General features: G+C 46.1%; 100 protein-coding genes and 1 pseudogene (2 of these 101 only partly in view). 73 read left to right on the forward strand and 28 right to left on the reverse strand.

The annotated features are described in order from the left end of the window. From HW560_RS13645 to HW560_RS13710, 15 genes are all read left to right on the forward strand, one after another. Nucleotides 1-108, forward strand: partial view of an amidohydrolase family protein gene (locus HW560_RS13645; RefSeq protein WP_090903789.1) — the 3' portion only. The gene continues 837 nt to the left of window position 1, outside the view; only the last 108 of its 945 coding nucleotides appear in the window; the start codon falls outside the window, past its left edge; the stop codon is at nucleotides 106-108. A gap of 63 nt (nucleotides 109-171) precedes the next feature. Then, the gene (locus HW560_RS13650; RefSeq protein WP_179263474.1) at nucleotides 172-1,527 is read left to right on the forward strand and encodes a sugar ABC transporter substrate-binding protein; all 1,356 of its coding nucleotides are present in this window, start codon (nucleotides 172-174) and stop codon (nucleotides 1,525-1,527) included. Between the two features lie 27 nt (nucleotides 1,528-1,554). Further along, nucleotides 1,555-2,499, forward strand: coding sequence for a carbohydrate ABC transporter permease (locus tag HW560_RS13655; RefSeq protein ID WP_179263476.1), 945 nt, complete (start codon nucleotides 1,555-1,557; stop codon nucleotides 2,497-2,499). Nucleotides 2,500-2,524: 25 nt separating this feature from the next. After that, nucleotides 2,525-3,385, forward strand: coding sequence for a carbohydrate ABC transporter permease (locus HW560_RS13660; RefSeq protein ID WP_179263478.1), 861 nt, complete (start codon nucleotides 2,525-2,527; stop codon nucleotides 3,383-3,385). Nucleotides 3,386-3,516: 131 nt separating this feature from the next. Continuing rightward, nucleotides 3,517-3,651, forward strand: coding sequence for a hypothetical protein (locus HW560_RS33820; RefSeq protein ID WP_257031898.1), 135 nt, complete (start codon nucleotides 3,517-3,519; stop codon nucleotides 3,649-3,651). 29 nt (nucleotides 3,652-3,680) lie between these two features. Beyond that, nucleotides 3,681-4,508 carry an alpha/beta hydrolase gene (locus tag HW560_RS13665; RefSeq protein ID WP_179265810.1) on the forward strand — a complete coding sequence of 276 codons (828 nt, stop codon included), beginning with the start codon at nucleotides 3,681-3,683 and terminating at the stop codon, nucleotides 4,506-4,508. 109 nt (nucleotides 4,509-4,617) lie between these two features. Further along, a complete protein-coding gene (locus HW560_RS13670) occupies nucleotides 4,618-6,261 on the forward strand; it encodes an AraC family transcriptional regulator (RefSeq protein ID WP_179263480.1) in 1,644 nt (547 codons plus the stop codon). A gap of 117 nt (nucleotides 6,262-6,378) precedes the next feature. Continuing rightward, the gene (locus HW560_RS13675) at nucleotides 6,379-7,380 is read left to right on the forward strand and encodes an ABC transporter substrate-binding protein (RefSeq protein WP_179263482.1); all 1,002 of its coding nucleotides are present in this window, start codon (nucleotides 6,379-6,381) and stop codon (nucleotides 7,378-7,380) included. A gap of 24 nt (nucleotides 7,381-7,404) precedes the next feature. Further along, the gene (locus tag HW560_RS13680; RefSeq protein WP_179263484.1) at nucleotides 7,405-8,412 is read left to right on the forward strand and encodes a FecCD family ABC transporter permease; all 1,008 of its coding nucleotides are present in this window, start codon (nucleotides 7,405-7,407) and stop codon (nucleotides 8,410-8,412) included. Further along, nucleotides 8,405-9,427 (forward strand): FecCD family ABC transporter permease, encoded by a 1,023-nt coding sequence (locus HW560_RS13685; protein WP_179263486.1) that lies wholly within the window; start codon nucleotides 8,405-8,407, stop codon nucleotides 9,425-9,427. Before HW560_RS13680 ends, HW560_RS13685 begins: the two co-directional genes overlap by 8 nt. Before the next feature lie 37 nt (nucleotides 9,428-9,464). Next, nucleotides 9,465-10,199 (forward strand): alpha/beta hydrolase, encoded by a 735-nt coding sequence (locus tag HW560_RS13690; protein ID WP_179263488.1) that lies wholly within the window; start codon nucleotides 9,465-9,467, stop codon nucleotides 10,197-10,199. A 105-nt stretch (nucleotides 10,200-10,304) separates the two neighbouring features. Continuing rightward, complete coding sequence (locus tag HW560_RS13695) at nucleotides 10,305-11,060, forward strand: exodeoxyribonuclease III (protein ID WP_179263490.1); 756 nt, start codon at nucleotides 10,305-10,307, stop codon at nucleotides 11,058-11,060. A gap of 271 nt (nucleotides 11,061-11,331) precedes the next feature. Then, the gene (locus HW560_RS13700; protein WP_179263492.1) at nucleotides 11,332-12,315 is read left to right on the forward strand and encodes an alpha/beta hydrolase; all 984 of its coding nucleotides are present in this window, start codon (nucleotides 11,332-11,334) and stop codon (nucleotides 12,313-12,315) included. 50 nt (nucleotides 12,316-12,365) lie between these two features. Continuing rightward, on the forward strand, nucleotides 12,366-12,512 hold the full coding sequence (locus HW560_RS13705; RefSeq protein WP_179263494.1) for a hypothetical protein: 147 nt from the start codon (nucleotides 12,366-12,368) through the stop codon (nucleotides 12,510-12,512). A 144-nt stretch (nucleotides 12,513-12,656) separates the two neighbouring features. Continuing rightward, complete coding sequence (locus tag HW560_RS13710) at nucleotides 12,657-13,634, forward strand: diaminopimelate dehydrogenase (protein WP_373564984.1); 978 nt, start codon at nucleotides 12,657-12,659, stop codon at nucleotides 13,632-13,634. 181 nt (nucleotides 13,635-13,815) lie between these two features. On the opposite strand, the gene HW560_RS13715 is transcribed toward HW560_RS13710, so the two are convergent. After that, complete coding sequence (locus tag HW560_RS13715) at nucleotides 13,816-14,670, reverse strand: pentapeptide repeat-containing protein (protein WP_179263498.1); 855 nt, start codon at nucleotides 14,668-14,670, stop codon at nucleotides 13,816-13,818. 305 nt (nucleotides 14,671-14,975) lie between these two features. Here HW560_RS13715 and HW560_RS13720 point away from each other — a divergent pair, with 305 nt between their 5' ends. Next, complete coding sequence (locus HW560_RS13720) at nucleotides 14,976-15,515, forward strand: NADPH-dependent FMN reductase (RefSeq protein ID WP_179263500.1); 540 nt, start codon at nucleotides 14,976-14,978, stop codon at nucleotides 15,513-15,515. Nucleotides 15,516-15,697: 182 nt separating this feature from the next. On the opposite strand, the gene gdhA is transcribed toward HW560_RS13720, so the two are convergent. Further along, nucleotides 15,698-17,074 carry an NADP-specific glutamate dehydrogenase gene (gdhA, locus tag HW560_RS13725; protein WP_024628646.1) on the reverse strand — a complete coding sequence of 459 codons (1,377 nt, stop codon included), beginning with the start codon at nucleotides 17,072-17,074 and terminating at the stop codon, nucleotides 15,698-15,700. 389 nt (nucleotides 17,075-17,463) lie between these two features. On the opposite strand from gdhA, the gene HW560_RS13730 reads away from it, so the two are divergent. From HW560_RS13730 to HW560_RS13750, 5 genes are all read left to right on the forward strand, one after another. Continuing rightward, entirely contained in the window at nucleotides 17,464-17,937 is a 474-nt protein-coding gene (locus tag HW560_RS13730; RefSeq protein WP_090903776.1) for a GreA/GreB family elongation factor, read from the forward strand. Further along, on the forward strand, nucleotides 17,927-18,433 hold the full coding sequence (locus HW560_RS13735; protein ID WP_090903775.1) for a cation:proton antiporter regulatory subunit: 507 nt from the start codon (nucleotides 17,927-17,929) through the stop codon (nucleotides 18,431-18,433). The genes HW560_RS13730 and HW560_RS13735 overlap by 11 nt, the downstream gene beginning before the upstream one ends. A gap of 3 nt (nucleotides 18,434-18,436) precedes the next feature. After that, nucleotides 18,437-19,642, forward strand: a complete 1,206-nt coding sequence (locus HW560_RS13740) for a cation:proton antiporter (protein ID WP_090903774.1) — start codon at nucleotides 18,437-18,439, stop codon at nucleotides 19,640-19,642. A 364-nt stretch (nucleotides 19,643-20,006) separates the two neighbouring features. Beyond that, on the forward strand, nucleotides 20,007-20,723 hold the full coding sequence (locus tag HW560_RS13745; RefSeq protein ID WP_090903773.1) for an expansin ExlX: 717 nt from the start codon (nucleotides 20,007-20,009) through the stop codon (nucleotides 20,721-20,723). Nucleotides 20,724-20,870: 147 nt separating this feature from the next. Next, on the forward strand, nucleotides 20,871-21,827 hold the full coding sequence (locus HW560_RS13750; RefSeq protein ID WP_179263502.1) for an alpha/beta hydrolase: 957 nt from the start codon (nucleotides 20,871-20,873) through the stop codon (nucleotides 21,825-21,827). On the opposite strand, the gene HW560_RS13755 is transcribed toward HW560_RS13750, so the two are convergent. Continuing rightward, the gene (locus tag HW560_RS13755) at nucleotides 21,822-22,700 is read right to left on the reverse strand and encodes a PhzF family phenazine biosynthesis protein (RefSeq protein WP_179263504.1); all 879 of its coding nucleotides are present in this window, start codon (nucleotides 22,698-22,700) and stop codon (nucleotides 21,822-21,824) included. The two genes, HW560_RS13750 and HW560_RS13755, sit on opposite strands and share 6 nt — an antisense overlap. 181 nt (nucleotides 22,701-22,881) lie before the next feature. On the opposite strand from HW560_RS13755, the gene HW560_RS13760 reads away from it, so the two are divergent. From HW560_RS13760 to HW560_RS13800, 9 genes are all read left to right on the forward strand, one after another. Beyond that, nucleotides 22,882-23,808 (forward strand): NADP-dependent oxidoreductase, encoded by a 927-nt coding sequence (locus HW560_RS13760; RefSeq protein WP_179263506.1) that lies wholly within the window; start codon nucleotides 22,882-22,884, stop codon nucleotides 23,806-23,808. 301 nt (nucleotides 23,809-24,109) lie between these two features. After that, nucleotides 24,110-24,661: a GNAT family N-acetyltransferase gene (locus HW560_RS13765; protein WP_179263508.1), complete on the forward strand. Its 552-nt coding sequence runs from the start codon at nucleotides 24,110-24,112 to the stop codon at nucleotides 24,659-24,661. A 263-nt stretch (nucleotides 24,662-24,924) separates the two neighbouring features. Next, nucleotides 24,925-26,040 (forward strand): nucleotidyltransferase domain-containing protein, encoded by a 1,116-nt coding sequence (locus HW560_RS13770; protein ID WP_090903768.1) that lies wholly within the window; start codon nucleotides 24,925-24,927, stop codon nucleotides 26,038-26,040. Between the two features lie 265 nt (nucleotides 26,041-26,305). Then, entirely contained in the window at nucleotides 26,306-26,935 is a 630-nt protein-coding gene (locus tag HW560_RS13775; protein WP_090903767.1) for a type 1 glutamine amidotransferase family protein, read from the forward strand. Nucleotides 26,936-27,016: 81 nt separating this feature from the next. After that, nucleotides 27,017-27,754: a cyclase family protein gene (locus HW560_RS13780; protein WP_179263510.1), complete on the forward strand. Its 738-nt coding sequence runs from the start codon at nucleotides 27,017-27,019 to the stop codon at nucleotides 27,752-27,754. A gap of 251 nt (nucleotides 27,755-28,005) precedes the next feature. Then, complete coding sequence (locus HW560_RS13785; protein WP_090903765.1) at nucleotides 28,006-29,487, forward strand: sensor histidine kinase; 1,482 nt, start codon at nucleotides 28,006-28,008, stop codon at nucleotides 29,485-29,487. After that, complete coding sequence (locus tag HW560_RS13790; RefSeq protein ID WP_090903764.1) at nucleotides 29,484-30,176, forward strand: response regulator transcription factor; 693 nt, start codon at nucleotides 29,484-29,486, stop codon at nucleotides 30,174-30,176. Before HW560_RS13785 ends, HW560_RS13790 begins: the two co-directional genes overlap by 4 nt. Nucleotides 30,177-30,295: 119 nt before the next feature. Next, complete coding sequence (locus HW560_RS13795) at nucleotides 30,296-31,801, forward strand: S-layer homology domain-containing protein (protein WP_090903763.1); 1,506 nt, start codon at nucleotides 30,296-30,298, stop codon at nucleotides 31,799-31,801. A gap of 13 nt (nucleotides 31,802-31,814) precedes the next feature. Next, nucleotides 31,815-32,519: an ankyrin repeat domain-containing protein gene (locus HW560_RS13800; protein WP_090903762.1), complete on the forward strand. Its 705-nt coding sequence runs from the start codon at nucleotides 31,815-31,817 to the stop codon at nucleotides 32,517-32,519. An 84-nt stretch (nucleotides 32,520-32,603) separates the two neighbouring features. Here the strand turns inward: HW560_RS13800 and HW560_RS13805 are convergent, their stop codons facing one another. Continuing rightward, on the reverse strand, nucleotides 32,604-32,804 hold the full coding sequence (locus tag HW560_RS13805; protein WP_090904006.1) for a hypothetical protein: 201 nt from the start codon (nucleotides 32,802-32,804) through the stop codon (nucleotides 32,604-32,606). 189 nt (nucleotides 32,805-32,993) lie between these two features. Here HW560_RS13805 and HW560_RS13810 point away from each other — a divergent pair, with 189 nt between their 5' ends. Further along, complete coding sequence (locus tag HW560_RS13810; RefSeq protein ID WP_179263512.1) at nucleotides 32,994-33,488, forward strand: hypothetical protein; 495 nt, start codon at nucleotides 32,994-32,996, stop codon at nucleotides 33,486-33,488. 92 nt (nucleotides 33,489-33,580) lie between these two features. Here the strand turns inward: HW560_RS13810 and HW560_RS13815 are convergent, their stop codons facing one another. The 3 genes from HW560_RS13815 to HW560_RS13825 all read right to left on the reverse strand — a co-directional run bounded on the left by HW560_RS13815 (nucleotide 33,581) and on the right by HW560_RS13825 (nucleotide 38,442). Then, a complete protein-coding gene (locus HW560_RS13815; protein WP_179263514.1) occupies nucleotides 33,581-35,407 on the reverse strand; it encodes an ABC transporter substrate-binding protein in 1,827 nt (608 codons plus the stop codon). A 65-nt stretch (nucleotides 35,408-35,472) separates the two neighbouring features. Continuing rightward, nucleotides 35,473-36,987, reverse strand: a complete 1,515-nt coding sequence (locus tag HW560_RS13820; protein ID WP_179263516.1) for an ABC transporter permease — start codon at nucleotides 36,985-36,987, stop codon at nucleotides 35,473-35,475. Nucleotides 36,988-36,999: 12 nt separating this feature from the next. Beyond that, nucleotides 37,000-38,442 carry an ABC transporter permease gene (locus tag HW560_RS13825; protein ID WP_179263518.1) on the reverse strand — a complete coding sequence of 481 codons (1,443 nt, stop codon included), beginning with the start codon at nucleotides 38,440-38,442 and terminating at the stop codon, nucleotides 37,000-37,002. 146 nt (nucleotides 38,443-38,588) lie between these two features. On the opposite strand from HW560_RS13825, the gene HW560_RS13830 reads away from it, so the two are divergent. Next, on the forward strand, nucleotides 38,589-40,340 hold the full coding sequence (locus HW560_RS13830; protein ID WP_179263520.1) for an ABC transporter ATP-binding protein: 1,752 nt from the start codon (nucleotides 38,589-38,591) through the stop codon (nucleotides 40,338-40,340). Nucleotides 40,341-40,447: 107 nt separating this feature from the next. Here the strand turns inward: HW560_RS13830 and HW560_RS13835 are convergent, their stop codons facing one another. The 3 genes from HW560_RS13835 to HW560_RS13845 all read right to left on the reverse strand — a co-directional run bounded on the left by HW560_RS13835 (nucleotide 40,448) and on the right by HW560_RS13845 (nucleotide 43,195). After that, nucleotides 40,448-41,236, reverse strand: coding sequence for a hypothetical protein (locus tag HW560_RS13835; RefSeq protein ID WP_179263522.1), 789 nt, complete (start codon nucleotides 41,234-41,236; stop codon nucleotides 40,448-40,450). A gap of 114 nt (nucleotides 41,237-41,350) precedes the next feature. Continuing rightward, on the reverse strand, nucleotides 41,351-42,112 hold the full coding sequence (locus HW560_RS13840; RefSeq protein WP_179263524.1) for a LuxR C-terminal-related transcriptional regulator: 762 nt from the start codon (nucleotides 42,110-42,112) through the stop codon (nucleotides 41,351-41,353). A gap of 18 nt (nucleotides 42,113-42,130) precedes the next feature. Next, a complete protein-coding gene (locus tag HW560_RS13845; RefSeq protein WP_179263526.1) occupies nucleotides 42,131-43,195 on the reverse strand; it encodes a suppressor of fused domain protein in 1,065 nt (354 codons plus the stop codon). Nucleotides 43,196-43,912: 717 nt separating this feature from the next. Between HW560_RS13845 and HW560_RS13850 the strand changes: the two genes are divergently transcribed. The 4 genes from HW560_RS13850 to HW560_RS13865 all read left to right on the forward strand — a co-directional run bounded on the left by HW560_RS13850 (nucleotide 43,913) and on the right by HW560_RS13865 (nucleotide 50,145). Next, nucleotides 43,913-45,370 carry a glycoside hydrolase family 1 protein gene (locus HW560_RS13850; RefSeq protein WP_179263529.1) on the forward strand — a complete coding sequence of 486 codons (1,458 nt, stop codon included), beginning with the start codon at nucleotides 43,913-43,915 and terminating at the stop codon, nucleotides 45,368-45,370. A 247-nt stretch (nucleotides 45,371-45,617) separates the two neighbouring features. Continuing rightward, nucleotides 45,618-47,042, forward strand: coding sequence for a glycoside hydrolase family 1 protein (locus HW560_RS13855; protein ID WP_179263531.1), 1,425 nt, complete (start codon nucleotides 45,618-45,620; stop codon nucleotides 47,040-47,042). Nucleotides 47,043-47,276: 234 nt separating this feature from the next. Continuing rightward, entirely contained in the window at nucleotides 47,277-48,128 is an 852-nt protein-coding gene (gene licT / locus HW560_RS13860; RefSeq protein ID WP_053781440.1) for a BglG family transcription antiterminator LicT, read from the forward strand. Nucleotides 48,129-48,255: 127 nt separating this feature from the next. Further along, nucleotides 48,256-50,145, forward strand: a complete 1,890-nt coding sequence (locus HW560_RS13865; RefSeq protein ID WP_179263533.1) for a beta-glucoside-specific PTS transporter subunit IIABC — start codon at nucleotides 48,256-48,258, stop codon at nucleotides 50,143-50,145. A gap of 103 nt (nucleotides 50,146-50,248) precedes the next feature. Here the strand turns inward: HW560_RS13865 and HW560_RS13870 are convergent, their stop codons facing one another. Next, the gene (locus tag HW560_RS13870; RefSeq protein WP_179263535.1) at nucleotides 50,249-51,142 is read right to left on the reverse strand and encodes a LysR family transcriptional regulator; all 894 of its coding nucleotides are present in this window, start codon (nucleotides 51,140-51,142) and stop codon (nucleotides 50,249-50,251) included. 184 nt (nucleotides 51,143-51,326) lie between these two features. Between HW560_RS13870 and HW560_RS13875 the strand changes: the two genes are divergently transcribed. Both HW560_RS13875 and HW560_RS13880 read left to right on the forward strand, forming a co-directional pair. After that, complete coding sequence (locus HW560_RS13875; RefSeq protein WP_090904004.1) at nucleotides 51,327-51,911, forward strand: ankyrin repeat domain-containing protein; 585 nt, start codon at nucleotides 51,327-51,329, stop codon at nucleotides 51,909-51,911. Beyond that, nucleotides 51,908-53,263 carry a uracil/xanthine transporter gene (locus tag HW560_RS13880; protein WP_090903748.1) on the forward strand — a complete coding sequence of 452 codons (1,356 nt, stop codon included), beginning with the start codon at nucleotides 51,908-51,910 and terminating at the stop codon, nucleotides 53,261-53,263. The genes HW560_RS13875 and HW560_RS13880 overlap by 4 nt, the downstream gene beginning before the upstream one ends. Nucleotides 53,264-53,330: 67 nt before the next feature. On the opposite strand, the gene HW560_RS13885 is transcribed toward HW560_RS13880, so the two are convergent. Continuing rightward, on the reverse strand, nucleotides 53,331-53,708 hold the full coding sequence (locus HW560_RS13885) for a PilZ domain-containing protein (RefSeq protein ID WP_090903747.1): 378 nt from the start codon (nucleotides 53,706-53,708) through the stop codon (nucleotides 53,331-53,333). 222 nt (nucleotides 53,709-53,930) lie between these two features. Between HW560_RS13885 and HW560_RS13890 the strand changes: the two genes are divergently transcribed. After that, nucleotides 53,931-55,514, forward strand: a complete 1,584-nt coding sequence (locus tag HW560_RS13890; RefSeq protein ID WP_179263537.1) for a HEAT repeat domain-containing protein — start codon at nucleotides 53,931-53,933, stop codon at nucleotides 55,512-55,514. Between the two features lie 12 nt (nucleotides 55,515-55,526). Here the strand turns inward: HW560_RS13890 and HW560_RS13895 are convergent, their stop codons facing one another. Genes HW560_RS13895 through HW560_RS13905 form a run of 3 tightly spaced genes read right to left on the reverse strand, consistent with a single transcriptional unit; the run spans nucleotide 55,527 to nucleotide 58,047 of the window. Continuing rightward, on the reverse strand, nucleotides 55,527-56,576 hold the full coding sequence (locus HW560_RS13895; RefSeq protein ID WP_257031902.1) for an alpha/beta hydrolase family protein: 1,050 nt from the start codon (nucleotides 56,574-56,576) through the stop codon (nucleotides 55,527-55,529). Continuing rightward, complete coding sequence (locus tag HW560_RS13900) at nucleotides 56,549-57,238, reverse strand: GNAT family N-acetyltransferase (RefSeq protein ID WP_179263541.1); 690 nt, start codon at nucleotides 57,236-57,238, stop codon at nucleotides 56,549-56,551. The genes HW560_RS13895 and HW560_RS13900 overlap by 28 nt, the downstream gene beginning before the upstream one ends. After that, entirely contained in the window at nucleotides 57,235-58,047 is an 813-nt protein-coding gene (locus HW560_RS13905) for a MerR family transcriptional regulator (protein ID WP_179263543.1), read from the reverse strand. The genes HW560_RS13900 and HW560_RS13905 overlap by 4 nt, the downstream gene beginning before the upstream one ends. Before the next feature lie 101 nt (nucleotides 58,048-58,148). On the opposite strand from HW560_RS13905, the gene HW560_RS13910 reads away from it, so the two are divergent. The 8 genes from HW560_RS13910 (at nucleotide 58,149) to HW560_RS13945 (ending at nucleotide 66,081) form a co-directional block, all read left to right on the forward strand. Next, a complete protein-coding gene (locus tag HW560_RS13910; RefSeq protein WP_179263545.1) occupies nucleotides 58,149-58,598 on the forward strand; it encodes a DUF6386 family protein in 450 nt (149 codons plus the stop codon). A gap of 35 nt (nucleotides 58,599-58,633) precedes the next feature. Next, complete coding sequence (locus tag HW560_RS13915; protein ID WP_257031903.1) at nucleotides 58,634-59,263, forward strand: SMI1/KNR4 family protein; 630 nt, start codon at nucleotides 58,634-58,636, stop codon at nucleotides 59,261-59,263. Nucleotides 59,264-59,302: 39 nt separating this feature from the next. After that, on the forward strand, nucleotides 59,303-59,629 hold the full coding sequence (locus HW560_RS13920; RefSeq protein ID WP_109998890.1) for a hypothetical protein: 327 nt from the start codon (nucleotides 59,303-59,305) through the stop codon (nucleotides 59,627-59,629). A 138-nt stretch (nucleotides 59,630-59,767) separates the two neighbouring features. Continuing rightward, nucleotides 59,768-60,316 carry an RNA polymerase sigma factor gene (locus HW560_RS13925; protein WP_244192776.1) on the forward strand — a complete coding sequence of 183 codons (549 nt, stop codon included), beginning with the start codon at nucleotides 59,768-59,770 and terminating at the stop codon, nucleotides 60,314-60,316. Further along, nucleotides 60,306-61,448, forward strand: coding sequence for a DUF4179 domain-containing protein (locus HW560_RS13930; RefSeq protein ID WP_090903740.1), 1,143 nt, complete (start codon nucleotides 60,306-60,308; stop codon nucleotides 61,446-61,448). The genes HW560_RS13925 and HW560_RS13930 overlap by 11 nt, the downstream gene beginning before the upstream one ends. Before the next feature lie 198 nt (nucleotides 61,449-61,646). Further along, the gene (locus HW560_RS13935; RefSeq protein WP_179263547.1) at nucleotides 61,647-62,699 is read left to right on the forward strand and encodes a pectate lyase family protein; all 1,053 of its coding nucleotides are present in this window, start codon (nucleotides 61,647-61,649) and stop codon (nucleotides 62,697-62,699) included. A gap of 367 nt (nucleotides 62,700-63,066) precedes the next feature. Then, nucleotides 63,067-64,548 carry a methyl-accepting chemotaxis protein gene (locus HW560_RS13940; protein ID WP_177185848.1) on the forward strand — a complete coding sequence of 494 codons (1,482 nt, stop codon included), beginning with the start codon at nucleotides 63,067-63,069 and terminating at the stop codon, nucleotides 64,546-64,548. A 309-nt stretch (nucleotides 64,549-64,857) separates the two neighbouring features. Further along, complete coding sequence (locus HW560_RS13945) at nucleotides 64,858-66,081, forward strand: GNAT family N-acetyltransferase (protein WP_306459237.1); 1,224 nt, start codon at nucleotides 64,858-64,860, stop codon at nucleotides 66,079-66,081. Nucleotides 66,082-66,210: 129 nt separating this feature from the next. On the opposite strand, the gene HW560_RS13950 is transcribed toward HW560_RS13945, so the two are convergent. Beyond that, complete coding sequence (locus HW560_RS13950) at nucleotides 66,211-66,576, reverse strand: VOC family protein (RefSeq protein ID WP_179263549.1); 366 nt, start codon at nucleotides 66,574-66,576, stop codon at nucleotides 66,211-66,213. A gap of 192 nt (nucleotides 66,577-66,768) precedes the next feature. After that, nucleotides 66,769-68,421 (reverse strand): alkaline phosphatase, encoded by a 1,653-nt coding sequence (locus HW560_RS13955; RefSeq protein WP_257031904.1) that lies wholly within the window; start codon nucleotides 68,419-68,421, stop codon nucleotides 66,769-66,771. 284 nt (nucleotides 68,422-68,705) lie between these two features. Here HW560_RS13955 and HW560_RS13960 point away from each other — a divergent pair, with 284 nt between their 5' ends. Together HW560_RS13960 and HW560_RS13965 are read left to right on the forward strand one after the other, a co-directional pair. Continuing rightward, nucleotides 68,706-69,437 (forward strand): hypothetical protein, encoded by a 732-nt coding sequence (locus HW560_RS13960; protein WP_179263551.1) that lies wholly within the window; start codon nucleotides 68,706-68,708, stop codon nucleotides 69,435-69,437. Between the two features lie 530 nt (nucleotides 69,438-69,967). After that, the gene (locus HW560_RS13965) at nucleotides 69,968-72,211 is read left to right on the forward strand and encodes a carboxylesterase/lipase family protein (protein WP_179263553.1); all 2,244 of its coding nucleotides are present in this window, start codon (nucleotides 69,968-69,970) and stop codon (nucleotides 72,209-72,211) included. Nucleotides 72,212-72,319: 108 nt separating this feature from the next. Here the strand turns inward: HW560_RS13965 and HW560_RS13970 are convergent, their stop codons facing one another. Next, nucleotides 72,320-73,906 (reverse strand): choice-of-anchor I domain-containing protein, encoded by a 1,587-nt coding sequence (locus HW560_RS13970; RefSeq protein ID WP_257031907.1) that lies wholly within the window; start codon nucleotides 73,904-73,906, stop codon nucleotides 72,320-72,322. A 258-nt stretch (nucleotides 73,907-74,164) separates the two neighbouring features. Between HW560_RS13970 and HW560_RS13975 the strand changes: the two genes are divergently transcribed. From HW560_RS13975 to HW560_RS13995, 5 genes are all read left to right on the forward strand, one after another. Further along, nucleotides 74,165-74,383 (forward strand): helix-turn-helix transcriptional regulator, encoded by a 219-nt coding sequence (locus HW560_RS13975; protein WP_062325685.1) that lies wholly within the window; start codon nucleotides 74,165-74,167, stop codon nucleotides 74,381-74,383. Next, nucleotides 74,364-74,807, forward strand: a complete 444-nt coding sequence (locus HW560_RS13980; protein WP_179263555.1) for a hypothetical protein — start codon at nucleotides 74,364-74,366, stop codon at nucleotides 74,805-74,807. The genes HW560_RS13975 and HW560_RS13980 overlap by 20 nt, the downstream gene beginning before the upstream one ends. Nucleotides 74,808-74,971: 164 nt before the next feature. Further along, complete coding sequence (locus HW560_RS13985; RefSeq protein ID WP_179263557.1) at nucleotides 74,972-75,934, forward strand: helix-turn-helix transcriptional regulator; 963 nt, start codon at nucleotides 74,972-74,974, stop codon at nucleotides 75,932-75,934. 107 nt (nucleotides 75,935-76,041) lie between these two features. After that, complete coding sequence (locus tag HW560_RS13990; protein WP_090903731.1) at nucleotides 76,042-77,253, forward strand: MFS transporter; 1,212 nt, start codon at nucleotides 76,042-76,044, stop codon at nucleotides 77,251-77,253. Between the two features lie 189 nt (nucleotides 77,254-77,442). Continuing rightward, complete coding sequence (locus HW560_RS13995) at nucleotides 77,443-77,886, forward strand: Hsp20/alpha crystallin family protein (RefSeq protein ID WP_090903730.1); 444 nt, start codon at nucleotides 77,443-77,445, stop codon at nucleotides 77,884-77,886. A 215-nt stretch (nucleotides 77,887-78,101) separates the two neighbouring features. Here HW560_RS13995 and HW560_RS14000 read toward each other — a convergent pair whose 3' ends face one another. Both HW560_RS14000 and HW560_RS14005 read right to left on the reverse strand, forming a co-directional pair. Continuing rightward, nucleotides 78,102-78,659 carry a DUF1697 domain-containing protein gene (locus HW560_RS14000; protein WP_090903729.1) on the reverse strand — a complete coding sequence of 186 codons (558 nt, stop codon included), beginning with the start codon at nucleotides 78,657-78,659 and terminating at the stop codon, nucleotides 78,102-78,104. Between the two features lie 34 nt (nucleotides 78,660-78,693). Further along, a complete protein-coding gene (locus HW560_RS14005; protein WP_090903728.1) occupies nucleotides 78,694-79,344 on the reverse strand; it encodes a hypothetical protein in 651 nt (216 codons plus the stop codon). A gap of 572 nt (nucleotides 79,345-79,916) precedes the next feature. Here HW560_RS14005 and HW560_RS14010 point away from each other — a divergent pair. From HW560_RS14010 to HW560_RS14020, 3 genes are all read left to right on the forward strand, one after another. After that, complete coding sequence (locus tag HW560_RS14010) at nucleotides 79,917-81,551, forward strand: nucleoside hydrolase-like domain-containing protein (protein WP_179263559.1); 1,635 nt, start codon at nucleotides 79,917-79,919, stop codon at nucleotides 81,549-81,551. Nucleotides 81,552-81,739: 188 nt separating this feature from the next. After that, on the forward strand, nucleotides 81,740-82,546 hold the full coding sequence (locus tag HW560_RS14015) for an alpha/beta fold hydrolase (protein WP_090903999.1): 807 nt from the start codon (nucleotides 81,740-81,742) through the stop codon (nucleotides 82,544-82,546). A 25-nt stretch (nucleotides 82,547-82,571) separates the two neighbouring features. Continuing rightward, entirely contained in the window at nucleotides 82,572-83,555 is a 984-nt protein-coding gene (locus HW560_RS14020) for a sensor domain-containing diguanylate cyclase (RefSeq protein ID WP_090903726.1), read from the forward strand. A 135-nt stretch (nucleotides 83,556-83,690) separates the two neighbouring features. Here HW560_RS14020 and HW560_RS14025 read toward each other — a convergent pair whose 3' ends face one another. Further along, nucleotides 83,691-85,181: a right-handed parallel beta-helix repeat-containing protein gene (locus HW560_RS14025; RefSeq protein WP_179263561.1), complete on the reverse strand. Its 1,491-nt coding sequence runs from the start codon at nucleotides 85,179-85,181 to the stop codon at nucleotides 83,691-83,693. A gap of 179 nt (nucleotides 85,182-85,360) precedes the next feature. Further along, nucleotides 85,361-86,602 (reverse strand): MFS transporter, encoded by a 1,242-nt coding sequence (locus HW560_RS14030; protein WP_179263563.1) that lies wholly within the window; start codon nucleotides 86,600-86,602, stop codon nucleotides 85,361-85,363. A 111-nt stretch (nucleotides 86,603-86,713) separates the two neighbouring features. Between HW560_RS14030 and HW560_RS14035 the strand changes: the two genes are divergently transcribed. The 3 genes from HW560_RS14035 to HW560_RS14045 all read left to right on the forward strand — a co-directional run bounded on the left by HW560_RS14035 (nucleotide 86,714) and on the right by HW560_RS14045 (nucleotide 89,738). Then, the gene (locus tag HW560_RS14035) at nucleotides 86,714-88,507 is read left to right on the forward strand and encodes an SgrR family transcriptional regulator (RefSeq protein WP_179263565.1); all 1,794 of its coding nucleotides are present in this window, start codon (nucleotides 86,714-86,716) and stop codon (nucleotides 88,505-88,507) included. Nucleotides 88,508-88,583: 76 nt separating this feature from the next. Beyond that, entirely contained in the window at nucleotides 88,584-89,240 is a 657-nt protein-coding gene (locus tag HW560_RS14040) for a DUF2625 family protein (protein WP_179263566.1), read from the forward strand. A 42-nt stretch (nucleotides 89,241-89,282) separates the two neighbouring features. Next, entirely contained in the window at nucleotides 89,283-89,738 is a 456-nt protein-coding gene (locus tag HW560_RS14045; protein WP_179265814.1) for an SMI1/KNR4 family protein, read from the forward strand. Nucleotides 89,739-89,846: 108 nt separating this feature from the next. On the opposite strand, the gene HW560_RS14050 is transcribed toward HW560_RS14045, so the two are convergent. Together HW560_RS14050 and HW560_RS14055 are read right to left on the reverse strand one after the other, a co-directional pair. Then, nucleotides 89,847-91,202, reverse strand: coding sequence for an MFS transporter (locus HW560_RS14050; protein WP_179263568.1), 1,356 nt, complete (start codon nucleotides 91,200-91,202; stop codon nucleotides 89,847-89,849). A gap of 153 nt (nucleotides 91,203-91,355) precedes the next feature. Continuing rightward, the gene (locus HW560_RS14055) at nucleotides 91,356-94,007 is read right to left on the reverse strand and encodes a cation-translocating P-type ATPase (protein WP_179263570.1); all 2,652 of its coding nucleotides are present in this window, start codon (nucleotides 94,005-94,007) and stop codon (nucleotides 91,356-91,358) included. A 300-nt stretch (nucleotides 94,008-94,307) separates the two neighbouring features. Between HW560_RS14055 and HW560_RS14060 the strand changes: the two are divergent. The 6 genes and pseudogenes from HW560_RS14060 to HW560_RS14085 form a co-directional block, all read left to right on the forward strand. Next, a pseudogene (locus HW560_RS14060) lies at nucleotides 94,308-94,607 on the forward strand (hydroxylamine reductase); the annotation flags it as partial. A gap of 148 nt (nucleotides 94,608-94,755) precedes the next feature. Beyond that, nucleotides 94,756-97,488: a diadenylate cyclase gene (locus HW560_RS14065; RefSeq protein WP_179263572.1), complete on the forward strand. Its 2,733-nt coding sequence runs from the start codon at nucleotides 94,756-94,758 to the stop codon at nucleotides 97,486-97,488. 206 nt (nucleotides 97,489-97,694) lie between these two features. Then, nucleotides 97,695-99,071 carry a PTS sugar transporter subunit IIC gene (locus HW560_RS14070; RefSeq protein ID WP_179263574.1) on the forward strand — a complete coding sequence of 459 codons (1,377 nt, stop codon included), beginning with the start codon at nucleotides 97,695-97,697 and terminating at the stop codon, nucleotides 99,069-99,071. An 84-nt stretch (nucleotides 99,072-99,155) separates the two neighbouring features. Further along, nucleotides 99,156-100,766: a helix-turn-helix domain-containing protein gene (locus HW560_RS14075; protein WP_257031908.1), complete on the forward strand. Its 1,611-nt coding sequence runs from the start codon at nucleotides 99,156-99,158 to the stop codon at nucleotides 100,764-100,766. A gap of 115 nt (nucleotides 100,767-100,881) precedes the next feature. Then, a complete protein-coding gene (locus HW560_RS14080; protein ID WP_090903718.1) occupies nucleotides 100,882-101,856 on the forward strand; it encodes an ABC transporter substrate-binding protein in 975 nt (324 codons plus the stop codon). Next, nucleotides 101,857-102,894: an NAD(P)/FAD-dependent oxidoreductase gene (locus HW560_RS14085; protein ID WP_179263576.1), complete on the forward strand. Its 1,038-nt coding sequence runs from the start codon at nucleotides 101,857-101,859 to the stop codon at nucleotides 102,892-102,894. It begins immediately after the preceding gene. Nucleotides 102,895-103,007: 113 nt separating this feature from the next. On the opposite strand, the gene HW560_RS14090 is transcribed toward HW560_RS14085, so the two are convergent. After that, nucleotides 103,008-103,721 carry a MerR family transcriptional regulator gene (locus HW560_RS14090; RefSeq protein WP_090903716.1) on the reverse strand — a complete coding sequence of 238 codons (714 nt, stop codon included), beginning with the start codon at nucleotides 103,719-103,721 and terminating at the stop codon, nucleotides 103,008-103,010. A gap of 111 nt (nucleotides 103,722-103,832) precedes the next feature. On the opposite strand from HW560_RS14090, the gene HW560_RS14095 reads away from it, so the two are divergent. Continuing rightward, the gene (locus HW560_RS14095; RefSeq protein WP_257031909.1) at nucleotides 103,833-104,765 is read left to right on the forward strand and encodes an alpha/beta fold hydrolase; all 933 of its coding nucleotides are present in this window, start codon (nucleotides 103,833-103,835) and stop codon (nucleotides 104,763-104,765) included. 23 nt (nucleotides 104,766-104,788) lie between these two features. Here HW560_RS14095 and HW560_RS14100 read toward each other — a convergent pair whose 3' ends face one another. Beyond that, a complete protein-coding gene (locus tag HW560_RS14100) occupies nucleotides 104,789-105,559 on the reverse strand; it encodes an undecaprenyl pyrophosphate synthase (RefSeq protein WP_257031910.1) in 771 nt (256 codons plus the stop codon). A 361-nt stretch (nucleotides 105,560-105,920) separates the two neighbouring features. On the opposite strand from HW560_RS14100, the gene HW560_RS14105 reads away from it, so the two are divergent. Next, on the forward strand, nucleotides 105,921-106,691 hold the full coding sequence (locus HW560_RS14105) for an SDR family NAD(P)-dependent oxidoreductase (RefSeq protein WP_090903715.1): 771 nt from the start codon (nucleotides 105,921-105,923) through the stop codon (nucleotides 106,689-106,691). A gap of 39 nt (nucleotides 106,692-106,730) precedes the next feature. Here HW560_RS14105 and HW560_RS14110 read toward each other — a convergent pair whose 3' ends face one another. Next, nucleotides 106,731-107,387, reverse strand: a complete 657-nt coding sequence (locus tag HW560_RS14110) for a TetR/AcrR family transcriptional regulator (protein WP_179263578.1) — start codon at nucleotides 107,385-107,387, stop codon at nucleotides 106,731-106,733. Between the two features lie 156 nt (nucleotides 107,388-107,543). Between HW560_RS14110 and HW560_RS14115 the strand changes: the two genes are divergently transcribed. From HW560_RS14115 to HW560_RS14125, 3 genes are all read left to right on the forward strand, one after another. Next, nucleotides 107,544-108,086, forward strand: coding sequence for a CueP family metal-binding protein (locus HW560_RS14115; RefSeq protein WP_090903713.1), 543 nt, complete (start codon nucleotides 107,544-107,546; stop codon nucleotides 108,084-108,086). A 232-nt stretch (nucleotides 108,087-108,318) separates the two neighbouring features. Then, on the forward strand, nucleotides 108,319-109,320 hold the full coding sequence (locus HW560_RS14120; protein ID WP_090903712.1) for an ABC transporter substrate-binding protein: 1,002 nt from the start codon (nucleotides 108,319-108,321) through the stop codon (nucleotides 109,318-109,320). After that, nucleotides 109,317-111,365, forward strand: a complete 2,049-nt coding sequence (locus HW560_RS14125) for an iron ABC transporter permease (RefSeq protein WP_090903711.1) — start codon at nucleotides 109,317-109,319, stop codon at nucleotides 111,363-111,365. Before HW560_RS14120 ends, HW560_RS14125 begins: the two co-directional genes overlap by 4 nt. 165 nt (nucleotides 111,366-111,530) lie before the next feature. Here the strand turns inward: HW560_RS14125 and HW560_RS14130 are convergent, their stop codons facing one another. Continuing rightward, the gene (locus HW560_RS14130; protein WP_090903710.1) at nucleotides 111,531-112,718 is read right to left on the reverse strand and encodes an aminotransferase class I/II-fold pyridoxal phosphate-dependent enzyme; all 1,188 of its coding nucleotides are present in this window, start codon (nucleotides 112,716-112,718) and stop codon (nucleotides 111,531-111,533) included. A 514-nt stretch (nucleotides 112,719-113,232) separates the two neighbouring features. On the opposite strand from HW560_RS14130, the gene HW560_RS14135 reads away from it, so the two are divergent. Continuing rightward, nucleotides 113,233-115,140 (forward strand): carbohydrate-binding protein, encoded by a 1,908-nt coding sequence (locus HW560_RS14135; RefSeq protein WP_179263580.1) that lies wholly within the window; start codon nucleotides 113,233-113,235, stop codon nucleotides 115,138-115,140. 77 nt (nucleotides 115,141-115,217) lie between these two features. Further along, nucleotides 115,218-115,343, forward strand: the beginning of a protein-coding gene (locus HW560_RS14140) for a beta-xylosidase family glycoside hydrolase (protein ID WP_179263582.1). Its footprint extends 1,944 nt past the window's final position; 126 of the gene's 2,070 nt are visible here — the first part of the coding sequence; its start codon is at nucleotides 115,218-115,220; its stop codon lies off the right edge, out of view.

Below are 115,343 nucleotides of genomic sequence, written 5' to 3' on the forward strand. Positions count from 1 at the left end.
CGTGAACTTCGCTTCCCTGAAGCGGACATTGAACTCATCTTCGGAAATAACGCAAGACATCTGTTGAAGCTGCCTGTTGATAAAGCCGTTGGTTCCACCAACGCGTAAGTCAAGGAGATAGAGAACGGGTTATAACACTTTTGTTGGAAAAAGAGGGGAGAGTGGCTTCACTTGACGGAATCCGGTTATTTTTCATTCAGGCCAAGCAAGACCCTGCAATTTTTGATTGCAGGTTTACTCTTATTGAGCATAACAGCTTGTTCAGCCAAGCCATCCGAAGAGTCTGGTTCAGCAGCTGTAACAGCTTCGAGTGTTCAGACGGAGAAAGAGCCCATCACGATTGAGTACTGGCAGTACGAATTTCCAGCCAAGGTTGAACTGATCAATACCTTAATCCAGGAATTTGAGACTGAACATCCTAACATCAAAGTCAAACAAACCAATTTTCCATACGACCAGTACAATCAAAAGGTTGCTACACTTGTTCCCGCCGGAAAAGGACCGGATGTCATCAATCTGTATTACGGCTGGCTGCCAAAATATGTGCAATCCGGTTATTTACAGCCGCTGCCTGAAAGCAGCTTTCCGGGCATCGCCGAGGCATTTTTCCCTTTTGTGGATACAGCCAAATTAAATGGAAGCTATTATGCTCTGCCTACAGGCGTGAGAACGCTGGGGTTGTTTTATAACAAGGACTTGTTCACCAAGGCTGGACTTGATCCCGAGAAACCGCCGACGACTTGGGAAGAGCTTGTCTCGGATGCCAAGGCATTAACGGAAACGGACAAAAACGGCCAGTTGGTGACAGAGGGTTTCGCGTGGGAACCGGGTTCCCAACTTCATCACTGGTTCCGAGATGGATTGTTATATCAAGCGGGAGGCAAGGATACAAGCGAGGATCGTCGGAAAATCCTGTGGAATGATACACCCGCAGGGCTTGAAGCATTCAAGTATCTGGTTGATTTTGCAACCGTGCATAAGGTGGGTATTAACGGCTTTTACACCGATGATGCCAATGCATTCAAAACCGGCCATGCCGCAATTAACGTGGATGGTTCATATCGATTGGGATCTATCAAAAAAGACACTCCCGATTTGAATTTTGCTGTCGCCCCGCTGCCAGGTTATAAAGGAAAATCCACACAGGCTTCATTCTGGGCTAATGCGATTCCAGCCAATGTTACCGGAGAGAAGTTGGAAGCAGCTACGGCCTTTTTACAGTTTTTGATCAGCAAGGGTGTTCAGGAACAATGGGTGGAGAAGGTCGGTGAACTTCCCGCACAGAAAGAAGTGGCTCTTCAGGATAAGTATGTGAATGACCCGCTGCTTGGCCCTTTTATCTCTCAACTGAACGATGCTAACGCCCACTTTTTCATTGATGAGACGCAGGAGCGTACGTTGTTTGTGAACGCTGTGGATGAGGTGCTTCTTAATCATGTGCCGGAAGAACAGGCCTTCAATGATCTGGTGGCCAAAACCCAGAAGCTCTATGACGACTACTGGGCGAAACAGGATAAGAAAAAATAAGTTCTCATTCAAGGAGGCTGTGCAGCTATGAGGACTACCGGGGTGATTCCTTCGCGGCCGAAACGGCGTTTATGGTTCGGATCGGGAATAGGAAGACTCAATTACAGACATAAACAGCGGTTATTCATTTATGGCGGTTTGTTGATTCCGCTGCTCTATTTTGTAGTCATCCGTATCTTACCGATTCTGTATTCCTTTAACGTAAGCTTTCGCGAATGGGGCATGCTGTCACCGGATAAACCCTTTGTGGGCTTTGATAATTATGCGACGTTGCTAAGTGACTCTCTATTTCTCAAGTCGCTGGTGAACACAGGAATCTACGTCGTTGTTGGTGTACCTGCACAGTTGATTGCCGGATTAATCGTGGCTCTTCTTCTCCAGCAAGTGGTGAAGCTGCGCGGATTGTTCAGGACGGCCTACTTTATCCCTTATGTAACCAGTGTAGTCGCGGTAAGCTGGATATTCCGGTGGCTGCTGATGAAGAACGGGATAGTAAATGCCCTATTTATAGAGTTAGGTCTTGGGCCGCAATCTTTCCTGTATTCGCCCTCGCAGGCCATCTTCTGGATTATTGCGGTGATGGTATGGCAGAATATCGGGTTTCAGATGCTCATTTTCCTGGCGGGTCTGCAAAACATCCCCAAATTGTATTATGAGGCGGCTGCCATAGACGGAGCCACGGGGTGGCAGCGCTTTGTCCATATTACTATCCCTCTGTTGAACCCGGTTATGCTCCTCTCCGTCGTCATGGCAAGCATTGGGTTCCTGCAATCCTTTACCCAGGTGCTGAATATGACAGGAGGCGGGCCGTTGGACTCCACCATATCTGTTGTGCTTCATATATACAATTTGGCTTTTAAGAGTTTTGATATGGGTCTGGCCTCGGCAGCCACCGTCATTCTGTTTGTCATCATATTCATGCTGACTCTGGTTCAGCTTAAAGTGCTGGGCAGCCGTTTTCAACAGGAGTAAAAGGAAAGGAGGGTGCTTTTCAAGCATGAGCATATCTGCCGCATGGGCCGATACCCGAACAACACTCCGCTGGAAACGTTCCGGGTCACTGATCAGTTATGGTTTACTTACCCTCGGACTTGGGTTGATGGTGTTTCCGTTTCTATGGATGATATCGACGTCGTTCAAGACGCTGGATGAAATCTACTCTCTAAGCCTCATCCCTTCCAGAGTCACATGGGATAATTATGCGGCCATTTTTCAGGGAACCCCATTTCCCCGCTGGATGTTGAACAGCTTATATGTAGCCGTCATTGCCACGGTGAGTGTCTGCGTGTTTGATTCCATTACGGGATACATTTTGGCTAAATTTACGTTCTGGGGGAAACAGGTTATCTTTGTACTCATTCTGAGTACATTAATGGTGCCGACTGAAATGCTGATTATTCCATGGTATCTTGTATCCAGTAGTTTCAACGGCATGGACACATACTGGGGGATTTTGTTTCCAGGTTTAATATCCGGGTTTGGCATTTTTCTAATGAAGCAATTCATGGAATCCCTTCCTTCGGAATTACTGGACGCGGCACGAATTGATGGCATGGGAGAATGGGGCATTTTCCTTCGGATCGCTGTTCCGCTGGTAAGGCCAGCGTTTGCCACCCTCTGCATTCTGACATTCCTGGGCAGTTGGAATTCATTCATCTGGCCGCTCATTATTACGCAGAGTGAGGAGATGTTCACGATTCCTGTCGGAATGGCTTTCTTCTCCAGCGAGGCCAAGGACAGCAGCAACTGGGTACAGATTATGACTGGAGCAACACTTTCGGTTCTGCCATTGATCGTTCTCTTTCTGTGCTTTCAGAAGCAGATCATTCGTGGCATTGCTACAACGGGTCTCAAATAGCTCAAATAGCAAAAGCATCAGACATTTCTTTTAAACAATACAAAACACTACAGACCAAAACAAAGCCGGTTACCCGTCAGTGAACTGCACCCCATTTGTTAGACACGACTAACAATGGAGGTGCAGTTTTTTTGCCTAAATTCAGTTTTGATGAGAAATTGAAAGCCATGCATGCAATGAAGCGGTGCATTTTCCATATGGAAATGGGTGATTCGTCCATGGAAGGCCGGACCGACCTTGGATATAATCGGAGACTAAAGCTGTAGCAACCAGGAGGTATACTTCATTGAAACCAATGATGAGACAAGATGGAACAGAACCGGAGGTAACGTTGCCGGGAACTGCCTATTACCACATGCGTGCAGAACAGACCAAAAGAGATTACGAGATCAAAGTTTGGGTGCCGGAGAGCGCCCCGCCAGCTTCCGGATATCCCGTGATCTATCTGCTGGATGCCAATGCGGTGTTTGGTACGATGGTTGAGGCCATGCGTGTACAATCTTTACGCCCGGAGAAGACCGGGGTTGTGCCAGCAGTTATTGTTGGTGTGGGGTATACTGCCAGAGAACCCTTTCCGCCGGACAGACACTATGATTTTATGATGCCGGTTCCCAAAGAAGAATTACCCCGGAGACCGGATGGAGCAACTTGGCCGGAGCATGGCGGCGCTGAAGCATTCACCCTGTTTATCGAGGAACAATTGAAGCCAGATATTGAACGACGCTATGCCATTGACCGGAGCAGACAATCCGTTGTGGGGCACTCGCTGGGCGGATTATTTGTTTTGCAGTTGTTACTGGAACGTCCGGGAACATACCGAAATTACATTGCAGGTAGTCCGTCTCTTCATTGGAACTCAGCCTGGATCGCCCGGCAGCAAGAGACGTTTGCTTCTCGCATGCAAGATAACCGTACGGAAATTCATGTTTTACTTGCAGCAGGAGAACTGGAGGGGAGTCATCCCAGCGGGGTGATTGAACGCTCCCGAGCGTTTACTCAATGGTTGAACCATAGCGATGCAAGTGGAGTGCGCGCTGACTTTATCTGTTTTGAAGATGAAGGTCACATCTCGGTATTGCCTGTGTTGATCAACAGGGCACTGCGATTTGCATCCAGAGATTGAACGGGTTGAGTACCATCATGAAAGAACTAGTAGATGCGGGGGTCTCCGAAAATTTGATATACTGATGATAGTTATTGAGAATGGTTATCAAATGGAGGCCTATAAATAGATGATTTCCCCTAACTTATACCCTAATCAAGAGGTGGATTCCACGTATCTGCTCGACAGATTGACTATAAAATTGCGTGACATGGAGAAAATGAAATCCACTTCGGACTGGAACATTCCCCAGCAGCATACCTCGTCTTATGTGCTTGTCTTGGTCACAGGTGGTGAAGCCTTACTGACACTGGATCGGGGGTCTATCCATATCCATGCACAAGGCGTATATTCCTGTGTACCCGAATCCACTTTTGGACTGACCTCTTTCGGAGATGAAGGAGCCGAAGTAACGATCATGCGGTTTGACCTTTATCAAGAGCTGCATGATGATCCTGACACCTTGCATGTGGTTAAAGATACCCCGATGTTCAGATCTGGAAAGGAGCTGGCGGTGTCACCAACCGTTCAGCTCTCATTTATGTGCGAAGAAATACACAACCTGTGGCATAGTGGCAGGGCCATGGGGCATTTTCAGGCACATGTGCAGTTTCTCCAATTGCTCGCAAGCCTTACAGAAGCATCACCTCCGCTCAAGGAAGATTCCCAGATGATGATCCAGCGTACCAAAGATTATATCGATGAGCATTCCAATGAGAATCTAACCGTGGAATATCTGGCAGGCATGGCCGGGCTGAGTCCGAAATATTATGTGGACCTGTTCAAGCGAAGATATGGAATGAGTACAACTGATTATATTTCTTCACTCCGCATTAACCGGGCAAAACAACTTATGGCCGGTACTGAAATGCGTCTGCGGGATATTGCTCATCAGGTTGGATATCAGGACGAATTTTACTTCAGTCGCAAATTTAAAAAAGCCATGGGAATATCCCCTTCGGTATATATGAACAGCCGCCGCCGTAAAATTGCGGCCTATCACATTGCGATTACAGGACATTTGCTGGCCCTGAACATGATTCCCTATGCGGCACCGCTGCACCCGAAATGGACATCGTATTATTATCGAATGTATGGCAAGGACATCCCTGTACATCTGAGTGCCTATCGGATTGACATGGAATGGCAATCCAAAATTCAGGCTCTGCAGGAGCATCAGCCCGACCTGATTATCAGTTACGACCACTTGCGACCTGAGGAGAAAGCACAGCTTGAAGGTATTGCACCGGTTCATTACCTTACGGTCTCAGATCACAACTGGCGATCACAGCTTCAGATTCTGGCTGAACATCTGGGGACACAGCAGGATGCCAAGAGCTGGCTGGAAACTTATGATTATAAGGTTGATCAGGTCAAAACGATGATGCAGCAAAAGCTTGGCAACGAGAAGGTAGTTGTTGTCCGTTTGTTAAAACATCAGTTCACACGTTATTGTTCACCTTCCATGTTGGAAGTGTTATATGGAGATTTGGCAGTCAAACCAGCCCATGTCATTGAAGAAGGGGAGATATATAACGAGCCGATTATGCTGGAACAGCTGGATGAAATGCAGACCGATTGGATATTTCTGATGGTATGTCAGGAGAGTGAGACGTTATCCTTCTGGGAGGATGTGCAGAAAACCTCCTTGTGGCAAAATATAAAATCCGTTCAGAATAACCGGTTATTTATCATCCCAGCTGATCCCTGGCTTGAGAACTCGCCCCTCGCCAATGAACGCATCCTGGACGATCTGATGGATCGCTATCGGTGAAAAATCCATAGAGATTCAGGACAGAGTCCATGGTTCTGTCCGTCATTCTTGTTTATCATTCAATAATGATTATTATTCTCAATTAGAATAATCGAAATTGAAGGGGGATCACCAGAGATGAAAAAGAAATTGGGGTTATGGTTGGTAATGATATGTATGCTCGCAGTATTGGGAGCGTGCGGCAATAAAGAGGACGCGTCAGGGAATGCGGAGAATTCAGCTTCGACCGGAACCGAGGCGTCGACCAATGAAACGGACACAGCTGAGGCAGCTGAAGGCACACGAACCATTAAATACTTAGATAAAGAGTACACAGTCCCAACAGAAGTTAACCGTATTGTTATTACTGGTTCCATGGAAGCGATGGAGGATGCGCTGGTTCTTGATGTACATCCGGTAGGGGCAATTACTTTTGGCGGCGAATTCCCGGAGATGTATGCTTCTATCACGGATCAAGCTGAGTCCATTGGGCAGAAGATTGAGCCTAACTTTGAGACCATTTTGTCCCTGAAACCTGATATTATCTTGGGTTCCACCAAGTTTAAACCTGAAGTGGCCGAGCAGTTAAGTAAAATTGCGCCATTTATTCAGGTGTCCCATATTGCTACGGATTGGGAGTCGAACCTGAATCTGCTGGCTGAGCTGACAGGCAAGCAGGAACAGGCCAAACAGGAAATTGAACAGTATAGGGCTGCTCTGACTACTGCCCAGGCTAAATTAGGCGACAAACTTGAAAACAAAAAAGTGCTGGCAGTGCGTATTCGTAACGGACAAATGTATGTGTATCCTGAGTCTGTCTTTGTGAATCCGATTCTGTATGGAGACCTTGGATTCCAGGTTCCGGCCGAGATTCAGGCAGCCAAAGCACAGGAAGCACTTTCGGTAGAGAAGTTTGCAGAGATGAACCCGGATTATGTGTTTGTACAATTTGAGACATCCGAGAACTCAGATACCCCGAATGCCCTGACAGATCTGCAGAATAACCCGATTATCCAGAAGACAACTGCGCTGAAGGAAAATCATGCTTTTGTGAATGTCATTGATCCATTGGCTGAAGGCGGTCCGGCATGGAGTCGTATTGAATTCCTGAAAGCAGCAGTTGAGCAGTTATCCAAATAATTAGAGCAAGGCGTGTATACTCCTATGCAAAAAAGAAGATTGAATCCGGTGGTGCTGTTCGTAGCAGCACCTCTGTTCATTGCAGTTACCATTTTGGCGTCCGTGATGTACGGAGCCAAGAGCATTGACGTTTCGACCATAACGGCAGCCATTTTCCATTTTGATACAGACAGCATTGATCACCAGATCATCGTGTCATCACGGCTCCCGCGTGTTATTGGTGCTTTATTGATCGGGGCTTTTCTGGCGGTGTCAGGTGCGCTCATGCAGGGGATGACAAGAAACTATCTTGCATCCCCTTCCATTATGGGGGTATCCGATGGATCGGTAGTGGTCATCACCATATGTATGGTATTTATGCCGAACACGTCATCTCTTGGTCTAATATTTTACTCTTTGGTGGGATCGGCACTTGGAGCAGGACTGGTATTTCTCATAGCCTGGTTACTGCCGGGCGGCATGTCGCCTGTTCGGCTTGCCATTCTGGGCACGATTATTGGTACATTCCTCGGTGGTGTATCTCAGGCCGCGGCTACCTATTATCAGGTGTCTCAAACGATCAGTTTCTGGTATAACGCCAGATTGCATCAGATGGACCCTGGCATGATCAAGCTGATTATTCCATTTACTGTGGTGGGACTGGCGTTAGCCATCATTCTTTCCAAGTCTATTACCATTCTCTCGATGGGCGATGATGTGGCAACAAGCCTGGGGCAGCGTACCGGATGGGTTAAGGCTTTATCGATACTGAGTGTGGTTATCCTGACTGGAATATCTGTGGCTTTGGCGGGCAAAATCGCTTTTGTCGGTTTGTTGGTTCCGCATATTACCCGATTTCTCTTCGGGGTAGATTACCGCTGGATTATTCCGTGTTCCGCTCTGCTGGGCGGATTCTTTTTGGCCTGGTGTGACATCCTGAGTCGTTTCATTAACTCTCCGTTTGAAACACCAATTGGAGTAGTCACCGCATTATTTGGCGTTCCCTTCTTCCTTTATCTGATCAAAACCAAAGGAGGGGGAAAACATGCCTGAACCGCAGCGGGGAAGATTATGGGCCGTCATTTTCATAAGTTCAATAATCATTGCAGCAGCCGTTTATATCAGTTTGACTAACGGTGCGTTTGACATATCGGTGATGGATGTGGTCAAAACGTTATTGCGGCTGGACCCTGTCCATGAGCATGATCTGGTCATTTTTGATTTCAGGCTGCCGCGTATTGTCATTGCATTACTGCTTGGCCTGGGACTCGGGATTGCCGGAGCTGTTATTCAGGGCATCGCCCGCAATCCACTGGCTGACCCCGGCATGCTTGGGATTAACGCAGGTGCCGGAACAGCAATGGTGCTCTTTATGCTTCTGTTTCATGGGTCCATAACAGGTACAGGATGGTTGTCCATTATGGCGATGCCACTGTTTGGCCTGTTGGGTGGATTAACGGCAGTTATTCTCATCTTGTGGTTTGCACAGGAGCGCGGTCAGTTGGATTCCCAAAGGCTTATTCTGGTCGGGATTGCCATCGGTTCAGGTTTTAGTGCAATTACGCTTTATCTTTCCCTAAAGATGAACCCGTCCGATTTTGAGATGGCAACCGTCTGGCTGACCGGCAGCATCTATAATGCCAACTGGCGATACATATCGGCGATGATTCCGTGGCTGGTCCTGCTGATTCCGTTGCTTTGGGCTAAATCCCGTGTGCTGGATGTCATGCAGCTGCAGGAGGCCAGCAGCATGGGACTAGGCGTGGATGTCCATCGGGAGAGAAAAATATTGTTGCTGGGCAGCGTCGGGCTCGTGAGTGCCTGTGTTGCCGTATCCGGGAGCATCGGATTTGTTGGGTTAATCGCTCCTCATATTGCACGGCGGCTGGTGGGGCTTCACCATAAACGGGTCATTCCGATATCCGGGTTGGTTGGAATGGCAATGGTTGTTGTAGGGGATTTGATCGGCAAAACGGTGTTTGCCCCGGCAGAACTGCCTGTGGGCATCGTCATCTCCATTATTGGCGTTCCTTATTTCATCTATTTACTGCTCAAAAACCGGATGTAACAAGTCTGATTTGAAACAGGAGGGAAGGGTTCCATACATGAGTAAATGGGTACAGGAGTCGATTAATGGCTGGACGCTCCATCTGCTGCTTCCGCCATCTTACACAGAAGGAGATCGTCATTATCCGGTCGTTTATATTCAGGATGGAGGTGCGGTAGCCAAAGCCTGCAGCAATCTGCTGGATCATTCTTTTCGCTCCGGAAAACTGCCTGAATTGATTTTGGTCGGTATTGAACCTCACCATCGCAACGATGACTACACGCCATGGCCTGTACCAGCGCTGCATGCATCCTTTTCGGCCTTTGGCGGTCAGGGAATCATATATCTGAAGGCGATCACTGAGCAGCTAAAACCGTATGTGGACTCGTCTTACCGTACTCTTACAGATTCAGAGAATACAGGTATACTTGGCTGTTCGCTCGGTGGGCTGATCTCTCTGTTTGCGGCGATGGAATTCCCTCATATCTTTGGAAAGGTTGGGGCGTTATCAGCCTCAATGTGGTATGAAGGTTTCCTCGATTATATGAGTGACTATTGCTGGGCTGAACGCCGCGGGTTGAAGTTGTATATGTACGTTGGGAGTCTGGAAGGTGTGTACAAGGCTAATGCCCAAGCACAAATGCTGGAAAATACACGTTCTGCGTGTCGCATGATTTTGGCCCAGGGCTATCCTGCCGAGCGGCTGAATTACGTGGAGGAAGAGGGCGGGACGCATGATCTTTTATTTTTTGCCAAGCATCTGCCTGAAGCATTAACCTGGTTGTTTCAGTGAGCATAGGGCTTAGTAAGCGCTCATTCTGTTTGGATATCGTCACACCTCAGCTTGTCCTTCCGAATTCGCCCATGCTATATTGGGGAGATGTGAGGAGATGAGGATATGAAGCTGGTGTCCTGGAATGTAAATGGATTGCGGGCATGTGTTACCAAAGGATTCATGGATTATTATAACGAGAGTCAAGCCGATATTTTCTGTGTGCAGGAGACCAAGCTGCAGGCAGGACAGATCGAAATGGATCTGGGTGAAGACGTATATCAATACTGGAATTATGCTGTCAAAAAAGGATACTCCGGCACAGCCATATTTACCCGGATCAAGCCGCTATCTGTCTGGTACGGGATAGAGGAAGATAGTGAACCGGAAGGCCGAATGATTACGCTGGAGTTTGATCATTTTTATCTAATCAACGTATATACCCCCAATGCGAAGCGGGATCTGACCAGACTTCCTTACCGTTTGGAATGGGAGGATCGGTTCAGAGGGTACGTGCTGCAATTGGAGCAGACCAAGCCGGTTATCGTATGTGGTGACCTGAATGTAGCCCATCAGGAGATCGACCTGAAGAATCCGAAGCCGAATCTGGGCAACTCGGGATTCACGCTGGAAGAGCGAGGCAAGATGACCGATCTGCTGGCTGCCGGATATGTGGATAGCTTCCGCCATCTGTACCCGGATCGCACGGATGTGTTCAGCTGGTGGTCGTACATGCCCAAGGTAAGAGAGCGTAATGTTGGATGGCGGATCGATTATTTTCTTGTGTCCAATCAACTGGCTCCGAAGGTGTCAGATGCGCATATTGATTGCCATGTCATGGGCAGTGATCATTGCCCGGTCGGTCTCACGTTGCAATTGTAGATTGCAGAGGGTTTATTTGGCTTTTTACAAAATGAATATCATCAAAACCGCAGGTTTCCGTTATCGGGAATTTGCGGTTATTTTACGTTGTCTATATGATTATCTTCCCTTTGGTACAGGTCTCAATGGTATTTTTCATCCTGCGGGTAGGGGGTGGAACTAGACTTAGGTTGGGGAAAGAACTGGACCCGGGATCGTTCCGTTTCCACCCGTACTTGGGTAAGATTGAAGAATACATATAGAAGAAGAGCTGGGTAAGGGGTAGAGAACGATGAAGAAGGGGTTGCGGCGAGGATTGAAGGGGCTGGGTGGCCTGATGCTGGCAACAGGACTTCTGCTGCTGGCAGGAACCGCGTACGAGGCGTATCAGTCGACACAGGACATGAAATCTTACACTGCACCGGGCAAAATGTATGAGGTGAGCGGACGTAACATGCATCTCTATACAACGGGAAGAGGAAATGCGACGGTTGTTCTCGCTTCAGGCTGGGGTACGCCTAATCCGTATGTTGATTTCAGCCCGCTATATAACAAGTTGAAATCCCAGGTGAACATTGCGGTGTATGACCGGTTCGGTTACGGGTATAGCGATTATACGGATCGGCCACGTGATATCGATACCATTACGGAGGAAATTCATCAACTGCTGCGAGTATCCGGCCAACGTCCGCCATATATCATGGTAGGTCATTCTCTTGGATCGCTGGAGACCGTGCGATTCGCGCAAATGTATCCCGATGAGGTAGCAGGTATGGTCATGATTGATGGAGGAAGTCCCGAATATTACAGCACTGTGGCCATGGAGCCATCGGATTGGTATTTCGATTCAGCACGTTTTCTGGTGAAAACAGGCATTGCGCGTACATTGCTGCATTCGGATCGGATAACGGAATCCTTGGTCGTTAACCCGGATCTCGTTACGGAGTCAATGAGAAAGGCAGCCACCATTTCCACGCTCAAGCATGCTTACAATGACAACGTGATTGGAGAGATGCGCAATTCCAAGACGAACGCAGCCCGTATCCTGGAGCATAAAAAGGAATTCTCTTTCCCGTTAACCATTCTGACGGCCGGTTCAGAGAAATCAAGCGAAGGCAGCCGGGCATGGCAGGCAGATCAAGCCGATTTTGCTTCATGGTCCAGTCAAGGAACACAGGTCACTGTGGCACACGCCAAACACGATATTCATAATAGTCAGCCGGATATTGTCGCTAGTGAAATTTTGGAGTTGGTGAAGCGGTCCGGTGAACTATGAAGAACATGATCCAGCCAAAATATAGCAAACAGGATGAGGAGGTAGAATGGATGAAAAAGATCAGAATTGCATCAAGATTCCTTTCCTTACTCCTGGCAAGCTGTCTGTTGTCTCTAACGGTGTTGTCCGTCTCCGTCTTGTTTGCTACCTCTTCCGTGGATGCCATACCTTTTATCCATTCGGTTGGACGTGATTAGAATAAAAGGAATATATCAGGCCTTGCTGCTCTGCATGCAAGGTATTTCTATTTCACACTGGAAACCTGACAGTTTACATGGTATGTTATATAATTATACTGAACAGAGTATGCAACATTAGATGAAGACAGGAGAGGATTGAACATGGTCAAAGTTGGTATCGTCGGTTACGGAAATCTGGGCAAAGGTGTAGAGAAAGCGATTACTCAAAACCCGGATATGGAGCTCGTTGCTGTATTTACACGTCGTAACCCGGAGCAGATGGTTGCAGAAGGTATGGAGGTTCGTTTCGAGCACATCTCTGCTGCTGAGCAATACATAGGCAAAATTGATGTGATGATTCTGTGTGGAGGTTCGGCAACCGATCTTCCGGAGCAGACACCTGCAATTGCAAAATGGTTCAATACGGTGGATAGCTTCGATACACATGCCAAAATCCCTGAATTCTATAAAGAAGTTAACGCTGCGGCAGAGCAAGGTGGCCACGTGAGCGTCATTTCCACAGGTTGGGACCCGGGCTTGTTCTCCATGAACCGACTGCTTGCCCAATCGATCCTGCCAGAAGGTAAAGAGTACACGTTCTGGGGTAAAGGAGTAAGCCAAGGTCACTCCGATGCGATCCGTCGTGTTCCTGGCGTTAAGGCTGGTGTGCAATACACTGTACCTGTTGAAGAAGTAATCAACAGCATTCGTGCTGGGGAGACCCCAGAATTGACCACACGTGAGAAGCATCTGCGTCAATGTTATGTAGTTGCAGAAGCTGGTGCAAATCAGGACGAAATTCGTGAAACGATTGTATCCATGCCGAACTATTTCTCGGATTACGATACAACGGTGACGTTCATTACTGAAGAGCAATTAAAGGCTGAGCATGAAGGTATGCCACACGGTGGGTTTGTCATTCGCAGTGGAGTTACAGGCGCAGGCCAGAAACAAATTATTGAATTTGGTCTGAAGCTCGACAGCAATCCTGAATTTACAGCAAGTGTACTGGTGGCTTATGCAAGAGCCGCACAACGTTTGAGTCTGGAAGGACACAAAGGGGCTAAGACGGTATTTGATATTCCACTCGGTCACCTGTCTCCTAAATCGGCTGAGGACCTTCGCCGCGACTTGCTGTAGTCCGTTAATTCATTACCGCAGTTGTAAGTCCTGATTATGTATATCTAAAATGTAATACAACACAAATAGCTCGTCCTTCTAAAAAGAGGGACGAGCTATTTGCTGTACAAACGAATTAGTACCTATTCATGGTTTATTCATATTCATTCCTGATTCATACTTCATCTTGGGTTAGTCTTCCCTACAGCCAGTGTGAGGGAACGTTTAAATGATAAGGCAACTTGGTATCTGCATTGCCTGTTGCAGAGTTGAGCTGGGATTGTGTCAGAAAGATGCTGCCTCTCAGATCCGCTCCGCCCAGATTCGCATCCCGCAAGTCGGTCCCGATCAGATCGGTGTTTCTCATATCTGCATTTCGTAAATCAGCCGCTATCATTAAGGCACCTCTAAAGCTTGCACCCCGAAGGTCAGCGCCTTTAAGATTGGCACCCAGAAAGTCTCTTCCCGTACGCTTTTTGGTCTTCGATTGGGATGGTCCCTTACCCGAAGCTGGAACCTTTGCCCGCACCATCTCGCTGGCCTGTACAAGCAGTTCGTTCACCACCGCCCGATGTGCGGGAATATCGAGACGTAATATGGCAGATGGCTCCAGATCGGTTAGTCGTTCCGTTTCCCGATATACGTCCTTCAACGCGGCATGGATGGATGATGTTTCCGGCAGCTGAAGCATTTCATTGATATAGCTCATCATCTCATGAAGCTGCTTCATGACAGGCAAGCAATCGAACATCTCGGCAGCAGATTCGGGATGATTACGCCAATCCCTGCCCGCATATGTAATTTGTGATAGTTTCTGACCAGCCCCGAAACAATCGTAGACTGTGCAGCCCTTGAACCCCTTCTGTCGCAGCTGTGTATGGATACCACAGCGGTTATCGGTACGGAGATTGGGACAGGGGGTACCGCTGGATTTACCAAAAGCAAAGTCTGAGGATTTGCCATACGGCAAGGCAACACAGCATAGACCAAAACATTGCTCGCAGTCTGCACTTAAATGCAGAGTAGCCTGATTGCTACTGAATGCTTGATTAGTCATTTGTACACTTCCTTTAATTAAAAGACTTGCTATTTTAAGGTCATTACAACTTTACCATCAGGCTGAATTTCGATCAATATGCTGCTATGTAGAATAAATTCATAACAATATTTGTATGATAAAGATAAAGTTAAAAAAATAAATACAAACTTTACGTAAGTTACTTGACTAAATGAATTTAATTACTTATTATCAATATCAACAGAAGAAATTAAACCAAACGGATACAGGATGGTGTCAATATGGGCTTTATGGATAAATTATTCGGAAAAACAAACAACAACACACAAGAGGAGGAACAATCGATGTCGAAACTTAACATTGGAATTATTCTTGGGAGCACACGTGAGGGGCGTTTGAGTCCACAGGTTGGAGAATGGGTAAAACAGATTGCGGATGCACGTGGAGATGCCAACTATGAGATCGTGGATATTGCTGATTACAAGCTGCCTCTCTTGGGAGAAGCGGATGCAACGGAGCAGGCTACTGCCTGGAATGCGAAGCTGGCAAGTCTGGACGGGTTCGTATTCATTGTACAGGAGTATAACCACAGCATCTCCGCATCACTGAAAAATGCTTTGGATTATGCCCGTGAGGCATGGAATGACAAAGCTGCCGGGATTGTCAGTTACGGTTCAGTAGGTGGTGCACGTGCTGCAGAACATCTGCGGGGCATTCTAGGTGAGTTGTCGGTTGCTGATGTTCGTGTTCATCCCGCACTTTCGCTATTTACCGATTTTGATAACGGAACCTTCAAACCGGCTGATCTGCATTTGACGAACCTAAACGGTATGCTTGACCAAGTGCTGCCCTGGAGCGGAGCCCTGAAAACCATTCGTTCTTAAGCCATATCGTCGTTAGGAGCCGCCATTTTGGCGGCTTTTTGGGTTAGTCCGTATGCCGAGGTTCTGCATGTGTAAAAGTAGCAAAAGGGCAGCTCTCCCTGGGGAGAACTGCCCTTTATTATCTTAGGAAAAATGCCATTACACTGGCTGGAAAATTCCTGTGGTGAATGGGTTTACCTAAGTTAGACGATACCTTGTGCGAGCATGGCGTCTGCCACCTTCAGGAAGCCTGCGATGTTCGCTCCGGCAAGCAGGTTACCTGCACAGCCGTACTCATCCGCTGCCTGAACACAGCTGGTGTAGATGTTCGACATAATGTCATGCAGCTTAGCGTCCACTTCTTCAAATGACCAGGACAACCGCATGCTGTTCTGCGACATTTCAAGTGCGGACACGGCGACTCCACCAGCATTAGCCGCTTTGGCTGGTCCAAACAGAACGCCTTCTTTATGAAAAACGTCAATCGCAGCCAGAGTAGAAGGCATATTCGCCCCTTCACCGATCGCTTTAACTCCGCCTTGCACGAGCAATGCAGCAGCCTGTTCGTCGATTTCGTTTTGCGTTGCACAAGGCAGCGCGATATCACAAGGGATAGACCAGATGCCTTCACAGCCTTCGGTGTAGACGGCATGCGGATGTTCTTTGACATATTCGCTGATCCGCAGACGATCAACCTCTTTTAATCTTTTTACGGTATCCAGATTGATTCCTTGAGCGTCATAGATGTAACCCCCAGAGTCACTACACGCCACAACATTAGCTCCAAGCTCCTGAGCCTTCTGAATGGCATAAATGGATACATTACCCGAACCGGAGACGACCACTGTGCTGTCCTTGAAGCTCAGTCCTTTGGATGCCAGCATCTCCTTCACAAAGTACACGCATCCGAATCCTGTAGCTTCCTTACGGGCAAGACTTCCCCCGTACAGCAAGCCTTTACCTGTGAGTACGCCAGCTTCGTGTCCACCGCTGATACGTTTGTACTGTCCGAACATATAACCGATTTCCCGTGCACCTACACCAATGTCGCCGGCAGGTACGTCCGCATCGGAACCGATATATTTGTACAGCTCAGTCATGAAGCTTTGCGTGAAACGCATGACTTCCAGATCTGATTTTCCTTTTGGATCGAAGTCGGAACCACCTTTACCACCGCCGATTGGCAGGCCAGTCAGTGCATTTTTGAAAATTTGTTCGAACCCAAGGAATTTAACGATTCCCGAGTAAACGGAAGGGTGGAAACGAAGTCCGCCTTTGTAAGGTCCAATTGCGCTGTTGAACTGAACACGGAATCCACGGTTTACTTGCACCTTGCCTTGATCATCTACCCAAGGCACACGGAACGTAATGACACGTTCTGGTTCAACAAGCTGTTCAAGCAAGCCATTCTCCCGATATTTCGGATGAGCTGCAATGACCGGAATTAGCGAGTCCAGGATCTCTTTGACAGCCTGATGGAATTCACTTTCCTGTGGATTTCTGGCGATAACCGATTCGTAAACGGAATGAACATACTCTGCTGCAGATACTTGAGTTGAATCCTTAGTTATAGTCGACACTTTTTCAATGCACTCCTTTATTGTGTTAAAGTCTTGGGATGGCTATTTGTATAAATTGCATAAAAGTTTGTAGTTAAATATACATGAAACCCAATAAAAATACGAGATAAAAAGCCATAAAATGTTTTTTAAGGCTTATTAAAATCTTCTATGGATCTGTCATACGATGTGAAGGTTAGATATTGAAGACAGGCTGAACATTCCTTTAAGCGTTATATAACGTGAAGTTAACCGAATATACTGGATTAAAAAATTAGTTTTGGTAAGATGGTAGTAAGACCGCGGTATCCGTGGTTTTTTTATCTATATGAAGGAGGAGAGCAACATGATGAAGAAAAACATGCGAATCAACATGGAGAACAAGGCTTGTATAGGAGGTGAGATTTATTATGAACCATAGGTCCTCCTTTCAAAATTGCAGAGAAATGCTGGTGAACCAGCTCATTATATTCGGTGAAGAGAAAAGAACATTTCTCGACGCCTATTTTGACGTGCGTGATCCGGAACGTTCGCAGATGGAACGGCTGCTTGCCACCTATACAACGTGTGTGGAGAAGCTGCTCCTCGGTTCGGATGAAGCTCTGGACTCGGTGGTACTTATCGGTAGCTTGATCCGTTTTGAGTACGTTGACTTTCATACAGCTGATTCGTTCACCATTGTGATGCCGGATGACGCGGACCCGGATGCGGGGCATATTTCCTTTCTCTCCCCTGTGGGACGGCAGTTATTGCTTGGGCTCAAGGGAGAAGTGAGGTCGATTAATATACCGGCTGGCTCGATGCGAGTACGCATTATGGATATTGCGTTAAACAATGACTCTTTGAATCGGATGTCCACTGGGGGTGCAGATCATGCACTTTAAAGAGACGGATTTGCCGGGAATTGGACGCAAATATTGGCTGCATACACGCAGCGGTGAGCATTTGGTCATCGTCATCCATAATGATGAGCGGCGTGACCTGTTTCACATGGAATCAGGTGATTCGCCAGAAGAAATTGGAGACATGGTGTCACTGATCACATTAGATGATGATGAGGCCCGTGCGGTAGCGGCTATTGTCGGCGGCATGACGTACAAACCAACCTTTCAGGATGAACGTGAAGTTATGTTGGAGGGGCTGTTAATTGAGTGGCTCCGCATTGAGCCGAATTCTGAGAGTATAGGGAGAACGATCGGAGAACTGAATATTCGCCAGGCAACAGGAGCAGTTATTCTGGCTGTGGTGGAGAAGAACAGGACGAAGCAGTTTAATCCGGGTCCGGATTTTATCTTTACCGCGGGGTCTACGGTTGTTGTCGCTGGTGAACGGGATCAGATCAAACTGTTAAAACAGTTGTTATCCAATGGACGGCTCTAGCCTATGGATATGCTCATATTCGAAGTGGGAATTGCCGTTGCGCTGATTACACTTACGGGGCTAATATCTGCACGATTACGATTCTCGGTCATTCCTTTCTATATTCTGATTGGTATGGCTGTTGGACCGCATGCACCACAGATTGGCATTGTGGATTTACGTTTTATCGAAAGCTCATCCTTTATTGAATTTATGGGCAGGCTGGGCATTCTGTTTTTACTCTTTTATCTGGGACTTGAATTTTCGGTATCCCGTCTATTGAAGTCAGGTAAAGCCATTCTGACCGGAGGTATGTTCTACGTTGGCCTAAATTTTGCTTCCGGTCTGCTGCTGGGATGGTTCATGGAGCTGCCACTTAAGGAAACGTTGGTTGTCTGTGGTATCATGACGAGTTCTTCCACAGCTATTGTGGCTAAAGTACTCGTGGATCTGAAGCGAACGGCGAACCCGGAGACGGAGATTATTATGGGCATGATCATGTTTGATGATCTGTTCATCGCCATTCATATCTCCATCCTGACGGGACTTGTGCTTAGTGGGGCTACCTCATTCCTCAGCGTCCTGCTTGTATCCCTGTCCGCACTGCTATTTATTGTGCTATTTCTGATCATAGGCAGGAAATGCATCAAGTATATCGATAAGGCACTCAACATCAAGTCATCGGAGTTATTTCTGCTTACGGTTATGACGCTGCTCTTTCTGGTGGCGGGTTTCTCGGAAACATTGCATGTAGCCGAGGCGATTGGAGCTCTGATGATGGGGCTGGTTCTGGGAGAATCGAGACATGCCAGCCGAATTGAGCATCAGATCATGCCGTTCAAAGATTTCTTTGGAGCCATCTTCTTTTTCAGCTTTGGCCTGACCATTGAACCTTCCTCTCTCGGCGGAGCCGTTGGCATGACGCTCATTGCGGTGGTTCTGACGATTGCCAGCAACTACGGAGCAGGAATGATCGCTGGAAGACTGGCGGGGATGACTCCCAAGGCTTCTCTCAATGTGGGGTTCACGCTCGTATCCCGTGGAGAGTTCTCCATCATTATGGCGAACATCGGCAAGGCAGGAGGCCTGATGGCTTCCATACAGTCTTTTGCCGTGTTATATGTGTTAATTCTGGCGGTGCTCGGCCCGATTCTGACAAAAGAATCACCCTGGATCTACAGTCAATATGCCCGCTTGAGGAAAAGAATGAAACGAAGGCAGACAGAGTGAATCTATGCGAACTGTTCCTGCCTTTGTGAAGAGGATAGGATAGCCAAAAAACAAATGTGACTCTGTATTGAGTTTCTGGGCTCGGGTCCATAAGCGTCACACCGCATGGAGAAGTGAATTTCTCCCCGGTGTGGCGCTTTTCTTTTTATGGAATAGATGAGTACCTTAGCGGGTCTAAACACCTAATTCAAGTGAGGTAAACATGTTGTTTTCATGCTCGGGGAAGGGGTGAGACTAGGGCGGGACTTTGGAAGCAATTTAGCTGATTAGATTGAAAATAATAATAATTTATGTAAAATAATGTTATATTCGAATCTAACAACCTAGCAATCTAGCATGTATCTGACGACAGGAGGATTTTGACATGAATCAAAAAAGCAGATTTCAACGGTTAAAATGGGTAGGTACCACGTTATTGTTAGGCTTAGTGCTGTTTGCATTGCCGGCATCTGCTGCATGGAATGATACATACAAAGGTTACGCTACTTACACAGGTTCAGGATACTCGGGAGGAGCTCTACTATTAGACCCTATTCCTGCGGACATGAAAATTACGGCACTTAATCCATATCAGCTTAATTATAATGGCATCAAGGCTGCGCTGGCGGGAGCGTATCTGGAGGTGCAAGGTCCCAAAGGCAAAACGACCGTATATGTAACGGATCTGTATCCTGAGGGAGCCAGTGGTGCGCTGGATCTTTCACCAAATGCCTTTAACCTGATCGGGGACCCGAAGGCAGGCAAAATCGATATCAGTTGGAAAGTCGTAAAAGCTCCGGTCAAAGGTAACGTTTCCTATCGGATCAAAGAAGGCAGCAGTCAGTGGTGGGCAGCGATCCAGGTTCGGAATCATAAATATCCGGTGCTGAAGCTCGAAGTGAAGCAAAAGGACGGCACATGGCTCAATCTGGAGAAACAGGACTATAATCATTTCCTGGGAACTGGACTGGGTAAAGAAAAATTGAACATTCGCATCACCGATATTCGCGGGCAGGTAGTGAGTGATACCCTTCCGGCTTTGCCTGAAAGTGGATCGGGTGGAGCCTATATTGTACCGGGTAATGTACAGTTTCCGGATTGACAGAGGTAGGAAGATTTCTTGGAAAGAATCATGCTCAAAAGTATGCTTAATGAAAAGTCGTGCAATGCACGGCTTTTTTTGGTTATATAAGATGATGCTCACGCAACTGAATTAAATGGGTTTTACGACAAGAGGAGAATGTACAGCATGGATAATCTGCCTTCATATCATTCATCACATCATTATTGGAAACAGTATCAAGCCTTCTTCCCGGAACAATTCAGGCTAGGGGACCATGCGAATCCTGAAGAGGAGTGGTGGGAATTGAACGGGGTTCATCTGCACATCGATCGTCTGCCCGCGCCCGATTCGCCGATCAAAATTCTGTTCATTCATGGAGCCGGAGGCAATGGCAGGTTGCTCGCTCCTTATGCTCGAATGTTGCAGCTCCGAGGCTATGAGGTCATATCGCCAGATCTTCCACCGTATGGACTGAGCTATCCGTTGCCTGGGACACGCCTCAATTATGAACTATGGATCAAGCTGCTTGTTTCACTCGCTGATCGGGAATTTAGGAAAGACGGCAAGCCGATCGTGGCGTTGGGAAGCAGCATCGGAGGCATGCTGGCTTATCACACGAGTGCACGCAGTGAGCACGTACAAGGCTTGATCGTAACCACTTTTGTGGACACGAGTGATGCTGATATGCGTGACCAGCTTGCACCAAACCGTCTGGTGAGCCGATGGGGCAAACGTATGATGGATCAGTTTCCTGCTTTACTGGATCATATGCGGATCTCTGTGAAGCAAGTATCACGTATGCAGCTGATTACCAATAATTCGGATTTGACCCGACTTATTATGAATGATCCACAGGCGGCAGCGACACGTGTACCGTTGGAACTGTTAAGAACATTCCTGAATAAGAATCCGGAGGTAGACCCGGAACAGTTTGACCAATGTCCTGTACTGCTGGTTCACCCCGAACTGGACCCGATGACACCATTACGGTTCAGCCAATCTTTTTTTGATCGATTGAAGGTGGAAAAGGAATGCGTAGTATTGGAAGGAGCGGGCCACTTCCCTATAGAACAGCCAGGGCTGAATCAATTGGAGCAAGCCGTGTTACGATTTTTACATCAGATTCAAGCACAGCATTCATGAAAGTTGAATTCGAATGTTCTCTATATGAACCGCGACCCCACCCACTTGAATCTTTGTAATTTCATTGGAAATGCCCAGTGTTAATCTCGCTCGAATCTCCGAGGGGCGGTCCATGGTGTATCCTTGTCTAATCGTATAGGTTGTATCGTGGGGATCTGAAAGTTGATTGTATTTATGTAAATAACAGAGTAAAGCACCGTTAGATGTACCTGTTGCGCTCTCTTCCGGGATATCGTAGAGGGGAGCAAAATTCCGGCATTCTGCCAGAGTGCTCTCTTCATCTGGTTCAAGTGCAAATACGTGATAACCTACGACATGGTTAGCTTTGCTCATTTTAGCGATAAGCTGAAGATCAGGAATGATTTTTGACAGAACATCAACATGGTTAACCGCAATCAAGATATCGCGCAATCCGGTAGATACGATCTGTACAGGTAGTTCGGCATGTAAATCATGTGTAGAAATACTCAGAGAATCTGCAATGTCTTGTCGGTCAATGAGCTCTCCGAACTCCGGAAGTGTCTGAGACAGATAGACTTCACCATTGTTCTGGACAACGACTTCAAGTATTCCGGCTAACGTCTCCAACGTGTATACACCTACATCAACGATATGCTGTGCTTTCATTAAATAAAATAAGGCAATCGTTGCATGTCCACATAGATCAACTTCATCACTAGGGGTGAAGTAACGAACTTTGAAATCAGCCTGATCCGATGGCATAACAAACGCGGTCTCTGAAAATCCGACTTGTCTGGCAATCTTCTGCATCTGAGAGTCTGATAAATGTTCTGCTTGTAAAACAACGCCTGCGGGGTTTCCACCGAGAGGCTTGTCCGAAAATGCATGTAATGTACTTACTTCAATTTCCACATCGCTACCTCGCTTGTTCAGTTATTTAGGTTCAACCGTTCTCCATTATATCACGGTTCCTGATCTGGATTGTGAACCCAAACATGCTGCGAATTCATGAATATAGGTCAACTGAACGTCCGGGAAGGGTAATGAAGAAGGAGAGCATAACGATAATTCTATGGAAAGGCTGGGATCTCTAATGAAAGCAATTGTGATTGAAAAGTTCGGTGGAGCGGAACAATTGAAGGAAAAGGAAATGCCCAAGCCGGCCTGTGGAGTGAATCAGGTGCTGATCCGCATTCATGCTACTTCTGTGAACCCGGTGGATTTCAAAGTCAGACAAGGGCATATGAAAGAGGCAGCGGATTCTTTCCCACTAATATTGGGCGGGGATGTTGCCGGTACGGTGACTGAAGCGGGTTCAAATGTGGCAAGGTTCAGAGCGGGAGATCGTGTATTTGCCCGTCCTCGTCATTTCGGGACCTATGCAGAATATGTGGCCGTGGATGCGGACATCATTGCCCGTATCCCAGAAAATCTGAGCTTCGAGGAAGCAGCTGCCATACCGCTAGCAGCCATGACGGCCTGGCAGGCACTTGTCGACCATGGACGACTTGCCAAAGGGCAGAAGGTTCTCATTCATGCGGGAGCAGGTGGTGTAGGAACCTATGCCATCCAGATTGCCAAATATCTTGGCGCTGAAGTGTCCTCCACCGCAAGTGAATCGAATGAGGAATTGCTTCGTTCGCTGGGAGTGGACCATTTCATCAATTATAAAAAAGAAGACTTCTCGGAAATTCTCTCGGGGTACGATGTCGTGCTGGACACGATGGGTGGCGACATTCAGCGTGATAGCTTCAAGGTATTAAAGCCCGGTGGGCATCTGATATCGCTGGTGGAACAGCCGGATGAAACGCTGGCTAAGGAAACTGGTGTAACCGCCAATGTGTTCATGATGGAACCCAAAGGGGACCAACTCGATCAGTTGGCCGAGCTCGCTGCTGAGGGCAAGCTGAGACCCATCATTGATGAGATATACCCCTTGAGTGAACAAGGACTGCGTGAAGCGCACGAAAAAAGCGAAACCCATCACACACGCGGGAAACTGGTCATTCGAGTAGAATAGACGAGGATTGACGTTAAATGTTTCAAGTTAGATTTTTGTTTCTGATGTACACCTCCTAAAATTCACACGAAAATACCCATATGGGGAACCAGTGATATTTTAGGAGGTGTATCTTGTATGCGGAAAAAGAGCACTGAATAATATAATTTGAAAGAATGGAATATTACGGTATATACTTGAAGTAAGTGTTGAAAGGAATGAGAACGATGTAGTATATGAAGACTTAGATCCCAAGGCCAGATCTCCGCCTTAATTCATATATGAGTGAGGTAGGAGTAAATAAACCTTAGGAGGATCTATAATGGAAAATAATATTTGGACAGGTCATAAAGTTAGATTACGTGCAATTCTCCCAACTGATTGGGATAAGTTCCACAATAATGATTCTGATTCTGACTGTGCTAGACTTTGCGATGTAATAAATTTCCCAAGATCGGAAGAGGGTACAAAAGCTTGGGCTGAACACCAGGCATCCCGTGGTCCTGATGGGGATAAAATTATGCTCGCGGTCGAGACTTTAGATGGAGTATTAGTGGGAAGCATAAGTTCGAATAACTGTGATACCCGAAATGGAACTTTTACGTACGGTGTTGCTATCTTCAGAGAATTCTGGCGCAATGGTTATGCATCAGAAGCTGTAAAAATATTGTTGCGATATTACTTTGAAGAGTTACGCTATCAGAAAGTTACTGCACATGTTTATGCTTTTAATCAAGGTTCACTAGAACTTCATGAGCGTCTTGGATTTGTCCAAGAAGGGAAACTCAGAAATATGGTATTCACTAATGGACAGCATTACGATGAATATCTATATGGTTTGACTAAAAGTGAGTACTCGAAAATGAAGATATGAGAGTAGGCTACCCTAGCGGTAGCCTTTTTTCGAATAACGGGAAACGAAAATTTAACTCTGAGGCGGGATGTAGGCGATTTGTTGATGTTCATTTTCAAATGTAAATCTCAGAACATGATCCTCTAAAAGGGGTCTTGGTACTAGGTCTCGAATAAGATAGATGTCCCAAAATTTGTATGAATGGGATTAAGCTAACCCTTACTTTAATAAAGGTGTATAGGTAGCCAATATGAAATTGAAATACAATGAGGAGGTTTTATCTGATGATTGATGTTTTTGCTGTATCAGACATAATTGTAAAACATATTAAGACTCATTATCCTCAAGATGTTGCAATTGTCGGATATTACGGATCATATTTGCAGGGGCGAGCGACTGAACGTTCGGATTTGGATTTCTTCTTCATTCCGGCGACAGCCAGGGGTAGAGAAGTGGAGTGCCAGTTTATGATCGAAGGCATAAGTTTTGATTTCTGGCCCATCGGATGGGGTCGTGCTGAAAGAATGGCAACATCTGAAGAATGGAATACGACGATTATAGCAGATTGTGAATTGTTATATGTCCGATCAGATGATGATCTGGCCAGGTTCATGGAACTTCGCGAAACAATATCCAAGATGGGGAGTAAATCCAACGCATCGGATATGATCAGCAAAGCTGAGTCCGTATTAAAGGAATGCTTTATCAGCATAGCTAAAATGCGTCTTTCCAAAAACACCAAGGACCTGTCCTATTGTCGAACCCACGCTCAAAAGATTGCGGGAAACATTTTCATGTCGCTTGGCTTTTTGAACCAAATTTACTATAAACGCAGTTGGGGTCACTATCGTGAGCAAGTTAGAAATCTTCCCATTAAACCGGATCAACTGGACCCATACCTTGATACAATGATGTTCAGCCTTTCTCCAGATGAAATAGTATCAGCGTGCGAGAATCTGACAGCGGATACACTTGGTCTCATATCGGAGCGACAAAACAGCCAAGAAGAGACTCGCTCTTATAAAGAGCAACTGCGAGGGTACTACGAAGAGGAAAAAGGGATGGTGAATAAACTGTTAACTGCGTGCGAAAAAGGCCATTACGAAACAGCCTTCTTCGTTGCTATTGGGCTGCAAGACGGGTTATCCCGAATATTGTATGCGGCGGAAAAGGGGCGTTGGCCTGGTATGATGGACTTGGGTGAGCATCGCGAATTTTACGTTAATTATGGGTATCCAGATCTGGTTGCACTGTTAAATCCAAACGATTTTGAACCATTACGATTAGCCGTCCTGCAGCTTATAGATCAGTTGGAGAATCATCTCAAAAGAGAAGGCGTATCTATCAACCAGTTCGACTCTGTTGCTGAGTTCGAATCATTTTACATAAACCGAGTTTGAGGATATAGCCATGAAACAGTGAATTTTATAAAGCTAAGATGTTTCGTAATTAAGAATTACAGTACCTTTTTTCGAAGAGAAGGCCGCCCGCAAAAGGGGAGTTCTAAAAATAATGGGGACTATACTCTGGAGAATTCAAACCAAAAAGGGATTGAACCCACTATATGAGCTAATTGATTATGATCAATTTTAAAAAACTTTACTGACGGAAGATGTCAGTAAAGTTTTTTTATAATAGGGGTATCGACTAGAAGGGAAGTGCACTATGCATACCAAAAAAGCATATCTTTATGTATTTGATACGATGTCAGACTGGGAGGTTGGTTATTTAATTGCTGAACTAAACTCGGGAAGGTATTTTAAAAAGGGGCTGGCGCCGATAGAGGTGGTTGCTGTTGGTGTTGATAAAAGTCCAGTGACTACCATGGGAGGATTGGAAATATTACCTCACATTTCAGTTGCTGAGTGTATGGTGGAAAGTACGGATGTGTTGATTCTTCCAGGCGGGAATACTTGGATGGAATCCATTCACGAGCCTATATTGAAAAAAGCTTCGACATCTTTGGAAAAAGGTCATGTTGTTGCGGCAATATGTGGTGCAACCGTTGGTCTTGCGAGGACAGGATTGCTAGACTCCAGAAGGCATACAAGCAATGATCTGGAATATTTGAAAATGATTTGTCCTCATTATATTGGAGAAAAATACTATGAAATGGTACCTTCCGTAACGGATGATAATTTAGTTACAGCATCAGGCATAGCTCCGTTGGAATTTGCGATGCATGTATTAAAGGTGCTAGATGTATTTACACCGGAGACTTTAGATTCTTGGTTCAATCTATATCAGACTCATGAACCGAAATACTTCTTCGAGTTAATGAATTCGATCAAATAGCTGACATTCGATATTTTCGCATGGAGTGGAATACGATATAATAGTAACAATTTATTCCATTCTATGTATGAGGTGATTCGGATGTCCAATGAACTCATTCAAGCGATTCAATTATTAAAAGAAAAGAAGTGGGTGGATCTGACCCATACGTTTGGACCGGAATCTCCACATTTCTCAGCTTTTGATGCGGCACAATTCGATACGTTGTTTAATCACGATCAAGGCTTCTTCGCCCAGAGTTTCAGGTTTCCCGGTCAATATGGGACGCATCTCGATGCGCCAATTCACTTTGTGCGGGATACCCGGTATCTCGATGAACTGGGCTTAAAGGAGCTTGTGCTACCGCTGGTGGTCATTGATCAATCTGAGGCTGTAGAGAGCAATCCGGATTTCACGCTGGATGTCGAGCATATTCTTGAGTTTGAAAAAGAGCATGGCGTTATTGAAGCTGGCAGCTTTGTAGCACTGCGTACCGATTGGAGCAGACGCTGGCCCAGTCATGAAGCATTCGACAACAAGGATGCTGAGGGCAACAGTCATGCACCCGGATGGTCAGTCAGTGCGCTAATGTTTTTATTCGAGGAAAGAAAAATACAGGCGATCGGCCATGAGACCTTCGACACTGATTCAGCTGTAGACTATCAAAAGAACGGGGCACTTCTGGCAGAATATTATGTACTTGCCCGGGATACATATCAGGTAGAGCTGTTAACGAATCTGGATCAGGTACCAGCTAAAGGTGCGGTGATCTTCAATATCGTACCTAAGGCAGAAAAGGCGTCCGGCTTTCCAGTACGCTCGTTTGCCATTTTACCGTAAAACAAAGTTGAACATAGATATATTGCAAAGGACTCACACACAGTTCTTTCCGAATGATTCGCATAGGTAAATAACTAGGGAGGTGTATTTCTCCTCTGATTGTTGAGAAACCCAGGTCATTTTTACGACCTTGGGTTTTTCTTCTGTTCAGGCAGCACTGCTGATATGGAATACTCCTATGGGCATTTGGATCAATCTTGTGTTAACATGTGCACTAACTAACCCAATAGCATGATTAAGAAGGGGATACCATGTCCATTCGAATAAAAATGTTGCTGTCCTTTACGGGTATGCTCGTCATAAGTTTGCTGTTCATCCTGCTTACGGCTAGTCTGTATACGATTGCTGCAACAGGCGATCTGCAGGGGTTTCGCGATATTTACAAAGTACATTATCAGGTGAATCCACTCACCGAACAGGGAGAATCGATCTTTCAAGAGATGAAGTTTCTGGCCAAAAATGATCCGGACGAGCTGCAGAACAAGGTTTTGCTGCGCGAGTACGACATGAAGCTTCGAGCCGAGAAGTCGGGGCTCTACGTCAGACGGGAGAATAACCAGATCTTCGAATCGTTGACCTTCAACCAGCCAGAACTGAAGCAAGCACTGCCTGCCTATGATCTTAACAATTATCAGATTCGGAGTACCTTTAACATCAGTGAACGATTCTATGCGTATGCGAAATTTGATTTTAAATATTCAGATGGAGAACGGGGAAGTATCTTCGTCATTCGGGAGAGAAGCCCATTTGCTGAACTTACTCGCAAGCTGCTGCCTGTGATGTCAGTTTTGCTCATCGGGGTCCTCATCATTGCGAACCTGCTCTTGTTCCGCTGGATCACCCGCAGCTTCATTAAACCATTGAATCAACTACGGAGTTCAGCCGAACATATCAAGGACGGAAATCTGACCTTCAAGCTTCAGCTTAACTCCAATGATGAGGTTGGACAGCTCAGCGAAGCGTTTGAGAGCATGCGGAATCAATTGCAACGCTCCAATGAGTTGCGCCAGCAGGACGAGGCGAACCGCCGAGAACTCATCTCCAACATTTCGCATGACCTTCGTACCCCGATCACCAATATTAAAGGTTATATTGAGGGAATTCGTGATGGAGTGGCCAACACTCCGGAAAAAATGGAATCATACGTCAATATCATTCACTCCAAAGCAGTCAGCATGGATAAGCTGGTGGATGAACTGTTTCTGTACTCAAAGCTCGACTTGAATCAGGAACCCTTCCTGTTTAAAGTGGTAGATCTTGTCGATTTCCTGGAAGACAGCATTGAAGAGCTGAGATACGATCTGGAGGACAAAGGAGTGGCTTTGGATTGGGATAATCGGGCCTCTGGTTCGGTCATGGCTTCTGTGGATCTGGATAAATTAAAACGCACCGTTGTCAATGTAGTGGATAATGCACTTAAATATATGGAGAATGAACAAAAACGATTTGGCATTACACTTGAAGCAGATGCAGAGTGGATTACGATGGCCTTTAAAGATAATGGTAGCGGAATACCGGAAGAGGCGCTGCCTTATATATTTGAACGCTTTTATCGGGCAGAACAATCTCGCAACTCCTCAACAGGCGGAAGTGGATTGGGACTGGCGATTGCCCGCCAAATCATCGATGGACACGGAGGTTTCATCTGGGCCGAAAGCAAACCCAATGACGGCACAATCATTTATATCAAACTAAAACGGCTAAATGAAGAGGAGGGGCTGATGGGAAAATGACAAACATTTTGATTATTGAGGACGAAACAACGATTGCGGAACTGGAACGGGACTATTTCGAACTCAACGGGTTTTCTGTAGAGCTCTGCCACAACGGAGATGAAGGGCTGAAGCTGGCTCTGGAGGGGAGTTACAATCTGATTATAGTTGATCTGATGCTGCCGGGACTGGACGGCTTCGAATGTTGCAGGCGCATTCGTGAAGTGAAAGAGGTGCCGATCCTTGTGGTCTCCGCGAAAAAGGAGGAGATCGATAAGATTAGAACGTTCAATTTGGGTGTTGATGATTTTATTACGAAGCCGTTCAGCCCAAGCGAGTTGGTTGCAAGAGCGAAGGCTCATTTGACCCGATACGAGAGATTGCTTGGCAAAAGCAAACCAGCCGAACAGGATGAAATTCACATTCGCGGGCTTCATATCGACAAGGGAGCGCGCCGCGTTTTTGCTAATGGCGAAGAGGTAGCAATTACAACCAAAGAATTCGATCTACTCGTATTTCTTGCGAGTCATCCCAACCGTGTATTCAGCAAATCGGATCTGTTCGAGCGGATCTGGAGCATGGATTCCAGCGGGGATATTGCGACGGTTACCGTTCATATTCGCAAATTGCGTGGGAAGCTGGAGGCAGACCCCAAAAATCCGGAGTACATTGAAACCGTTTGGGGCGCGGGTTACCGATTCACCGTATAAGTTTCGAGAAAAATCAGATTCAGTTTATAATTTGTTAATATTTTTGTCCTTGGGAGTTTCTTTTTGTCCTCTATTCTATAGATACAGGCAACTTCAACCTATAGAGGAGGAATTCATACATGAATCCTACAACCCGAAAAATAGCTACATTTTTAACCATAACTGCATTAGGCTCAGCAGTATTCCCGCTAACTGCGAATCAAGCATATGCAGCTACATACGTTACTAACGTTGCAGCTACAACGACACAGCTTACTAACCCGCAGATTGAGGCTGCCATCAAGGAACTGAACAGCCTGGGGATCATGAACGGTTATGCCGATCAATCCATGGGTGAGAATAGAGCCATTACCCGCGCAGAATTAGCATCACTGGTATTCAAAACGTTTAATCTGGAGGGCAAGACGGGAGAAAGCGTAGAATTAACGGACGTTAATCCTGACGCGTGGTATGCACCGTATGCATCAAAGCTCGTTGAACTTGGCATCATGCAGGCGAATAACGGACAATTCAATCCACACAGTCAAGTGACGGATGCAGAACTCGAACAAGTCGTATCCAAAGCGATGCAGCGTGATGTGAAATCTGTTCACCATTGGATGAGCACGTTCTACTCCGAGAACGATTCGACCACACGCGGCGAAACAGCGGTGCTGTTGCAAACGGCCCACCAGGCTATTCCTTCGGAGAAGGCTCAAATTCAGAGCGTTAGATCGCTGAATGCCATTACGTTAATTGTCACATTCGACAAACCGCTGACAGCAGCAGATGAAGTGTTTGCCAAGGCACAAACCGATTTTGCCCTCAGTGGTGGGTTGACATTGACTAACATGCCTCGTCTGAAAACAGGGTCCGTTGCGACGTACATCGTTCCAACGTCCGTTCAACGTGCAGGTGAAGTATACAGCCTCACTTATAAAGGCCAAGATGCTGGTTCCTTTGAAGGCAGCGGCACGAAATTAAACATGACGACGGTTAGTCAAATAACAAATGATACGTTCGAGATTGAAGCGCTGCAAGCGAAGGGTGTAGTGGATTACGGCTATATCATTTCAGCATACAGCGGTGGTCGAGGGGCTAGTGCGTTTGTGTTGAATGACCAAGAACAAGCAGAAGGCAAAACGTATCAAATTATCTCCTCCATGCAGGCAAGACAAGTCGTGATTACGCCAGAAGGTGGCGAGCCAATCGTTGCCAAATATGTTCCGTTCACGCAATCGACAGATGGCAAACAAGAACCGAAATTCCGTTTGCCCGAAGGACAAACATTGCAATCCGGTGTGACATATACGGTTTCTTCTGACTGGGCGAACATCAATAACGCTTCTTTCACCGCAAGGTCGTTTGATTCGTTGGAGGTTGTGAGTGCCCAAGGTGTGAGTGAAACTTCAGTTGAAGTTACGCTGGCCCAAGATCCTGGAGATGAGCTGTTCTCTGGTCGAAGTGTAACATTAACATCACCTAACGGTGACGTTCTGACAGCGACATATAAATATTCAAGTCGGAAAGGCGCCACGGGCGTATTCGATCTTGTTAATGATGGCAAGTTAATCCCAGGCACGACCTATACAATAAATCCAGTTGGGAATTGGAGTGTCGCTTCTTCGGTAACGGTGACACTGTAGTAAGGGAGGCAGTATGAATAAGTCGCTGATGATCATTATCCTAATAAGCAGTATGTTCGTCGTTCAGGGCTGCGTGCCTGAAGTGAGAAACGACTCGAAGGTGGAGGAGAAGTTATCAACTTCTCCGGATGTGCTGTTGTTGAAGGCTGCAGAGGGAAGAGACACCGAGAGTATTAAAAAATGGATTCAAGAGGGCGCCAATATCAATGCTCAGGATCAGAGCGGAAGAACAGCTGTTATGATTGCAACGTACAACAATGATCTGGCATCAGCCACAATGTTGATTGAAGCGGGTGCAGATGTTAATGTACAGGATGATATGAAAAATAACCCGTTTTTGTACGCTGGCGCTGAAGGGTACTTGGATATTCTGAAGCTGACGATTGAGGCGGGAGCCGATCCAGCGATAACGAATCGATATGGAGGAACTGCACTGATTCCAGCTTCGGAGCATGGATACGTGGATGTGGTACGAGAACTGCTGACCCAAACTTCAGTGAATGTGGACCATATTAATCAATTGGGATGGACAGCACTGCTTGAAGCGATCATTTTGAACGATGGAAATAAAAATCAGCAGCAGACAATTCAATTACTCATTGATCATGGAGCAGACGTAAACCTTTCGGATCGTGATGGTGTATCACCGCTTATTCATGCTAAGAATAAAGGCTTCAAGGAAATCGAAGCGATGTTGGTCCGGGCGGGTGCGAAATAAGTATTGTTTTTATTTTGCATATCTAGACGAATAGGCATTCATATAAATAATAAAGGAGGCGTATTCCGCCTCCTTTTTATGTGGTTACTTTTGATCCGAAGAGGGATCCTGATTGAATCGTTGTGAAATTTTCTTCTCTGTTTTCTTACGCCGAATCCAGCGCTTGAATCTACTTTCTTCTTTTCTTCCCTGCAGTGTTTCCTTCATGCCTTGGATCATAAATTCGGACCTTCTTCTGTCATCCCGACTAATTTCGCGTAGTTCCTTAATAAATTTGTCGTCCATATCTGCCTCTCGCTCATTAAGTATATTTCCATTATACCGAACGTACGTTCTTTTATCAAGTTTTACCATAATCGAATTTTTTGGAACGATTTTAGTGAGAAAGAGCACAGGATTCAACCCTCTCCGTATGTGAAAATGGAAAAATAGATCGTTCAGTAAAATCGGTATAACATGTCTGGAGGGCGAGGGATGAGGATTAGTGATGAGGGAATAAAGCGCGAAGTTGGACCTGAAAGATCGTGGGTGATCATTGTGATGCAGGGGTTACTGGGCATTGGTGCGATGGTTGGAGGGGGAGCACTCATTATCGATCCATCGGGAAACCTTATCCAAATGCCGGATTCATTGTTGGAACATTCCCCGTTTGGCAGTTTTCTGATCCCGGGAATTATACTATTGTTGGTTCTAGGTGTTATGCCAATGATCATTGCCATTTCACTCCTTCGTCGCATTCACTGGAAAATAGGTGAAAAACTGAATCTCTACCCGAATCAATACTGGGGATGGACATTCTCCTTATATACGGGATTTGCTCTGATTATCTGGATTATGGTGCAGGTATACTGGATCCAGCATGTATCTGTGATCCATCTGGTCTATTTTTCCTGGGGAGTGGGGATTCAGATCGTCACTCTGTTGCCTGGTGTACAGCGCAGATATTCTAGGAAGATTGTACAATGTTGATTGTTCAATTTATAGAATATATTGTTCAGCATATAAAACGGCTGTCATCCGGATCTTGGAGTGATCCGGATGACAGCCGTTTATCTTTATTGCTACTTGGAAGCCTGGTAGGCGCTCAAGAATTCTTTTACTTTTGCCGGATCGGACTTCAATTCATTCCCAGTCTGAACGAGTGGACTTACTGTAGAGTACGCCTTAAGTTTGTTGTTTTTGTAGAACTGCAAAATGTCATCCTGGTTGATGGCGTACAGTACGGCTTTTCTCAGGTCACTGCTCTTGGCAACTTCCCGATTGGCTGTGTTGAACAGCAGATAGGAAACCGCATTGCTCGGAATGCTCTGCAATTGCAATTTGCTGTCATTTTTAATGATATCGTACTTCGTTTCAGGTACCCCGTAGTACAGGTGGATTTCACTGCTGCGAAGAGCAGACAACGCACTGTCGGCATCGGAGATGAATCGAACATTCACCTGAGAAATTTTAGGTGCATACTCAGAGCCTTTACGGTAGCCGGGATTCTGATAGAATACACCTTCATAATCATTTTTATATGCCAAGATATAGGGGCCGCTGGCATACAGGGTGTTGTTGTACGCAGCACCTTCAGTCACCGTATTCTGATCGCCGTAAGGAATGTCTTTATTCACGTCAAACGAAGCTACATCATACGAATTGATGCTCTCGACCTGCTTTTTGGACACAATACCAGCAGATTGGTGAGCCAGATAATTCAATACTTGCGGGAAAGGTTCCGTGGTTGTGAGTTTCACAACCTGATACTTCCCGGCAGCGTTATCGGCTTTGTTTTTGTCCGTGACCAGTTCCGTAATTTTGGTGCCCAGCCCTTGTTCTAATGCGTCTTTAACCGTACCGCTGCCACTAGATTGCTGAACGGATTCCAAGGCGCCCAGGTCTGTTACCAACTCGGCTTCCTTGATATGTTCGTGCAGGCTGTATGTCCGGTGATCCGGTACGGAATCTTTGTTTTTGGCGCGATCGAGAGAGAAGATGACGTCATCTGCACCGACACGTTCTCCCGTATCTACCGCTTTTTTGTTATCAATCTTGGCAAAGTTGATATCGTCTCTGAGAATGAAGTAATACTCCGAGTTACCCTCAGCAATGCTGAAATTGTGGGAGAGGGAACCCTCTGGTGTAAGTTGATCGTCATCTGTCAGGTTAACGAGACGTACATACATGTTGGTGTTCAGTTGGTTGATGGAACCGTCATTTCCTTTGATCGGGTCAAGGGAAGTCAGGACGGAGGCACTTTGTGTCAGAATTAATGGTTCTTTGGTATTTTTGGAGCTGTCTTTGAATTCAATTGGTTCCCAAGCCATGGCGCGGGATTTGGACAAGCGAACGGTGTCTGCATTCAGAATGTCTTTGTTCAAAGCCTGACTTTTCAAGGAAATGTACAACGGAGCGATATAGGCCTGATCGGTCACCAAGCGGTCCTCCAATTGTTTATACGTATCCTTGTATTCGTCCGGAGTCTGGGTAGCAGCCTGGTCAATAAGTTTATCGATTTCTTCATCAGCCAGAATGCTGTAGTCTCCGCCTGTTTTGAAAAGTGAACGAACTGCATAGTCCGGATTCCCGGTTACCGTTGTCCAGCTGGACAGTGCAATGTCATAATTGCCTGCATCCTGCTGGGATTTGTAGCTGCCGTAATCCGGCTGCAGGTTCAGCTTAACATTGAAGCCATTCTTGGTGAGCTGGTCGCGGATAATGTTCACGTCGTTTTCGGAAGAGCTCTGAGCCAGTAATTCGATGTCTACCGGTTTTTGGTTTTGCGTGTTTTCTGTTGTATCGGACGGTGCAGTTTCTGACTGGGATTCCGTCTTGGTCTTCACACTGCAACCGGAGACCACAAGGACAAAAGTTAATAGTAGTGCTATCAGCATACGTTTTTTCATGAAAATACCTCCAGATAAGTTCATAATCAATGGAATTCAATTTGAGTTGAATATTGTAGAAGTGGTTAAGCCTTTTCGAGCTTCGGATCAAGCGCGTCGCGCAGTCCGTCACCCAGAAAGTTGAACGAGAGCACGAGCAGAATGATCGCAAGACCTGGATAGATGGCCAGATACGAATGGGTTTCCAGATACGTGCTGCCCAGCTTGAGAATGTTGCCCCATTCGGGAATATGCGGCTCCACGCCGAGCCCCAAATAACTCAGACTGCTGGTGGCAATGACCGCTCCGCCAATCGTAAGTGTAGACTTGATAATCATGGGTGCGAGCGAGTTCGGAATAATATGTTTGAAAATAATGGAGCGATTGTTGTAACCCAGTGCACGTGCAGCTTCAACAAATTCAAATGTAGATACATAGAGTACACTGGCTCTCATAGTTCGTGCGTAAGTTGGGATCGAACCCAGGCTGAGTGCCAGAATAAGATTGACCGTATTGGCCCCGAAAGCCGCAATGATGGCGATAGCGAGCAGAATACCCGGAATGGCATAGAGAATATCCAGCAGTCGCATGATAATATTGTCCGTGTGTCTTCCATAGAATCCCGAGAAGGCTCCGAGAATACCGCCTATCAGTACCGGAATCAGAGTTGACATGAAGCCTACGATCAACGATATACGGGCACCGAATACAATCCGGGAAAATAAACATCGTCCAAAGTCATCCGTTCCCAAGGGATAAGCGAGCGATGGAGACTGAAGCAAGGCCGAGTAGTTATTTTCTACAGCCATGCTGTAATCAAAAGTAAAGAAGCTGCAAATCGATATCGAGAACAGGAAAATGATAAAAAACAAACCGGACATTGCTGTGACATTCGGAGCAAGACGCTCCCACAGATCATTCCAGAAGTTGGATTTTTGTTTACCCTGTCTGCGGATTCGTCCAATGATGGAGATACCCAGCAGCAGTGCGAATACATTTCCTGTGACCGAAGTCAGAATCAGGATCACGCTCATTCCCAGCATCCAGCGTGGGATGATCGAGGCTGACGTATACCGGGATACGATAAACAGCACCACCAGATCAATCACAAGCACAAGTACGAGCGCAGCCATGGCTGGCAAAAACGTATCCGCAACATAGGGTTTAAACATATTGAGTGCCGAGACCCCAATAACGAACAGCTGGGTCAGCAGCATATACACCGCAAATGTATACTCAATGCTTTTTGTTTTCTTGATCAGATGAAAAGCGGCCGTCACGATAAAGATATTGCCTGAAATGATACCCAACAGCTGGACCCAGGCGAGTCTGCGAGTCAGCACAGAGATTGTTCCCTGCCGAATCAGGTCTCTCCGAATCCGGAGCGTCAGCATACTCTGGACCAGCGTGAAAAATAGGTAGATTCCGAGCGCAGTCATTATAAATGGTCTGAACTCCTGAAGGCTCCAGTCATAACTGTTGAACAACAGTAACACTGACAAGAGAAGGGAAGTGACCCAGGCGAAGCTCGCCTGACTGTACTCCTGTGAAGACTTAAGCCGAAAACGCATTTCTTGTGTAAGTGAACCCGATTTTGTCATAGTGCACCTGCTTTAATATTGTTTCATCTTGGAACGAACTCTGGGATCGACAAAAGCGTACAACAGATCTACCACAACATTGATGATGGAGATCGTAATTGCTGTGTATATGACCCCGCCCATAATGCTCGGAATATCAGGGATAAACTGTTTATCCACAATGTAGCTGCCAAGACCGCTGATATTAAATACTTTCTCCGTTACAGCCGCCCCGCCAAGCATGCCGCCGAATTGAAGACCTACAACGGTTACGATTGGAATTAGCGCATTGCGCACAGCATGTTTCAGCAGAACCTGTCTTTCGCTTAATCCTTTGGCACGAGCAGTCATCACGTAATCCTCATGAATAACTTCCAGTGTGGAAGACCGGGTCATACGGGCCACCGCCGCGGTTAATCCCGTTCCCAGAACAATCGTTGGCATTATAATAGACAGCCAGTTTTGTGGATTGAAGGTAGCCGGAAGCCACTGCAGCTTGATCGAAAAATTCAGGATGAAGATGAGTCCTTGCCAGAAATTCGGAATCGATAATCCAATCAATGCAATAAACATGAAGGTGTAATCAAACAGTGAATTGGGCTTGATCGCCGAGATGATGCCGATTGGCAAGGCAATGACAAGGGCAAGCAGCAAGGAGATAACGGCCAGTGTTAACGTGATTGGAAACTTTCTGGCGATCGTAGCCGTGACATCTTCATTCCCTGAAAAAGACTTGCCGAGATCAAATAGCGCTATGCCCTTGATATTGTTCCAGAGCTGGACAAGATAGGGCTGATCCAGGCCATAGACATGGTTAAAAGCTGCGATCTGTTCCTGTGTCGCTGTCTCTCCGAGAATGTTGGCGGCCGGATTGAATGGAGACAGGTACAAGATGGTGAATACAAGTGTAGCTACGCCCAAAATGACGAATACCGTCATCAGAATTCTTTCGAATATGTACTTTAGATAAGGATTGCCGTACAAAAACATCATGGCGTACATCAGACAGCCCGGGATAACCGATATCGCAAGGAACCACGGTATATTAATCAATGATTGGAATGTATCGGCCATCGTCAGGCGCTGTTTTCCCTCTGCCTGAAGCCTGCTGAACGTTCGTTCCTTTAACTCCTTCTGAACGGATTCCTCCAGCCACTCTTCCGTCTGACGCTTGAATTCTGCCTCACTAACTTGCTGCCGAAAGAAACGGTGTTTACGCCTCAACTGTTCTTCAACGTCCATCCGAAGTTTATCCCGGTAAGAGGTGGAGAGCATATCGCGCTCAACAGCTTGTTGAACCAAGGCCCAGCCATCCCTTTTTCGTCTAGATTGCCAGATCAGAAGCACAACCAAATTCACAGGAAGTCCGAGAATAAATAGAACATATCGATAGGAGGGATGAAGCAGCATTTTGCCATAATTAAATCCCAGGGTGTAAACAAGCTGTGACATTTTGCTGCCTTTTGCAAGATTCAAACCATGCGAGCCTCCTTTCATCTTATTTTAAATTGCATTATTCCGATTGATATAGTATATATTATTTAGTGTCTATTTGATTGTCAAGGTATGGAAGAGTATACATATGAGTACATGTGAAAATATGGATGAGGGCTGGTGATCACATGCAACCTTTGTTGAAAGTAAATGAGTTGTCCGTTTCTTTTCATTCCGGAGAGAGTGAATTTCAGGCGGTGAAAGAAGTCAGTTTTGAAGTGCGGAAAGGGGAAACACTTGGCATTGTAGGGGAATCCGGCAGTGGGAAGAGTGTGACGGCACGTTCCATTATGCGGCTGCTTGCCTCTCCTCCTTCGCAGATGAAAAAAGGTGAGATCCTGTTTAAAGGGGTAGACCTGGTCCATAAAACGCAAAAAGAGATGGAGAGCATCCGTGGCCGTGACATCGGTATGATCTTTCAGGACCCTATGAGCTCTCTTAATCCGACCGTGAAAGTCGGAAAACAGATCACCGAAAGTCTGATTAAACATCAGAAGCTTTCCAGAGGGGAAGCGAAGAAGCAGGCGATTGCCATGTTGGAGCTCGTTGGCATCACCCGGAGTGAAATACGTTTCAACCAGTACCCACATGAATTCTCCGGAGGTATGCGTCAGCGGGTGATGATCGCTATTGCTCTTGCTTGCCGTCCTGAATTGCTGATTGCGGATGAACCTACAACTGCGCTTGATGTTACTATTCAGGCCCAAATCCTTAATTTGATGAAAGATATGCAGGAACAGCTGGGCACTTCCATTATTCTGATTACCCATGATCTCGGAGTCGTGGCGGGGATGTGTGATCGGGTCGTGGTCATGAAAGACGGGCAGATTGTGGAATCCGGGACAACCACAGAGATTTTTGCGAATCCGAAGCATCCATACACGTCCAGACTGCTGAATGCATTGCCTCGATTAGACGAGAAGAAGAAACCGAAACTCGTGTCGTTGGTGCCACGCGATCTGGGTGATGATCAGCCTTTGCTGGAAGTGAAGTCCCTCAAACAGCATTTTAATCTGGGTAAAGGCAACACCTTAAAAGCGGTGAACGATATCAGTTTCGAGATCCGCCAGGGGGAGACGCTTGGGGTCGTAGGCGAATCGGGCAGCGGGAAATCGACTACTGGTCGAGCCATTCTGCGACTGCATGAACCAACAGGTGGGGATGTGCTGTTCAAGGGAGTGCCGCTCAACCGCCTCTCTGCCTCAGAGATGAAAACGATGAGGAGACATATGCAAATTATTTTCCAGGATCCGTATGCCTCGCTTAATCCGAAATTTAGAATTATGGACATTATTGGGGAAGCCTTGGATATTCACCATCTTGCCGGCAGCCCCGCTGAGCGGGAAAAACGTGTGGAGGAATTGCTGGAGATGGTGGGTCTCGATCCGGCTCATGCCCAGCGATACCCTCATGAATTTTCGGGTGGTCAACGGCAGCGGATCGGAATCGCTCGTGCGCTGGCCGTGGAACCTGAATTTATTGTATGTGACGAGCCTTTGTCTGCGTTGGATGTGTCCATTCAGGCTCAGATCGTACAGCTGCTTGAAGAATTGCAGCAGCGACTCGGTCTGACATACCTGTTCATTGCACATGATTTGTCCATGGTTAAACATATCAGTGATCGTGTAGCTGTCATGTATAATGGGAAGATTGTGGAGTTAGCAGAAAGTGAAGAACTATATTCGAACCCTCAGCATGCGTACACAAAGGCCTTGTTATCGGCTATTCCGGTTCCGGACCCGGCTGTGGAAGCGAAGAAAAAACGTCATGCTGTAAACGAAGCCCCAAGAGAGACGGTAGAAGTGGAAGATCGCTATAATCTGGAACAGTCCCGATGGGTGGAAGTAAAAGAGGGACATTGGGTGGCCATTTCCGGATAAATTGAACCATCTACTTTTATTCAAAAAAGAACCCCGGCAGTGATCTGTGAAAGATCATTGCGCGGGGTCCTATTTCATGCACAGCAGACACTGTGACAGTGAGTGTATTATTTAAACTGAACGGATTTCTTGATGTTGTCAATCTCGGCCTTTGTAGTATCATCCAAATAGGTGAAGATGAAGTTGAATGCATAACCTTCAATAATGGTGCTGTAGTAATCTTGCGTAATGGTTGAACCATCGCCTGCATCCATCGTAATTTGCATCAGATCCATCTCTTTGCCACCGATGGTTTCGGTTGTGAATTCCTTGTATTCATAAGGGAACTGGCTGTCCATCATGAATTTCTTCGTTGCTTTCAGATAATCTTTACCTGTACGAATGCCTTGCAGCAGGCTTACTTTTTCAGCAATCGCCATAGCGGAAGGGCCGACTTGACCTCCGTCCAATGGATATTGTGAAGCCATCAACAGGTTCTGTGTTTTGGCCTGAGATAGTTCAATTTGTTTTTTCTTCGTTTCATCGTCTCCAGCAATAACTTCGGAGGAAGCGTTAGTCAGCTCGTTCATGCCCTCGGCATCCTGGAACTCCCAAGCTTCGGGGAATTTCAGTGAAACACCAAAATAATCATTGTTGTAAGAGCCTTTTTCTGTAGTTCCCAATTCAACGTCTTTGGAGTTATCTGTTTCCTTGGACTCGGAAGTGGATGCTTCGGAGTTTTCCGTGTTGTCCGTGTCTTCTGTCTTGGCTGTGTCTGTATCTCTGCCGGCAGTGGTTTCTGTTGCGGTTGATTCATTCGTTTTGGCGTTGTTATCCGCCTTGTCGCCGCAGGCTGCAGCAACCAACAGAATCATAATTAACATGGCAAACAATGAAGCTTTTTTTGAAATAGACATAATACCCTCCTGAAAATGTGTGTGTTTGTTCTTTCTCTCTCTAATTCATGTGTACCTAAAAATCTTAGCACAGATGTTCGTGTTGACCACCTATAGGAATCTATAGGGGTACCTTTATAGATAAGACAGACGGCTGGCAATTGAAACAGCTTCCGCGCTGGATTGTACACCTAATTTGTTAAAAATCACTTTTTTATGATGATTTACGGTGCATTCCTTTATTTTCAATTTCACAGCAATGGCTTTAACCGTCAGTCCGCTAGAGATCATTTTCAGAATGGTTAACTGTCGCTTGGTGAATTCAATCGATGGCTGCTCCGTTACCGATGAGGCAAGGTTAGATTGATACCGATTTTGCATATGGGCCGGGATCAGCTTGGCGATTGCAATCAGTTCACTCTGGATGTCTGCATTAATGGTGGAGACGTCCAGGTAGCCAACGTGTTGAAGACCAACAGACAGAGGTGCAGCATAGCAATGCCAGCTCTGAAAAAGTGGATTCTCATGCTGCTCAGGGGACAGCTGAACAGGCCCCTGTTTATCCATTGATTCGGATATAGCATTGACGCCACAACTTCTTGCTGTAAAGATCATACCCGGACGGATGGGGGATTGTTTCACCACCTGTTCCAGATCAGCGCTGTAAACCATGGCAAGCAGAACCCCGTGCGAGTCGGTGAGCAGAAAAAGATATGTGCTTGACAGGTTTTCTTTGATATCCGAGAGACTCTGCTGGAAGGCGTTAATCAAAAAATGATTGATTTTGCGTATCCTGTCCAGATTGGTTTTCGTTAAATACTGGATATGTGCCATACCGTGGGGATATATTTCGTTCTCCAACGAGAATTCTCGTAAGGTAGATGTTCGTGCAGACATATGATGTCCTCCTCGTGATCAACCGATGGTTTCGATCACATGACCATCCTGATCGGTAATTTCAGTGCGGGCAATTCGAAATAGAATGCCGGGCAATGAAGCAATCTCAAATGTTTGTTCGACAGGGCGAAGGTTTGCAGCCAACTCCAATACGGCTTGTTCATGCACAATCACCTTAATCTGGTTGCCATCCTCCGAAAATGAGGGTGTTCCTCCGGCTTCAAACGTAATGTTCACTCCTGATCCGATTAGGGACAGTGGAGCGCCTTTTGAAAAGCGGCTGCGTAGTATTTTTCCGATAATTTGGGCCTGTTTTGCTCCGATCTGGAGTTCAGCCGGTACATTTTTTTGCAGTATTCTCTTGCGGGGAGATGTCCAGGCTAGTTGTTGTATGAATAAAAATGCTGTACTGGAACCTTCCTCTTCAATTCCGCGCTCAACAGCCTGAATCACAGAGGGGATATCCAAATATGAATTTCTCATGAGATCCGTAACGTATTTTGGCATGAATTCAACCAAGGCTGCTAACAAGCCACGTGTATTCCATGTCTGCATCGTTTCGAGTTCCGGACCGGTAATTCCCACCATCTGAATGAATTTCACCGTTCCATTGGGTGTGGATATCGTTGTCAGATCAGGATCTTCAATAAAAGAAAGTGCGGTTAGTAACGTATCTGAGCCGAGACAAATGGGGCCATTTGCATCCATGTAATCTCCTGCATGAAATACATTCCCACTAGTAAAAACGTATCGTCCAACGTTCTGTAATAGATTCAGAGCCCAAGACGGGGGAGTAGTCTCTTCTTCACTCCGGGTAAGCCGAAAAGTCATTTCAAATCCATAACCGCTATGCTCCAGATCTTCCGATTCCTTCTCATACAGTTCCGAAAAACCATAGGTAATGAAATGCCAGTGAGGGATCGGGGTATCCACTTTGTATACGCTAATTCCATTTAGCGGATCAGGTCCACCGAGCATATAAGGAATAGCTGTACCATAGTGAAGTGGTTCCTGATCTCCATATAATTCACCAACTGCTGCATCAATGGCATCCCAACCGGATGTGTTTGCTTCTTCAGTCATTGTTGTGTTCCTCCTTGGCTATCCATTTTCCCGAAAAACATTTAAAATTAAGTCTACCTTTTTCAAAATCGGTTTCAAGCGGCTTAAGGATGAATTGCTTATCGTAGGACTTGGGGGTTACGATGTCTATTTCAGGGAGGGAATTTACATGAGTATGAAAGATTTATATCTGGCGGAGTTCAATCAAAGCAGTTGGGACTCATTTGTGTGACTCTTCGAAAAATCATATTTGGATGTGGAACCAAAATGGGCTGAATGTGCAGAGCAGCGGGGGATTCCGATAGATATTAGCAAGGTTATATTATGTGAAATGGGTGAATATGCGCTGCGTTGGATAGACATGAAAGTTCCTGCATTGGGCGACGAAAGTCCTGCCAGCTACCTCAAAAGCGGGGATACGAATGCCCTAAGAGCAGCAATTATGCAAATGCCTCGATAACTCAAAGGTGGTCAGCGAGTGCATTAAGCGGAAAGTTGATTTTGCAAAATAGATATGTTACGCTTACATTACAAGAGAAAAACAACCGAATACACAATAACATCTTTTGATGGATTGTAACTGTGCAGACAGGCAAAACCTAAACTGATGGTGAAATGAAGGCTCTTTTTTTGCGAGCTATTTTACCTTGAGTTTAGGTTTTTCTTGTTTTTTGGCCTGAAATACAGCCGTTGTATTCGGGAAAAACCCAAATAAAATTCGAAAAGAGGTAGTTCGTTATGACCACGGCAAAAAAAGGATTCCCCGAAAACTTCCTGTGGGGAGGCGCTACAGCTGCCAACCAATTGGAAGGTGCATTCGATAAGGACGGCAAAGGTCTCTCTACTGCGGATATGATTGCGCATGTTCCCAAAGAGAAGCGTACAGGCGGACATGCCATGGAAATCTCCTCTACACGAATTGAAGAGATCCTTTCCGGCAAAATTGAAGAACGTTTCCCTAAACGTTTTGGTATTGATTTCTATCATCACTATAAAGAAGATATCGCTTTGTTTGCTGAGATGGGCTTTAAAGTGTTCCGTTTGTCCATTCACTGGGCACGTATTTTCCCGAACGGTTACGATCAAGAGCCGAACGAAGCTGGCTTGAAATTCTATGATGACGTCTTCGACGAACTGTTGAAATACGGCATTGAACCGTTGGTAACCTTGTCTCACTACGAAACACCGCTGGGTCTGACACAGAAATACAATGGTTGGGCAGGTCGTGAAGTGATTGGGCACTATGTGAGATATGCAGAAACTGTGTTCAACCGTTATAAAAATAAAGTGAGATACTGGTTGACGTTTAATGAAATCAACGTGATGCTGTTTAGCCCATACACAGGTGGCGGTATCCTGATCGATAAAGTGGACAACCAACTGCAAACGACATATCAAGCGCTGCATCACCAATTTGTAGCTAGTGCACTGGTAACCAAGCTTGCCCATGAGATTATTCCTGGTTCCCAAGTGGGCTGTATGCTCGCTCGGATGGAAACGTACCCGGCGACTTGTAATCCGGTAGATGTTCGTCTGGCGCAACATGAGAATCAGATTAACCTCTTCTTCACGGATATGCATGCTCGGGGTCAATACCCGAACTACATGGCTCGTTACTTTGAAGAAAACAACATCGTGATTCAGAAAGAAGCAGGCGATGATGAGATCTTGCTGAACAATACGGTTGATTTCATTTCCTTCAGTTACTACATGTCTGTAACCAAATCTGCATCCGCAGACAAGGAAGAAACAGCAGGTAACCTGACTGGCGGCGTGAAAAACCCTTATCTGGAAGCTTCCGACTGGGGCTGGGAGATCGACCCGATCGGTCTGCGCGTAACGTTGAATAACTTCTGGGATCGCTACCAGAAACCATTGTTCATCGTAGAAAATGGTCTGGGTGCATATGACCGTGTTGAAGAAGACGGTTCAATCCATGACTCCTATCGTGTGGACTATCTGAAGAAACACATCGAACAAATGAAAGAAGCGATCAAAGACGGTGTGGATCTGATTGGATTTACAGCATGGGGGCCGATTGACCTCGTGAGTATGTCCACATCTGAAATGTCCAAACGTTATGGTTTCATCTACGTGGATTTGGACGATGAAGGTAATGGAACACTCAAACGTTCGAAGAAAGATTCGTTTGACTGGTACAAAAACGTAATTGCCAGCAATGGTGAGCAACTATAATTTGGTCTGACTCCTTTATCTTAAACCCGGATCGCTGTAGTAATTAGGCTATTCGAGGATTGTTACCGCATAAAGCGGGCAAAACCCAGCATAAAGCAGGCCATCGGTGATTATCTGATCTGAAGCCCTTTAGTTGGCGTGTTGTCCGCTTTTTGATGTGGGACTGATCGAAACAAGTGCTTACGGGCATAGGGTCAACCGTTTTAACAAAGAATGAAGATAACGTAACCAGAGAGGAATGACAGATATGACAACACCATTTCCGAAGGATTTTCTATGGGGCGGCGCAGTCGCAGCCAATCAGCTCGAAGGAGCCTACAATACAGATGGCAAAGGCCTGTCTGTTCAGGATGTAATGCCGCATGGGATTACGACGCCAAGAACGGAAGGACCAACAGAAGATAACTTGAAACTGATCGGAATTGACTTTTATAACCGCTACAAAGAGGATGTTAAATTGTTTGCTGAAATGGGCTTCAAAGTATTCCGTACATCCATCGCGTGGTCCCGTATCTTCCCTAAAGGTGATGAATTGGAGCCAAACGAAAAAGGTCTGCAATTCTATGATGATCTGTTTGACGAGTGCCACAAATATGGGATTGAACCCCTCGTAACGATCTCTCACTATGAGACACCGCTGCATTTGTCCAAAACGTATGACGGCTGGGTTAACCGTAAAATGATTGAGTTCTACGAGCGTTATGTAACCGTCCTGTTCAACCGATTCAAAGGCAAAGTAAAATACTGGCTGACGTTTAATGAAATTAACTCCATTTTGGAAGAACCATTCATGAGTGGCGGCATCTTTACACCGAAAGCGGAACTGTCCAAACAGGATCTGTACCAAGCAATCCACCATGAGCTGGTGGCAAGTGCGCTGGCGGTTAAACTGGGTCATGAGATTATGCCTGAAGCGAAAATTGGCTGTATGGTGCTTAGTATGCCAACCTATCCATTGACTCCAAATCCGGATGATGTGGTAGCTGCAATGCATGCAGAACAGCGCAATGACATCTTTGCCGATATTCATGCACGTGGCTATTATCCGAAATACATCAATCGTTACTTCAAAGCGAATAATATCAATATCAAGTTTGAAGATGGCGATGCTGAAATTCTGAAACATACGGTGGACTTCATTTCATTCAGTTACTATGTAAGTATTTGTGAAACAGGTGACCCACAGAAGCGTGTTGAAGGCAAAGGAAATCTGTTTGCAGGTGTACAGAACCCTTACCTCAAAGCAAGTGAATGGGGCTGGCAGATTGACCCGCAAGGCCTGCGCGTAACGCTGAATAAATACTGGGACCGTTATCAAAAACCGCTGTTTATTGTCGAAAATGGTTTGGGTGCAGTCGATGAGCTGATCACAGACGAAAATGGCAATAAAACGGTCAATGATGACTACCGGATTCAATACCTGAATGATCACTTGGTACAAGTAGGAGAAGCGATTGAAGACGGCGTTGAAGTTATGGGTTATACCTCATGGGGCTGCATCGATCTGGTGAGTGCATCTACAGCAGAGATGAAAAAACGATATGGCTTCATCTACGTTGATCGCAACAACGATGGATCGGGTACCCTGGACCGTTACAAGAAAAAATCATTCCACTGGTACAAAGAAGTTATTGGTACAAACGGCGCAAGTCTGAAATCCGACAACCATTAATTTCTGGTTCCAAAGACATATGTGTGCAGCATCTTCTTGTGTCATATTCAAGCACATTAACCGCTTTCACAAAAACATTGTCAGATGGATAATTATATGGTAAGATGGGCCTAAGGCTAATGAATACTGGATTGTTACTGTTCAATCAGGCAAAACCAGAAGCGGGGCATATGTTTTATGACCTGCTTTGGTTTTGCCTTTTACTACTTTGACGGTGCAAGGTGATGTGAAGAAATGAAAATTGAGAAGGTGCTGAACAACAACGTAGTTACTGTGATTGATCCAGGAGGAAACGAACTGGTCGTCATGGGGCGGGGCATAGCCTTCAAAAAGCATACTGGTGAAACGATAGACGACAGTCTGGTCGAAAAAATATTCTCATTGGAAAGCAAGGAAGTATCGCAGAAACTGAAAACGCTTCTGTCTGATATTCCAGTTGAATATGTTGAATGCTCGGATGAGATTATCCGTTATGCCGAGACCGTGTTGGGTGAGAAGCTTCATGAGAGCATCTACATTTCACTTACGGATCATATTCATTTTGCCATTGACCGGCATCGTCAAGGCTTGCAGATTCGTAACGCATTGTTCTGGGAGATCAAGCGCATGTACCGCAAGGAATATGCCATTGGGCTCAAGGCACTTCAGATTATTGAAGAAACATTGGGCGTCCTGCTTCCTGAAGACGAATGCGCATTCATCGCTATGCATCTGGTCAACGCCCAGATGAACGGTGAGATGAGGGAAACCATCAGTATTACGAATATCGTAAAAGATATACTTAACATCGTACGACGCAGCTTTGTCATTGAGCTGGATGAGGATTCGCTGAGTTATTATCGATTCCTGACACATTTGAAGTTCTTTGCTCAGCGCGTATTACACGGTACAGCGATTGAAGATAAGGAAGCAGATAATCCGCTTCATGACCTGGTGAGCAAACAATATCCTGAGGCACATGCTTGTGCTTGTAAGATTAACGACTATACTCGCAAGATCTATAGCCGGGTCTTATCCAAGGAAGAAATCCTATATCTGACCATTCATATTGAACGAGTTGTCAGAACTGAACAAACAATTGAATAATTGGGATTGTTACTGCACAAAAGGCAAAACCTAAACGTTGAATAATGATAAGCTGAAACTGCTTTGTCATTATTCAGTGTTTAGGTTTTTTTTTAACCTTCATTACACATAAAAGGAGCAAAACACAATGGATAAACAACAATTGTCCAAGGATATTCTGAAGCTTGTTGGTGGCGAAGAGAACATCGATCAAGTCACACACTGTATGACAAGACTCCGGTTTAACCTGAATGACAACAAAAAAGCGGACAAAGCGACGCTGAAAAATACACCTGGCGTTATGGGCGTTATGGAGAATGGCGGACAGTTCCAGGTCATTATCGGGAACGATGTGCCTGTTGTGTATAATGCACTGGTAGGCAACATGTCCAAATCCCCTGATGCCAAACCAGCTGCTTCAAGTGGAACAAGTAAAAAGAAAAATCCGCTGAGTGCTGTATTTGACTTCATCTCAGGCGTGTTTACACCAATCCTACCAGCAATTACCGGTGCGGGGATGCTTAAAGGTATTGTGGCATTGCTCCTGACCTTTGGCTGGATCGATGCTACAAGTTCTACGTATATCATTCTGTCGGCAATCGGTGACGGTGCGTTTTACTTCCTGCCGATCATTCTCGGGATTAGTACCGCTCGTAAACTCGGCAGCAACATGTACATCGGTGCGGCAATTGGTGCATCGGTTATGCACCCGACCATTACAGCCTTGCTTGCACCAGGAGAAAATGTATCGTTCATCGGTTTACCGGTTGTAGCAGCGACCTATGCGTCCTCGGTTATCCCGATTCTGATTGCGATCTGGCTAGCCTCTTACGTGGAAAAAGCCATCGACAAGGTTACACATGCTTCACTTAAATTGATCGTTGTACCAACAGTTACACTGCTTATCATTGTTCCAGTAATGATGATTGCTGTAGGACCGCTTGGTGTTATTATCGGTAACGGTTTAACAGATGGTATTAACTGGTTGTTCAACAACGCTGGTTTGTTTGCAGGTTTGCTTGTGGGCGGTGCATTCTCGCTCCTGATTATTACAGGTATGCACTATGCACTGGTTCCAATCATGATCGGTTCCATTGCAACATTGGGATATGATTACCTGATTCCGCTTATGATGATGGCAAACTTTGCACAAGCAGGTAGTGCTCTGGGTGTTTCTTTAAAATCCAAGAACAAACAAATCAAGTCCCTGTCTGCATCAACGGGTGTTACTGCGCTTATGGGAATTACAGAACCGGCAATGTACGGGGTTAACATGCGCTTCAAGAAACCATTTGTCGCAGCCCTAATCGGTGCAGCAATTAGTGGAGCGTTCGTTAGTTTCTTCCAAACCAAAGCTTATGTCATCGGTGGTCTGGCAGGTCTTTCCGGGATTCCGATGATTATTGGTCCGACATTTGTATACGCTCTGATCGGGATTGCCATTGCTGTTGTAGTTTCAGCAATTCTGACGTACATTCTTGGATTCGAAGATGTTCCTGAAGCAGTACCATCTGCTGAACCTACAACACCAGCAGCAACGACTTCTGCTTCCGCAGTAACTGCTGTTGAAGAAACTAAAGCATTGGATCAAGACGTATTCAGCCCAATTACTGGTGAAGTTAAACCATTGAGCGAAGTTCCAGACCCTGCATTCTCCGAAGAGATTATGGGTAAAGGGTTTGCGATTCAGCCGTCGGAAGGCCGTGTGGTTTCTCCAATTAACGGTACAGTATTCTCGCTGTCGAAGAGTGGACACGCTATCGGTTTGGTAAGTGACAATGGCGCTGAGATGCTCATTCATATCGGGATTGATACCGTGAAACTGAAAGGTCAATTCTTCTCGCCTAAAGTTCAAGCAGGAGCGAAGGTTGCCGTTGGTGATGTGCTGATGGAATTCGACCGGGAAGAAATCGAAAAAGCCGGTTACACAACGATTACACCGGTCATCATTACGAACATGCATCAATATCATTCAATTGAGTCTGCCGGACGTACAACGATTAAGGAAAAAGAATTGTTGTTTACGGCAAAAGCTTAACGAACGTCAAAAAGCAGCAGTCTTTCCGGATGGAATTATTCCGGCAAGGCTGCTGCTTTTTAGTATATGGGCGATATTCTTCATGGTCGATGTCTGCTGGACACTAAAGCGAGCGAGAAGGCAGCAGCTCCTGAACCAATTGCACAAAGTGCTGCGCGGGCTTGGACAGGTGACGATTGCGATGCCACACAAGCGCAGAATCTACGGTGGATTGCGCATCTTGAATACGATAGACATGAAAAGGATGCTCATGATAAAGCTGAAGAACCGTATGAGGCACGATGGAGCTTGCAAAACCGAGTCGTACAAGTTCCAGCAACATGTTAATATCCGAGCATTCGCCAGCAATGGAAGGATTCACGTGATGCTCACGGAATTTCTGTAATATCAGTTCGAACATCCCGAGTCCTTCAGTGCTAGGAAGCAAGAGAGGGATATCGGTCAGCTTTTGAAAATAAATCCCGCGCTCATCCGCTGACTTCAGCGGTGTGGAGGAAATATAGAAGAGAGCTTCCTGCGGTAGATGCAGCACTTCATATTGCTCTGTTTTGACAGGCATCCGTACACAGGCAAGCTCGATTTTGCCTTCACCCAAGAGCTGGCAGAGCTGTGCAGATTCATTTTGTTGAATTTTATACGTCACCTGAGGGTGTGTTGTCCGAAACTGCTGGAGCGCCTGCGGGATCAAACGATCTGAAATCGTATTAATGCCAAGAGACAGCTTGCCCCGAATGCCAAACCTGAAGCTCTGCATCTCCATGACAGCTTCCTCCATGTATTTGGTCATTGTGACCGCATAATCATAGAAGCTTCGACCCGCCTGTGTCAGCTCCATGCTGCGTCCTTTGCGTTCAAACAAAGCTACGCCGAGCTCGTCTTCCATCAGCTTGAGCTGTTGGCTTAGAGGAGGCTGAGCCATGTGTAATCTGCGCGCTGCTGCCGTGATCTGTCTCTCCTCGGCAATCGCGATGAAATAGCGACATTGTTTGATATCCACGTGTGTTCTCCTTATTCGCAGCGATATGTTTTTCATATGGAAAACCAACAAAACATGTATTTTCAATATACTATTATCCTATGTTAACATACATAAGGTTTAAACACTTCAAATCACACATGTAGATTATGATGTATCGAATATATGCCGTGAGGATGACGAAGAATTGGAGGGTGAAGGTGCGATGCTGAAAACAATACATGCAGCTGCTGAAGCTGGACATACGGATGATGTGCTGCGGTTTATCGCACAAGGAACCAGAGTGAATGACCGGGATGCGCGAGGACGGACACCTCTGATGGCCGCGGTATATGGCAACAAGCCAGAGACGGCAAGTACACTTATTGAAGCGGGAGCGGATGTGAACATCCAGGATCAACGACTGGACAACATGCTGCTGTATGCCAGTGCGGAAGGTTTGCGTGAAATGGTTGAACTGGCTATAAAAGCAGGTGCTGATACCCGGATTACGAATCGCTTTGGTGGCACAGCTCTGATTCCTGCTTCAGATCGAGGTCATGTCGATATTGTGGAGATCCTTCTGAAAGACACGGATGTGGATGTGAACCATATCAACAATCTGGGCTGGACAGCTTTGCTGGAAGCGGTCATTCTGGGGGATGGCGGCACTCGCCATCAGCAGATCGTAGCATTGCTTTTGCAATATGGTGCCGATCCTTCTATTGCGGACCGGGACGGCGTTACAGCACTTGCGCATGCCCGGAGGCATCATTATATAGAAATGGAGCGAATGTTAACTCAATCATGAACAGACATCAAGAGCAATCTTTGCAAAATAATATCAAGGGTGCGTCATCGCTTGCATTGGCAGGCATTCAGTGGTTCTTCTTCCTGTTTACCAACACTGTGGTAGTGCCGTTATCCATCGGACATAATTTTCAGCTTTCACCGGAGGCCATTGCTGCGTCGATGCAGCATGCCTTTTTGCTTACTGGGGCTGTGTGTATATTACAGGCGTTCTTTGGACATCGTTATGCCGTGATGGATGGTCCCTCAGGATTATGGTGGGGACTGACACTAAGCTTAACGGCCTCGGCTTCATCAGCAGGCATGAGTTTGGAACGTATCGGGGGAGGATTGGCTGCAGGTTTTCTGTTAGCGGGTCTGACAATGATGATCCTTGGCGGACTTGGAGCTGCGCATGTGCTTCAGAAGCTGTTCACACCAATGGTCAAGAGTGCGATGTTATTCCTGATGACGATTCAATTGACCATGAATTTCTTCAAAGGCATGATTGGATACACCGAGTTTGGCACATTCAACCTGCCTGTAGCGGCGTTGTCCGTTGCTATAGCGTTTCTTGTGGCCTTAATCCAGCTTAAGGGAAAAGGCAAGCTCGGCAACTACTCCATCCTGATTGGCATCGTGACGGGGTGGATTGCCTATAGTTTTGTGTTTCCTGGACAACATGCAGGAGCATCCGGTCAACAGGATTTAAACCTGTTTTCCTGGTTTCCGTGGGGGACGCCGAAGTGGGAGCCGGGTATTGTTATCACAGCTTTTTTTGTCGGGCTGGTGAATATGACGAACTCCATCACCACGTTAAGCTCCGTCGAAAAAATATATGAAGTACAAACGACCAGCCAACAATATAAACGATCGTACATGCTCACAGGATTGTTCACCATGTTATCTGCATGTGTAGGTGTGCTGCCGTTCGGATTATTTGCTTCTTCAATCGGATTCCTGGAGAGCACCCGTATTCTGAAACGGGCTGCGTTTGTTGTTGGAGCAGGCATGTTATGTATGTTGGGACTTACACCTTCCGTGACAGCCTTTTTCGCACAAATCCCTCCAAGTGTAGGGAGTGCCGTGCTATTTGTAGCCTATTTGCAAATGTTTGGTACAGCTCTAAGAACACTCGAAGGCACCACCTTTAATTCCAAAACAATCTATCGTGTGGCACTTCCGGTTCTTACAGGTGTTGCTGTAATGAACATCCCTGCTGAAGCGTTTCATGCTCTGCCCATGTATCTCATTCCGATCATTAGCAATGGACTCGTCATTGGAGTTGTGGTGTCACTTTTGCTCGAAATCACAGTGGATTGGTCCAAAATGGACAATACAACTAATACAACTACTGCTACCAAAGCAGCCTGAATATCTAAAATATTGGAACAGTCCGGTACATCGGGCTGTTTTTTTGTTGGGTTGGTAGCTCTCCCGGTTACTTCACCATAATTTTGCCTTGCCCCGCAAGCATTCTCATTTCTCTGGATAAACGCTCATGATTGCCTTGCTGGATCTCCAGCTGTACCCCGTAGTGCCATTGGTTATTCTCTTCTTTGCCCCAACGCAGCGTTCCTTCCAAATACAAGGGGTCTTCAAAAAGCAGCAAGTTCATGCCGATTCGGATGTTATTGGACTCCACATGCAGATTTAACGGGAAAGAAAGCTGACAGCCGGATCGGCTGATATCGCATAATTCCGCTTGAATGGGTTTGGGTGGTGCAGAGGCGCCGTTAATGCTGAGTATAAAAATTTCAAACGTTATTGGTTCTTTTAAAGTATAGCGAAAAGGTTCTCTTCTAAGGTTGATAGCCATGGTTTCCTCCACAAAATCAAAAAAAGTCAGTTATGATTATATCGTCATTTTTGCTAAAAAAATGAAGAGATTAAGCTGTTTTCTAACACCTTCAGTTTTCACATATATAACATGAACCTAGTTAGCTCTTGAATGCCTTTAACCAGTGTGCCGGGCTTGATATAATGGTTGGATATGGTTCTGATTTTTCACCTGGATCAGAATGGGAAGGAGCGGATTAGGTTGCGTCAATTTTCTTCGGAATTTCAGGAAAAAATTAATCGATTGGGAACCGGAAATGTTCAACAAACAGTTGAACAACTGCGTGAAGTGGGCATGTCCAGGGTCTATGCAGCAATTCCGGCCATAATACGGATGATGGATAATCGTCATTCAGCCATTATTCAAGCAGCGGAGCAGGCGGTCGCCACTTTGCTTGCAGTGTGTCCTCTTACGGAACTGGTTTGGTTGAATGAACATGTAAGGGAATGGCGTCCTTCTCCACTGGAATGGAAGAAGTCTGTCGAACGAGAAATGCGTACCATGGATCTAGCGAGTGCTACCCGACTTTCTGTGTTGACGATGCATTGGAGTGGATACATTAGAGAGGCAGCGGTTCGAAAAATGATCGAGAACGATCAACCGTATACCTTTCCTTATTTGCTGCTTCGTTTAAATGATTGGGTGCCCGAAATCCGTGATTTGGCCAAATTGGCACTCGAGCGCAAGCGCAAGCCCGAATATGCTAAGCTATGGATGGAAAATATCATATTGGTGGAACGACTTCGAATCTGTGGCCGGGATTTGTTCGAGGAGTGGATTGAATCTATTCATAACTTGCTGCGTCAAAAGGAATGCAGGTATGTCATTCATTCGGCAAGGGTATCACCGGATGCCTATATTCGTCGCCTGGCGTTTCGCATCTCGATTGAAGAAAATGGAACAGATAACGGCATGATTATAGAGCAGGCACTGCGTGACGACGATCCATCCATCCGTAGGTGGGCGGCGTGGCAGGTGGATGGTATATTGTCAGGACAGAATCTGAAAGAAGCGCTTCTTCGCATGCAACAGGACAGTATACCTTCAATCCGCCGGGAAAGTCTGGCGTCTTTGGCTACCATGTTTCCTGAGGATGCGAAAGAGATTATAGCTGATCGGCTGTTGGACCCGGACCTCTCGGTAAGGGATACAGCTCGAAGGCACGGGAAGCAATGGATGAAGGGGAGTTATGCGGCGTGGTACCTTGATATGATCTGGAGTGAGGAGCGAGGCCACCTCGCTGCTGCTATTGCCGGTCTTGGAGAGACAGGGGAAAAGGCAGACGCTGAGGTTGTGTTTGATTATGCGCAGCACTCAGTAGTTGCGGTAAGGAAGGCTGTCATAAGAGGACTGACGCGGCTAAACCCTTCTTCCTACGGTCCTTATTTTATAAATATGCTGCAAGATCCTCAACCAGGTATTTCGCGTGAAGCCTGCCGAGCATTGAGGCGTCATCCTCATCTCATTCCTCCAGATGAAGTCGCAGAGCTGTTGGGGGATAAAGCTGCCAAGCCTCATGTAATCCGAAATGTGCTACGTATCATTTCTGTTATGGATAGATGGACTCAACTCGGTCTCCTACTTCGACTGCTACCAACAGCCCAACCTGAATGGGTGAAGCACACGCTTCTTCGTCAATTACACAACTGGGTTGAATTCCCAAATCGCAGTTATGGCATTAGATTGACCATTGTACAGCTGGAGCGCCTTCATCAATATTTGGAATGGTGTCGACCTGAACTGGACAACGACCTGATCCGTCGGCTGGAGTGGCTTATACAATGAATGTAATCAATCTTAAGATTTATCCCTAATAGAGTTCAAAAATTGAACGATATCGTCCAAATAGTGTGCGTCCATAAGCTTTCGTGGAGAGAACAAGGCGGTTGCATAGGTTTTGAACGTAGAATGCACCAGTGAAGAGGGCAGCATCGAATGATCTGCATCCGGTAGTTTGGTTACACTGAGCAGTGACTGTGGAATCATCTGACGATACACACGTTCTGTCTCTTGAACATCGACATTTATATCTCTACCTCCAAGCACAAGATGAACAGGGCTATGAAACGAAGCTAGCCCATCTGTGGCATCCGATTCCACATTGTTGACGATAAACGTCCAGCGCTCCTTGGAAATGAGCTGCTCCTTATTAGCCATGTGCAGGTATTCATCATAGGTGGCCTTGTTTCGAATCAGCTGCAGAACCTGGTCATTATAGAGCTGTCTTGCAGTGATCTCTTCCCTGGTATATTCTTCCTGGAGCATTTCTTGCCGGGTGTTGTATCTGCCCTGTGTAATCCAGTTGATGGCGGGGGAAACCAAAATGCTAAATGCAATACCCGCATCTTGTTTCACGACGTATGGAATGACCCATCCAGCCTGGCTGGCACCCCACAAACCAATTCGATCTTGATCAATAGAGGCTTCTTTTCTGGCCCATTCAAGGGCGGTTAAGACATCCTGTGCACGATCCTCCATGGTTTGGTCAAGCCAGTTCCCCGAGGAACCACCAATACCAGGTTTATCCAACGAGAGGGAGGCATATCCCGCCATGGCAAGCTTTTCCCACAAAGGTCGGTATCCACCGTCATAACTGGCATTAATTGGACCATCTCCATGTACAAAAACGACAAGGCCAACCTTATCTGAATGATGTTTGGGCAGTGCGAGTATACCCGTTAATTGTCCATGTGCGGTTGGAATGGAGATGCGTGTTTCTTTCATGTTGAATGTGTTCTGAACGAGCACCCAAGACACAATGAACAGAATGATGATCAGCGCAGTGATCAGCCATCTGAAAAGTGGGAGTGTGAATAATCTTAATCTAGGGGATAAATGTTTGAACAATGGAATACCTCCTCGATGTCTGAGATAGGGCTGATCATGAAAATCCATTCGGGTTCACGGAACAGGAATTTTCTGAAAGGGCTGGTATGTGATGATTTCCCTCTGAAGTTCATTTGATTATAAAGATGAATGGCTGGCGTGTTTTTGCTGGATACATGCAAAGATATATATTCACAATGAAGACGTTGTTTTGCGAATTTTTGAGCTGTAATCAGCAGCTGTCTGGCAATTCCACGCTTTCGGTGACTTGTGGCTACAGCCAGATGCTCAATGTAACATTCCTGTGGACCCGGCTTATAGTCCAAGGCAATCATCCCGACCATAAATGTGAAGACATTGCGTAGTCCGTATTGCTTGCAAAGCTTACGGAATGGAATTTGGTGGATCTCTTTTTTTATATGTAGTTTTTTTTTGAGGTACCATTTCAGGTATAGAACCCCCACAACCTGATTTCCATCCATAGCAATGAACTGCCTACTGGATAGTGAGTTTCCCTGCTCAACCCATATAGCGCCAAGCAAGTCAACTATCTCTGTTGGGGCGAGCGGCACAAGAGCCTCAAACTTGGCTGCAAAAGAATGGACTATTAACGTTCGGACAGCCAGTTGATGTTGATTGTGATCATCATAGTCAACAATTTGAATCGGAGTCGTGAGGTTCATGATTGGTTCCTTTCTTTCACTTCAGGGTGAGTGACCTCAATTCTGGCCTGGATCTCATAGTGTAATTGATCAGTTCCTAACATGGAGAGATAGGACTTTTCAATTAAAATTATTGGGTCTACCAGCACATAAGCAGCTTGAAATGCGTGTTCGTTAAGGTGATGAATTTCCTGGGCAATATTTTCTTCGGATGTCACTGTGAAGGATCTGGTTAGATACAAACCTTTTTCCACAAAAGAATCGCTGATAGCATTAGAAGACGGTACACAGACAGCAACCTGATCTGAGCTATACAGGTAGTGAAAATCAGTTTCAAACAATGCATGTTGTTCCGTACGATGCTGATACAGTGCACGGGCATGCAAAGATTCGTTTGGTTGGATGGTGATCCAAGTGGTGAAGTGCCGAACGGGAATTTCCTTCATCACATATATGGGTATACGCTGATCCTGCTGTGATTGGCTGATCCATTCCTGCTGCTCCTGCAATATGCTCTGAATAAATTGCTTCATATGGATCAACGAATCAATCTGTGATTGTACATCTTGAAGCGAATCGGTTAATAATCCGTAATAGTCATCTGCGGAATAGGAGAGCAGGCACTCTTTGATTTGCTGAACAGGGACATTCAGCTTACGCAATAAAAGGATGTGAGAAAGCTGGTAGATCTCATCCATTCCATACATACGGTAGTGGTTGGTATCCACATATGCCGGGAAAAGTATCTTTTTTTCCTCAAAATATCGAATTTGATGGACTGAAACATGCATTAATTTGGATAGTTCGCGAATTGTGATGTAGTTGTTCATCGTGCTCACTCCTGTCTGATTTGATGGAATAGGTTCACTATAAACCTTAGGTCTGACCTAAGGTCAAGCTGTTTATTTTGAATAAGGAAGTGAGATATAGAATGAACGGGAAATTTCAGTTCTTCACGGATACGGCAGCATTGTGCCTGTATGATCTGGCGGCGCTAAAACATCGTGTTGAAGATACACCGGACTGGTGGTCTATTGCAGAGGATGAACTGACTGAGGTAAATGCAGGCAACTGTTTGTTTCTGAACCTGGGTGAAGATGGACAGTATGAGGTGACATGGAGTCTGGATGATGCGGGGAAGGAACTGGAGACTGCACAGGTATACCATTTACGTGTCCCTTCCGGTAACGTGTATCTGGGAGCTGCCGATGATGTCAGTGGGGGTGAGTTGGAGCCGGATGAGTCATGTGGCGGTGTATTGCTCCAGTTGAAACCTGGAAATTATGCATGTACGGTAACGAAGGAAGACAACCAAATTTCGATTAACATCACACCCAGTCTGCAAAGCGAAAATAGTTTGAATGACTTGATCCGGATCTAATATTATGGGTACGCAATGGAAGGAGGCATATGGAAATGGAAATGTACAAGGCCCAGTTGGAACGCATACAGGGAAAGTTGAACAAACTTCAGACTCTGGACCCGGAGCGGAATCTGTTTGGGGCAGAGAATCATCAATATGATATGGCTCCGGTATGGACATTGGATGAGATTAAGGCATTTGAACAGAAATGGAAGATAGAGCTGCCTGAAGAGTATCAAGCTTTTCTGCTTGGGGTTGGCAGTGGTGGAACAGGTCCCTATTATGGGCTGGAAAAGCCTGAAAACGGCATATATTTGGTGATGGATTATGAGGATGAGTTGAATGCGATTTCCGAGCCGTTCCCACATGTGGAATCCTGGAATTGGGATGTTGACTGGTACGACGACAGCAAGGAAGAGGACGAGTGGGCAGCGCTTGAACATGAGTATTATGATCCGAAATGGTCGGCAGGGATGCTGCGAATCAGTGATTTTGGATGTGGCGTGTCACTTAATCTGATTGTGAAGGGATTGTCCTACGGAGAGATCTGGACCGATGATCGAGCGAACAGTAATGGGATTTATCCGGATCATTATATGGGCAACACGGAGCGGCTGGGTTTTCTGGACTGGTATGAATTGTGGCTGGACCGCTCGATCAATGACTTGAATGGGGAAGATTAGTGGTTTTTAGCTAACTTTTAGATGGAAGGAGGTACCCTGATGGGCTGGGAATATGGCATCAGAACAACAAATCCTGTCATTTTACCTCGGATTGTGAAGCGACTGGCGGACTCCTTAACCTTCTCCGACTTGTATAAGCTGGAGCATTATGAAGATGGGTTTGCGTTGCTACAGGAGGATTCGTCCTGGCCTGAAGCTCTACAAGTCTCGATTGAAGTGGCATCGGGAATGGATGAGATTGTGGAGGGAGAGTTGTACATCTATTGTCTGTTCCATACTTGGGGTGACATCGCAGCAAACTGGCTAAGGCAGATGGAAGCAGCTGCGAATCAGGAAGACACTGAGCTGGAATGGTTTGAACTTTAAATAATGATGCGGAAATCCATACAAGAGCTTCCTCCTCAGGATTAGGCGGGGCTTCTTTGTGATGGAAAATAAATAAAAAACGGTTTGGCTTGTTCATCCGTCTTAAACCACAGAAAGAGAGAAGGAGGGGATTGCGGGGTGGAAACCAAAGCCGAGATGAAAAAGATGCTGTTTGTACAGAGCGAAGACGAGACGGCATTTGTCCAATCCATCATGGAGCATCAGGACACGCTGATCTCCATTGCCTACAGTTACCTGCGTAATCGTCATGATGCGCTCGAAGCCGTACAGGAGATGACATGCCGGGCCTGGATCAAGCGTCGCTCTCTGAAAAATGAGAAGGCGTTCAAATCGTGGATTATTCGTATTCTGATCTACGTGTGCATTGATGAACAAAGACGTCGCAAACGGGCCACACCACTGCCAAGCGAAGGGTTGGAAGAGGCGATATCCGAGTCTGGCAGTGCAGAATGCAGCGACAACAGACTTGCGATGTGGACCATGCTTGAGAAAATCAAACCTAAATACCGCCATGTATTACTGCTGAAATACTATAATGACATGACGTCGATTGAGATTGCCTCCATTCTTGGCAAACCGGAGGGCACCATCAAGACCTGGCAGCATAAAGGGTTGGAACTGTTACGGAAACAGATGAAGAACAGGGGGGATTGGCATGACAACTAGTCCGGAGGAACAGGCACTTTTCGCAGATGCTTCCCAGGCTAAGCTGGAGAGACAGCAATTGAATCCGGCGGACACGGCCTTTGCCATTCAGCGAGGTCTGGCAAAGGCAAGAACTCGGCGAATGACAGGTCATGTGCAATTAAAGTGGATTACGGCGGTGCTCGTAACAGCTCTAGCAGCCGGTTGGCTGCTGATGGGTCCACTTGGCGCTTCTACACCACAACAGGCAATGTACAGCCAGCCCGCACAGAATTGGGGAGTTCTTGAACCTTTTCGGGAGTTGGCTGGAAAAGAGGTAGACGGAAACACGATTTCATCCGCAATTAACAATGGTTATGTACAGCTCGTGAATCGTTCTGTGAAATCAGGAATATATCAGTTAACCGTCAATGCAGTGATGGCGGATGAAAACAAGATGATCGTATTGTACACAGCCCAGACGGATGCTTCCCAGGAGATATATTCAGTTCCCAAAACGAATGTGGTCAATGGCATGACGAACCAATCGCTTGGCTATAGCGGTATAAGCAGCCTGTACACCCCAAATGGAAAGTATACACTTTACGGACGCAGCACCGTTGAAATGGATGGGAATACACCGCTTCCTGATCAAGTGAAGTTCGATTTTCGCATTTCATCTGTAGTTCCTGATCTGTTGGCTGACACGAATAAGGTTAAAAAAGATCCCAAATACCAATTCTCGAAACCGATGGAAGTGAGCTTCGATCTGGACCCTAAATTTTCGGTACCCAAGACAGAAAAGATCAAACTTAATCAGTTATTTACGATTGGGGGTCATGAGGTATTGTTATCTGAAGCAGAGGTATCACCACTTATGACACGGGTAAGATTTATCTATGAACCTAATCAAAAAATTGATTATAAAACTAAACTCTCCGTCAGTGATGTGGTTAACCCTATCGAGATTGTATCCACGACCAAGGACGGGCAGAAGACCAAATTGTCCGGTGTATCAGGTAATGGGACGGAAGATGGGATGATCTATTCCTTTAGTAGTAATCTGCTGGATGGCCCACAATCTCTGGTATTAAAACTTCGCGGTGAACCCGGCAAAGTTTACGATGATTGGCAGGAAGCCGAGAAACATATGCTGGAACTGAGAATCAAATAGGATTCAGAAGAAGGGCGATACAAATTCATGGTTTTTGCAGATGACTTTGTGTCGTCCTTTCATTTTTCTTATACGGGGACTGCTGTTGCAAAAAAATAAAAATAATGGTTAAATTGCAATTTTTGTATTGTCACATCCGATGTTACACGATATAATCTACTTGTCTTGCAGGATAAAATTATAAAGGATGGTGAAATTTTGAAGAAATTTTCGATTCTTTTACTTGCTGTAACACTGTTATTGTTGACAGTCTCCACGGTCTCTACGGCACCCGCTACATATGGTGCGGCCAGTTATCCCAACACAGGCACGAATGGTTTAACGGGTTTTGCCGGTAACGCCAAAAATGAGAGTGGTGTATCTAAATCAGCCACGACAGGTGGCAAGAACGGTCAGGTTGTCTACGTCAGCAATCTGAATGATTTGCGAACGCATATGGCAGGCTCAACTGCCAAGATTGTAGTTATTGAACAAAATATTTCTTCTTCTACGTTGCAAAAAGTCGAATTTGGATCGAACAAAACGTTGGTCGGTTCCTTTGATAAACACACGCTGACAAACATTCATTTCAGATCGACGTCCAGCTCAAGCAATGTTATTTTTCAGAACCTGACTTTTGAACACGCTTCCAATATTAATGCTAACGACGATATCCAGATGTATATTACTTCAGGCTCCAACTACTGGATCGATCACGTGACGTTCTCCGGCCATAGCTACAGCTCAAGCGGTAGTGATCTGGACAAGCTGCTGTACATTGGGGATCGCGCAGATTATATTACGATCAGCAATTCCAAATTTGCAAACCACAAATACGGAATTATTCTCGGATATCCGAATGATGGCAACAGCAGCTATAATGGTGTACCTCATGTAACTATGGCTAATAATTATTTTGAAAATCTGTATGTACGTGGTCCTGGTCTCATGAGATACGGTTATTTCCATATCAAAAACAATTACGCCAACAACTTTAACCAGGCGATCACCATTGGAGAGAAAGCTCGTATTTATTCCGAAAACAATTATTTCGGTGCTGGTGCTGAAAAAGGCGGTATTCTGGATGATAAAGGAAACGGGGAATTTACGGATACAGGCAGTACACCTGCTTTAAGCAGTCCGTCTTCTCCAAAAACGAACTGGAGACCAAGCTCCAACTACAGCTATGAAGTGCAGACAGCCAGTTATGCCCGCGAGTTTGTCACCAAGTATGCAGGTTCGTCTAACAACACACTTGTGTTCGGGAAATGAAAGGTAGCTGATCTCCTTCTGGAATAACAGATTAGAAGTCATGGCCCCCAATGATGATGTGGATTGAATAGATTAGCATGTAAAAGCCCGTATCCCTGATGCGGGTTTTTACTATGTTTTTACTATGGAGAAAACCAAATAAAATCCCTGAAATATTAGTACATATTATATTCCTTCATATATTAAAAATTTATAATAAAAATCCGATATACATTAAGTGTGTTTTCATGTTTATGAAGACCTAATGTACTATAACAAAGCCCTAGGATTTTGCGATTCGTTCATAAGCAAGGACCATAGACTGATAAAAGATAGTACAGAAAATGTTTCGCCATGGTATTTAATTGATAAAAAGGACGGGAAATTCATGAATCGTTATGATGAAATCATCTGGAAAAGGAACAAGCTGATCTGTATCATCCTGTGGGTTATTGTTGCCATCGGTTTTGGTATGGCCTTTCTGGAACCCAAGCTGCTCGTTTCGAATGGGGTAGCTATTTTATTCGCGGGTTGGGTAACCTACGCAAACATCAAAAAGAAATATATCCATGTGATCCCGTGGCTTTGTACGCTCCTGATTACGGTCTGTGGAGTTTATGCAGGCTGGGGAAGTGTTAACATCACTTTAAGTCTGGTTATCACTTCAGTGTTATTGCTCTATCCTGACAAGAAACTGTTCACAACCGGATTTCTCGTTCTGCTTGCCATTAGTATTCTTCAGGTTGTTCTGGTGGAGACAAAGAGCTCCGAGGAATTTATTGGCCATATTGTTGATGTAGGATTGTTTGCACTTACCGGAGCTATTCTGATGATGGTTTCCCAGTTAAATCAAAGACTCTTTTGGGATAGCGAAGCCCGTTGGCAAGAGGTGGAGCATTCCAAAATGAGAGTGGAAACCATGCTTGTAAGGGTCAAAGAATCTGTAGAGGGGCTATCTCGTTATACGGACCAACTGAAGCAAAAAGTAACCGACACCGGCTCCATTACCCATGAAGTGACGCTTGGATTCAGCGAGGTGGCCAAAGGGGTCGAATTCCAGGCCACCAGTGTGGCTGAAATTTCAGAGTCCTTGTCCTTGTCGGATCAGCATATACGCGATGTAGCTTCCTACTCGCATCAGATGAAAGAACTGTCTGCGAGCATGGCAACGAGCACGGAAACAGGCAGTACACAGATGGAGCAACTGAATGTCCAGATGCAGGAGCTGTATGAAACGATTGATACCACAGCCAGCGATATGAGCAAGTTTAACGAGGAAAGTGAGTCCATGTCTCTAATGCTGAACAGCATCTCGGATATTGCAAATCAGACGAATCTGCTTGCGCTTAATGCAGCGATTGAAGCAGCCCGTGCAGGAGAGCATGGACGTGGGTTTGCAGTCGTATCGGAAGAAGTTCGCAAGCTGGCGGAACACTCCGGTCAATCGGCTAATGATATTGCAGTCATTTTGTTCCGTTTGAGAGGACAGACTCAGGCGTTGACGGATCGATTCGAACGCATTCGCCTCGCTTTGCAAGCAGGGAAAGACAGTGTTGAAACGGCAGAAGAGGTTTTCCGTATGATCAACAGCAATTCGCAGCAAGTATTGAATCAGGCCGCAGATATCGAGAGCAGTTCAGTCACCATGAGAGAATCTTCTACAAAAGTGGTTAATGAGGTTTCGGAAATTTCAAGTGTGACCCAGCAATCGAGTGCTGCAACGGAAGAAATTCTTGCCAGTATGGAAGAACAGCGCAATCTGACCCAGAAGATGGTGGACAGCTTCGGAGAATTAGAGCAACTGATTGTGGACCTGAGCGATTTGGTATCGGACAAGAACGAGATACGTTCTACAACTGATACGTTGTAAAATAAAGCAGGGCCGAAGCTGGATTACTGCATCGGAGTCATCTGATTACACCAATTTATATTCGAAGTTCAGTTACTGAGCCTGTCTCCAACCATGATGTGGGGCAGGCTTGGTTGTTTTTTTTGGATGGGATGATCTATCTCTGGCTGTTAACAACGAAATCATTGTGGATGTTCATCCAGGCCCACTATAATGGGAGGAATAGGAATACATAAAAACGTTGGAGAGAACGAGATTCTTTACTTACATAAGGAGGCAGAACGATATTTATCAATGAAGCGCCAATATTATCTCGTGGGGGAGCAGAACGTGAAGATTGGAATAACGGAACAAAAGCAGGCGAGATGCGACCAGACAGATGAATCGATGAATGAAAATTACGGTAGTCGCGTTCGCTTCTATGATCGGAACTCGCTTGAAGATATGGACTGGCCTAACACCGGGGACGGCAGATATGCAAGAGCATATTTGGAACCCCTGATGCTGCAAGGGACGCGGGGCTTCATGATAAATGTAAGCACAAACCTGCTTATCGCACGGATCGACGATCTTGTGCTTCCGTTGACGGTAAATGAGGCAGAGTATGAAAATTCTTACGTTTGTTCGCCTTATACGCATTATGTACGGTATGCCAAGCAGGAGTTGATACTGCTTCAGAAACCATTACTGGAAAAAGGGCTCTCCGCGCTGCTGAGTGTAGTGGGGTGGGGAATGCGGCATTCACAAATAAACAAGGTTGTACATGTCAACAACTGGCTGTTCTCAACAAACCTGTATCCAGCCATGTCAGGAGAGCAGGCGGTTTGTCTGCTTGCAGCAGTAAAGGAGCGTTATCCTGAGCATGCCGTCGTATTTCGCTCCTTGTGCCCCGGGCTTCACTCTGATCTGACGGAAGAGCTGAAGCAAGCAGGTTGTCAACTGATTCCGAGCCGTCAAATCTATTTGTACCAGCCGAATGATCCGAATTTTGGTAATGCGAAGTCGCGCTGGCTGCTGAAGCGGGATTACGAATTATTGGCCAAGCACGGATATGAATTCGTTTCCGAAGCGAATCTGACGGAGGAAGATATTCCACGAATTGCGGAGCTGTACAAGCTGCTATACCTTGAAAAATACTCTTATGATAATCCGCAATTCAGTGAACAGTTCATCGCCACAGCAAAAGCTTCTGGAGCGCTGGCCCTGTATGGTCTGCGGAAGGAAGGACGCTTAGATGCGGTTATGGGATACTTCTGTCGAAATGGGGTGATGACAACGCCGTTGTTCGGTTACGATACGGCGCTACCCCAATCCATCGGGCTGTACCGCATGCTGTCAGCTTGCCTGATTAGACAGGCCCGTGAGAACGGCCATCTGTTGCATGAGAGTGCTGGTGCTGCGCAGTTCAAGCGCAACCGTGGGGCTGTGCCCAATTTCGAGTATTCCGCTGTGTATGAGCGCCATCTGCCAATGAGCAGACGTTGGTGCTGGCTGCTGCTTGAACGGCTTTTGAATCGCATGGGTGTACCGCTAATGCGTCGGATGAAGCTGTAAACTTGTACAACAGCACGCTGACGCCGTACTATGTGGGGTGTACGTGTAGGTTTGACTCCACACACAACAGGTCAGTCATCCTGAAACGTACACTTATTTGGAACCGCTCCCCACATGCTCGAGCCTTAATCATGCATGTTCGGCCAACTGCACTTCGAAGCCATCTGGGTCGGTAATGTAAATAAACCGCAGATGCGGATTGGGCTGGACGGGGCCTCGTGCAATCGGGATGCCTAATGTAGCGAGCTGCTCCATGGCTTCGTCCAGTGACCTTACCTCATAGCCAATTGAAACGCCGGCCTCTGGCTTGAGAGTGGTTTCGCTGCCCTCAATCAGTTCCAGCTTCGTTTCATTTTCTGGGCCCAGCATGGCAATCTGCCGTCCACGGCTTTCGAATCTGCACTGAATCGGCAGCCCGAGCATGTCGTGGTAGAAGCAGAGCGATGCTTCCAGATCGCGTACCCGCAGTGTGATCCAGTTTAGTCTGATCAACATAGGTGAACCTCTCCTTTATGGCGTCAATATTCATAAACGTTATACTTATTATACGATAAGCCTGTGCATGGGCCTACCATACACGTTACCTTTGTATATAGAAGTTGGACTTAAAAGTGAAATCGAAAAACTGCCCAAGAATATTCTTGGGCAGTTTAGTTAAGAGTGCCGTTCAATGAGCAGGCACTTTTTTTATTGAATCAGCTCAATCGCATCCTGTGACACAAAGGCTTCTACGCCATTGTAGACAATAACGCCATCCAGGGTTGTTTTTTTACCATTCACGAGCGCGATATTTGTGTAGATTTGCAGTTCAAGCTTGGTGCTGCCTTTTGTTACGAGGATCTTTGGATTTTTGGCATCTGTCAGATCCAGCTTGTACGTTGCTCCTTTGGCAGTAAAAGCCTGTTTCGCAGGCACAAACAATTGTTTGCTAACGCTATCGAGGTCAAGGTCCAGCACACGTGCCATGTATTTGGCTACATCCGTGTTGTCGATAACACCGAAAGGACGATCATTATTCGGAGCGTACGTATATAGCACAACATCTCCGCCCGTGTGACCGCCAGTGGTCCAGCCGATGCCGGAACGTTTGCTGATCATCGGTCCAACCGTATAATTGAGGCTGCCAGGACTGGCCGCTTTAATGGCAGCGATTTCCTCGGAAGTCAGGTCGGTAATGCCATAGTATTGCTTCATCACAGCTTTGATATTAGTTCGTTTGGCATTCAGCTTGGTTTCCAAACCTTCGCCTGTCAGCTTGGCCTTTTTCAGAGGTCCGATAAATGTGGACAACGGTTCTTTATCATAAGTGCCTGTAGTTGAGGCATTGCCGATAGTCAATCCACCGTTCTGGTGGTCCGTAACAGCGACAACAACGGTTTCTTGATCTTTTTTGGCAAAATCCGTGGCTACTTTGACGGCATCGTCGAACGCCAGCACATCACTGATAATGCCGATTGGATCGTTGGCATGTGCTGCCCAGTCGACCTTGCTGCCCTCAACCATCAGGAAGAAACCATCTTCATCTTTGGAAAGAACCTCGATCGCTTTAGTTGTCATCTCGGCGAGGCTTGGCTGTTTAGCTGGATCACGATCCATATTGTAAGCCATGCCTGCCGGGGCAAACATGCCCCACAGCTTGCCTGAAGTGGAAGCTTTCATCGCTGCCGGAGTAGTCACATAGTCGTAGCCCAGTGCCTTGATGGATGAGACCAGGTTTTCGCCATCTTTGCGTCCGGCAGGCTCCAAATAGCTGCTTCCTCCGCCAAGAACAACGTCCATACCGTTATAGACCTGCTGTTTGCTCAGTGCATCATAGTTTTTGCGATCCGGATAGTGGGCCGAGAAGTCAGCCGGTGTGGCGTGCATAATTTCAGATGTCGCAATGATGCCAGTTGCTTTGCCTGCCAGTCTGGATGCTTCCAGGATAGAAGCGACCGGTTTTTTGGCATCTCCCGGTGCGATGGCTTTTTGTCCAGGCATCGTTGCTTTATCAGGCAGTACTCCGACATACCCTGTATGTGATTTATGACCTGTAGCAAAGGCTGTTCCCGCAGGGGCCGAGTCCGCAATCGGCGCATCCGCAGAGTGTGTACGAACCATGCCACTAGCCATGGAGTCCAATGTAAGAGAGGAACCCTTGTACCAACGGGCCAGAGCGGTGGCATCGTTAGCCATACCGTCAGGAATGAGTATGATGACATTTTTGATTGGTGAACCAGAAGTTGTTGAGATGGTGTCTTCCCCAGCCCAAGCTGCACTACTGCCTCCCAGCGTAGCCGTAACAATCGTCGTTACCGCGAGCATCATTTTGGCCGCACGGGTATTGAATCGGTTTAACATGAACACATCCTCCTAATAATATGTATAGTTTGGTATCCAAAACCCAGTGTATACAATGAATGATAAGTGAGCGTATGCACTGGATTAACTAAATGTAAAGTTTACGATTAGGGAGAAGGAATCGAATCAAAAAATGAAGATGAGTAAGGTTGGAACCGTTCTGTATATATTAATGTTTACACTGGTTGTTTATGGAGAGGTTTACAGCGGAACTTCAGTTCGGTATGATTTTTGTATTGAAATATGTGTCTGAAGAAGCGGTGTGTGGACAAGGAGGTGTGCGAATGTATTACCGTATCGGAATTGTTGGGCCGAAGCCGTCCATCGAGCGCACCATGCGTGCTTTGCACGAGCAGAATCTGGGGGCGAGCTTTGAGCTATACCCGTATGAACACGCCAGGGAAACGGGGAACATTATTACCAGGAACCGAGAGAATGTACACGGGTGGGTGTTTACGGGTCCGATTCCCTATCTGACAGCCCAAGCCGTGTTGCATGAAAAAGAACATGCCATCTACTGTCCGCCTACAGGGGCCAGTTTATATAAAGCTATGCTCCAAGCCGTTTATACATTGGACAGCCCCGTGAAAGACATCTCTATTGATATGACTGACAATGAGAGCTGGGGGCTGATAGACAGCCTGGAAGAGCTGAATTTCTCGGAGGAGCAGTTACGCAAATACGTGTTTTCCATAGACTATGATGTACAGGAAATGATCGAATTCCACGTTCGTCACTGGCAGGAAGGGCACACCAAGGCAGCGATTACATGCCTGTATGCAGTATATGAAGGACTTTTCGAGAGAGGGGTTCCAGTCTTCAAAATCGACTCGACCAAGTTAGAGACGGTGCAGGCCGTTCGCATGCTGATTGAACAGATTCGCAGCTCCGCATTCAAGGACAGTCAGATCGGTGTGCTTATGATCGAGATCGATCGGCTGCATGAGGCAGGAGAACAATCCACTGAGCGTTACCCGCTGCAACATTTGGAGTTGAAGATCAAGCTACGTATATGATCGTTGGCAGCGAACTACCTGCCCCACATCACCACCCGGAATTCGATATCGATGAAGCGGTATTGGCTTCGGCCGTGGAACTGCTGGAAAGATTGGCACGAACGTTGGATTAATTGAGCTTCATTCAAAAGAGCCATACATGTAGGGATCACTTCCTAGTCATGGGTGGCTCTTTACTTTGGGTCCCTAGGGGAGTTCATAATGAGTATGATTAAAAAAAAATATTGCTAGCGCTTTCATTTCGTGCTAACATCTCCATAACAACAGGGTTGTAACCGATCTCTCGGGCAATACCTGTACCGGTTCATTCGTTTATGATTTCATTATCAAACTATTGATTGCGTTTACAACTGAAAAATGGATCTAACCTCATTAATCCTCAGGGTTGTTACTGATTGCAGGCAAAACCTGGATTGAGGGCAGAAGACCGCGTTAAGCGACGTCTGTTTGCCTTTGATTCAGGTTTTTTTATATAAAAAACGCCTGACTCATTCCATCACACACTATTAGACAGCGAGGAGATTTAAGACATGAAAACTATCAAACGTACGATCGCCGTAGCAACCATTCTGGGTTTATGTGTATCAGGTCTGCCTGCGTATGCGGCCGGAATGTCAGGTTCCGCTTCTTCCACAGCCATGGACAAACTGATTCAATCCCAGCTGATTCGTGGCAATGGTCAGGGCGTTAATGAAGCCTATCTGAACAAAAAGGCAACCCGTATACAGGCTGCTGTGCTCTACTTGCGTCTGTCAGGTTTGGAACAGGAGGCACTCGCCTACAACGGTACGGATACGTATGAAGATGCTGCACAAGCAGGCAAGCTGCTGCAACCGGTGGTTGGGTATTTGAAGTTGCATCCGTATCTGTCTGGAATTGCAGCAGGAAGCGAACGTTTTGAACCCAATGCACCGTTGACAACGGAAGGATATGCCGAAATGCTGCTGAAGGTACTTGGATATGAGGCAGGTACAGACTACAATCAAGGAGAAGCTTCCACTTATGCATCCGTTAAGGGGGTGAAGGCGCTTCAAGGTAAGGGTACGAGCGAACTTACCAATCGCCAGATGGCGGAGGCAACCGCACAGGCATTGCAGGCACACCTCAAGAATGGCAGCGAGACCTTGGAGCAGCACTGGATGAAACATAAACAGGTTCAGGCATTCAAACCTCAAACGTTGCAGCAGACGAAATATGGCGCCATTGATGGCATAACCTATGAACAATACGGTACGCTCGGCTGGCTTGGTGTTCCTTATGCCGCACCTCCGGTAGGTGAACTGCGCTGGAAAGCTCCGCGTGAAGCGGAGGCATGGACGGAAACCAGACCAGCGAAACAATTTGCTGCGAACAGCTTGCAGTTATCCGGTAAAAATACAGCAGGAAGCGAGGATTCGCTGTACCTCAACATCTGGCGTCCCGATACAACCAGCTCGAAACTTCCGGTGATGGTGTTTCTGCACGGCGGCGGGAATATGACCGGATCAGGCAAGGATTTTCAGGGTGAACAGCTTGCGCGTAAAACGAACAGCATCATCATTTCCGTGAACTACAGACTTGGAGCACTTGGATTCTTTCAAAACGCGGCGCTGAAAACCGGCAATGCCCTGGATGATTCCGGCAACTACGGTTTGCTGGATGCATTCCGTGCATTGCAGTGGGTACAGGATAATATCGAAGGTTTCGGCGGAGACAGGGGCAATGTGACTTTGGCCGGACAATCTGCAGGAGCCCGTGATGTTCTCGCAACCCTCATATCTCCACTCAGCAAAGGGCTATACCAGAAAGCCGTCGCCTTCAGTGGAGGCTTGACCACAGCAGCACCGGAAGATGGAGAGAAGAGGTCCGAGAATGCGCTCGTAAAATTGCTCGTGGCAGAGGGCAAAGCGACTACGGATGAAGAAGCCAAAACATGGATTGCTGAACAATCTCAGGTACAGCTGGAGACCTATCTGCGCGAGTTGCCTGCGGACAAGCTGGTCACTGCATTCGGTGCCACGGCGATCCGTATGGAGCCGTTCCCTCACCTGTTCCGTGATGGTACAGTCATTCCAAAAGAAGGATTTGACGCCATCAACAGCGGTAATTATGCACAAGTGCCTGTACTGCTGGGCAGTCTGGAAACCGAATTCTCCGGATTTGCCTTTGGTGATCCGAACTTTGTTCCATCGATTGACGATGGAACCCTGTTTACCGATAAGACCAAGGCGGAGCAGTATGCTGCAGCCCTGAAATACGGCAGCGAGGCTTATGCAGGTTTTAATGCAGAGCGTGTAGCTGAACGTTTGACCAGTGAGGAGGGACAACCTCCGGTATATGCTTACCGTTTTGCATGGGGCACACAGCCTGGCGTCATCTCCGAACGGTTGCAAACGTTGCTTGGCGCACCACATGGAGCGGACATGGACTTTTATACAGGGCATGCGGACGGTATAGCAGCCTATTTCCCGGAAGGTTATTTCAGTGAAACGAACAAACCTGGTCGTGAGCAATTGTCTGAAGCCATGGCAGCTTATCTGAAACAGTTTCTGTACACGGGCAACCCGGGTAATGGTGGCTCGACTGAACTGGCGGCATGGACACCTTGGACGAAAGATGCCAAGACTCCGATCATGCGTCTGGATGCGAACAATACCACAGCAGAGATTGGCATGTCCTCACAGTATAACGAAGGCAAGGAAGCGGTAATGGCGAAGATGAAGAAAGAATTGTCTGAAGAAACGTACAAGCTGTTGACGGAAAAAGTATTTGCAGGCCGATTCTTCTGGGAATAAGTCCGGCATATAGGAGTCAGTAAAATAAAAAGGACAAGAAAGCATACTCTCTTGTCCTTTTTATTTATGGTTGTGAAGCTAATTCCTTCTACCTAAAGGTTGCTTGACCTATTTTTTTGCGAAAAAACTAAGTGTTCCTGTGCTCTCGTCCGCGCTTACAAACAGGCTGCGCCCATTAACCCGATGGATGCCTTCTGGCGATTCACCAGCAGTGGGGATAAGCCCGAGGTAAGCCGGATTTACCGGATCAGCAAGATCGAAGAACAAAATGGCATCTGCCCTTTCGGAAGCCACTGCCGCGTAAGTCTTGCCTTCGATCATTGCTACCGTCAAATTCTCAACTTCACTGCCTTTGTTGGGACTGCGGTCATCCGGGTACAAGTCAGTCTTGGCCGTTGCTTCGTCAATGAGGTTCTGGCTATCGTACATCCGCTTTCCCTGCAGATCCCAGACCGCAATATTGCGTCCGCCTGCTTTTACCCCATCGTCAAATTCATCCTTGCCCAAATCACCTTCATTGGCAGTCAACAGGTATTTGCCATCAACAGAGAAAGCAATACCATCCGGCTCATAACGAGCGGTTAAACTCTCAGTAAATTGGACAATGCCGTCATCTTTCAGATCGGCTTGATGTGAAGTGGTGCCTAGCGAAAAGATCGAGCTGATCTTCTTCGTCTCCAGATCAACAACAGCAATGGCATTGTTCTCCTGCAACGTTACGGCTGCTGTTTTGCTGTCAGGACTAATGGCAACATACTCTGGTTGTGGATCATGCAGATAGCTTGCTCCAGCTACATTTTCCAGGGCTACCGGCAAGTTGGTGATCTCACCTTCAAGTACGTTTCCGCCAGCAAAAGATACAATCATGATGCTGCCTGGACGCTTCGCATTGGCATAATCAATCTCATCGGCGGCTTTGTTAAGTTCTTCATCCTCAATGGCAATAACTGCATGCAGGCCGTCAGGTGACAACGCAATGGAGTCTGGCCCGATGCCAAGTTCATACGTCTTCACGGTTTTGTAGGTTGTGAGGTCAACAATCGCCAGCAATCCCTTATTGGCTTCAGTGTCCGTATCGCCTCTACGAATCACGGCAAGCCCGTATTTGCCATCCTTGGATACCGTTACGCTCGTTACTTCCGCTTTGGCGGAGAGGTCATGGAAGCTGACGGTCTTCAAAACGTTGATGTTATTCAGGTCTGCAATATCCAGCACGGAAATGCTGCCATTGTCCGCTTCGGTTACCAACAGACGTTGACCATCAGGAGTAGAGGCTGATATTTCAGCTTTGCCTCCGGGCATCTGAAAGGCCGCAGTCTGTTCAAATCCGGTTTTATTTTGGTTCAGGATCAATTGATTCGTGATTAGCTTTAGCGTTTTGGGAGATACATACGTTATTCCATTGGCGATATAGCTTTTGCTGTCCAGTGGAGTTTTTACACCGTTAATGGTGGCTGTGGCCGTCCCGACCGGGAGCTGTGCCTGTATGTCTCCTAGCTGAATATCGACCCTTTGCTTGCTTCCGTCCCAAGTGACTTTTCCCTGCATATTTTGTATCGCTGTTCGCAGTACGACATGATCGTTAGCAGGTTCAAGTGTGTTAGCCGCATTGGCCATCGGCGTGTAGCTTGTTGCTCCTGTAGTGAGTATGGCTGTCATGGACATAACGGCGAGCCATTGATTTCTCTTTTTCAATGTTCTAGATCCCCTTTACCGTTTCGTGTGTGATGGTATGTACAATTGTTTTAGTATAGGGATGAAATGTTACGGAAGGGTAAAAACACAAAGTGAGTTGTGTAAAATCGTAAACAGGAACGATTTTCATCTGAATAACAGCTGAGATAGCGGGAAATCAACAACAAATCCCTGGAATGGAAAGCTCGCTTTACATATTGAAGAAATTTTGATATATTTACGGAAAGTTAACTTTCCATTTTTGAAGGAGCTATTATATTGAAAAACAGACTGGAAGAAATTCGAAAGAAAAATGGAATCAAGCAGGAGGAACTTGCCGACAGATTGGAGGTGTCCAGACAGACGATCGGATCATTGGAGAACGGTCGTTACAATCCTTCCATTATTCTTGCATTCAAAATTGCCCGTTATTTTGACATGAGCATCGAAGAAATTTTCATTTACGAGGAGGAGCAGGATGATGAAAGCAACCAATAAGTGGGTGCATGTACTACTGGCAATGGCAGGTCTGGTTATGACATGTATTGGTGGGTTTGCTCTGAGAGGCGAAGCATTAAGCGGAGTCTCGGGTTTGTTGATCGGTTCAGGTTCGGTGCTTCTGGTTCTGGGGCTTGGCAATACGGTGCATTCCATATGGATGAACAAGTCTTCTAATCAGGCAATGTATGCTGAGCGATTGAGACAGAAGGAGATCGATGTTCAAGATGAACGCACTATTCGGTTGAAGGAAAAAGCAGGCTGGAAAACAAATATTACTATTTTTTATATTCTGATGGCCGTAACCGTGCTATTTAGTCTGATCGGTGTAGAACCGATTGTCGTGACTGTACTGGCGAGTGTTTTCATTTTTCAAATTGGGCTGGGCATCTTCCTATTCAATTATTACGCGAAAAAAATGTGAAAATGCCCCTTGGGACGACCGCTTCAATATGAAGGGTAACGATCTCGTCATGTGACTGGTCGAAAAGGGGAAATTGCGGTAAAATTAATTGAGAATAGTTATCAATAAGGTTGAATCCATTTCCTTTTCGAGGATCATGATCAATACAGGCGAGGTGAAAACTCATGGGTTTCGATTCGTTAGCCGTTGTATACCAACATTATTTAACGCAGGAACCATTCCGTCAGCAGGATGAACATACGTACCTGCTCTCTGCTAAAGCGGGCAGTGGCAATATCAAAAGAGTTACCACGTATAGTGGTATCGAAATTGTGTATTCTCAGATTAATTATAGTGAGCCGTGTCCTACATTCTTTGCGTCGAATATTCCCATCATTGAGCTGCAGTTTGCCTTGTCAGGTGCGCGTTATGTAGACATATCCGGTCAGGAATATACGCTGTCTACTGGACAGGGAGCACTCCTTATGATGCGTGATTTTGAAGCCTGGTTCCACCCGCCTGCGCAGGAGAATTATACTTCTTTTGCCATCGGCATTCCGATCTCATTGTTCAATTATGCGGGTGCACAATTGGCAACCAGCAAGTCCATTCGTTTTCAGGACATTTTGGGGCATTGTGTATTCAAGCCTATCATATTTCAGCTGGATCACAGAATTCGAACGATGATTGACAGTCTGATTGGCGAATTGAATAACCCCTTCCGATCTTCCTTAATGATGGAAGCGACTGCATTGGAGATATTGAATCGGTTTATGATTCAGCTGTTTGATCTGGCACCTATCCCTTTAGGATTCTCCAGAGAGGATATACGGAAGCTGCATACCGCCCGGGAGATTATGGAAGCATGTATGGTGGACCCTCCATCCCTGCTGGCGTTGTCCAAACAGGTGGGTCTTAATGATTTCAAATTGAAAAAAGGCTTCAAAGCGCTGTTCGGCACTACCGTTTTTGAATATTTGCGTCAGATTCGTCTGGATAACGCCATGAAATTGCTGCGCAGCCAAGAGAACAACGTCACTGAGGCAGCGATCGCAGTTGGTTACAGCAATATCAGTGCCTTTTCCCAGCAATTCTATCGCAAATTCGGTGTGAAGCCATCGGAAATGAAAAAAAATATTAATAATTAATCCGTCTAACCGTTAATTGTTCCGTATGGAGGCAGTCGAGATTCTTTCAACCTTATATACTCCAGGTACAGTGGTTACTGTACTGAAAAATAAAGGAGTGTATGAGCGTGAACAGAATCAGAGGAAGTATTTTTTTTAGCGTATTTGCAGCCATGTTGGGTCTTATGCTTATTGCTCCCATTATGCCGCCGCTTATTCGTGAGCTGGGGATGAAAGAAAGTCATTCCGGGCTCATTATTTCACTCGGGTCCATCGCCATGGCTGTAATGGGTCCGGTATGGGGCAGATTCAGTGATCTGAAAGGCAGAAAACCCATCATATTGATTGGATTCATAGGCATGTCCATAAGCTGTGCGTTGTTTGCTTTAGCGATGTATAGTGGATTAAATGCGTGGATCGGAGGAGGCCTGCTGTTAACCCTTCTCATTGTAACGCGGAGCTTGATCGGTATGTTCATTCCGGCAGTGTTATCCTCTTCTCAGGCATATATGGGAGATGTGACGGAAGGGGAAGAGCGGGGAAGCGGGATGGCGATTATTAGTGCCGCCAATGGGCTGGGACTTGTATTAGGCCCTGCGATTGCAGGTGCTTTTACCATAATCGGCCTGCTGTGGCCGCTTTATTTTGGTATTTTTATTGCGTTAGCGGCGTTTATTATCGCTTTGTTGCTCATTCCTGCTGCCAAGCCGGTCATTCAGGAGAAAGCGCCCAAGGTTAACCCGCTTCAACGCGGTTTGCGGATGTATCTTGCTGCTGGTTTGGTTACAATGATGGGCATTATGACTTTACAGGTTGTCGGTGGATTTTATTTTCAGGATCAGCTCGCATTATCTCCAGGAGCTACAGCCAGAATGGTCTCCTTCGGACTCATGTTCTCCGGAGCTGCGATGCTGATCATGCAGGTGATCCAGATGAAGTGGTTGAAATGGCAGCCGCGGCCGATGATTTTGCTCGGGTCCCTTTTTCTGCTCGCAAGCATGGTATTGTTTCTGATCTCCAGTCAATTGGTTGTCTATTATCTATCCTTCTTCCTGTTCGGCATGGGCTCGGGTCTGATGATGCCTGGTTTTATGGCAGGAGCTTCTCTTTCGGTCAGCAAAGAACAGCAGGGTGGCGCAGCCGGATTGGTTGCAGCGATTCAAGGCATATCAGCCGTGATTACCCCTTTACTGACAACAACACTGTATCAGGTGGATCAACATATTCCGTTCATGCTGATAGCTCTGTTGGTTCTAATCATGGGTATTATTATGCTGGGCATTAGAAAAGATCAATCTGGTCCAGCGAAGGCAAAGGAAGCCATACGTTCTGTATCATAGTCAGATAAAGCCAGAAGGTCAAAAAAGGTCAAAATAAAAGAAAGCAGAATCTATTTTAAGGGAATGAATCGTGGCGTGGAAAAATCGTTCTTTTTGAGCTTTAACGAATTTTGAGCAATGTTGGGGTCGCTCTTATAATAAGACATGTAAGCAACAACTAAACCAACCACACATAAGGAGCTGATTTTGATGTTTGATCTGATTCCGTTTCGCAAACGAAATGAAGACCTGTTCGGACACATGCTGAAATCCTTCAATGACATGGTTGAGTCTCCATTCCTCTCTCCATTCGGAACTGGCTTACAGCCATTTCGGACCGATATTCGCGAGGAACAAAACAAATACTTGGTAGAAGCCGAGCTTCCCGGCATCGCTAAAGAGGATATAGACATTCACGTTGAAGGTAATGAACTGATCATCCGAGCCAAACGGAATGAAATGACTGAGCAGAAGGATGATACGAATCGAATCATTCGGCAAGAGAGACGTTCAGGTGAATTTATCCGACGTTTCTATGTGGAGCATATTGATGAGGAAAACATCAAGGCCAGATTGGAAAATGGCGTGTTGAAGCTCGACATTCCGAAGCGTCCGGGCGAAGATCACAGCCGCAAAAGCATCCAGATTGACTGACACATGTAACATGTAAATACGGGAGCGTTCTTCCTCCCTCATGGCAGTCAGCAAGCAGTAGACGTATCTGATGTTATTCCCCGGGGCGCTTAGCCCGGGGATTTTTTTACATCATCATTTAACGGGTCTGATTGGACATGTACAGTCCATTTCTTGTTCGCTGGATGACCTCAGTTTCATCACAAAGCGCACAGCATGATCCCGGCTGATTCACATTACTTCTCTGCTGCTGCCTGCATCAGCTTGTAAATCTGGCGGGTGGTGTTCACGTTCCGAACCGTCATATATTTGTAGACCTTGGAGCCTATGAGTTTGTTCATGCCACTTTGGGTGACAAGTTCTTTACTGACGGAGTATAAAATGGCTCCGGGAACATATAGCAATGTGCCGATTTCCGGTTTGATGGGCAGTTTGTCCAGAACTGAAACGTCATTTACCTCATCCCAGAGGAACATGACATCACTTTTGGCCGCGGCATCATTCGTCCATTGCTCCGGCAGTGCCTGAATAACCGTCCGTACTTCATCCAGATTACGTACCATCACCTTGATCTGTAAGCCAAAATCAACAGCTATGGCTTGTTCAAGAATTTGGGCTATTTCAGCGTTTGCATCCAAGCGTTCCTGATGGTCGGCAAAGATAATATTGCCGGAGTTGATATACGTCACCACATCCAACATGCCCGCTTGCTCAAACGTTTCTTTCAATTGCTTCATATTGATTTTATTATTACCGCCCACATTAATACCCCGAAGCAGAGCAACATAGATCATGATTCAACCCTCCGTATTCTGTGATCCTTTACTTCTAACGAAATGACAAATACTCAAATAAATGTGCAGTATGCTCTTCTCCCAGTACATCATTCAATATAGGTTCAACATGCTCCAGATATTCGGGTTTGGTTTCATACGTTTCCTCGTCCTTCAATTCGCCGTCATAGTCCCGTGCAGCTTCAATCAGGATGGCCAGTGCATTAAAAAAGTCTGTTAATGAATCGGCAACAAGCTGAGGTTCTTCACCCGCAAAGGCCGCATATACAGGCGAGTTCGGTGCTGCTGTATCCACGATTAAGGGATCATCGTTAAAATTCGCAATGACGACATGATTTTTTGGCCACGAGGCTGACTCCTCATAGGGTTCGTTCATGCCGATCCAGCGGTGACCTAGTTGCTGACGATGGAGATGTTCAGGTGCAACAAAGAAGAGCAGAGCCGCATCACCGATCTCGACGGCTGCACTTTTCATTTTGAGTGTGCCTTTGGCCAGTTCATCCATCATCTCGAAGTGGCTGTACAGATATTGAAGCTCTGGAGAGAGCGGGATTCGTTCATCCACTTCCGGCAGGCGGTGTTGTTCACGAGGACGCAGATCATTATTTTTGAAAAGTCCATATGCTTCATTATATAAATCTTGCTGCTCTACCAAACGGATGAGGGCGGCATTTAGCTGTTCCATCGGTGGCTGATTCCTCCTTGTATTAGGCTTGTTTTCAAGCAGTTACATTCCCTTATAGTCATAAGCATAATCATATATCAAAATGGGAAAAGCTTACACCCTGGTTATATAAATTGAACTAAAGAATATTTACACTTGCCACTCCGATGAAGAACAACCTTCCGATCGCTGTTATCCCCAGATTTTTTTGATTTCCTCTTTTAAAGGTGAAAATCCGGGAATAAAGGCGAAGCGTATGCTCCCGATGTAGCTTTCTTTCAGAAAGCTTTTATCTCCGCTTCTTCAGGTTATTTCTGTCCTCTCCGGTTCTCGTGTAAATGTGTAGATCAATTGATATACTTAATGTTGAATGCGTTTACATTAAACGGCGAACATGTTATACTTTTTCTCAAATGAGGATTGTTACTGCTTTGGCAGGCAAAACCTGAATGTTGATATGTGTGGACTCCGTCCAGCTCATATTGATGTTTGGGTTTTTTTGCATTTTACGGTCCATATTAAGTAGCAGGCCGACATCGCAGACATTCCCAAAACACATCGCGTGGAACACAAGAAAGGGGAGCATCACGAACATGAGTACAGGAAAATGGTTAAACGTTTTGGCGGCTGGCTGCCTCAGTATGGTTCTGATTGTCAGTGGGTGCGCATCCAAAACACCGCAAACGGCCACTGAAACGCCGAACAAGACGGCAGAACAGGAACAAAATGAACCTGTAGAAACGGCAGATCATTCTGCAACCAAAGCCAGAACGGTAATTACAACCGATGGTGAAGTGGATGATATGAACTCGGTTATTCGTTTTCTCTTATATTCCAATGAAATGGATCTGGCGGGCATTGTGCTGACCAGTTCAGTGTATCATTATGCAGGCGACGAGGAAGCAGGAATCCAACCTTTCCGCTGGACAGGAACACAGTGGGTGTACGATATGATTGATGCCTATGGTGAGATCTATCCCAACTTGTCCAGACATGCAGAGGGATATCCGGAGCCGGAGCAGCTTCGCAAGATGACCAAAATCGGTAATATCTCTGACAAAGGGGAGATGGCGAAAGAAACGGAAGGTTCCAAATTTCTCGAAACGCTTTTCCTCGACGATGATTCCAGAGATCTGATTGTGCAGACCTGGGGCGGTACGAATACAACAGCCAGAGCACTGAAATCGATTGAAGAACAGTACAAGGACACCGCAGAGTGGGAAACGATTCGCAAAAAGGTCAGTGATAAACTGGTGCTATACATTATCCTCGATCAGGATGACAGCTATAACGACTATATTGCAAAAAATTGGCCGGACATTCGCATTCTGAACGACCAATCGAACTTCTGGCATTTTGCCTATGCGTGGAAATTCCATACAGAGGAAGTCAATAGCAAGCTGCATGGCGACTGGATGGTCAAAAACATTCTGGATGGTCATGGCAAGTTGTTGGATATGTATGCAACCATGGGTGATGGTAAAATGATTGAAGGCGAGCTGGACGAAGAGCAGCGCGGTAGTGCTGAATATTTGAAGAAAAATCCGCAGTATGACAAATACGATTTTATCTCCGAAGGTGATTCGCCATCCTTCTTCTATCTGATCGATAATGGCCTGCGCAGTATGGAAGACCCTTCCTACGGTGGATGGGGTGGTCGCTTCGGTGTGGTAAATGACAAGCTGTTTAGGAACAACGTTCTTGATTACGATCCGTATACCAAACGATATGAGGCTGAATACTCTCTGATGAGATGGTTTGACGATATTCAGAATGATTTTGCGGCTCGTGCCGATTGGGCCGTCGCGGATACCTTTGAAGGAGCCAACCATAATCCGACACTCACCATTAAGGAAGGATTAGACCTTTCCGTCAGCCCGGGCGAGAAAGTAACCCTTCATGCAGAAGGTCAGGACCCGGATGGGGATCAACTGACGTACAGATGGTGGAGATATTTTGAAGCAGATACGTACAAAGATTCCAATGTCCAGGAGGAGAAGGTCCAGCCTGAGATGGCGGGTGACCTGCAGCTTGGATTGCATCGTGAACTGGCCAAGGGTGAGAAGCTGGATACGATTCAATTAGCGGACAGCGACACCAATGCTGTAACGTTCACCGTGCCTGATGATGCCAAATCCGGTGATACAATTCATATTGTAGCCGAAGTACAGGATGATGGAGAGCATCAGTTGAAGCATTATCAACGTGTGATTCTCACTGTAAAATAGCCAAGGATCAAAAAAATAAGAACAAAGAGCCCTTTCGTGATGAGAGGGCCTTTTGGCATACAGTGTGCATGATGATTTATGTATCCAAAGTAATGAAAATTAATATTTCTATCCATAACCCAAATATTTCCGATATAATAACCAGATGGATCAAAGCAAAAGAATACGACCTCAGAGAGGTGATTTGGATGACGATTGACGTCCTCGTGCGTAACAATGTGAATGTGCTGGGAACAGGCAGCCAAACGATTATGTTTGCACATGGGTTTGGGTGTGATCAGGATATGTGGCGCTATATTGTACCGAGTTTTACGGAGAACTACCGGGTTGTTTTATTTGATTATGTAGGCTCGGGTGAATCTCAAATTAACTATTATGATGCAGACAAATACAGCAATCTTCAAGGATATGCCCAGGATGTACTGGAAATTATGGAAGCGCTCAACTTGAGAGATGTTATATTTGTTGGACACTCGGTCAGCAGCATGATTGGTATGCTCGCTTCCATTCATGAACCCACCTATTTCAGGCAAATCGTCATGCTGGGGCCTTCGCCTCGTTATGTAAATGATTTACCGAGTTATTATGGGGGTTTCGATCGACGTGACATTGATGAGTTGCTGGATATGATGCAGATGAACTTTATTGGTTGGGCGAGTTATCTTGCTCCAATCGTGATGCAGAACCCGGAACGGAAAGATCTGGCGGAAGAGTTGGAAAAGAGCTTCTGTTCGAGAGATCCGCACATTGCGAGACAATTTGCAGAAGTAACGTTTTTATCCGACTGTCGTGTCGATCTGGATCAGGCGTCGGTACCGACATTGATTCTCCAGTGCTCCGATGATAGCATTGCTCCGGTTGAAGTAGGAAATTACCTGCATGCTCATCTGAAAAATAGCAGGCTTCAGCAGATGACTGCGAAAGGGCATTACCCGCATCTCAGTCAACCGGAAGAAACGATCCGATTAATCAAGAATTATTTAACGATTGCATAAAACTCGGAAGAAAGGCAGTTCATCCATGGATATACAATTAGATATGGCACCCTGTGGATACTTCTCCATTTCTGACGCTGGCATCATAAAAACAGCTAATCAAACCCTGCTGACCATGCTGGGGTATGAACGCAATGAGATGTTGGGCCGGCATATCGAGTCCACCATGTCGGTGACTAACAAGCTGTTTTTTCATACGTACTTCTACCCCTATATTCAGTTATATGGACATGTGGACGAGATGTACTTCTCATTCCGCACCAGTGATCAGCAGGATGTTCCGGTTCTTCTGAACGGGGTTCGCCAGACTCGCAATGGAGAAAGTGTCATCGACTGTGTCGTAGTTGTAATGCGCAAACGAATTGAGCATGAAAAGGATATTATGAATACCAAAACCAAACTTCAGGAACTGTATCAAGCTACAAATGAGGCGAACAAAGAGCTTGAACGACTGCACGAAGAATATAAGGTGAAGCAGCAGGCGCTAATCAAGGTAAATGATCAGTTGGAGACGCTGGCTTCGACGGATCTGCTTACCGGACTCAAGAACCGCAGGTTTTTTCAGGATAAAATGCTTGAAAGCCTCGGACTCTTCCGGGAAACTCAGTATGTTTTCTCCCTTCTCGTCGTTGATATTGATCATTTCAAAAATATTAATGATACGTATGGACATCCAATTGGAGATCTGGTGCTGGGCAATCTGGCAGGCCTGCTGCAATCGGTGTCACGGAGCACGGACGTGGTGGCGCGTTATGGCGGCGAGGAATTTGTCATTATTCTTGCGGATTGTGATCGAGAGCAAGCTGCGGCTACAGCGGAGAGATATCGTTCACAGGTCGCCTCTGCCGATTGGGGCGAGTATAACATTACAGTGAGTATTGGCGCGGCTACGGTTTCGCAGGAGGATACAGATCAGTCTTTGTTTCAAAAAGCGGACAAGGCGCTCTATGCCTCCAAAACGGGCGGGAGAAATCGGGTGACCCATGCTGCAGAGCTTGTAAGAAATTAAAGGTTGGGTTATATAGTTAAACAGGAAAACATTAAGGAGCCTGCACATAAGGGAAATGCCCTTAGGCGCAAGCTCTTTTATTTAGTGTGAAACGGGAGAAGCTGACTTGAATTAGTTGTTCTTCCTCCGTATTCATTATCGCGGTGCAAGGTAGCCATATCCTTCGGCGAAAGAACCAGCTTGGAGAGTGAAGTCTTCGTTGGCCTCATTCACAAATTGGGGGTTCACATACAATGAATGTTCGTCATTTCCTGATTCCTCCATGTAGGAGGTGAAGCCGGAATACTCTGTGTTTTTCCAGACCCACATCGCCTCTTCTTGTAGTGCAGGGGAGTAGTACACGTTATAATCAAACACATTCCCCGAATTACTGGTGTATTCATTGTAAATGAGCACTTCAGCGCTGCCCGATACGAGAATGTTCCGCTTGAATGTATTGTTCTTCGTTCGAGCTTGCAGGAATAGCTGCCCATTACCTGCATCCAGCAGGTCGTTCTCCACTAACGTATTGTACATAACCGTACTGTCTTCGGTAGCGCCGCGTTCCTCATCATAGCCGCCCATGGCGATGCCTGTAAGCCTGTTATGAAAAATCAGATTATCCTGCAACGTAATGTGACTGGTTGAACGCCCGGCATGCTCCGAAGCAATCTCGATGCCGATATCGTTACGGTATACCCGATTGTGGTCGATGATATGATTTTTGCCTCCATCGACATAGATTCCCCCGGCAGAATTGCTGTCATTGGGGAGGTTTGTTCCATAAGACGGATTAAGATTGGAAGAGATATTATAGACCTCGTTTCCCCGTACAATCCCGTTTCGCGCCTGATCGTAAGTGTCGTCCTCCGAAGTTCCTTCATACCCAATCAGATCAATGCCGATGTTGTCGGTATCATGGATCGTATTGTCCAGTACGGCAAACGTATCCACATTCCCGTTGACTGCGAGTGATTCACTTGAACCGAGCACAAGATCATACAGCTCATTATCCTTGATGATAATATCCCGCAATGCTTGGGGATGCTCCGTACCATAAATCGCAATTCCATGGGCGTCCCTGCCCTGTAAATCCGGTCCTGAAGGTTTAGCATCATTGGCAATGGAATGAACCGTGTTGCCCAGGAGTTGAATGTGCTCTCCTGCCCCGTGAACATATATTCCAGTTGGCACTTGTCCCCGAAGTGAGGTTGTAAAGTTGCGGATTTCGAGATTTTGAATCGTAATATAGCTGGCATTGTCGACTTCAATCAAACCCTCTATGCCGCGTACCGGCAGACCTTCACCATCAATGATGACCTTCTCCTGTGGATAGCTGGAAAAGAGGGTTGGATTGCCGGAGGAATTACCGCTGCGAGTGATTTTTACCTTTTGGTGATAGACACCTCCCCGCAAATAAACGGTGCTTCCCGGGGTAGCATGGTCGGCAGCATGCTGCAACGTTTTCCAGGGAGATTGAAGGGTTCCTTTGTTCGAATCGTTTCCTTGTGGTGATATGTAATATATCTTCTGGGTATCCGGTACCTGCGCAGCCTCGGGAGAAGGGACAGATGAAGCCTCATCCTTCTGACAACCCGTTGCGAACAGGATCAGGGCCAGGAGTGCAATTGTAGTTATACGATACAAGATGATTCCTCCTTCATAAATAGCTACGAAGTTTGATTATAACAGATTTGAATGGTGAAATAGGGTGTAAAATGCTCATAGAATTTCAGTAGGGGTAGAGGACGCAGAAACAGAGAAACAGAGAAAAAGAGAAACAGGTGGTGAGTGTGATCTCGCCACCTGTTTGTAGATACTGCTAGTTATGTTCCTTTTCGATCCCAGAGTACACTATAGCGGCAGCAGATAAAAATGATGACATTCGCTGCTGCGGCTATGCCAAACACCAACGCTGGATTGGACAGCTCGGAGATCCAGCCGCTCCCCCATATAGCCAAGGGCATGCCGAGCTTGAACAGAGATCCGGTAATCCCGCTGATCCGGCCAATCATGTGATGTGGTGTGGACTCCTGGCGGAATGTCCAGATGCAGATCGTGCTGATAGTTTGAAAAATACCAGACAGAAACAGACCCACTGCAAGTCCGTAGGTGGAGTGGAACAAACCAAGGATCAGAAAGGCGAAACCTTGAAGCAGTGTGGTCACTACAATCAGCACACCAGCCGAATATTTGCGGCGCAGGGAGCTTACCACCAGACTGCCGATTAAACCGCCTACCCCGGCAGCAGATAATACAAGTCCAAGCTCTAGATTACGCAGTTGCAAAGTGTCTTTGGCATAAAAGATGACGGTTGCATCCACCATACCTGAGGTCGCATTAAGAAAAATGACCGTAATGCTGATAAGCAGTAACATATGGTTGCGACGCAGCTCGATCCAGCCTTCTTTAAAGTCCACCCAGAAGCCCTGAGGAGATGTTCCTCTGGACACAGGTGAGGAATGCAGTGGTAATAGAATGATACAGGATATCGCAAGCAGAATGGCGGTAATTAACAGACCCGTATACAAGTTGGATAACATCAAAAGCATTCCTGATAGGGCGGCACCCATAATGGTAATTAACGTTGTGGTGAAACCCAAAGCCGCGTTGGCTGACGTTAGCAGTGGCGTGGGCACCGATTGTTTGACCATGCCTGCTGATGCATTGCGAAAAGCATAACTCAGTGTCATCAGAATAAAGCCGCAACCGTAGAGTACATAAATGGAAGGTTGACCATATTGAAAAGACAGAAACAGCGCGAGCAGAAGAATAACCTGTAACACGATGGAGCCAATAGACCACCATTTCTTATGCACCCGGTCCATCAGTACACCGATAAACATGGCGAGAAACAGGTTCGGCAGAAATTCAATGCCACGCATGGTGGACATCGCTACAGGAGACTTTGTGAGTTCATATAAAATAAGAGGCAGGGCCAATTCATAGATTTGATTCCCTAGAGCAATGATGCCACTGGCAGCAAAAAGAATGATAAAGCTTGGATTTCTCCATACGGATGGGGCGGACGTAGTGACAGGTGTAGTGTGTACGTTGATTTCAGACATGAATAACAATCTCCTCTTTACGTGTGGTAATGAGGTCCATTATACTTTTGGAAAAGAGGAAGAAAAAGCGAAGCATTCACCAATTCGATTTCGCCTTTTAGGAGAGTGAAGATGGACGCAGAAGAGCATTATCTAATCTTGCGCACCCACTTTGAGGCTGTGGCTGAGCAGGAGATGATTGAAGTCACGATGGAGCAGGTTACTGAACTACTGGATTGCTCGAGGCGTAATGCACAGTTTGTGTTGAACAAATTGACGGAATCCGGTTATTTGACATGGATACCCGGTCGTGGACGAGGCAATGTATCCCGAATGTCTTTTCACGTATCGGTGTCCGATCTGCTTGCAGCCAAAGCGAAGCAGCTTGTGGAGAATGAGCAGTTGAATGAAGCATGGCGTCTGATTGATTCTTCAGGGACGCAGCGAATGAAGGATGACTTTACCGATTGGCTGGAACGACAGCTGGGCATCTTGCGCACCGAGGAGGAGGAACGGGAGGTGCTGCGTTTTCCCTTTTATAGGCCAGTCCCTCATCTGGACCCCGCGTGGGTTCAGCGGCGTACTGAATCGCATTGGGTAAGACAGATATTTGATACACTCCTCAAATTTGATCCGGAGGAAAAACGAATTCTTCCCGGACTAGCTCATCATTGGGAATGGGACGAATCATCATGCCGCTGGCGATTTTACTTACGTAAGGGAGTACGGTTTCACCATGGTCAGGAAATGACTGCACAGGATGTGAGATTTACATTTGCCCGCATGTCAGGAAGGACATCCTCGGAGTGGATGTTTTCTTTAATCACAGGTATAGAGACTCACGGGAGTTATTGTATTGATTTTTATTTTGCCCAGCCCAATGCGGTATTTCCAGCTTTTCTTTGTACGGATCGCTGTTCGATCGTGCCTGAAGATTTTGGGGGGGCCGACAAAGCTCCATATTTCTCAGCACTGCCGATTGGCACGGGTCCTTTCCGCATAATCAAAAATAATGAATCCCTGCTTGTGTTGGAGGCGAATGATCATTACTTTGAAGGGCGTCCTCATCTGGATCGGATTGAGATGTGGGTGTGGCCGGACTATGAAGGACAGCCTGGATCACACAAGACAAGCAGGGATATGCAGCTGTTATATTGGGGTGCGAGCAGTGGATCTACGAGTGAACCATCTCTCAGCCAGTTGGAGAATGGCAGCACCTATATGACCTTTAACCTGAACAAAGCAGGGATTCAGCAGAATAATCTATTTCGTCAGGCCATTCATCTGGGATTGGATCGAGAACGAATGATTAAGGAACTGGGTGGTATCAGGCAGTGTGCATCGGAGGGGTTTGTGCTCAGTGGAGCTGAGCAGGATTATATACCGGGTTCTGATCTGGATGAAGCAAAAAAACGGATTCAGGCATCCGGTTATAGCGGGGAGTCTCTGAACCTGTACACGTATGAATGGTTGGAGAATGAAAAAACGGCCGCATGGATTAGCAGGCGATGCAAGGAGATGGGGGTTCAACTGAATGTGGTGAAGCTCCCGATTGAGCATTTGGCTGACCCGAAAGTGCTGGCACGGGCCGATCTGGTCATGGCTGGAGAAGTACTTGGTGAGCAGGCAGACCTGACCCTGCTCGAGCTGTATCAATCCCGTTTCAGTTTCCTGCGTAATCACCTCAGCCCGGAATTGATCGCATATGTGGATGACAAGTTAACAGTGTGCATGGGAGAACCAAGCTCGGACGAGCGAATGAAGCTGCTTTTGGACATTCAGGAAAAGCTCAAAAGTTCTTCGAATGTCATCTTTCTGTATCACAGTCTTCAGAGAGCCCAGCATCACCCCATGCTTGAAGGCATTGCCTTAAATGCATGGGGGAAAATCGATTACAAGCATATCTGGGTGAAGCTTGAAACTTAAAAGGAATAGTGTGAACGTATGGAGCAACTACGGCCTGCCTTATTGGATTTAAAGTAGATCGAAGGGAGAAATGATCATGCATAAATTATCCGTAAGCGAATTAGTGGATCGGGAACATCACGCTTGGGGGGAGCTCAAGGAGCTGTTGGACCATGGACAAAATAAATACACTTATGTTCCTGCACAGCGGGAGGCCGGAGAGGATGCGCTCTATCACCTCCAAGTAAGCACCAAATCCTATTTGGGAGCCGTTGCCTATGAGACAGAGGGAATTGTGTTGGATGATGGCTGGATTACGTTACTTGGATCGGGTGGTGACCGTATTTTCGGGAGTCTGACCCGTTGGAATGGTGTGGGTGACCAGCCGTGTGTACCTGCATTGGAAGGCATGATGATCGTCGCCTACGATGCTGCGGGTGGATTTTTCGGTATGGATATGGGCAAGTATGGCCGTACGGGACATGTATATTATTTTGCCCCTGACACGCTGGAATGGGAATCGACAGAACTGGCTTATTCAGGCTTCATCAACTGGTTGGCCAATGGTGATCTGGAGCAGTACTATCAGACCTTTCGTTGGAAGGGGTGGCAGAACGACGTGGGACAGCTTCAGACAGGACAAGTATTTGCGTATTATCCACCGCTTTGGACGGAGGAGGGCGGCGGCGAGAGCAGCAGCAAATCTCCTGTAGCGGTGGAGGAAGCCTGGAAAGCAGCATTGGGTGGAAAATGATGTGCGATGACAGGGCTGTATAGGAGGGAGCGTGTGAATAATATGCAGATCGATAACATTCAGAAGCATTACGGCATTGTGTTTCCGCACGAATATCTGGAGTTTCAACAGCAGGCCGACGGTCAAGCATTTGATATGATTGAAAATGGAGAGGTCGTCGATTGGGAAATTCGCTTCTCTGCTCTCGATGATCAGTTCATTGCGAATAACATCAATCTGGTAGACGACGTGAATCCCGATCCACTCCGGATTATTCCAATTGCTTGGAGTGTCAGCAGCGGCAACAACTATTTATTGGATTACCGAACGAATTCAGAATCTCCTGCCGTACTGGTTATGGATCATGAAGAGGCGATGGTGCGCGAAGATGCTGAGTGTGAATCAGAAACGCCGGAGGAAGCCCAGCAACTTCTGGAGGAAAATGTACGAGAGATCGCTTCCAATTTCAATGCGTTCATAGCTTGTTTAAAAGCCAGACCGAGTGATTCAGTGGAGTGATTCACCGTTTGAATATCCTCGTGAACGACAAAAGGCTCGCGCTATACGCGGGCCTTTTACTCAATCGAATACATGAATGTTTTGATTAAATGATATATAGAATACATCCTAGTTTGCGACCGATCCAGTCTCAGTCATTGTAGCCGTAGAAGTTGATCGTGCAGCTTTGTTATGCCAGACCACGATGACAAGCGAAATCAGACAGACTATGAGCAGACATCCATATACAACATGATAGGATTCTTCTACTCGAACACCCGGAATGCTGTGCAGCAATAGCCCGCAGACAGCCACGGATACCGAACCGCCAAAAAACTGTATCAACTGTAACAAGCCCATACCGGAACCGATCTGCGCTTTGGGCAGCACCCGAGACGCTTCATTATTCAGTGAAGCTATCGAGGCAGAGAGTGCCGGGGAGAAGAAGAGATATCCTCCGGTGATAATCAAGGCAGACTGATTCAGACCCAGCATGAACAGAGCAAGGACTGCGGCTAGCAAAATGTGCCCGATCATCAGAAAACGCATATTGCCGTACCGGTCGATCCAGCGACCTACGAAACGGGTACAGAATGCCGAGACGATAGCTCCAGGAGCAATCAGCAGACCAATAGCCAGCGACGAACGGCCAAACAGATCAGCGAGCACTAGCGGCATCAGGAACAGATTGCCCAGATTTACGACCAGAACACAGAAGCCGATGATCAGCAGCCGGGTAAACCCGGGTGTTCGGAATACATGTGGATTCACAAAAGGAAGACTCGCCCTGCGAATATACACAATGTGCACAACAAGTGAAATGACACCGATGGCCAGCCATAACCAAGACTGCTGAGTGATGGCAACCAGAAGGGTGGTTGCATTAATCACGGTTAATGCTGCACCAATCATATCAAAAGGATTCTCTGGTTTGGCCGTCTCGCGCGGGAGAAAATAGAGCAGTACGGGCAGTGCAAGCAGGACAAGCACCGTAATGGCGAAAAGTCCATTCCAGCCCCAGTATTCACTAATGAGTCCACCTACAATGGGGCCAAGCCCAAACGCCATGGCACTGCCTGATGAGATCAGTGCGATGGCAGCTCCGCGCCGCTCCACTGGAATATAGCGGCTCGCGATGACAAGCCCAAGTCCGGCCATGACCCCTGCACCCGCAGATTGCAAAATGCGTGTCAGCAAAAGGATTGCAAAGCTGTGCGCAAATAGTCCGAGTAATGAAGACAAGCCTAAGATCAGCAAGCCCACCGTCAGCAGTTTGCGTATCGGAATACGGTCAGACAATCGACTGTAAATCACCGTGGACAAGGCATAACCAATCGAGTAGCTTGAAATGACCCAGGATCCCAGGTCCGATGTAATCTGAAGATCATGAATAATAACGGGTAAAGAGACGTTAAACATGGTGGTGTTCATCACAACGATGAACAGGCAGCAAGTCCAGAGAGGCATTACAATTTTATCTTTCACGTAACCATTCCTGTCTATGAATTCAATAAACCATTTTACGCTCAATCTATGTATATGGCAATAATGTCATACGGATTCATTGAGTGGCTATACAAAAACGACGTCCTGACCAGGACGCCGTTTTTTGCATATGACCATTTGCATGTATTCATTTTAGGACGCGGTAGCTTGTGTGCCACGATTGCGAATCCATTTGATCATATCCATCAGAATGACCGCGGCAAGAGCGAGTCCTCCTGCGATGAAGAACTCATTCCAGCCAAAGGCTACCGGGATGGCGAAGATGCTGCGAACCCCTGGAATCAGCGTGATTCCATACAGGCAGAGACAAACCAGGATGGAGCCGAGGACATATTTGTTAGTGGTGAAGCCGACCTGGAAAATCGTCTGTGTGTTGGAGCGCGCTGCAAAAGTTTGCAGACTCCGTGCCAGAATCAGGGTTGTAAAGGCCATTGCCACACTCATTTCCTCCGAGATCCCAAGTCCAATATATTGGGACACGATGACAGCCACCCCGATCAGAACACCACGTGTGATAACAGCCTGCAACGTTCCGCCGGCAAAAATGCCTTCGTTGATATCCCGCGGTTTGCGCCGCATGACATCCGGTTCAGCTTTTTCCGTACCCAGTGCAATGGCAGGCAGTGAATCATTCACCAGATTGATGAAGAGCAGCTGGAGGGCCGTGAAGGGGTTGACCCAACCGACCACTAGTGCAAACAAAATGGCGATAATTGCCCCGAGGTTTCCTGCAAACAGATACGCAATGGCTTTTTTGATATTATCAAATACCATCCGCCCGACACTGACTGCATTCACGATGGAGACAAAGTTATCATCCGTCAAAATCATGGCTGCCGCGTCTTTCGCGACATCCGTCCCGCTGCCCATCGCTACGCCGATGTCAGCCTGTTTCAGTGCAGGTGCGTCGTTGACACCATCTCCGGTCATGGCTGCAATCTTGCCTTTGCGCTGCCACGCACGCACGATGCGGATTTTATTTTCAGGAGATACACGTGCATACACCGAGATATGTTCGAGCTGCTGATCGAGTTCTTCATCGGAAAGTTTGTCCAGCTCTGCTCCGGTAAGGGCCAGTTCGTCCGGGCCTGCAAGTCCGATATCCACACCGATCGCTTGGGCTGTTGTTTTGTGGTCGCCCGTAATCATGATGGTGCGAATGCCCGCCTTTTTGGACTCTTCGATGGAACCATACACCGCTTCACGCGGTGGATCAATCATGGCTGTCAGACCAACAAGCGTTAGATCATGTTCATCCTCGATCGTGAGCTGATCTTTGTCATCAAACTTTTTGTAGGCGTAGGCCAGCACACGAAAGGCGCGTTTGGAGAACGCTTCATTCTTTTCTTCAAACTGGGTGCGAATCTCAGGTGTCAATGGCTGAACTTCTCCGTTCATAAACACATGACTACAGCGACTGAACAGGACATCCGGGCCACCTTTGGTCAGCAAAGCCGTCTGTCCTTCAAATGTATGCACGGTACTCATCAATTTCCGATCCGAGTCAAAAGGAAGCTCGGCTTCACGCGGAAACTGGTCACGAATTTCATTGTAATTCTTGTTCACCCGGTTACTGAAGGCAATGAGCGCCACCTCGGTTGGGTCACCAAGTTCCTTGCCTTCCTGATTAATATTCGAATCATTGCAGAGTACTGCAATATGTAACAAACGGCGTTCCTCTGCAGACCACTGTTTGGGATCATCGGGGAATTGGTCTTTGGTGCCATGGGGAATGTAATAGTCCACCACAGTCATCTTGTTTTGAGTGAGTGTTCCTGTTTTGTCGGTACAGATGATGCTGGCAGAACCCAAAGCTTCCACGGCAGGAAGACGTCTGATGATGGCGTGCTGTTTAGCCATTTTATTCGTTCCCAGAGACAATACAATCGTTACAATGGAGGAAAGGGCTTCCGGGATGGCGGCGACAGCGACGGCAACTGCGAACATTAGAGCATTCACAATGGATGGCCCGATATTTTCCGTCCCTTCGGTTAACCAGACACGTCCTGCTTCGATGGCAAAAATCAAGATCGACAAGCCCAGAATAAAGAAGCCCAGCTTCTTACTAAACGATTCCAATTTGCGTTGCAGCGGGGTTTCCTTCGCTTCTGCATTTTCAATCAATTCGGCAATCTTGCCGATTTCCGTTTTCAGCGCTGTACCCGTAATGACGAGCGTACCCCGACCATACACCACTAGTGATCCACTGAATGCCATATTGCGACGGTCACCGATCGGAGCTTCTTCCGGGATGGCATCTGCGTGTTTCTCCGCTGCTTCGGATTCTCCTGTCAGCATGCCTTCGTTGATTCGTAAGCTGCCTGATTCCAAAATGCGGCCGTCTGCCGGGACATAGTCCCCTGCATCCAGCAAGACAATATCGCCGGGAACGAGTTCCCGCGCGGGAATCGTTTTTTTCTGCCCGTCACGAATGACTTTGGCTTCGGGAGCAGACATTTGCCGGAGTGCATCCAGAGAACTTTCGGCTTTTTTGGTCTGTACAACACTGATTACCGCATTTAACAGAATGACGAGAAAAATAATTAGCGATTCGATCAGGTGTCCAAGGACGATCTGAACAGCGGCTGCGATCAGCAGCACGATCACCATGGGATCTTTAAAATTTTCAATAAACAGTCTCCAGACGGGTGTTGCAGCTTTTCCTTTTATCTCATTATAGCCTTCCGTCCCCAGTCTCTTCGCAGCTTCAGCAGTTGTGAGCCCATCCGTGGAACTCTGAACGTCCTGAAGCGTCTCCTCTGCACTGTGTCTGTAATATTGCAAATGACCAGCTCCTTGGATCATAGATTTCGGATATTAGATTTCTTTGTCTATATAACCTTGCAGGCGGCTAAGAATCAGTGAAACTTTATCAAATTGATGAACTCCATAGGTAGAATCTCCGCGTCTGGTGAATCTCATTCGTTTGCTATGATTACGTGTGGTATCTTCTGTGCGTTGCACCAACACATGCACGGCAGTTCGGTTATCACGATCCAGAGGTCGATCGCATTACACATGAGGCTTCGTACATGTCGTTGACCAATTCCAACTTTAATGTGCAGGAACATCTGGATATGGCCTATCGATCTGGGGCAATGCAACAACTCTGGTTCTACAGTGAAAATTGCGATGGCATTAGCTGATGCTTTTGGCTGTACTGTGAAAGAAATGTCAGTCAGCATTGTCCTGTCCTGGTTTGAGCAAAAAGCAGTTGCCATCCTGCTCGGCCTGTTCAGTCTCGGCATTCAGAATATCCGGATTGGGCCAAAACCTCCTGAGTTAATATCGCCCGGTGTGTTGGATGTATTTGTGGATATGTTTGGCTTGAAGCTGATTACAACGGCAAAGGAAGACATGAGCGCCATGCTGGCATTGTCGTAAGACGAACGGATCAATGTTAGAATGATACCCGTCAAATGGTGTTTTTTTTACATTGTTAAGAGAAAGGTGCATATGTGATATGTCTTGCGGAGGTTACGATTAACGTGATAGGATGTATGGGTTAAAAAACCAAAATAGGAGTTGTGAAATGCAATATAATCAACTTGAAGAGATCAACACGATCATCTATCAACATATTGAAGCTATTTTGAAAAGGTTAAACCACCGGATTCATTTTCGGTTATACTCGATTGCCATTGATAATAATAACAAAGCTGATGAAATTCGCAGAGTCAAAAAAACGATATCTACTCAAGCTAAAAACGACAAGAACCCAACAGAATGTACTACCAGATATGAGTATGTAAATGATCCTTTGCAAGAGATTAAGCAAGTATACAGTGAGCTTGGATTACTTGTGCAGCAGGAAGACACATTAACGAAGGAAAGTCTGCATGAACTCATCACTGCAAGCAAGCAAAGCTATGTTCAGCAATATACTGAGCAGTTTCATTCGGTACCAATCTCATCCGGGTCCATAGAATCTGCTTCAAATGACGAATCTGCTCAACTCACAAAGGAATACATAGAAGATCATCGTTTACTTTACGCAGGAACCTTCGAAGTTAGCCAGCAGACAGAGGGTCCGTATACTGTTATCTATTTGTTGGGAATCAGAAATCTGGAGCCAAATGTGCAGCATACGTATTACAGCAAGCCAGAGGTTTCGTTTATACGAATGGTCCTGGACTATTTCTTTTTGGATTTTTTTACAGAAGGTAAACTTGAGCTAAAGGTTCTATCTGAAAATAGTAGTAAGTATGAACTTATAAGGAAATATCAAGAGAACGAAGTCCAATTCTTAAGGAGAATTAACCGTTTATTTTTTGGGAAAATGCAAATGATCCTCCAACAAAGCAGTAGTAATATTGTAAGTGAGTATTCAAATACAGTAAAAAGTGAATATTATATCAACAATTTATTAGAGAACATTGACGACATTTCCACACAAACTTATGAAGGAGCTAGTCCATTTGGTTCCATGCTGTTTTTGAGGAATTCCGATATCAAAGTAAAGCAAGGACCTGTTAAATTTGCAATCGAATTCAAAGCTGATGATTTAATTAGTATAGAAGATGCTAAAAGAATTCGAAAATTGCTCGAAATGACCAATGTGAAGAAACATCTATATCTGATTTCCGATGGAAACTGGGTGTATGGTGTGGGAGAAATCGAGTGGGACAAACTCAAGGAAACAACTAGTTTCCGTATTGATTTCAAAGGGATCTCAAAATACAATCTTGTCTCGATCAATTTTGATCAATCTCCAAATGTTGCTGGGGAACTTATTCTTGAAGGTGAAAAGACGATATATCGTTCCAATACAGACTATGAACTCACTTACCAAACTCTGGTTTCGGTTATGTTTAAAAATCCTAAAATTGGAGAAGAAGGGTATACTTCTGAGCGTATGGTCGCCATTTTGAGAGAGACGTTTCAGGGGGAGGGTGCCCCCTTAGCTTCAGACAATATTCCCATGTTAGAACAGATTATACGAAAAGCACGTGAGCAGCGTCATGGAACGATGGTAGTCATAACGGATTCTACAACTGCAGAGAAAGAGCTTGATATTCTGAGAAAACAATCTACTCTGATTGAACCGTGTGTAGTACATCCCGATCATATCAAGTTCCTCACCGCTATTGATGGCGCAATTTATTTCGACACGGAGGCTAAGTGTCATGCGATTGGAGTCATTCTTGATGGGATTGCACAGCCGGAACTCGGAGATGCAAGTCGAGGGGCAAGATTCAATTCTGCCTATAGATATTATTCCAAATTGGAGTCAGAAGGAAAGAAATGTGTAATTGTAATTATATCAGAGGATGGCATGATTGATGTGATACCATCGTTTGATGATGAAGAGAAGGTGCTGGATCTTGTGGAGGAGATCATTGATGTATTGGACCAACGTGAGGAACCTGAGCGTGATTTATTGCTTCAGAGAAAAGAAGGACAGTTGCTGAAACTCAAAAAAACAGATTTTCAGCCGCTTATGAGTTTGGCACAAAAATTTGGATCGAAGCAAAAATACGATAAAGCCAGATTGTATTATGATGAAGCCTTTGGTATAGCCGGGAATACGTTTATTCCGGCTAAATATCATAATTGGAGGGGAGTCTGTTATTTTCATTTAGGACTTCTTATGGATGCTACCGTTATGTTTGAGACTGCGATTGAGATTGACACGAGTAATGATTTTTTGTATACAGGAAACGCTGGAACAGCATATCTAGAGCAAGCTAAAATATCGAAAGGCAGTAAAAAAGAAAGGCATGGTTGGTTACTTAAAAGCCTTTCTCTATTAGAAGAATCAATAGCCAGAAGAATATTTATACAAGATAAAAATAGAGAAAATTTGGCATGGTTGTATAATAATAAAGGTATTTGTTACTCACAACTTATGAAAAATTCGACGAACGAAACGGAACATTCGAATTATTTGGAAGAAAGTTTGGCAGCATTTTCGAAGGCTCTTGAATGGGAACCATCAGTTAGAGTTATTCTCAATAATCGGGCAGGTGTGTTGGAAGAAATGGATAAACCTTTGGATGCAGTAAAAGATTATATCGAAGGATACTTCGTTTCCAGCGAAGATGAAGAAAGGACTTATAACTTTGAGAAAATAAAAAGTTTAATGGAGTCCAATTCAGATATCACTCTTGATGTTGTTAGCTTTTATCGGGAACTTGTACAGAAAAATGAGAACCAAAATTATGAGGAATTGGATAATTTCTTTAGTGCTTTGGAGTCGAAGGCGCAACATGGTTTAGATACTCAGGAAGCAGCATTCAGTAGTGAACAAAACAAGGAATTATAACTTCTGAGAGGTGAGATGAAGAGGCCCGTTGAACGGGCTCTTTGTTGTACCATGAGGAATTTAGGCTAATATACCTTGCGCAAAAACCATGAAATAAAAGGGGAATTAGTTTTTTTATCCTATTGAAGTTTTTTCATGGAAATGTGTATATAGAAAAGGGCACATCATAAAACTCGGGTTTACCGCAGCATAAGGAGAAGGTACATATGAATGACAAGCAAATCGAAGCACTGTTGAAACTCGCAGGGGGAAAGGAAAATATTCGTCGTGTGCAGCGTGACATGGATACCACTACGTTGATATTGCGTGACCGCAATCGAATGGATATATCAGTATCTGATGTATTGGATCTTGGCGTCGATATTCGTATAACAGGAGAGTATTGCTCTATATCACATGAGGACGAATCCTCCCAACTATATAATACGCTACAGGGCATGGGAGTGGGGAAAGCAGAAGGGGGCGCACTGCCAGAAATAAGGCGTACCCGTAAAAAATCATTGTTATATTTTATTTCCGATGTGTTCAGGCCTCTGATGCCCGCCATCCTGGGCGCTGCAGTGCTCAAGATTGTGCTAGCCATCATTACGTTATTTAACGTTTACAGTTCTACAGATTCCTCTTCGTTGATGGACAGTCAGACATTCCTGATATTTAAATCCATTGGAGATAGTGTGTATTATCTGTTGCCCATCCTGGTAGCCATCAGTACAGCCTATCGGATAAAAAGCAATGTTTATGTTGCCGCAGCGATTGGTGGACTAATGTTCTACCCGCAAATGACCGCTTTATTGTCAGGTGAAGAGGATGTTCACTTTATGGGAGTACCCATCGTGTCACAAGCGTTCTTTTTTTCAGCTTCCATTTGGGTGATTTTGACGATATGTGCGTTGTCCTATCTGGAAAGAGTCGTTGAGCGAATAAGCCCAAGAGTCTTTAAAGGAATTCTTGCTCCATTGTTGACGTTTCTGATTCTCGTTCCACTGGTTCTAATCATACTTGGTCCAATCGGTACTTGGATTGATCAGCAGTTACCGGATGTTGTCGATTCATTACTGAATGATGCCCCGGTTGTTGCCATTATGCTACTGGGAGCGGTTTATTCCCTAATGATGATCGCTGGATTACATTACTGGCTTTTACCTATGATAATCAATGAATTGATGGTGAATGGTTACTCCCTCATTCTCCCTGTCATGTTAGTTGCCTTCGTTGCACAAGCAGGAGCTTCACTGGCTACTGGGCTGAGAAGCAAACGGCGGGAATTCAGGAAGCTGGCTTTCTGGGCAACAGGAACAGCTCTATTAGGTGTTCCAGAGCCTGCGATGTATGCGGTCAATATGAGAAAGAGGGCTTCATTTTATTCGGCATTGCTGGGCGGTGCTGCAGGAGGACTGTATTTCGGGCTGTTGTCCGTCAAAGCAGTTGCATTGGGTGGGTCCGGAAGTCTACTGGAACTTCCGCTATTTATGGAAGTAGGGAGTCTGAATCTGCTGCATGTCTGTGTGGGTATAATTGTTTCCTTCTGTGTGTCAGGTGTATTCACCTACTGGATGTTAGGAAAGGAACGGAAACACGTATAAATTAAGAAAAGCCCGTACCTGATGGTGCGGGTTTTCGTGTATTGTAGAGTTAATAACACGACGGCCGCAGAAAGGATAACAAAAATGCCCAACAACATAGAGTGGATGGCTCAATGGAAGTCAACCCAGCCACTGACAGACCAATGGATGACTGGGGGCAAGCTGCATCACTTTTCAAGTCATGCCTTGCTACTTATCCTCGACGGGAAAGCGATCTGGAATATTAATGGTCATAGGGTCCAGGTATCTTATGGGGAGTTAATTGCTGTGCAAGAAAACTCTGTGATTGAAGTGATTGAGGGTGGCAATCTGGATCTGGCCGGATGGCATGTTCAGTTTGATACATACACGATGTTCCCAGATCGAGGTGAAGTGGAAAAATATGAATGGCATGTACCGTCAGGAGACACGTATCAAAAAGTGAAATTAACCGGTGGCACACTGGCGAGTCTCAGCCTACATTGGAGTGAAGCGGGTTCTCCTGATCCCAATGCCGTCCGGGTTAGAAATCAGCTTTTGGTGTATGAACTGCTGCAACATGTATACCGGGAGTTGATGGAAGAGGAGCCGACTGTTGAACAAGGCATTCTTCGTTCTGTGGATTACATGCAGCAGCATTATGAACAGGTCATCACACGAAAGCAATTGGCTGAGATCGCAGGCATCAGTCCCTGGCATTATTCCCGCAAATTCAGTGAGCGTTATGGAAAGCCGCCTCTGGATTACCTCGCTTATTATCGAATCTATCGTGCTCAAGAGGAGCTGTTGTTAACAACGGCGACATCTCAGGACATTGCGAAGAAGACTGGATTCGAGGATGCACATTATTTCAGTCGTCGTTTCAAACAGTTAACGGGTGTGTCCCCGAGAAATTATGCACAAACGCTGCCCCAGCGTAAAATCGTATGTCTTTCCCCGCTTTGTGCGGAAATGATGATTCACTTGGGGATTATTCCACATGCCGTTGTGGTAACTCCTTTGCTTTTGCCTGAACATCAACATGAACTATTTGACATGCATCAGGTGAAGATGATGGAAGTGTCGCAATATGAGCTGGATGTGGAACAGATTCGGCAAGTTCAGCCCGAATGGATTGTGGGAAACTTTTGGACAGAAGAGATCAAGCAAAGACTGCGCACAATTTCGCCTATTATAACCGGTTTAAATAACGATGTGGAGGCTCTGCTCCATCAACTGGCAAGCGTGTTTCATCGAGAAGATACTGCCCATAAACTTCATACGCAGATGAAATTGGAAGTAAACAAAGCACAGCAGCAACTACAGCATCTTGTCCAATCTTCCACTACCGTGATGGTACTGAGGGTAGAACCGTTTGGTTATCGTTATATGGGTGGTCATTCTAATGGGGTATCCCATTTACTGTACGAACAGCTCCGTTTAACTCTGCCGCAGCCATTGCAATCAGGGGAGGCGTGGTTTAATCCTTGCTCACTCGACTTGTTGGCCAAAGCCAATCCCGATTACCTCTTTGTGGAGAAACGAGTCATGCAGCACTTTAGTGCTGAAGAAAATATGAAGAAGTTGGTGGAGAGCTTCCAATGGAATGACTTGAAGGCTGTAAAAAACAACAGGGTATTTCTCGTGGATACTCGCCTGTGGGTGGATGGCCGTGGAATTATCGGACACCAAATGATTTTGAATGAAATTGTGAATAGTCTGGTCACCAATGTATGATAGAGCACAATAATCCAACGGAATACGCACCATCTCCTATGGAAGGAACGCTTCCTATTTGCTAGTATTTGATAATAATTATCATTATCAATATTACATAAGGGGCGAGTAGACCATGTCACGAAGGTTTAAGGGTTTTGGAATGGTGCTGTTGGCGCTAAGTTTGGTGCTTTCCGCCTGTTCCGGTACTTCTGATAAGGAAGTGGAAGCTTCAGCAAAAACGGCAGGGAAAAATGAAACGAAGGTTGTTCGGGATCAGTTTGGAGAGGTGACGATTCCTACGAATCCTCAAAATATGCTTGTACTGGATTCTATCTATGCCGAGTACTTAATTGAGATGGGCGTTACACCGCAGATGGTTATATTTGTTCCGGAGATTGAACCGGAATATCGTGCGTCTTATTTTGAGGAACATGGGGTCCAAATGATTGAAGCGGAACAATATCAATATAATTATGAACAATTGCTCACGTTGTCACCTGATATGATTGTTAGCGCGGGCGTAGGCATGGAACAAGGCGTATATGATGAACTATCCAAGATTGCTCCAACGGTCGCTCTGGATTCCAACAGTGAAATGCAGATGGCCATGCCGAAGCTGGCTGCGGTCTTTGACAAGACAGAGGAATCTGCCAAAGTGCTGGCTGAATTTGATGAGAAGGCGAAGCAGGCACAGGAGAAAATTTCTCAAGCCATCGGCGACAAAACCGTGCTGGTTCTTCGAGTGGAGCACAATCGTTACCGTTTCATGGGTCCCAAAGGAGGAAGCAGCAGTGTCTTTTTCTATGAAACCTTGGGTCTGAACAGCCCTGAAGTCATCAAAGACTCTACAGATTGGTTTAGCCAGTTTTCCCTGGAATTTTTGCCGGAAATGAACCCGGATTATATTTTTCTAGAAGACAGGACGCTGAAAGGCTATGATACGAAGGAATCCATGGATAATCTGAAAGAAAGCAAAGTGTGGGCAAGCTTGAACGCAGTGAAAGACAATCATGTCTTTCCGCTGAAAACGAGTGATTTTGTAACAGGTGTGGGTCCGATTGGGTCGGCCAATTTGTTGGATTATGTCGTTGAAAAGTTGGTGCCCTAGATGAATACTGGAGCGGAGCAGCAATTGGACATTTACGATATTACGATTGTTGGTGGTGGACCTGCAGGAATGTATGCTGCATTTTACAGCGGGATGAGAGCCATGCGTACCAAAATCATTGAAGCCAAACAGGAATTGGGCGGATTTATGCGCACGTACCCGGAGAAACTGGTCTGGGATGTAGGTGGAGTTGATCCGATTCGTTGTGAGAAATTGATCGATTCCCTGGAAAGACAGGCAAGAACCTTCGATCCAACCATTGTATTCGGCCAGGAAATTGCTCAGATGGAACGACGCGATGATCAAGTATTTGTACTCACCTCAAAGACAGGAGAGCGTCATTACACACGTACGATTTTGTTATGTGCAGGCAGAGGCATGACGCAGGTTCAGAAGCTGGATATTGAAGGCGCAAATCGGTATGAGCTGACGAATCTACACTATACCATTACGGATCTGTCCAGATTCAAGGATAAACGTGTGCTGATCTCGGGAGGCGGGGATTCCGCAATAGATTGGGCGAATGAAATGGAGGGATTGGCGCAGGAGGTCATTGTGGTGCACAGACGCAAGGAGTTTACGGCACATGAGCTGCCTGTTGCCCAGATGAAAGCTTTTGCCCAAGTCTTGACCCCTTACAGCATATCGCGCCTATATGGTACAGGAGACAAAATAGGCCGTGTTGAACTGGTCCATGTAGACAATGAAGAAATCATGCCAATTGAAGTGGATGAAGTGGTTGTAAGCCATGGATACGATCGTGATTTCGGTAACTTGGTCCATTGGGGACTGGAACGTGAAGATTACGGTATCTCGGTTGATCCGCGAATGTGCACAAGTCAGCCGGGAATATTCGGAGCAGGTGATTTCATTACCTATGGAAGCAAAGTCCGTCTGATTGCTGGTGCATTTAATGATGCCGTACTGGCAGTAAACAGTGCCAAGCTCTATCTGGAGCCGACCGCTTCCGAAATGGCAGGGGTATCGTCCCATAATGCAAGGTTCTTTGAGAAAAACAAAGCTATTTCTACCCTGTAAATCAGCATGTGTAGAACGTGAAGTAATAGTAAGAAGCCCGACCCGTGTTGAGAATTTCTCGGACATGGTCGGGCTTCTTTCATTAAAACTTCCAACCAGAACTAACCAATAGGTTATCCTTGTGATTCCTGAAGTAACTCAATATATGTCATAAGTTCCTTCACGCCTGCAAATTGCAGAGTCAGTTGGTTGTTAAGCTTTTGCAGGGCCAGCTGGAAGGCTTTATTGATCTGTGTATAATCCTGCGTGCCGACAGTGTTCAGAAGCTCTTTCATATGTTCAATGTAGTAGACGGATTTTCTTAAACTGCTAATGACCAATATCTTTCTTAACTCGGCTCGGGTATACATTCGATAACCGTTGTTAGGGTCTCTTTCGGAGCAAATTAAGCCTTCGGTTTCCCAATGCCTGATAGCAGAAGTGTTGACCCCGGCTGCTTCGGCAGCTTTTCCAATCGTCATCGCCTCCGTCGTTCCCCTCTTTTGATCGTTAGCAAAATCCACCTGTTGCACCATCTTCCATATGTCTTCCATTCGTTGCTTCTCCAGTTGGCTGTTGTACAGCTGCTGGTTCATAAGCCAGAGAGCATCCATCGTATCGCCCTGTTTTACTTTTCTCATAACCTCGTATACAACGGGAATCTCATATCCTTTCAATAATAAACGAATGGCAACAAAAGACTGAAGATGAACAGGGGTATAGTACCTGTGATTACTGACGGTCCGTGGAACGTCGGGAATGAGGTTCTCCTTTTCATACCGTCGCAGTGTAGTCGTACTTACATCCAGCCTTGTGGCAATCTGCCCAGGTGTATATGCTCGGTTCATGTTTCTTCTCCTCATGCTTCAAGTAAAACCTTCAAGTGCTACACTAACATACAACCCGCCAAAGTCCATATTTTATCCACATTTTATATTGAAAACCGGAAGATTGCATCCATGTTATACACTGAGGATATCAACAGTAAAGGACTGGTTCAATTGCAGAAAATGATTACTTTGTTAAATGGTTCGCAGCTTGAAGTGGGTCTGACGGGAGCGCAAGATCGTAGCGTCATTATGCTGCCCACAGCCAAAAAGCCCGTAACCGGACAAGAAGCCGAAACCCTAAAGTTATGGGGGGTTGATCCTGAATTGAGTGCAAAGTTTATCGACGGACTTTCCGGTGAATTTCAGATCCTGCATTTTGATTATGAAGGCCACTACATGGCACATCCCCATCCGGAACATTTTACGCCTGAATATATCGCTCAGGATTTGTTACGAATTGCGGATCAGATGAATGTGAATCGATTTAGTTATTATGGATACTCCTGGCTGGCTCTTGTCGGGCTTCAGTTAGCCCTACGGACTGACCGCATGGAAAGTCTCATTATGGGAGGATTCCCGCCATACGAAGGGCCGTATGATGAAATGCGAGTAGTGACCACAAAGACATATGAGGGAGCATTGAAGCAGCATGAAGAATCGGGAGAAATACACTCAGCAGAAGCTCTAATGAAAGTAGAAGAATTGAGTCCGGATCAATTGGATTGGGACAACGTGGAGTTAAAGATCGATCCGGCTCAAACGAAACAATTTGCGACCTTGTATCAAGGTTTAATTGATTTCGATGACCAACGTATTCAAACTCAGTTGAATATCCCCAGATTGGCTTTTGCAGGAGAGAGAGATACGATTGTGTATGGTGAGAAATTTGGCAGTGTGACGGTGGATATCGCTGGACGATTGCAAAAGCATAAACCCGTTCTTGAAAACCTCGGCTGGACCGTCGAAATCATCAAGGGAGCGGATATGGATCACACCAAAGCGATGCAGCCCAGTACCGTTCTCCCTATTATCCTTCCCTGGTTAAAAGCTCATTTAAGCTGAGGATCAGCAGAAACAATGTTGGATTACTGCGTTACATCGTCTAATGCTCTTTGTTTGCGCTGCTGATAATCCAGAATGGATTCGTATAACAATTGCTCGTTGAAATCCGGCCACATCACGTCCGTAAACCAGAGCTCGGAATAAGCGGCTTGCCATAATAGGAAATTGCTTAACCGTTTCTCCCCACTGGTTCGGATTAACAGATCGGGGGCAGGATTGAGTCCGGTATACAAAAACTTTTCGAATTCCGCCTCGGAGATTTCCGAGGTTTCTTTGTTTTCTTCATTGTTTTCAACGATGTACGTTTTGATGGCTTGCACAATATCGTTTTTACCTCCATAATTCATTGCAAAATACACAGCCATCCCGTTGTTCGTTTGGGTTAGTTCCACCACTTTGCGCATCGCTTCCTGTGTTTCGTCTGGGAATTTTGAGATATCTCCAATAAAATTAACTTTGATATTATTCTGATTCAGTTCCTGAACAGTTGTATCCTGTACAAATTCGACCACCAGACTAATGATGTAGTCGACCTCTTCCTTGGGCCTTTTCCAGTTTTCCGTAGAGAAGGCGTAAAGAGTGAGCGAAGCAATCCCGTTTTTGTGGCACATGCTTATCGTTTCCCGCATCGTCTGCATTCCTGCATAGTGCCCGGCACTTCGAGGCAGTCCTCTTCTCGTCGCCCATCTTCCATTTCCATCCATCATAATTGCGATATGCTTCGGGATGAATCCGTTCCAGTCGATGGAATGGATGGTATTAGGTTTTTCTTTATGTATACGGTTCCATTTCAATGGCAATTCCTCCTGATCCTCAAGCTAGAATGAGTTAGACTCGTAAAATGAATTCAAATATTCAAAATGATTCCCATAATTTACGTCTATTATATAGGATTGCACAGGGACAAGCCATGATAGGTTTACAATGTCACCAAGATGCAGAAGGATCACCTCGATGTTAAACAACAAATAACCCTTCATCTGTGGGATTACTTACAGGGAATGAACAGAGCCGCACACAACTATCGGTTATCCTACAAAAGCCTGCTCGTTTGCTGATTGAAAGAGCTTTCATTTCATCCGTATACTAAAGGTGTCAACAAGGTCGGATGTGTCTTATAGAACATCCATCTTCATTTGGAAAGGATGATTGGACATGGGAAGATTAACTGGAAAAGTTGCAATTATAACCGGTGCCGCGAGTGGTATGGGATTGGCTGGGGCTCAATTGTTTGCCAGAGAAGGAGCGAAGGTAGTTGCTACCGATGTAGCGATTGACGCTTTGCAGGAGCAAGTGAAACAGATCGAAGCTGACGGCGGCGAAGCGATTGCAGTAAAGCTGGATGTATCCAGTCCGGAATCATGGAATGCAGTTGTGGAAGAAACCATCGCAAACTATGGAAAAATTGATATTCTGGTCAACAATGCCGGCATTCACATCGCCAAAGGCATTCTGGAAGCAGAATTGGAAGATTGGGACAAGGTCATGTCCATTAACGGTACAGGTGTATGGCTGGGAATGAAGGCGGTTATCCCTTATATGCAGCAAAATGGACAAGGCTCCATCGTAAATACGTCCTCCATCGCTGCCATCATTGGCGGAATCGCCGATGCCCAGGGCGCAGCATACAGTGCTTCCAAGGGATCTGTGCGTTCACTGACCAAACATGGTGCACAATGGTTCGCCAAAGATAACATTCGTGTGAACTCTGTACATCCAGGGGCTGTGTTTACCGGCATGGTGGAAAAAGCGGGCATCAAGTCCCAAGTGGAGATGGGAGAGCATTACAAAAATCTCGCCCCACTGCCTCCGCATGCTGGAGAGTCCATGGATATCGCCTATGCCTACTTGTTCTTAGCTTCTGATGAATCCAAATTTATCACAGGTGTGGAGCTGCCAGTGGATGGTGGCTGGATCAGCAACTAATAGCAAAGTGATCGAAGCATTCAAAGAGGTACTGGTTTCTCAGTTGTCATGAGAGGCGGTGCCTCTTTCCATTTCATCCAATGATGGATTCAAATTCGAACGGTAAACTTCATTGGAGCGATTCATGCGTGTAAATTCCAGCAGCTGCTCCGCCATATAGGAGGCACTGTATTTGAAGTTGCTTTGCACCCATCCTGTAATTAAACCAAGAACTGCATTGGCCTGGTAACAGGCAAGAAGCTCCTTGTTCACTCGGGGGTCTGGCGACATATCGGTTACATCCTCCAGATACAGAGTTTTGAGCGTTTCATAGAGTGTATCCCGAAAACCTGAAAGCATGTTTGTGTTAACCAGCAAGGCATAGAAGGTGGCATGGCCAAGAACATGGTCGAAAATTTTGATAGCTGAAGCGTTCAGGTCCATGATTCCGAAATCCCGGTAGTGCTGGTAAGGGGCACGGTAGGCGAAGATCAGATCTGCCATCACGTCTTTCAAAATTTCGTTGAGTAAGTCTTCTCTATATACATAATGTTTGTAAAAGGTACTGCGGTTCACATCGGCCAATTTCACGATATCGGTGATGGTAATACTCTCGAACGGCTTACGCGACATCCATTCTAACAATGAGGCTTTCAGGGCCTGTTTGGATCTGTGGACTCTGCGATCCATGTCGGGTATAGATAGGGATTTATGCATTATACACATCCTCCTTTGCTGATCAATGATACATCTAACATGATGCGAAAGAAGCATACAAATATGTGAATAAATGGTGAATTACATGCGCTTTCAGTCCATGATGGTTCGTTCTACATTATAATAAACCAAAACGGACGAGGAGATGAACTCCAGTTGAAAAAACAAATGTGGATCATTACCGGCTTTGTAGTTGTAATTGTGTTGGGGGCCTATCTGATAGCAAACCTTGTGGGGAAAGAAGAAGCAGATAAGGCGGAAGCGCCCAATATCAAGAAAATAGTAGAAGATATCAGTACAGGCAAGGAGACACCGGAATCGGCCTCCATTAATGCCACCCAGTTAATCGTCACGGATAAAGGTAACCAAACGACAACCTACGACTTGCCTCAAAATGAATTTTTCCTTTCCATTGCACCCTATGTGGAACAGACTCATCCTTGTGCAATTCATAGCCTAACCGGATGTCAGGGCGAAATGAAAAATAAGAAGTTCATTGTGACGATTCATGATTCCGAAGGGAATACGCTCATGAAGGATGCTGAGATGAAGGCCGGCTCCAACGGTTTTATGGATTTTTGGCTAGCCAGAGATAAATCATACCTCATTCGTGTGGTGCATGATGGAAAGGTTGCAGAGACACAGCTATCTACCTATGAAGAAGATAATACGTGCATCACAACGATGCAGTTGAGTTAAAACGTCGTACGGTGCATTCTATCATCTTTTCAAAACTTTCGATGTGATCCAGACCCGCCTTGAATTGCGGGTTCTTTCATTTTTTCCTGTTCATGCGATGACAGGGAAGGTTTTGAACATGAAAAATAATAACTCTTTTGAATTGACAAAATCGCAATTCTACTGGATAATCCATTAGTGATAATGATAATTGTTATCATATAAATACATATAAATAGGGGAGAAAAGAGATATGAAAAAAGGATTAAAAGGACTTTTGATCATGCTGACGTTTGTGCTAGTCCTGGCAGGATGCGGTAAAGCCAATACTACTACAGATGCAAGTAAGGATGCTGATTCCGGTAGTGCTCCGGCAGAAGAGACAGCAGGTCCTGTGACGGTGAAGCATAAACGCGGAGAGCTGACGCTGGACAAGCCTGCAGAGCGAGTGGTTACGTTGGAATGGACATACACCGAAGATGTGGTTGCATTGGGCGTTCAACCAGTTGGTAATGCAGATAACGCCAATTACAAAGTATATGTATCATCCGAAGCAGGGCTGGATGACAGTGTAACGGATATTGGAACTCGGAGTGAGCCGAATCTGGAAGCCATCGCTGCATTGAAGCCGGATCTCATTATTGCCAATGCAGACAATAATAATGCGGTTTACGATCAGCTTAATGCAATTGCACCAACGATCGAATACGACCCGTATGATGGCGATGGCTATAATTATGACAAAATGACAGAGATCTTTAATAACATCGCAACTGCCCTTGGTAAAGAGGACAAAGCGAAGCAAGTACTAGATGAACTGGATCAGCATTATGCAGAAGCCAAAGAAAAACTGGCTGCTGCAGGTAAAGATAATTTCCACTTTGCTCTGACACAGGCATTCACGTATCAAAATGCGGCCAGTCTGCGCATGTTTACCGATAACTCGGTCGTGATTGGAACGTTGAACAAGATTGGTTTGGTTAACGATTGGCAGCCGGAAAAATTAGAAGGTTATGGTTTCTCTACAGTGGGGATTGAATCCTTATCTGATGTACAGGATAGTAACTTCATTTATATTACACAGCCAGACGATGATGTTTTTGGCACAGCAATGAAAGATAATTCGGTGTGGAACGGACTCAACTTTGTCAAGGAAAAACGCACATATCAACTGGATAGCACGACATGGACATTTGGTGGACCCATTTCCTCCAAAGCGTTGGTTGATGGCGTTGTTGAGGCGATTACCAAATGAGTTCGGTTCAGGCAACTAGGCCAGCAATGAACTGGCGTACAATAAGCATATATGGGGGCGGTCTATCCGCTCTCATCGTGCTTTTTTTTGTAAGCCTTTGTTATGGTGAAGCAGCCATTTCATTACACACCGTTTGGGACGCACTTACTGGCAGACAGAATACTTTAGAGCACAATATGATTTGGGATTTGCGTATGCCACGTACGGTTATTGGTATTATTGCAGGAGGGGCTTTGGCTGTAGCGGGAGCGCTGTTACAGACGATTACTCGAAATCCGCTCGCTGCATCAGACACGCTGGGCATTAATGCAGGAGCGTACTTTATCGTGGTGCTGGGAACCATTCTTTTTCCGGGCTTGCTCGGTCAGTCACCTTTTCTATTTGCAGCTCTTGGTGGTCTGGTGGCAGCATTCGCAGCTTATTTCATGGGTGGCGGACGAAGATCCAGCCCGGTACGACTTGCATTGTCCGGTATGATTGTGTCTATGGTGCTTGGTTCATTTACAAGCGCACTGCATATTTTTTTCTCCATGGAAACGCAGGGGCTGTTTCTTTGGGGTTCAGGAACACTCGTCCAGAATGACTGGAGTGGCGTAGCTTATGCATGGCCATGGGTGATTGGTATTACTATTCTCGCGCTAATCTTGTCCAGACAGTGGGATATGCTGGAGCTGGATGAATCAACGGCGTCCTCATTGGGACAAAAGGTTGGACTCGCTCGTGCCGGTGGTTTGATTATCGCGGTATTGCTGGCTGCGGTGATTGTCAGTGTAATCGGGCCAATTGGCTTCGTGGGACTAGTGGCACCACATTTAGTCCGATTGAGTGGAGTACGCTCCAATCGGTTAGTGCTGCCCGGTGTTTTTATATGGGGAGCGGCTCTCCTGGTTGGTGCGGACGTACTCGCCAAGATGGTGCATAACTCCAGCATGGAGCTGCCGACAGGTGCTGTAATGGCGATTATTGGTGCACCGTGGCTGATCTGGCTTGTACTCACACGCATGAAGGCAGCGAACGGGTCGGGCATGTCCACTTCAATGAGCACAGGAACACCTTCACGTCGCTTTGCATTCGGCCCAGTGGCTGTCATATTTTCGGTCATCACTGTAGTGCTGATCTTGCTAAGTACCATGTTTGGCGGTATGCGAATTCCGCTGGCTGATCTGTTACCAAGTCTATTCCAATCAGATGGACTATTCTCTGCGTTGGTTCAACTTCGAATTCCGCGTACGCTAGTTGCCGCAGGTGCAGGGGCTGCACTGGCGATCAGCGGTGTGCTCATTCAGATGGCGGTACGTAATCCGCTGGCGGATGCCTCAATTGTTGGGGTATCCTCTGGTGCAGGGCTTGGAGCAATGATGGTCATCATTTTGTTCCCGGGTCTTCCTATGTATTTGCTGCCGATCGCGGCAATCATCGGTGCAGCCATCGCCGCAGTAGTTGTTTTCTCCCTCTCTTGGAAAAAAGGGCTGAACCCATCTGCGGTTGTGCTGCTGGGAATTGCGATGTCTGCCATTGCAGGAGCAGGAATTCAGATTCTGATTGTCCGTGGTGCGGTATACGGTAGTAGTGGATACATCTGGCTAACAGGGAGTACCTATGCCCGGACCTGGGATCAGGTTAAAATTATCGGCCTGTTTTTAATTATTCTGGTTCCGGTAGCCTGGTGGTTGGCTCGCAGATTTGAATTGTTGGTATTCGACGACAATAGCGCATCAGGACTTGGACTGAGCGTGCGGCGAACACGATTACTAGCAATGACGACAGGGGTGTTACTAGCAGCAGGGGCTGTTGCCTGTGTAGGGACTGTCGGCTTTATCGGTCTTATTGCACCCCATATGGTTCGCTTGCTCACGGGACACAAATTAAGACGATCGATGTTTTTATCCGCATTGGCGGGGGCTGTCATGCTGGTGCTGGCCGATACGATCGGGAGAACTGTCATGGCGCCAACAGAGATTCCATCCGGAATACTCATTGCGATCATTGGCACACCGTATTTCCTGTATCTGATGTATCGTTCCAACTTGCGCAAGTCAATATAATTTTTAAATTCAGGAAGCCTGCCATTGAGCAGGCTTTTCATTGTTTACCTGTTTGTTCCGCATGTCTGATCAAGTCAGGTATCCCCTTTTGTTACCCGGCCTAAAAATAATAAAAATCCCCCTGATCTACAGTGGGGGATATCTCTGACAAGTAACGCAGAACTCTTATTGTGGTATAACGGAGTTGTTTTTCAGCATTCCACTGTTATCTACCGATAGGATCGCTTGCTGCAACGTTTCTTTATCCTGAACCAAAGCGAATCTCACATATCCTTCACCGGAAGGGCCGAAGGCACTTCCTGGCGTTACGATTACACCCGCTTGTGTAACCAAATCCATGGCAAACTGTTCTGAGGTATCGTAGTGGTCTGGAATCCGACTCCAGATGAACATGGTGGCTTCGGATTTGGCGATATGCCAACCGAGGTTGGTGAATCCTTCGCACAGGACATCTCTGCGCTCCTCGTAGATATCTCTAACCCGCTCAACTTCACTCTGATCCCCTGTGATTGCAGCAATGGCTGCCTTTTGAATCGGAAGAAACATGCCGTAATCCATGTTGGATTTCAGCTTTTTAAGCACAGATACCACATCCGGGTTCCCCACACAAAAGCCGATCCGTGCCCCGGCCAATCCATAGGTTTTGGATAACGAGTTGAATTCAATACCAACATCCATCGCGCCGGGATAAGCTAGGAAACTTCCGCACGTTTTCCCATCGAACACCAGCTCGCTGTAGGCATTGTCATGGAGAACGATAATGTCATATTTCTTGGCAAACTCAATCAGATCCAGATAGAACTGATCGGGTGCCATCGCTGTCGTCGGATTGTTCGGATAGGATACAAGCATGAATTTTGCTTTGCGCGCAACCGCTTCAGGAATGTCCTGGAGTTGAATAACATACCCGTGTTCTTCTTTTTGGGGCATATAATACAGCTCGGCTCCTGCCAGTAGAGGTCCATCAGCAAAGACCGGATAACAAGGATCGGGTACAAGGACCAGATCTCCTTCATCAACAATCGCCAACGAAATGTGGGCAAGGCCTTCCTGTGATCCAAGCAAGGAGCAAATTTGGGTTTTCGGGTTCAGTTCAACATGGTAACGCCGCTTGTACCATTCACTGACTGCCTGCAGCAATTCGCTCTGATCATTTACAGCATATGTATAGTTTGAAGCATCTGCTGCTGCCTCGCATAAAGCCGTCATGATATGTTGGGCCGGGGGAATATTGGGTGTACCTACACTTAGATCAATGACAGGTTCTCCATTCTCCAGTCGTTGCCTCTTGATCTCCAGCAAACGGGTGAATATCCCTTCACTGAAATGTTCCATACGTTTAGCAAACTTCATGATTACACAGCTCCCATAACTGATTCTGTCTTTCTATTCTCACTATTTCTATCATAAATGGAGAAAGGTCAAATGAGAAGAGAGGCAGATGATCTTCATGCACCGCACTTCCAAACGTTGAAGATAAAGCTTAGAAAATAGTTGTATTTTGAATATAGTATGTTATGATATCTCTAATTAAAGAATTATTTTCTATATATAGAAAATAATTACATTAAAACAACACTCTGTATCAAATCCGCTAAAAGCGTTTTTTTATTCCATCATATTGAAAGCGTTTGCATTGAACAACCGGAGTAATTATATAACTTGCTGTGATTTCATTCTCCGGTCTTCAGATTTATTCAAGGGTTATTGTCTGAGCCATGATGAACCTTGCAGAACCGGTTGAGAGAGGCTCGACTTAAACCATATATGCTAACGTTTTTCCAGGAGGCACTCTGCGAGAAGGGAGGTGAGCGATCAAGGATTCACGTCTTTAAAACAAATTCAATTCAAATTGGAGGGGAAATGAATGATTCGAAAACGGTTGATATTTTTAATGGCATTTGTTCTGATATTTAGTGGTTTGCCTATGGGAATCACCCATGCTGCCAATCAGCCTCTAGCAAAGCTTCCTGGAAACGCGAACCCGCTCATGGATCATAAATTGGGAGCCGATCCTTATGTGCTGGTACACAACGGCCGAGTCTACGTCTATATGTCAAGTGATTCTTATGTGTACAACAGTAATGGTACGGTAAAAGAAAATGACTTCAGCATGCTGAATAAAGTTCATGTCATATCCTCTGCCGACATGGTGAACTGGACAGACCACGGGGCCATTCCGGTGGCAGGCAGCAATAATGCCAATAACGGGCAAGGTATTGCCAAGTGGGCCTGGGGCTCCTGGGCTCCGGCCGTTGCCAAAAAAAGCATAGCAGGAAAGGACAAGTTCTTTCTTTACTTTGCGAACAGTGCATCAGGCATTGGTGTGCTTACGGCGGATTCACCCATTGGACCGTGGAGCGACCCGCTTGGCAAGGCGCTGGTAACACACGGTACGCCAGGCATGTCAGGTGTGACATGGCTTTTTGACCCGGCAGTGCTGGTTGATGATGATGGTACAGGATACCTGTATGTCGGTGGGGGCATACCGAATACTTCCGATCCAGCCTCGATTGCGAATCCCAAAACGGCCCGTGTGCTCAGGCTGGGAGACAATATGACCAGTGTCGTTGGCAGTGCGGTCACCATTGATGCGCCTTATTTGTTCGAGGATTCGGGCATTCATAAGTACAACGGTAAATATTATTACTCGTACTGCATTAACTTTTCAAGCACACACCCGGCTGCCTATCCGGCAGGAGAGATTGGTTACATGGTAAGTGACAGTCCTATGGGTCCGTTTACGTACAAAGGTCATTTTTTGAAAAATCCGTATGCCTTCTTCGGTGTTGGCGGGAACAATCACCATGCTGTATTTAATTTCAATAACCAGTGGTACACCGTGTACCATGCCCAAACGGTGAGTAAAGCTCAGCATGGTGATGGCAAGGGATACCGTTCGCCGAATATCAACAGGGTGGTGCATAATGCGGATGGCACGATCCAGGAGGTGCAGGGCAACCTAGCGGGCATTTCGCAGATCGCCAATCTGAACCCATATAACCGGGTGGAGGCTGAGACGATTGGATGGCAAGCGGGAATCACAACCGAGGCATCTCAGGCTAGTGGTGGACCGTTCAGCAACCAGAATGTCACGAATATTCATAATGGCGACTGGATTGCCGTGGGTAACGTGGACTTTGGTTCTGCTGGCGCTAATACCTTCAAAGCCAATGTCGCTTCAACCGTAGGCGGCAAAATCGAAGTTCGTCTCGACAGCGCGACAGGCCCACTTGTAGGCACGCTTAATGTAGCTTCAACGGGTGGTGCACAGACCTGGAAGGAAGTTCAAACCACCGTAAATAATGCCACAGGTGTACACCGATTGTATCTGGTGTTCACGGGTACAGGCGGTGCTAATCTGTTCAATCTGGATTACTGGCAGTTTGGCAACAACACATCCAGCAATCCGGTCACCAAGGTTGAAGCCGAGAGTATGACCATTAGTGGTCCATATGCGGGAACGATCAGTTCCCCCTTCAACGGGGTAGCTTTATATGCTAATCAGGATGCTGTGGCGTATAACCAATACTTTGGCAATCCAACTCATCAATTCTCGGTTCGTGGGGCTTCCAATAACAGCAGTACAGCAAGAGTGGATCTGGTCATTGGCGGTGTAACACATGGTTCCTTTTATTTCACTGGAACGGCGCCAACCGTTCAAACCCTGTCCAACATTACACATGCAACGGGTAACCAGGAGGTCAAGCTGATCGTGACCACGGACAACGGGACATGGGATGCGTATGTGGATTATATCGAATATTCCTTGTGATCATTCATTATAAGATCTGAAATTCCTGTGATTGGCATATGTTTCAATGATTCTGAGAACGATCAGGAGGCATGCGAATGTGGAAGAGGATAGGCCTTTTATTACTGGTTCTACCGCTGTTTGTCATGTCGTTTCCCGTGGCTCCCACTTCGGCGGCTACGACGTTTAGCAATCCCGTAATTCATGCCGATGTGCCGGATAGC

Source organism: Paenibacillus sp. E222, assembly GCF_013401555.1.
In the GTDB taxonomy this organism is placed as follows: Bacteria; Bacillota; Bacilli; order Paenibacillales; family Paenibacillaceae; genus Paenibacillus.

Coding starts and splice junctions, on each gene's coding strand:
- HW560_RS13655 (WP_179263476.1), top strand. CDS start 1,555: ATGAGGACTACCGGGGTGATTCCTTCGCGGCCGAAACGGCGTTTATGG.
- HW560_RS13660 (WP_179263478.1), top strand. CDS start 2,525: ATGAGCATATCTGCCGCATGGGCCGATACCCGAACAACACTCCGCTGG.
- HW560_RS13665 (WP_179265810.1), top strand. CDS start 3,681: ATGATGAGACAAGATGGAACAGAACCGGAGGTAACGTTGCCGGGAACT.
- HW560_RS13670 (WP_179263480.1), top strand. CDS start 4,618: ATGATTTCCCCTAACTTATACCCTAATCAAGAGGTGGATTCCACGTAT.
- HW560_RS13675 (WP_179263482.1), top strand. CDS start 6,379: ATGAAAAAGAAATTGGGGTTATGGTTGGTAATGATATGTATGCTCGCA.
- HW560_RS13680 (WP_179263484.1), top strand. CDS start 7,405: ATGCAAAAAAGAAGATTGAATCCGGTGGTGCTGTTCGTAGCAGCACCT.
- HW560_RS13685 (WP_179263486.1), top strand. CDS start 8,405: ATGCCTGAACCGCAGCGGGGAAGATTATGGGCCGTCATTTTCATAAGT.
- HW560_RS13690 (WP_179263488.1), top strand. CDS start 9,465: ATGAGTAAATGGGTACAGGAGTCGATTAATGGCTGGACGCTCCATCTG.
- HW560_RS13695 (WP_179263490.1), top strand. CDS start 10,305: ATGAAGCTGGTGTCCTGGAATGTAAATGGATTGCGGGCATGTGTTACC.
- HW560_RS13700 (WP_179263492.1), top strand. CDS start 11,332: ATGAAGAAGGGGTTGCGGCGAGGATTGAAGGGGCTGGGTGGCCTGATG.
- HW560_RS13705 (WP_179263494.1), top strand. CDS start 12,366: ATGAAAAAGATCAGAATTGCATCAAGATTCCTTTCCTTACTCCTGGCA.
- HW560_RS13710 (WP_373564984.1), top strand. CDS start 12,657: ATGGTCAAAGTTGGTATCGTCGGTTACGGAAATCTGGGCAAAGGTGTA.
- HW560_RS13715 (WP_179263498.1), bottom strand. CDS start 14,670: ATGACTAATCAAGCATTCAGTAGCAATCAGGCTACTCTGCATTTAAGT.
- HW560_RS13720 (WP_179263500.1), top strand. CDS start 14,976: ATGTCGAAACTTAACATTGGAATTATTCTTGGGAGCACACGTGAGGGG.
- HW560_RS13730 (WP_090903776.1), top strand. CDS start 17,464: ATGAACCATAGGTCCTCCTTTCAAAATTGCAGAGAAATGCTGGTGAAC.
- HW560_RS13735 (WP_090903775.1), top strand. CDS start 17,927: ATGCACTTTAAAGAGACGGATTTGCCGGGAATTGGACGCAAATATTGG.
- HW560_RS13740 (WP_090903774.1), top strand. CDS start 18,437: ATGGATATGCTCATATTCGAAGTGGGAATTGCCGTTGCGCTGATTACA.
- HW560_RS13745 (WP_090903773.1), top strand. CDS start 20,007: ATGAATCAAAAAAGCAGATTTCAACGGTTAAAATGGGTAGGTACCACG.
- HW560_RS13750 (WP_179263502.1), top strand. CDS start 20,871: ATGGATAATCTGCCTTCATATCATTCATCACATCATTATTGGAAACAG.
- HW560_RS13760 (WP_179263506.1), top strand. CDS start 22,882: ATGAAAGCAATTGTGATTGAAAAGTTCGGTGGAGCGGAACAATTGAAG.
- HW560_RS13765 (WP_179263508.1), top strand. CDS start 24,110: ATGGAAAATAATATTTGGACAGGTCATAAAGTTAGATTACGTGCAATT.
- HW560_RS13770 (WP_090903768.1), top strand. CDS start 24,925: ATGATTGATGTTTTTGCTGTATCAGACATAATTGTAAAACATATTAAG.
- HW560_RS13775 (WP_090903767.1), top strand. CDS start 26,306: ATGCATACCAAAAAAGCATATCTTTATGTATTTGATACGATGTCAGAC.
- HW560_RS13780 (WP_179263510.1), top strand. CDS start 27,017: ATGTCCAATGAACTCATTCAAGCGATTCAATTATTAAAAGAAAAGAAG.
- HW560_RS13785 (WP_090903765.1), top strand. CDS start 28,006: ATGTCCATTCGAATAAAAATGTTGCTGTCCTTTACGGGTATGCTCGTC.
- HW560_RS13790 (WP_090903764.1), top strand. CDS start 29,484: ATGACAAACATTTTGATTATTGAGGACGAAACAACGATTGCGGAACTG.
- HW560_RS13795 (WP_090903763.1), top strand. CDS start 30,296: ATGAATCCTACAACCCGAAAAATAGCTACATTTTTAACCATAACTGCA.
- HW560_RS13800 (WP_090903762.1), top strand. CDS start 31,815: ATGAATAAGTCGCTGATGATCATTATCCTAATAAGCAGTATGTTCGTC.
- HW560_RS13805 (WP_090904006.1), bottom strand. CDS start 32,804: ATGGACGACAAATTTATTAAGGAACTACGCGAAATTAGTCGGGATGAC.
- HW560_RS13810 (WP_179263512.1), top strand. CDS start 32,994: ATGAGGATTAGTGATGAGGGAATAAAGCGCGAAGTTGGACCTGAAAGA.
- HW560_RS13815 (WP_179263514.1), bottom strand. CDS start 35,407: ATGAAAAAACGTATGCTGATAGCACTACTATTAACTTTTGTCCTTGTG.
- HW560_RS13820 (WP_179263516.1), bottom strand. CDS start 36,987: ATGACAAAATCGGGTTCACTTACACAAGAAATGCGTTTTCGGCTTAAG.
- HW560_RS13830 (WP_179263520.1), top strand. CDS start 38,589: ATGCAACCTTTGTTGAAAGTAAATGAGTTGTCCGTTTCTTTTCATTCC.
- HW560_RS13835 (WP_179263522.1), bottom strand. CDS start 41,236: ATGTCTATTTCAAAAAAAGCTTCATTGTTTGCCATGTTAATTATGATT.
- HW560_RS13840 (WP_179263524.1), bottom strand. CDS start 42,112: ATGTCTGCACGAACATCTACCTTACGAGAATTCTCGTTGGAGAACGAA.
- HW560_RS13845 (WP_179263526.1), bottom strand. CDS start 43,195: ATGACTGAAGAAGCAAACACATCCGGTTGGGATGCCATTGATGCAGCA.
- HW560_RS13850 (WP_179263529.1), top strand. CDS start 43,913: ATGACCACGGCAAAAAAAGGATTCCCCGAAAACTTCCTGTGGGGAGGC.
- HW560_RS13855 (WP_179263531.1), top strand. CDS start 45,618: ATGACAACACCATTTCCGAAGGATTTTCTATGGGGCGGCGCAGTCGCA.
- licT (WP_053781440.1), top strand. CDS start 47,277: ATGAAAATTGAGAAGGTGCTGAACAACAACGTAGTTACTGTGATTGAT.
- HW560_RS13865 (WP_179263533.1), top strand. CDS start 48,256: ATGGATAAACAACAATTGTCCAAGGATATTCTGAAGCTTGTTGGTGGC.
- HW560_RS13875 (WP_090904004.1), top strand. CDS start 51,327: ATGCTGAAAACAATACATGCAGCTGCTGAAGCTGGACATACGGATGAT.
- HW560_RS13880 (WP_090903748.1), top strand. CDS start 51,908: ATGAACAGACATCAAGAGCAATCTTTGCAAAATAATATCAAGGGTGCG.
- HW560_RS13885 (WP_090903747.1), bottom strand. CDS start 53,708: ATGGCTATCAACCTTAGAAGAGAACCTTTTCGCTATACTTTAAAAGAA.
- HW560_RS13900 (WP_179263541.1), bottom strand. CDS start 57,238: ATGAACCTCACGACTCCGATTCAAATTGTTGACTATGATGATCACAAT.
- HW560_RS13905 (WP_179263543.1), bottom strand. CDS start 58,047: ATGAACAACTACATCACAATTCGCGAACTATCCAAATTAATGCATGTT.
- HW560_RS13910 (WP_179263545.1), top strand. CDS start 58,149: ATGAACGGGAAATTTCAGTTCTTCACGGATACGGCAGCATTGTGCCTG.
- HW560_RS13915 (WP_257031903.1), top strand. CDS start 58,634: ATGGAAATGTACAAGGCCCAGTTGGAACGCATACAGGGAAAGTTGAAC.
- HW560_RS13920 (WP_109998890.1), top strand. CDS start 59,303: ATGGGCTGGGAATATGGCATCAGAACAACAAATCCTGTCATTTTACCT.
- HW560_RS13930 (WP_090903740.1), top strand. CDS start 60,306: ATGACAACTAGTCCGGAGGAACAGGCACTTTTCGCAGATGCTTCCCAG.
- HW560_RS13940 (WP_177185848.1), top strand. CDS start 63,067: ATGAATCGTTATGATGAAATCATCTGGAAAAGGAACAAGCTGATCTGT.
- HW560_RS13950 (WP_179263549.1), bottom strand. CDS start 66,576: ATGTTGATCAGACTAAACTGGATCACACTGCGGGTACGCGATCTGGAA.
- HW560_RS13955 (WP_257031904.1), bottom strand. CDS start 68,421: ATGTTAAACCGATTCAATACCCGTGCGGCCAAAATGATGCTCGCGGTA.
- HW560_RS13960 (WP_179263551.1), top strand. CDS start 68,706: ATGTATTACCGTATCGGAATTGTTGGGCCGAAGCCGTCCATCGAGCGC.
- HW560_RS13965 (WP_179263553.1), top strand. CDS start 69,968: ATGAAAACTATCAAACGTACGATCGCCGTAGCAACCATTCTGGGTTTA.
- HW560_RS13980 (WP_179263555.1), top strand. CDS start 74,364: ATGATGAAAGCAACCAATAAGTGGGTGCATGTACTACTGGCAATGGCA.
- HW560_RS13985 (WP_179263557.1), top strand. CDS start 74,972: ATGGGTTTCGATTCGTTAGCCGTTGTATACCAACATTATTTAACGCAG.
- HW560_RS13995 (WP_090903730.1), top strand. CDS start 77,443: ATGTTTGATCTGATTCCGTTTCGCAAACGAAATGAAGACCTGTTCGGA.
- HW560_RS14000 (WP_090903729.1), bottom strand. CDS start 78,659: ATGATCTATGTTGCTCTGCTTCGGGGTATTAATGTGGGCGGTAATAAT.
- HW560_RS14005 (WP_090903728.1), bottom strand. CDS start 79,344: ATGGAACAGCTAAATGCCGCCCTCATCCGTTTGGTAGAGCAGCAAGAT.
- HW560_RS14010 (WP_179263559.1), top strand. CDS start 79,917: ATGAGTACAGGAAAATGGTTAAACGTTTTGGCGGCTGGCTGCCTCAGT.
- HW560_RS14015 (WP_090903999.1), top strand. CDS start 81,740: ATGACGATTGACGTCCTCGTGCGTAACAATGTGAATGTGCTGGGAACA.
- HW560_RS14020 (WP_090903726.1), top strand. CDS start 82,572: ATGGATATACAATTAGATATGGCACCCTGTGGATACTTCTCCATTTCT.
- HW560_RS14030 (WP_179263563.1), bottom strand. CDS start 86,602: ATGTCTGAAATCAACGTACACACTACACCTGTCACTACGTCCGCCCCA.
- HW560_RS14035 (WP_179263565.1), top strand. CDS start 86,714: ATGGACGCAGAAGAGCATTATCTAATCTTGCGCACCCACTTTGAGGCT.
- HW560_RS14040 (WP_179263566.1), top strand. CDS start 88,584: ATGCATAAATTATCCGTAAGCGAATTAGTGGATCGGGAACATCACGCT.
- HW560_RS14045 (WP_179265814.1), top strand. CDS start 89,283: ATGCAGATCGATAACATTCAGAAGCATTACGGCATTGTGTTTCCGCAC.
- HW560_RS14065 (WP_179263572.1), top strand. CDS start 94,756: ATGCAATATAATCAACTTGAAGAGATCAACACGATCATCTATCAACAT.
- HW560_RS14070 (WP_179263574.1), top strand. CDS start 97,695: ATGAATGACAAGCAAATCGAAGCACTGTTGAAACTCGCAGGGGGAAAG.
- HW560_RS14075 (WP_257031908.1), top strand. CDS start 99,156: ATGCCCAACAACATAGAGTGGATGGCTCAATGGAAGTCAACCCAGCCA.
- HW560_RS14080 (WP_090903718.1), top strand. CDS start 100,882: ATGTCACGAAGGTTTAAGGGTTTTGGAATGGTGCTGTTGGCGCTAAGT.
- HW560_RS14085 (WP_179263576.1), top strand. CDS start 101,857: ATGAATACTGGAGCGGAGCAGCAATTGGACATTTACGATATTACGATT.
- HW560_RS14090 (WP_090903716.1), bottom strand. CDS start 103,721: ATGAACCGAGCATATACACCTGGGCAGATTGCCACAAGGCTGGATGTA.
- HW560_RS14095 (WP_257031909.1), top strand. CDS start 103,833: ATGTTATACACTGAGGATATCAACAGTAAAGGACTGGTTCAATTGCAG.
- HW560_RS14105 (WP_090903715.1), top strand. CDS start 105,921: ATGGGAAGATTAACTGGAAAAGTTGCAATTATAACCGGTGCCGCGAGT.
- HW560_RS14110 (WP_179263578.1), bottom strand. CDS start 107,387: ATGCATAAATCCCTATCTATACCCGACATGGATCGCAGAGTCCACAGA.
- HW560_RS14120 (WP_090903712.1), top strand. CDS start 108,319: ATGAAAAAAGGATTAAAAGGACTTTTGATCATGCTGACGTTTGTGCTA.
- HW560_RS14125 (WP_090903711.1), top strand. CDS start 109,317: ATGAGTTCGGTTCAGGCAACTAGGCCAGCAATGAACTGGCGTACAATA.
- HW560_RS14130 (WP_090903710.1), bottom strand. CDS start 112,718: ATGAAGTTTGCTAAACGTATGGAACATTTCAGTGAAGGGATATTCACC.
- HW560_RS14135 (WP_179263580.1), top strand. CDS start 113,233: ATGATTCGAAAACGGTTGATATTTTTAATGGCATTTGTTCTGATATTT.